The sequence below is a fragment of the Nostoc sp. FACHB-280 genome, assembly GCF_014697615.1.
Classification (GTDB): Bacteria; Cyanobacteriota; Cyanobacteriia; order Cyanobacteriales; family Nostocaceae; genus Nostoc_B.
In genome coordinates, this window is record NZ_JACJSD010000020.1 from 1 (window position 1) to 115,343 (window position 115,343).

General features: G+C 40.1%; 98 protein-coding genes and 1 rRNA gene (1 of these 99 running past the window's edge). 31 read left to right on the forward strand and 68 right to left on the reverse strand.

What is annotated here, in order from left to right; genetic code table 11:
- Positions 1-8: 8 nt before the first annotated feature.
- Positions 9-125, forward strand: a 5S ribosomal RNA gene (rrf, locus tag H6G75_RS16055).
- Positions 126-212: 87 nt separating this feature from the next.
- Here the strand turns inward: rrf and H6G75_RS16060 are convergent.
- Complete coding sequence (locus H6G75_RS16060) at positions 213-1,580, reverse strand: cytochrome P450 (RefSeq protein ID WP_190981024.1); 1,368 nt, start codon at positions 1,578-1,580, stop codon at positions 213-215.
- Between the two features lie 151 nt (positions 1,581-1,731).
- On the opposite strand from H6G75_RS16060, the gene H6G75_RS16065 reads away from it, so the two are divergent.
- Positions 1,732-3,030 (forward strand): sodium:proton antiporter, encoded by a 1,299-nt coding sequence (locus H6G75_RS16065; protein ID WP_190981025.1) that lies wholly within the window; start codon positions 1,732-1,734, stop codon positions 3,028-3,030.
- Positions 3,031-3,296: 266 nt separating this feature from the next.
- On the opposite strand, the gene H6G75_RS16070 is transcribed toward H6G75_RS16065, so the two are convergent.
- Positions 3,297-4,430 (reverse strand): saccharopine dehydrogenase family protein, encoded by a 1,134-nt coding sequence (locus H6G75_RS16070; RefSeq protein ID WP_190981026.1) that lies wholly within the window; start codon positions 4,428-4,430, stop codon positions 3,297-3,299.
- 425 nt (positions 4,431-4,855) lie between these two features.
- Here H6G75_RS16070 and H6G75_RS16075 point away from each other — a divergent pair, with 425 nt between their 5' ends.
- Positions 4,856-5,089 carry a hypothetical protein gene (locus H6G75_RS16075; RefSeq protein ID WP_190981027.1) on the forward strand — a complete coding sequence of 78 codons (234 nt, stop codon included), beginning with the start codon at positions 4,856-4,858 and terminating at the stop codon, positions 5,087-5,089.
- Between the two features lie 70 nt (positions 5,090-5,159).
- Here H6G75_RS16075 and H6G75_RS16080 read toward each other — a convergent pair whose 3' ends face one another.
- Together H6G75_RS16080 and H6G75_RS16085 are read right to left on the reverse strand one after the other, a co-directional pair.
- On the reverse strand, positions 5,160-5,393 hold the full coding sequence (locus tag H6G75_RS16080) for a Nif11-like leader peptide family natural product precursor (RefSeq protein WP_190981028.1): 234 nt from the start codon (positions 5,391-5,393) through the stop codon (positions 5,160-5,162).
- 437 nt (positions 5,394-5,830) lie between these two features.
- Complete coding sequence (locus tag H6G75_RS16085) at positions 5,831-6,742, reverse strand: cation diffusion facilitator family transporter (protein ID WP_190981029.1); 912 nt, start codon at positions 6,740-6,742, stop codon at positions 5,831-5,833.
- A 189-nt stretch (positions 6,743-6,931) separates the two neighbouring features.
- On the opposite strand from H6G75_RS16085, the gene H6G75_RS16090 reads away from it, so the two are divergent.
- Entirely contained in the window at positions 6,932-8,176 is a 1,245-nt protein-coding gene (locus H6G75_RS16090; protein WP_190981030.1) for an OFA family MFS transporter, read from the forward strand.
- 38 nt (positions 8,177-8,214) lie between these two features.
- Here H6G75_RS16090 and H6G75_RS16095 read toward each other — a convergent pair whose 3' ends face one another.
- Both H6G75_RS16095 and H6G75_RS16100 read right to left on the reverse strand, forming a co-directional pair.
- A complete protein-coding gene (locus H6G75_RS16095) occupies positions 8,215-9,303 on the reverse strand; it encodes an alkene reductase (protein WP_190981031.1) in 1,089 nt (362 codons plus the stop codon).
- Between the two features lie 15 nt (positions 9,304-9,318).
- Positions 9,319-9,888 carry an antibiotic biosynthesis monooxygenase gene (locus H6G75_RS16100; RefSeq protein ID WP_190981032.1) on the reverse strand — a complete coding sequence of 190 codons (570 nt, stop codon included), beginning with the start codon at positions 9,886-9,888 and terminating at the stop codon, positions 9,319-9,321.
- Positions 9,889-10,431: 543 nt separating this feature from the next.
- On the opposite strand from H6G75_RS16100, the gene H6G75_RS16105 reads away from it, so the two are divergent.
- Positions 10,432-10,872: a hypothetical protein gene (locus H6G75_RS16105; RefSeq protein ID WP_190981033.1), complete on the forward strand. Its 441-nt coding sequence runs from the start codon at positions 10,432-10,434 to the stop codon at positions 10,870-10,872.
- A 35-nt stretch (positions 10,873-10,907) separates the two neighbouring features.
- Here the strand turns inward: H6G75_RS16105 and H6G75_RS16110 are convergent, their stop codons facing one another.
- The 5 genes from H6G75_RS16110 to H6G75_RS16130 form a co-directional block, all read right to left on the reverse strand.
- Complete coding sequence (locus tag H6G75_RS16110) at positions 10,908-11,540, reverse strand: response regulator transcription factor (protein WP_190981034.1); 633 nt, start codon at positions 11,538-11,540, stop codon at positions 10,908-10,910.
- A gap of 3 nt (positions 11,541-11,543) precedes the next feature.
- Positions 11,544-13,889, reverse strand: coding sequence for a GAF domain-containing protein (locus H6G75_RS16115; protein WP_190981035.1), 2,346 nt, complete (start codon positions 13,887-13,889; stop codon positions 11,544-11,546).
- A 159-nt stretch (positions 13,890-14,048) separates the two neighbouring features.
- The gene (locus H6G75_RS16120; protein WP_190981036.1) at positions 14,049-15,479 is read right to left on the reverse strand and encodes a cell wall metabolism sensor histidine kinase WalK; all 1,431 of its coding nucleotides are present in this window, start codon (positions 15,477-15,479) and stop codon (positions 14,049-14,051) included.
- On the reverse strand, positions 15,476-16,189 hold the full coding sequence (locus H6G75_RS16125) for a DUF4079 domain-containing protein (RefSeq protein ID WP_190981037.1): 714 nt from the start codon (positions 16,187-16,189) through the stop codon (positions 15,476-15,478). Before H6G75_RS16125 ends, H6G75_RS16120 begins: the two co-directional genes overlap by 4 nt.
- Positions 16,190-16,340: 151 nt before the next feature.
- Positions 16,341-16,808, reverse strand: a complete 468-nt coding sequence (locus H6G75_RS16130; RefSeq protein ID WP_190981038.1) for a DM13 domain-containing protein — start codon at positions 16,806-16,808, stop codon at positions 16,341-16,343.
- Between the two features lie 269 nt (positions 16,809-17,077).
- On the opposite strand from H6G75_RS16130, the gene H6G75_RS16135 reads away from it, so the two are divergent.
- Complete coding sequence (locus H6G75_RS16135; protein ID WP_190981039.1) at positions 17,078-19,372, forward strand: glycosyltransferase; 2,295 nt, start codon at positions 17,078-17,080, stop codon at positions 19,370-19,372.
- 19 nt (positions 19,373-19,391) lie between these two features.
- Here H6G75_RS16135 and H6G75_RS16140 read toward each other — a convergent pair whose 3' ends face one another.
- The 5 genes from H6G75_RS16140 to H6G75_RS16160 form a co-directional block, all read right to left on the reverse strand.
- Complete coding sequence (locus H6G75_RS16140; protein ID WP_190981040.1) at positions 19,392-20,540, reverse strand: hypothetical protein; 1,149 nt, start codon at positions 20,538-20,540, stop codon at positions 19,392-19,394.
- 357 nt (positions 20,541-20,897) lie between these two features.
- Positions 20,898-22,508, reverse strand: a complete 1,611-nt coding sequence (locus tag H6G75_RS16145) for a glycosyltransferase family 39 protein (RefSeq protein WP_190981041.1) — start codon at positions 22,506-22,508, stop codon at positions 20,898-20,900.
- 47 nt (positions 22,509-22,555) lie between these two features.
- Complete coding sequence (locus H6G75_RS16150; RefSeq protein ID WP_190981042.1) at positions 22,556-23,362, reverse strand: GNAT family N-acetyltransferase; 807 nt, start codon at positions 23,360-23,362, stop codon at positions 22,556-22,558.
- Between the two features lie 515 nt (positions 23,363-23,877).
- Positions 23,878-24,609 carry a DNA repair protein RadC gene (gene radC / locus H6G75_RS16155; RefSeq protein WP_062289059.1) on the reverse strand — a complete coding sequence of 244 codons (732 nt, stop codon included), beginning with the start codon at positions 24,607-24,609 and terminating at the stop codon, positions 23,878-23,880.
- Positions 24,610-24,793: 184 nt separating this feature from the next.
- Complete coding sequence (locus H6G75_RS16160) at positions 24,794-25,414, reverse strand: TMEM165/GDT1 family protein (protein ID WP_190981043.1); 621 nt, start codon at positions 25,412-25,414, stop codon at positions 24,794-24,796.
- Positions 25,415-26,293: 879 nt separating this feature from the next.
- On the opposite strand from H6G75_RS16160, the gene H6G75_RS16165 reads away from it, so the two are divergent.
- The gene (locus tag H6G75_RS16165) at positions 26,294-30,229 is read left to right on the forward strand and encodes an AAA family ATPase (protein ID WP_190981044.1); all 3,936 of its coding nucleotides are present in this window, start codon (positions 26,294-26,296) and stop codon (positions 30,227-30,229) included.
- Positions 30,230-30,289: 60 nt separating this feature from the next.
- Here the strand turns inward: H6G75_RS16165 and H6G75_RS16170 are convergent, their stop codons facing one another.
- Positions 30,290-31,216 carry a carbohydrate ABC transporter permease gene (locus tag H6G75_RS16170; RefSeq protein ID WP_190981045.1) on the reverse strand — a complete coding sequence of 309 codons (927 nt, stop codon included), beginning with the start codon at positions 31,214-31,216 and terminating at the stop codon, positions 30,290-30,292.
- 268 nt (positions 31,217-31,484) lie between these two features.
- Here H6G75_RS16170 and H6G75_RS16175 point away from each other — a divergent pair, with 268 nt between their 5' ends.
- From H6G75_RS16175 to H6G75_RS16185, 3 genes are all read left to right on the forward strand, one after another.
- Entirely contained in the window at positions 31,485-32,096 is a 612-nt protein-coding gene (locus H6G75_RS16175) for a DUF1003 domain-containing protein (protein WP_190981046.1), read from the forward strand.
- Between the two features lie 256 nt (positions 32,097-32,352).
- Positions 32,353-33,075: a cadmium resistance transporter gene (locus H6G75_RS16180; RefSeq protein ID WP_190981047.1), complete on the forward strand. Its 723-nt coding sequence runs from the start codon at positions 32,353-32,355 to the stop codon at positions 33,073-33,075.
- Between the two features lie 66 nt (positions 33,076-33,141).
- Entirely contained in the window at positions 33,142-33,762 is a 621-nt protein-coding gene (locus H6G75_RS16185; RefSeq protein WP_190981048.1) for a hypothetical protein, read from the forward strand.
- A gap of 88 nt (positions 33,763-33,850) precedes the next feature.
- On the opposite strand, the gene H6G75_RS16190 is transcribed toward H6G75_RS16185, so the two are convergent.
- From H6G75_RS16190 to H6G75_RS16205, 4 genes are all read right to left on the reverse strand, one after another.
- A complete protein-coding gene (locus H6G75_RS16190; protein WP_190981049.1) occupies positions 33,851-34,627 on the reverse strand; it encodes an ABC transporter ATP-binding protein in 777 nt (258 codons plus the stop codon).
- An 84-nt stretch (positions 34,628-34,711) separates the two neighbouring features.
- Positions 34,712-35,728, reverse strand: coding sequence for an iron ABC transporter permease (locus H6G75_RS16195; RefSeq protein WP_190981050.1), 1,017 nt, complete (start codon positions 35,726-35,728; stop codon positions 34,712-34,714).
- A gap of 318 nt (positions 35,729-36,046) precedes the next feature.
- The gene (locus H6G75_RS16200) at positions 36,047-37,069 is read right to left on the reverse strand and encodes a zinc-binding dehydrogenase (protein ID WP_190981051.1); all 1,023 of its coding nucleotides are present in this window, start codon (positions 37,067-37,069) and stop codon (positions 36,047-36,049) included.
- 3 nt (positions 37,070-37,072) lie between these two features.
- The gene (locus H6G75_RS16205) at positions 37,073-37,438 is read right to left on the reverse strand and encodes a VOC family protein (protein WP_190981052.1); all 366 of its coding nucleotides are present in this window, start codon (positions 37,436-37,438) and stop codon (positions 37,073-37,075) included.
- Positions 37,439-37,611: 173 nt separating this feature from the next.
- Here H6G75_RS16205 and H6G75_RS16210 point away from each other — a divergent pair, with 173 nt between their 5' ends.
- The 3 genes from H6G75_RS16210 to H6G75_RS16220 all read left to right on the forward strand — a co-directional run bounded on the left by H6G75_RS16210 (position 37,612) and on the right by H6G75_RS16220 (position 41,297).
- The gene (locus tag H6G75_RS16210) at positions 37,612-38,367 is read left to right on the forward strand and encodes a dienelactone hydrolase family protein (RefSeq protein WP_190981053.1); all 756 of its coding nucleotides are present in this window, start codon (positions 37,612-37,614) and stop codon (positions 38,365-38,367) included.
- 372 nt (positions 38,368-38,739) lie between these two features.
- On the forward strand, positions 38,740-39,876 hold the full coding sequence (gene ssuD, locus H6G75_RS16215) for an FMNH2-dependent alkanesulfonate monooxygenase (RefSeq protein ID WP_190981054.1): 1,137 nt from the start codon (positions 38,740-38,742) through the stop codon (positions 39,874-39,876).
- A gap of 44 nt (positions 39,877-39,920) precedes the next feature.
- The gene (locus H6G75_RS16220) at positions 39,921-41,297 is read left to right on the forward strand and encodes an LLM class flavin-dependent oxidoreductase (RefSeq protein ID WP_190981055.1); all 1,377 of its coding nucleotides are present in this window, start codon (positions 39,921-39,923) and stop codon (positions 41,295-41,297) included.
- Positions 41,298-41,599: 302 nt separating this feature from the next.
- On the opposite strand, the gene H6G75_RS16225 is transcribed toward H6G75_RS16220, so the two are convergent.
- The 4 genes from H6G75_RS16225 to H6G75_RS16240 all read right to left on the reverse strand — a co-directional run bounded on the left by H6G75_RS16225 (position 41,600) and on the right by H6G75_RS16240 (position 47,663).
- On the reverse strand, positions 41,600-41,965 hold the full coding sequence (locus H6G75_RS16225) for a response regulator transcription factor (RefSeq protein ID WP_190981056.1): 366 nt from the start codon (positions 41,963-41,965) through the stop codon (positions 41,600-41,602).
- Positions 41,966-42,092: 127 nt separating this feature from the next.
- Complete coding sequence (locus H6G75_RS16230) at positions 42,093-45,464, reverse strand: PAS domain S-box protein (protein WP_190981057.1); 3,372 nt, start codon at positions 45,462-45,464, stop codon at positions 42,093-42,095.
- A gap of 29 nt (positions 45,465-45,493) precedes the next feature.
- Positions 45,494-47,464: a sensor histidine kinase gene (locus tag H6G75_RS16235; protein ID WP_190981058.1), complete on the reverse strand. Its 1,971-nt coding sequence runs from the start codon at positions 47,462-47,464 to the stop codon at positions 45,494-45,496.
- Positions 47,451-47,663 (reverse strand): hypothetical protein, encoded by a 213-nt coding sequence (locus H6G75_RS16240; protein ID WP_190981059.1) that lies wholly within the window; start codon positions 47,661-47,663, stop codon positions 47,451-47,453. Before H6G75_RS16240 ends, H6G75_RS16235 begins: the two co-directional genes overlap by 14 nt.
- 390 nt (positions 47,664-48,053) lie before the next feature.
- Here H6G75_RS16240 and H6G75_RS16245 point away from each other — a divergent pair, with 390 nt between their 5' ends.
- Positions 48,054-49,259, forward strand: a complete 1,206-nt coding sequence (locus H6G75_RS16245; RefSeq protein WP_190981060.1) for an HhoA/HhoB/HtrA family serine endopeptidase — start codon at positions 48,054-48,056, stop codon at positions 49,257-49,259.
- A gap of 58 nt (positions 49,260-49,317) precedes the next feature.
- Here H6G75_RS16245 and H6G75_RS16250 read toward each other — a convergent pair whose 3' ends face one another.
- The 4 genes from H6G75_RS16250 to H6G75_RS16265 all read right to left on the reverse strand — a co-directional run bounded on the left by H6G75_RS16250 (position 49,318) and on the right by H6G75_RS16265 (position 52,705).
- Positions 49,318-49,665 carry a DUF760 domain-containing protein gene (locus H6G75_RS16250; protein WP_190981061.1) on the reverse strand — a complete coding sequence of 116 codons (348 nt, stop codon included), beginning with the start codon at positions 49,663-49,665 and terminating at the stop codon, positions 49,318-49,320.
- 253 nt (positions 49,666-49,918) lie between these two features.
- Positions 49,919-50,473, reverse strand: a complete 555-nt coding sequence (scpB, locus tag H6G75_RS16255; RefSeq protein ID WP_190981062.1) for an SMC-Scp complex subunit ScpB — start codon at positions 50,471-50,473, stop codon at positions 49,919-49,921.
- Between the two features lie 258 nt (positions 50,474-50,731).
- Positions 50,732-51,415, reverse strand: a complete 684-nt coding sequence (gene ispD, locus H6G75_RS16260; protein WP_190981063.1) for a 2-C-methyl-D-erythritol 4-phosphate cytidylyltransferase — start codon at positions 51,413-51,415, stop codon at positions 50,732-50,734.
- A gap of 285 nt (positions 51,416-51,700) precedes the next feature.
- Positions 51,701-52,705, reverse strand: coding sequence for a phosphoribulokinase (locus tag H6G75_RS16265; RefSeq protein ID WP_190981064.1), 1,005 nt, complete (start codon positions 52,703-52,705; stop codon positions 51,701-51,703).
- A 1,046-nt stretch (positions 52,706-53,751) separates the two neighbouring features.
- On the opposite strand from H6G75_RS16265, the gene petH reads away from it, so the two are divergent.
- The 3 genes from petH (at position 53,752) to H6G75_RS16280 (ending at position 58,114) form a co-directional block, all read left to right on the forward strand.
- Positions 53,752-55,026 (forward strand): ferredoxin--NADP reductase, encoded by a 1,275-nt coding sequence (gene petH, locus H6G75_RS16270; protein WP_190981065.1) that lies wholly within the window; start codon positions 53,752-53,754, stop codon positions 55,024-55,026.
- A 348-nt stretch (positions 55,027-55,374) separates the two neighbouring features.
- A complete protein-coding gene (locus H6G75_RS16275) occupies positions 55,375-56,664 on the forward strand; it encodes a homoserine dehydrogenase (protein ID WP_190981129.1) in 1,290 nt (429 codons plus the stop codon).
- A gap of 358 nt (positions 56,665-57,022) precedes the next feature.
- Positions 57,023-58,114, forward strand: a complete 1,092-nt coding sequence (locus H6G75_RS16280; protein WP_190981066.1) for an S-layer homology domain-containing protein — start codon at positions 57,023-57,025, stop codon at positions 58,112-58,114.
- 369 nt (positions 58,115-58,483) lie between these two features.
- Here H6G75_RS16280 and H6G75_RS16285 read toward each other — a convergent pair whose 3' ends face one another.
- The 3 genes from H6G75_RS16285 to H6G75_RS16295 all read right to left on the reverse strand — a co-directional run bounded on the left by H6G75_RS16285 (position 58,484) and on the right by H6G75_RS16295 (position 61,310).
- On the reverse strand, positions 58,484-58,921 hold the full coding sequence (locus H6G75_RS16285; protein WP_190981130.1) for a CAAD domain-containing protein: 438 nt from the start codon (positions 58,919-58,921) through the stop codon (positions 58,484-58,486).
- A 752-nt stretch (positions 58,922-59,673) separates the two neighbouring features.
- On the reverse strand, positions 59,674-60,135 hold the full coding sequence (locus H6G75_RS16290) for a pentapeptide repeat-containing protein (RefSeq protein WP_190981067.1): 462 nt from the start codon (positions 60,133-60,135) through the stop codon (positions 59,674-59,676).
- Positions 60,136-60,446: 311 nt separating this feature from the next.
- Entirely contained in the window at positions 60,447-61,310 is an 864-nt protein-coding gene (locus H6G75_RS16295) for an alpha/beta fold hydrolase (RefSeq protein ID WP_190981068.1), read from the reverse strand.
- Between the two features lie 164 nt (positions 61,311-61,474).
- On the opposite strand from H6G75_RS16295, the gene H6G75_RS16300 reads away from it, so the two are divergent.
- From H6G75_RS16300 to H6G75_RS16325, 6 genes are all read left to right on the forward strand, one after another.
- Positions 61,475-62,623 carry a glycoside hydrolase family 10 protein gene (locus H6G75_RS16300; RefSeq protein ID WP_190981069.1) on the forward strand — a complete coding sequence of 383 codons (1,149 nt, stop codon included), beginning with the start codon at positions 61,475-61,477 and terminating at the stop codon, positions 62,621-62,623.
- 12 nt (positions 62,624-62,635) lie between these two features.
- On the forward strand, positions 62,636-63,055 hold the full coding sequence (locus H6G75_RS16305; RefSeq protein WP_190981070.1) for a DUF2358 domain-containing protein: 420 nt from the start codon (positions 62,636-62,638) through the stop codon (positions 63,053-63,055).
- A gap of 11 nt (positions 63,056-63,066) precedes the next feature.
- Positions 63,067-63,978, forward strand: coding sequence for a M48 family metallopeptidase (locus tag H6G75_RS16310; RefSeq protein WP_190981071.1), 912 nt, complete (start codon positions 63,067-63,069; stop codon positions 63,976-63,978).
- Positions 63,979-64,578: 600 nt separating this feature from the next.
- The gene (gene era, locus H6G75_RS16315) at positions 64,579-65,535 is read left to right on the forward strand and encodes a GTPase Era (RefSeq protein ID WP_190981072.1); all 957 of its coding nucleotides are present in this window, start codon (positions 64,579-64,581) and stop codon (positions 65,533-65,535) included.
- 71 nt (positions 65,536-65,606) lie between these two features.
- Positions 65,607-66,284 carry a response regulator transcription factor gene (locus tag H6G75_RS16320; RefSeq protein WP_190981073.1) on the forward strand — a complete coding sequence of 226 codons (678 nt, stop codon included), beginning with the start codon at positions 65,607-65,609 and terminating at the stop codon, positions 66,282-66,284.
- Positions 66,285-66,455: 171 nt separating this feature from the next.
- On the forward strand, positions 66,456-66,938 hold the full coding sequence (locus H6G75_RS16325; RefSeq protein WP_190981074.1) for a hypothetical protein: 483 nt from the start codon (positions 66,456-66,458) through the stop codon (positions 66,936-66,938).
- 90 nt (positions 66,939-67,028) lie between these two features.
- Here the strand turns inward: H6G75_RS16325 and H6G75_RS16330 are convergent, their stop codons facing one another.
- The 4 genes from H6G75_RS16330 to H6G75_RS16345 all read right to left on the reverse strand — a co-directional run bounded on the left by H6G75_RS16330 (position 67,029) and on the right by H6G75_RS16345 (position 73,229).
- Positions 67,029-68,912, reverse strand: a complete 1,884-nt coding sequence (locus tag H6G75_RS16330; protein ID WP_190981075.1) for an ATP-binding protein — start codon at positions 68,910-68,912, stop codon at positions 67,029-67,031.
- 360 nt (positions 68,913-69,272) lie between these two features.
- Complete coding sequence (locus tag H6G75_RS16335; RefSeq protein ID WP_190981076.1) at positions 69,273-70,082, reverse strand: isopentenyl phosphate kinase; 810 nt, start codon at positions 70,080-70,082, stop codon at positions 69,273-69,275.
- Between the two features lie 268 nt (positions 70,083-70,350).
- A complete protein-coding gene (locus tag H6G75_RS16340; RefSeq protein WP_190981077.1) occupies positions 70,351-70,611 on the reverse strand; it encodes a hypothetical protein in 261 nt (86 codons plus the stop codon).
- Positions 70,612-70,973: 362 nt separating this feature from the next.
- The gene (locus H6G75_RS16345; protein WP_190981078.1) at positions 70,974-73,229 is read right to left on the reverse strand and encodes a DUF1796 family putative cysteine peptidase; all 2,256 of its coding nucleotides are present in this window, start codon (positions 73,227-73,229) and stop codon (positions 70,974-70,976) included.
- A 216-nt stretch (positions 73,230-73,445) separates the two neighbouring features.
- Here H6G75_RS16345 and H6G75_RS16350 point away from each other — a divergent pair, with 216 nt between their 5' ends.
- Both H6G75_RS16350 and H6G75_RS16355 read left to right on the forward strand, forming a co-directional pair.
- Positions 73,446-74,111 carry a Uma2 family endonuclease gene (locus H6G75_RS16350; RefSeq protein WP_190981079.1) on the forward strand — a complete coding sequence of 222 codons (666 nt, stop codon included), beginning with the start codon at positions 73,446-73,448 and terminating at the stop codon, positions 74,109-74,111.
- Positions 74,112-74,184: 73 nt separating this feature from the next.
- A complete protein-coding gene (locus tag H6G75_RS16355; RefSeq protein WP_190981080.1) occupies positions 74,185-74,379 on the forward strand; it encodes a hypothetical protein in 195 nt (64 codons plus the stop codon).
- A 207-nt stretch (positions 74,380-74,586) separates the two neighbouring features.
- Here H6G75_RS16355 and H6G75_RS16360 read toward each other — a convergent pair whose 3' ends face one another.
- The 9 genes from H6G75_RS16360 to H6G75_RS16400 form a co-directional block, all read right to left on the reverse strand.
- Positions 74,587-74,904 (reverse strand): hypothetical protein, encoded by a 318-nt coding sequence (locus tag H6G75_RS16360; RefSeq protein WP_313934853.1) that lies wholly within the window; start codon positions 74,902-74,904, stop codon positions 74,587-74,589.
- A 61-nt stretch (positions 74,905-74,965) separates the two neighbouring features.
- Positions 74,966-76,021: a trans-acting enoyl reductase family protein gene (locus H6G75_RS16365; RefSeq protein ID WP_190981081.1), complete on the reverse strand. Its 1,056-nt coding sequence runs from the start codon at positions 76,019-76,021 to the stop codon at positions 74,966-74,968.
- A gap of 106 nt (positions 76,022-76,127) precedes the next feature.
- The gene (locus H6G75_RS16370; protein ID WP_190981082.1) at positions 76,128-76,433 is read right to left on the reverse strand and encodes a putative quinol monooxygenase; all 306 of its coding nucleotides are present in this window, start codon (positions 76,431-76,433) and stop codon (positions 76,128-76,130) included.
- Between the two features lie 83 nt (positions 76,434-76,516).
- The gene (locus H6G75_RS16375; protein WP_190981083.1) at positions 76,517-78,157 is read right to left on the reverse strand and encodes a lipoxygenase family protein; all 1,641 of its coding nucleotides are present in this window, start codon (positions 78,155-78,157) and stop codon (positions 76,517-76,519) included.
- Positions 78,158-78,266: 109 nt separating this feature from the next.
- Positions 78,267-79,241 carry a hypothetical protein gene (locus tag H6G75_RS16380; RefSeq protein WP_190981084.1) on the reverse strand — a complete coding sequence of 325 codons (975 nt, stop codon included), beginning with the start codon at positions 79,239-79,241 and terminating at the stop codon, positions 78,267-78,269.
- Between the two features lie 51 nt (positions 79,242-79,292).
- Entirely contained in the window at positions 79,293-80,726 is a 1,434-nt protein-coding gene (locus tag H6G75_RS16385; RefSeq protein WP_190981085.1) for a c-type cytochrome, read from the reverse strand.
- 26 nt (positions 80,727-80,752) lie between these two features.
- Entirely contained in the window at positions 80,753-81,184 is a 432-nt protein-coding gene (locus H6G75_RS16390) for a hypothetical protein (protein WP_190981086.1), read from the reverse strand.
- A gap of 79 nt (positions 81,185-81,263) precedes the next feature.
- Positions 81,264-82,736, reverse strand: a complete 1,473-nt coding sequence (locus H6G75_RS16395; protein WP_190981087.1) for a cytochrome c — start codon at positions 82,734-82,736, stop codon at positions 81,264-81,266.
- 225 nt (positions 82,737-82,961) lie between these two features.
- Positions 82,962-84,380: an NADH:flavin oxidoreductase gene (locus H6G75_RS16400; protein WP_190981088.1), complete on the reverse strand. Its 1,419-nt coding sequence runs from the start codon at positions 84,378-84,380 to the stop codon at positions 82,962-82,964.
- Positions 84,381-85,024: 644 nt separating this feature from the next.
- Between H6G75_RS16400 and H6G75_RS16405 the strand changes: the two genes are divergently transcribed.
- The 4 genes from H6G75_RS16405 (at position 85,025) to H6G75_RS16420 (ending at position 90,280) form a co-directional block, all read left to right on the forward strand.
- A complete protein-coding gene (locus H6G75_RS16405) occupies positions 85,025-87,025 on the forward strand; it encodes a hypothetical protein (protein ID WP_190981089.1) in 2,001 nt (666 codons plus the stop codon).
- 142 nt (positions 87,026-87,167) lie between these two features.
- The gene (locus H6G75_RS16410; protein ID WP_190981090.1) at positions 87,168-88,577 is read left to right on the forward strand and encodes a triacylglycerol lipase; all 1,410 of its coding nucleotides are present in this window, start codon (positions 87,168-87,170) and stop codon (positions 88,575-88,577) included.
- 280 nt (positions 88,578-88,857) lie between these two features.
- Positions 88,858-89,649, forward strand: a complete 792-nt coding sequence (locus tag H6G75_RS16415) for an SDR family oxidoreductase (protein ID WP_190981091.1) — start codon at positions 88,858-88,860, stop codon at positions 89,647-89,649.
- 205 nt (positions 89,650-89,854) lie between these two features.
- The gene (locus H6G75_RS16420) at positions 89,855-90,280 is read left to right on the forward strand and encodes a hypothetical protein (protein WP_190981092.1); all 426 of its coding nucleotides are present in this window, start codon (positions 89,855-89,857) and stop codon (positions 90,278-90,280) included.
- Between the two features lie 323 nt (positions 90,281-90,603).
- Here H6G75_RS16420 and H6G75_RS16425 read toward each other — a convergent pair whose 3' ends face one another.
- The 21 genes from H6G75_RS16425 to H6G75_RS16525 form a co-directional block, all read right to left on the reverse strand.
- Complete coding sequence (locus H6G75_RS16425; RefSeq protein ID WP_190981093.1) at positions 90,604-91,065, reverse strand: orange carotenoid protein N-terminal domain-containing protein; 462 nt, start codon at positions 91,063-91,065, stop codon at positions 90,604-90,606.
- A gap of 193 nt (positions 91,066-91,258) precedes the next feature.
- A complete protein-coding gene (locus H6G75_RS16430; RefSeq protein ID WP_190981094.1) occupies positions 91,259-93,829 on the reverse strand; it encodes a bifunctional serine/threonine-protein kinase/ABC transporter substrate-binding protein in 2,571 nt (856 codons plus the stop codon).
- 257 nt (positions 93,830-94,086) lie between these two features.
- The gene (locus H6G75_RS16435) at positions 94,087-94,518 is read right to left on the reverse strand and encodes a type II toxin-antitoxin system VapC family toxin (protein WP_190981095.1); all 432 of its coding nucleotides are present in this window, start codon (positions 94,516-94,518) and stop codon (positions 94,087-94,089) included.
- Positions 94,515-94,787: a hypothetical protein gene (locus tag H6G75_RS16440; RefSeq protein WP_190981096.1), complete on the reverse strand. Its 273-nt coding sequence runs from the start codon at positions 94,785-94,787 to the stop codon at positions 94,515-94,517. The genes H6G75_RS16435 and H6G75_RS16440 overlap by 4 nt, the downstream gene beginning before the upstream one ends.
- Before the next feature lie 208 nt (positions 94,788-94,995).
- On the reverse strand, positions 94,996-95,763 hold the full coding sequence (locus H6G75_RS16445; RefSeq protein WP_190981097.1) for a phycobilisome rod-core linker polypeptide: 768 nt from the start codon (positions 95,761-95,763) through the stop codon (positions 94,996-94,998).
- A 111-nt stretch (positions 95,764-95,874) separates the two neighbouring features.
- The gene (locus tag H6G75_RS16450) at positions 95,875-96,588 is read right to left on the reverse strand and encodes a phycobilisome rod-core linker polypeptide (RefSeq protein WP_190981098.1); all 714 of its coding nucleotides are present in this window, start codon (positions 96,586-96,588) and stop codon (positions 95,875-95,877) included.
- 243 nt (positions 96,589-96,831) lie between these two features.
- Complete coding sequence (locus tag H6G75_RS16455; RefSeq protein ID WP_190981099.1) at positions 96,832-97,575, reverse strand: phycobilisome rod-core linker polypeptide; 744 nt, start codon at positions 97,573-97,575, stop codon at positions 96,832-96,834.
- A 70-nt stretch (positions 97,576-97,645) separates the two neighbouring features.
- Complete coding sequence (locus H6G75_RS16460) at positions 97,646-98,485, reverse strand: phycobilisome rod-core linker polypeptide (protein ID WP_190981100.1); 840 nt, start codon at positions 98,483-98,485, stop codon at positions 97,646-97,648.
- A 40-nt stretch (positions 98,486-98,525) separates the two neighbouring features.
- Positions 98,526-99,125, reverse strand: coding sequence for a HEAT repeat domain-containing protein (locus H6G75_RS16465; RefSeq protein WP_190981101.1), 600 nt, complete (start codon positions 99,123-99,125; stop codon positions 98,526-98,528).
- 73 nt (positions 99,126-99,198) lie between these two features.
- The gene (locus H6G75_RS16470; protein WP_190981102.1) at positions 99,199-100,029 is read right to left on the reverse strand and encodes a HEAT repeat domain-containing protein; all 831 of its coding nucleotides are present in this window, start codon (positions 100,027-100,029) and stop codon (positions 99,199-99,201) included.
- Between the two features lie 10 nt (positions 100,030-100,039).
- Positions 100,040-100,282 carry a phycobilisome linker polypeptide gene (locus tag H6G75_RS16475; RefSeq protein WP_190981103.1) on the reverse strand — a complete coding sequence of 81 codons (243 nt, stop codon included), beginning with the start codon at positions 100,280-100,282 and terminating at the stop codon, positions 100,040-100,042.
- A 45-nt stretch (positions 100,283-100,327) separates the two neighbouring features.
- On the reverse strand, positions 100,328-101,188 hold the full coding sequence (locus H6G75_RS16480; protein WP_190981104.1) for a phycobilisome linker polypeptide: 861 nt from the start codon (positions 101,186-101,188) through the stop codon (positions 100,328-100,330).
- A 154-nt stretch (positions 101,189-101,342) separates the two neighbouring features.
- The gene (gene cpcA, locus H6G75_RS16485) at positions 101,343-101,834 is read right to left on the reverse strand and encodes a phycocyanin subunit alpha (RefSeq protein ID WP_190981105.1); all 492 of its coding nucleotides are present in this window, start codon (positions 101,832-101,834) and stop codon (positions 101,343-101,345) included.
- A gap of 79 nt (positions 101,835-101,913) precedes the next feature.
- Positions 101,914-102,435, reverse strand: a complete 522-nt coding sequence (locus tag H6G75_RS16490; RefSeq protein WP_190981106.1) for a phycocyanin subunit beta — start codon at positions 102,433-102,435, stop codon at positions 101,914-101,916.
- A gap of 563 nt (positions 102,436-102,998) precedes the next feature.
- The gene (locus H6G75_RS16495; RefSeq protein ID WP_190981107.1) at positions 102,999-103,634 is read right to left on the reverse strand and encodes a HEAT repeat domain-containing protein; all 636 of its coding nucleotides are present in this window, start codon (positions 103,632-103,634) and stop codon (positions 102,999-103,001) included.
- Positions 103,635-103,892: 258 nt separating this feature from the next.
- Positions 103,893-104,666: a HEAT repeat domain-containing protein gene (locus H6G75_RS16500; RefSeq protein ID WP_190981108.1), complete on the reverse strand. Its 774-nt coding sequence runs from the start codon at positions 104,664-104,666 to the stop codon at positions 103,893-103,895.
- A gap of 114 nt (positions 104,667-104,780) precedes the next feature.
- Positions 104,781-105,617 (reverse strand): phycobilisome linker polypeptide, encoded by an 837-nt coding sequence (locus H6G75_RS16505; protein ID WP_190981109.1) that lies wholly within the window; start codon positions 105,615-105,617, stop codon positions 104,781-104,783.
- 136 nt (positions 105,618-105,753) lie between these two features.
- Positions 105,754-106,242 carry a phycocyanin alpha subunit gene (locus H6G75_RS16510; protein WP_062292404.1) on the reverse strand — a complete coding sequence of 163 codons (489 nt, stop codon included), beginning with the start codon at positions 106,240-106,242 and terminating at the stop codon, positions 105,754-105,756.
- A 73-nt stretch (positions 106,243-106,315) separates the two neighbouring features.
- Positions 106,316-106,834, reverse strand: a complete 519-nt coding sequence (locus tag H6G75_RS16515) for a phycocyanin/phycoerythrocyanin subunit beta (RefSeq protein WP_190981110.1) — start codon at positions 106,832-106,834, stop codon at positions 106,316-106,318.
- A gap of 774 nt (positions 106,835-107,608) precedes the next feature.
- The gene (locus H6G75_RS16520) at positions 107,609-108,547 is read right to left on the reverse strand and encodes an RluA family pseudouridine synthase (RefSeq protein ID WP_190981111.1); all 939 of its coding nucleotides are present in this window, start codon (positions 108,545-108,547) and stop codon (positions 107,609-107,611) included.
- A 151-nt stretch (positions 108,548-108,698) separates the two neighbouring features.
- On the reverse strand, positions 108,699-109,415 hold the full coding sequence (locus H6G75_RS16525; protein ID WP_190981112.1) for a Uma2 family endonuclease: 717 nt from the start codon (positions 109,413-109,415) through the stop codon (positions 108,699-108,701).
- A gap of 1,029 nt (positions 109,416-110,444) precedes the next feature.
- Here H6G75_RS16525 and H6G75_RS16530 point away from each other — a divergent pair.
- A complete protein-coding gene (locus H6G75_RS16530) occupies positions 110,445-111,566 on the forward strand; it encodes a response regulator (protein ID WP_190981113.1) in 1,122 nt (373 codons plus the stop codon).
- Between the two features lie 54 nt (positions 111,567-111,620).
- A complete protein-coding gene (locus tag H6G75_RS16535; protein WP_190981114.1) occupies positions 111,621-111,992 on the forward strand; it encodes a PleD family two-component system response regulator in 372 nt (123 codons plus the stop codon).
- Between the two features lie 149 nt (positions 111,993-112,141).
- Here H6G75_RS16535 and H6G75_RS16540 read toward each other — a convergent pair whose 3' ends face one another.
- Positions 112,142-113,092, reverse strand: coding sequence for a hypothetical protein (locus H6G75_RS16540; RefSeq protein ID WP_190981115.1), 951 nt, complete (start codon positions 113,090-113,092; stop codon positions 112,142-112,144).
- Between the two features lie 1,313 nt (positions 113,093-114,405).
- Positions 114,406-115,343, reverse strand: partial view of a TonB-dependent receptor domain-containing protein gene (locus H6G75_RS16545; protein ID WP_190981116.1) — the final stretch only. It continues 1,162 nt past the right edge of the window; only the last 938 of its 2,100 coding nucleotides appear in the window; its start codon lies beyond the right edge, outside the window — the gene reads right to left on this strand; it ends in the stop codon at positions 114,406-114,408.

The following is a 115,343-nucleotide window of genomic DNA, read 5'->3' on the forward strand; positions in this document are numbered from 1 at the left end:
CAAGTTTTCCTGGTGCCTATGGCGCGGTGGAACCACACTGATACATCCCGAACTCAGAGGTGAAACGCTGCTGCGGCTACGATAGTTGGAGGGTCGCCTCCTGCCACAATTGCTCGGCGCCAGGTCTTTTAATTCACCGAAAGCTCCTACTTTTAATAGTAAGAGCTTTCTTGTTTATGAAGAAATAAGCTAAACGATCGCTATTTTAATAACTACACTTTAATAGGAGTATCGGCTTTTTGTCGCAGTCCACTTGCCATCATCCACTTGCCATTAGAAGGTGCTAGGGTAACGCCACGACGTATTGGTTTAACGCGAGAGTTGTCTACTAATGCTAAATCTACGTGGGATAGTATAGTTGCTAGTACCAGTTTCATTTCAAATAAGGCAAATGCCATACCCAAGCAACGACGATTACTTCCACCAAAAGGTAAATATTCATATAAAGAATATTGTCTTTCTAAAAATCTTTCTGGTTTGAACTGTTGTGGTTCTGCATACAAATCTGAACGGCGATGAGTTAAATAAATACAACCTACGAGTAATGTTCCTGGTTCAAATTGACGATTCATAATTTCTATAGGTTGTTTCACAATCCGGGGAATAGTAATCATCACGATGGGATAAATTCGTAAAGTTTCTTGGCAAACTGCTGTGAGATAGGGTAAACGAGTAATTTCTTCTAAATCTGCATTGTTTCCAAAACTATCTAATTCAGACAAAAGCTTTTGACGTATTTGTGGTTGGCGATGAATCCAGTACAATGCCCAGGTTAAGGCTGAGGCTGTGGTTTCATGACCAGCAACTAACAGAGTCATCAATTCATCGCGTAACTCTACATCGGTCATAGGTGCGCCGTTTTCATCACGTGCTGACATCATTAAAGATAAAATGTCATTTCCAGAGGATTCGGGATGACTTCTGCGTTCTTGAATCTCTGCATACAGTAGTTGGTCAATTTGCTTCCGTTGATGCAAAAAAATTCCCCAAGGACTCCATGAACCTAAATCTACTTGCATTATTGGCAAAAAAGATATTGTGGCACGTAAATTAGAACCACTTAAATCTAGTATGGAAGCCAAGAGTTTTTTTAATTCAGTATAACGTTCTCCTTCAATTATTCCGAATACAGCTTGCAAAATCACTCTCAGAGAGATTTCTTGCATAGAGTCGCGCAAGGAAAATGGTTGATCAAATTTCCATTGACTGATGACTTCTTTGGTGATGTTGGCGATGATATTACCATAAGCTTTCATCCGATCGCCATGAAAAGGTGGTGTTAATAACTTACGTTGGCGTTGGTGAGATGTACCAGATAGCAATATCAAAGAATTTTCGCCCAACAAAGGCTGCAAAATTTGAGCAGAACCTCTAGAATCTAAATTACTGAGGTTTTCTGTAAATAATTGTTGAATTGCTTGTGGATGACTTAAAAACACCATTGGCTGTTTGTTGGTTAGCCATAATGTGAAACAGTCACCATGTGCTTTTGCAGAATTTTCCATTAATTGCAATGGCTGATAAATCCATTGTAATAACTGCATAAATTTGGGTATTTTAGGACTGTCAGGGAGTTTCATAACTAATGCTCCTGGTACTGCTATTTTCACTAACTTAAGAACGGTTCTAGTTACCGGACTATTTATTCCTGAAATCTATCTATAGGTAATTTATTGCTAGAAATATTACAACTAAACTAGCAAGTTGATATGATTTTTTATACTAATTTCCATGTTTGATATTTATATTATCGACTTGTTTTTGATTGGATTAGTCTTACTGGTAGTTACATTAGCATCCGGTTGGATTACCCGCTTACCTTTATCTTTTGCTCTTATCTACCTATTGGTTGGGATTTTTCTTGGCCCTTATGGTTTAGGTTTAATTCAATTACGTCGAGATGATGTATTCAATGCGGAATTACTAGAAAGGCTGACAGAATTTGTTGTGATCATTTCGGTGTTTAGTTGTGGCTTAAAAATAATTCGTCCACTCAATCTTCGAGTTTGGGGAATTACATCTCGCCTGATTGGAATATTAATGCCAATTTCTATTTTGAGCTTGGCTGCTGTAGGCAAATTATTTTTAGGTATGAGTTGGGGAGAAGCTATATTGTTAGGAGCTATTTTAGCACCTACTGACCCTGTATTAGCTTCAGAAGTGCAATTGACTGATACTAATGATAGAGATGAGTTACGTTTTGGTTTAACCTCCGAAGGTGGTTTAAATGATGCCTTAGCTTTTCCCTTTGTTTATTTTGGTATTTATGCTTTAAAAGATAATAACTGGAACAATTGGTTTAAACAATGGATAGCGATAGATATACTTTGGGCGATCGCAGCAGGAATATTCATGGGGATTTTAGTTCCTAAAATTATAGTCTGGTTCGATCAACATATTCAAAAGCGTCGTTCTGCTGACAAATTAATGGAAGATTTTGTTGGCATTAGTATCATTTTGCTGACTTATTCTTTAACAGAATTTGTTAATGGCTATGGTTTTCTGGCAGTATTTGTTGCTGGCTTAGTAGTACAACGCAGTTATCACAATCCAGAAAAACCATTAGCTCAATTAGAATTTATCGAGCAATTAGAAAAGCTGTTAGAAGTTGGCACAATTTTATTATTAGGCTCAATCTTACTATTCAAGCCTATGGTTGATTATGCTTGGCAATCTTTAGTTGTAATTATTTTCTTGTTCGTGTTTATACGACCTTTAGGTGCGTGGATCAGCACAATTAGTAAACATCCATTTAGTTCCCATCGCTATCATCTACATCCTGGAACTCGCTGGCTATTTGGTTGGTTTGGAATTCGTGGAGTTGGTTCCCTTTATTATCTGGCTTATGCTTTTGGCAATGGACTGAAGGGAGAAGTTGCCGAACAAATTGCTTGGATAACTTATACAACCATTGTGGTCTCAGTAATTATACATGGCATTAGTGCAACTCCTTTGATGAATTGGTATGAGTCTCATATTGCTAAACAGACAAAACCGCTACCTGCTTCTACCATTGATGAATTTGAGTAAACGCAGACACAATAAGTTACATAGTTTCACTTGCAATGTGATAAATTTTTAGACAAGCTGAATGGGTAAACGGTATCAAGATTTCCAGAAAGTGGTATAAGAAAAAGAAAAGACTTGCAAATTTTACTTACGTATAGTACTATAGTACTATAACAAGAGACCCTAATAAAATAACCCCACAGCACCCGTGGGGTTTTTCCATTGAAGATAGTAAAAGTAGGTAAGAAGGAATAGATCGTTAAAAACTTTTATCCTGCTGATATGTCTTAATATTGACTGCTAGAACTGCTAACCTGTTCAGGCGACTTGAAAAATGTATGTTCAATTTTAATGGCTCGACTATCCATTACTTGAGTAAATAAATCTGTTGGTAAGGCATTTTCTACAGGTAAAACCCCAGGTTTATTGAGTTTACCTTCAAGAATTAATTGAACAACAGTACCTGTACCACAGCCAGTTGCGACAGCAGCATTATTGTGCAGTACAGTAGAAGTATAAATGCCTGTTGAACCATTTTTTTTGCCTGTAACTTCTGATTTGACTGCTACGCCAATACCACTAAAATGATTAGTAAAATCTGTCATTGTATGGCTAACATGAGATAAAAACTCAATCATTCCATGACGCTGCATTAACCATTTAGGAAAAATATGTGCTGCTATCCAGGTCAGATGATTATAGTAATCGGGAAATGAGCCAAACTTAGTAATTACATTTTTAACAGTAGGAAAAGCATAGGGCAATGTAAAGGTTTCTGGCATATCAAACCAGTAAACTCCATTACGTTTATAGTGGGGAAAGTTAACAATTTCTCTTTCACTATAAGGTGTGACTTGCTGCCATTTACCATCTAGCCAAGCTTCAAAAGGATGCTGTAAGCCTAAAAAAGTTGTTCGCATAACCGTGATACCAGCACCACCAGAACCGGCTACTAAATAATAGAGCTTGATTGTTTCTGCTTCATCAAATTGTTCCACACCCTGACGCACCATGCTATTAGAAATGCCAGGGAATATGCCTGTATTGATTACTGCTGTGACTCCAGCAGCAACAGCATCTTCGTGATAACTTAAAGCTTTGCTGGTAAAAGAACGATGGTCGCTAACATCTACATAGTTAACGCCTTGTTCAATACACAGTTGCAGAACATTGGCATCACGGTAATGAAATGGGCCAGCACAGTGAACCACTAAATCAGCATTAGCGATCGCTTCTCGTAGTTTATCAACTTCTGCCAAATCTAAAACTAAATACTGCTCTCGTTCTGCTAAAGGTAAACTTACCTTCTCTGGAGTACGTCCAGTGATGGTAATTTTAGCTTGCGTATGGTTCGCAATGTCTTGCGCGACACTGCTACCAATTCGCCCCCTTCCTCCAAGAATTAAAACGCGGTCTGTCATTACTCCGGTATGGGCAACACTACTTGCTATTTGACCAGTTTTTGAGAGTCTTTGCCATCGGTTACAAGTATGACTCGCCTACCAATATAGGAGGATAAATCCAGCACTTATCCATAAGACTTACGCAAGAAAACGAAAAATTAAGATTTTAGGGAAGGGTGTAGGTGTTCAAAACCCTTACACTCCCATACCCAATTTCAACCAATAATCTTTGTGCGTAAGTCCTGGGGGTGTCATTAGTCATTGATAACTTGTAGTAACGAAAGGCAAAGGTTTTAATAAATAAATTTTGTTTAATATGTAAATCTACATATAATTAATAAGTTTTTGTAATATAGGGAGTTCTGTCAACCTCAATAATTTAAGATTTTCTTTAGATTGTGATCAGTACTGATCTGAGTTCATTTCAGCCAGGAGCGATAGTAATGAAGATGTGTGTTGTCAACTCCAAAATATTACGTCAGTTTTGGGCTGTAGTGGAACAAACCCAAAGCAGTACTCTTCTGGGACTTAGCGACAATGACTTGGTTAAGCTGTTGTTAGGACAGATTCAAAGTAACAAAGTCCTGAATTACGAAGAAACTTTGAACTTAACAGATTACATTTACTCTAAGACTTTGCTAATACGTGATTTAGCACAAGCACGTTCAGCATCATAAATGAAAGGCAAAAGCCTATGCAATTTATCTTCATATCTTTGCATAGACGTTTTGCCTGTTATTTTCAGAACTATCTGGGATTAATGTGCCGTCTGGGGCCCCAGCCTGGATTCACGATCGCAGCTAAATCTTCTGGTGATAATTTATCAATCTCAGCCTCTAATTCTGCGACTGTGAAATCATAGCCACGTTCTTTAGCCAGCTTGACAAATGCTTCTGGATTGGCTGTGGCTTTAAGTTTTTGTTGAAATGCTTGATCTTCCTTGACTGCTTTAAAGAATTTTGCAGCATTTTGTAGTGCCATAATAATTCGTCCCCTACAGTAATCTGTTTTGTTTGTAAAGTCATCTATAGGAATCTGATTTGATAAGTGAACCTACTCGTGTAAGTAGAAAACAGGGAACATAAAAAACAGAGTAGAAGTTTACGTATTTTTTTCACAAATCAAATATGAGTCCTATATATCAGTGGAGAGTAGAGAGTAGACAAAAGTATTTGTTGGGTATACTTTTTTCCAAAAATCAAATATTAGTCCTAAATTTAGGATTTTCGTACTACTTTTAAGGTGCATCATTTTTAATGATGTGTCTTGTATCCTGAGAAAGAAAAATCAACGATATAGCAGTTTTTTCACACTACTTATGGCTGATATCCTGTCTAGCAAATCAGTTATGGTGCAGTACATCTGTGCAGAAAGATAAAACTCTTTCTCCCTCTGAGGTCTTGATGATGAGCCTCCTGTTACTGTTGACTCAAACGTTCCAATTCCAGATCATCCCAAGATGCAGGGTCTTCTACAGGCTCAAGGTGAGTAATAACGCTACTTCCAGGTAGTGCTTGAATAATTTTCAACTCAATTTCTTCACATAAATCATGTCCTTGGCGTACTGTCCAAGCTCCTGGTACTAATACGTGAAAGGAAATAAAACGACGGGTTCCTGCTAACCGAGAGCGCATTGCATGAAACTGAATATTTTGATGTTCGTATTCACTAAATATCTGCCGGATAATTTCTTGTTCTTCTTTTGGTAAAGCCGTGTCTAGTAGTCCAGAAAAGGTTTCCCGCAGTAAATTAAATCCTGCCCAAATAATATTAACTGCTACCAATAGGGCGATGATGGGGTCAAGTATCAACCAACCAGTTACCTGCACCAGAAAAATTCCAAGTATCACACCACCAGAAGTCCAGACATCAGTTAATAGGTGGTGAGCATCTGCTCGCAAGGTAATTGAACGTAAGCGTTTTCCGGCTTTGAGTAAGACAATAGCCACCACACCATTCACTAAGGTGGCTAATAATGACAACACTAGCCCTAATCCTAGTTGATTCAATGGTTCGGGATGCTGCAAACGTCCCCAAGCTTCTATAGCAATGCTAATAGCTGCCACGACAATCAATGCGCCTTCAGCACCGCTCGAAAAATACTCGGCTTTAGAATGCCCAAAGGTATGTTCAGCATCGGCTGGTTTCGCTGCATAAGTCAACGCCCATAATGCCACTAGTGCAGCCAGCAAATTTACACATGATTCAATAGCATCAGAAAGTAGCCCCACTGAACCTGTTAGTAGGTAAGCTCCAAACTTTAAACCAATAGTTACAACTGCGGCTGCGATTGATAAAAAAGCGTAGTTACGGGCTGTTTGGCTACTCATTCAAACTACTTAACTGTGATTGCTAGGTAACTGTAACAAATTTAGCTGTTAGTTTGATCTATCTCCAGACTTTTAGATTTTTTTAAACACAGGCAAGGAAGTAGTTTGAGAAGTATCCGTTCACATTATTTTCCATACCAAAAGGTGAGATACTGTTGAAAAAATAATTTCACAGGGTAGATGTAATATATGCGGCTTTTTGGTATGCCCGTAGAAAAAGGCAGATGGTTGCTAATTCCTCTTGGTGCAATTGTTTTACTTTGTCTTGGCACTGTTTATTCATGGAGTATTTTTAGAAAACCTCTCGAAAAATTACTGAATATTAATGCAACAGAAAGTTTGTTGCCTTTTACGGTTTTGTTAATCATGTTTGCCATATTGATGCCCATTACTGGCTTTTACATCAACCGCTTTGGTTCTCGGACGATTACCGCAGTTGGTGGTGTAATTATGGGACTGGGTTATGTTTTGTCGAGTTTGGATGGGAATTTACAATTATTAACTTTGACTTATGGTGCGATCGCTGGTGCGGGTGTCGGTATAGTCTATGGTGTACCGTTAGCCGTAATTGCTAAGTGGTTTCCTGATAAAAAAGGTATTGCAGTGGGTTTAACTGTGATTGGTTTTGGGTTGTCGCCGTTAATTACTGCACCTTTGGCGAAATCACTGATTGATGCTTATGGAGTGCGGCAAACTTTTGTAATTTTAGGTGTAACTTTTACACTGATTATTTTAGCGATCGCCACTGTTTTAAAAACACCGCCTCCAGATTGGAAACCAGCCGATTGGAATCCCAATGTTGCAGTTTCGGGAGGTACAGCACTCAGCAATTCTGAGACAATATTGCAAACACCAGCATTTTACGGTTTGTGGCTGTGCTACACCATCGGCACATTCTCAGGATTGGCTGCTATTGGTATTTCTAGCCCTTTAGCTCAAGAAATTATTAAACTAGATGCAACTACAGCCGCAGGTACAGTTTCTTTATTTGCCGTCTTTAATGCTTTAGGAAGAATATTTTTTGGCTGGTTTACGGATCGTTTTAGCCCGAAGTTAGCAGCAATTGTTTCTTTTACTTTAGTATTAATTGCATCGCTGATGATGCTAAAAGCTGGACAAGGAACTGTAGCTACTTATTTAGTAGCATTTGCTCTATTTTATTTTTCTTTTGGTGGCTGGTTAGCGATCGCTCCCACTACCACCTTAATTTTGTTCTCATCAGCAGACTATGCCAAAAATTATGGTCTCGTTTTCACAGCTTACGGCGCAGGTGCATTGGGTGGAACTTTGTTAGCTGGCAGAATTCGAGATATTTTTGGCAGTTATACAGTTTTCTTTTACCCAACGACAGCACTAGCAATTTTAGGAATTGTGTTAGCTGTGTTTATGCTCAAACGTAGCTTTTCTGGTTCTACGATTAGTCAAGCTAATTGAGGTTGAGAAAGTGCTGAGTCAGAAAAAAGTACTCAGCACTAAGAAGCCAAAAACGGATAGTCTGTATAACCTTTTTCATCACCACCATAATATGTATTGCGATCGCCTTGATTAAGAGGTGCATCTAATTTTAAACGTTTGGGTAAGTCGGGATTGGCGAGGAATAATGCACCAAAGGAAATTAAATCTGCAATGTTATTAGCGATCGCAGCATTACCTTTTTGTTTATCGTAACCACCATTGGCAATCAACACACCAGGATATAAAGGGCGAAACTCTGCAACTGGGATTGGTTTACCGCCGTGGCGAATATCGGCGGGTGTGGGTTCCATTAAGTGCAGATATCCTAAGTTAAAGTTCTTGAGGGCAGCGATCGCATAGCTGAAGGTTGATTTTGGATCAGAATCATGGATATCGTTAAATGTGTTGCTGGGTGATAGTTTCACCCCTACCCGCGCTGAACCCCAAACGCTACATACTGCTTCTGTGACTTCCAACAGAAACCGCGCCCGATTTTCAATAGAACCACCATAGCGATCGCTGCGTTGATTAGTACCATCTTGTAAAAACTGATCAATTAGATACCCAAAGGCTCCGTGAATTTCCACACCATCAAAACCAGCTTCTAGGGCATTCTTTGCACCTTGACGAAATTGATCAATCACACCCGGAATCTCATCTAAATCCAATGGGCGAGGCGTGACAAAGGGTTGATCACCAGTGTACGTCATAGCCTTACCAGCAGGTGCGATCGCTGAAGGGGCTACTGGTAATCCGCCATCTGCTTGTAACGAAGGGTGAGAAATGCGTCCTGTATGCCATAGTTGCAAAAAGATTCTGCCACCTGCACTATGTACTGCTCTTGTCACTTCTTGCCAACCTGTAATTTGTGCTTGAGAGTGAATTCCTGGTGTAGCTGGATAACCCACAGCCTGGGGTGATACTTGCGAACCTTCGGTGACAATCAACCCAGCCGTGGCACGTTGAGCGTAGTATGTAGCATTTAGTGGTGTGGGTGCATTGCCCTCCCCAGCCCGATTGCGCGTCATGGGAGCCATAACAATTCGGTTGGGTAATGTGTAATCACCAAGCTGGATGGGTGAGAATAAATCTTGATTGTTGGTCATTTGTTCTTTGTCCTACTACTTCTTACTCTTAGATGGATAAAGCCAACCTTTAAACAAACGAGTTACCTGGGGCATAATCACCCAAGTCATCAAGGGCATCATAATGCTAATGTTCACCAAACTAGCTATCCAAACAGGTAGCCCACTGGTAATTGGTCGGAGAAAATTCGGCAGAATCGAAATCACAGGATAAAGACCGACTGCACTGACAATAGCAGTTTTCCATTTAGGGGGCGGTGAGGCGTTGGGGATTTCTGGGAGAGCAAACCAAGCTTCTAGGCTATTGACACGCATCACCTTGGCTCCATCTACTGTGAGAGCTTCGGCGCGAGCAATCCAACCTTGACAGATTACAGATTCTTCCCACTCTTGTAAATGTTTAGCTGTATCAAACCGCAAAATTAACTGCCACTCGCCTTTTTTCGTTAGCGGATATAAAACATCACTCCCCATATAGCCAGGAAAGGTGCTGGCTGCTAGAATCACGCCTTTAGTCGCTTCCTCAAAAGCTTCTTCTAATCCTGGTTTGACACGCCGAGCGATCGCAATTACACCAGGCGATGGGTATTGACATGGTACTTTCATAGGTTGTATTCGTGATGACTAAAAATGCCATATTGTTCAACGAGCGATCGCAGTGCAATAAAAGCCCAGTCTGGAGGTTGCACATCGGATTTCAAATTGCTATTACTTTATAAAATCGGCTAACATTTGTCCCTAGTCCAAAGTTGAAGTTTTACATAGACCACAAGGTGAGTTGATGACTAACTCAGAGATGGGGATATGACCTTAACTTTTGGCTAGTGGAAAAAGTATGAAGTGTGAAGTATGAAATGAAAAATTTTGTCAGCTAATCATCATAGTGTTCATGTTAATAAAACCTGCAATCTTACTCCCTTGCACTCTGCCTCTAACTCTCTGCGGACGCAATGTACCTTATTATGTTTAAGAAATTCAGTTTTTGTTAGCATAATTACTTTTACAGCCTAATACGCCTGTTATCTTGAAATTATTACGCTTCAGAATCAAATAATTCAATTTGAATTAATACAGCCAAGAAAGAGAAATATAAAGACATTTGAATGACCAAGAGTTCATTGATTACTTTCATAATTAAGGAGCTTGACCATGAGTTATATTATTAACGCTGAACTCTCAATTGAAGTTATTAATGAAACACAAGCGAAGATACTGGTAAAATATAATCTGGAAGAAGAAGCATTGACTCCACAAAAGTATAAAGAAGAAATTTTATTAATAGGCGATGATCCAGACACAAAGAATGATAAGAAGATTTTTAGTTTTCCTAAAAGAACATTTCAGTCAAAAGCTGGTAAATTTAAAAATGACCCTTTTGAGCCTGATATTATTCCAAGTAATAATCCCCGCTCTTCTAAACCATACGTAATAGATAAATCTCTATTGAATGAAGATACAGGTTCGCATACAAATGGTCAAGCATTTAAAGATGAAATTAAAGCTCAAATTATACTAACAGCAATAAATTCTTCAGATGCGATTCCAGAGACAATTACCGCATTCACAAATACAGTTCGCCGTGCATTTTAACAGGGCATATACAAGAGCTATTTTTTCTGTTTCATTTATTGCAAACTGACAATTCCGCGTTTGAGGGCGGTGATGACGGCTTGGATGCGATCGCTTACGCCCAGTTTGCTGAGAATATGATTAACGTGATATTTCACAGTGCCTTCGGAAATCTGCAATACTGCTGCAATTTCTTGGTTGGTTTTCCCTGTGGACATGAGCCGGATGACTTCGAGTTCCCGACTGCTGAGTTGCAATATTCCTACTCGTTCGGCTAATTTAGCGCCGACGGATGTGGGAATGTATTTTTGTCCGGTGTTGACGATGCGAATTGCTAAGAGTAATTCATCTGGTTCGGCATCTTTGAGTAAATAACCCTTCGCCCCAGCTTTCAAGCCACGATAAATATCTTCGTCGCCGTCGTAGGTGGTGAGGACAATAATATTGGCGTTGGCAAATTCCCGACAAATAGCGGTAATCGCTGCAACGCCGTCCATTTCTGGCATTCGCAAATCCATTAAAGTAACATCAGGTTGCAGTTGGGGAAATATTTCTACTGCTTGATATCCATTACAAACTTGTCCGACAACTGTCATATCTGCTTCGCGGTCAATCATGGCGGCTAAACCTTGACGCACGACGGGATGATCGTCAACTATCAAGATGCGGATGGGGTGGTTGTCAGTCATGGTTTAGTCTCGACGAATCAGGATGGTAATTTCTGTGCCTGGTTGTGGCAAACTTTTAATGGTTAACTGGGCTTTGATGCGATCGCATCTTTCTTTGATTCCCATCAAGCCAAAACCTTTAACAACAGCTAAACTCTCTGGTGCAAATCCTTTGCCATTGTCTTTCACCCTTAAAATCAATTGCGTCGGTTCATACACTAATTCAATCACAATTTCACTGGCAAAAGCATGTTTAATGGCGTTTGTCAATGCTTCTTGGCCAATGCGTAACAAGTTATTTTCAACATCGACTGTTAAGGGATAAACTTCCCCGATGATTTTGCAGATAATCTCAGTATCAATCACCGCCGACATCTGCGTTACTAAGTGATGAAAGGCTGTGGGTAAATTCTGCGTTTCTAAAATTTGGGGACGTAGGGCATTTACCGAACGCCTCGCTTCGGCTAAACCTTCCCGCGCTAGTTCTCTGGCTTGGGTGATATGTTCTTGGACTTCTGGTAAATTTTGGGGAATGATGCGGGAGGCTGCACCCAATTGGACGATAACACCAGTGAAGGCTTGCGCTAGGGTATCATGAATTTCTCGTGCCATCCGATTGCGTTCTTCTAAAATTGCCGCTTGACGACTTTGTTCAGCGAGAGAAGTTAAATGAATGGCTAAGGTGGCTTGCTGTGCTAGGGCGATAATCAATTCAATATTTGGCGGTAAACTAGTTCTGGGTTCTCGAAAACACAAACCAATGAATCCCAAGGGGCGATCGCCCAAAATTAAAGGTACACGTACAATGGAACGATGTCCTTGAGCGCGATGCCATTTAATTCTTGCGCCGAGCAGTTTCTTGTTATCCTCAACATTAAAAAAAATTACCTCGCCTTTAAATAGCGCCTCTTGCCAATAGGAAAAAATATTTGCGGAAATTGGCAGACGAAACTGCACAAATTCGGGATCTGTGTGAATTGGAATCACTTTACCTTCCCGGACATAACGTTTCATCAAACTAGTGTTAGTTGATGCGTCATACAAAAACAAAGCGGCGGCATAGGATTTAGCTTGGGCGGAGGCTTCTAGTAAAATATGTTCCCAGAAGGTTTCTAAATCTGGTTCATCTGCCAATCGATTCACACAACCACGCAGTGATTCATTAGCTCTGACTAATTCTGCAACTCGTTTTTCTACAGTAGTGGCGCGTTCTTGAATCAGATGTGCAACTAATTGTTTGCGATGCAGTGCGGCTCCAATTCCCTCCGCCGCAGTGGTGAGGACATCCATTTCTTGCTGACTCCAATGGCGTGATGTAACACAATCATCAAAAGCCACACAACCGATGTAACGTCCTTCAATGAATAGGGGTACACCTCCAGAAGATTTAATGTTGAGTGATTGGAATTGCTCTTTGAGGGGATGGGGTAAGTCATCGACTAAATACCAGATAGAACGACCTGCATATAGTTCTCGCAGTAAAATTTCGGCATCATCATTATCAATAACTGCCATTGTTGGATGATGAGTTTGGGGAGAAATACCTCCAGCTACCCATTCATAGGTGATGCAGTGTTGTAATTTTTGGGTGGTTGGGTTTTGGCGTTCGAGGATGACTTGCACGCGACTAATATTGGCGACTGTACCAATGGCTTGTAAAGCTTGAGGAATTGCGATATCAATATCTTCTGTGTCTAGGAGATTTTTGGTAACTTGGGCAACTACAGACAGTAAGCGATCGCGTTGTTGTAACTCTTGGTTAACTTTTGCTAATTCTTCCGTGCGTTTTTGTTCGATTTGGCGGATACGTTGACGCTGAATTGCACTACCAATACAGGCGGCGGCGGTTTTCAACAATGTTAATTCGGCGGTGCTGGGATGTTTGGCTTGACGACAGTGATCAAAACTCAAAACTCCCCAAAATAGTTCTTCGACAAAAATCGGCACAGCGAACAATGCTTTGACACCAATTGCAGCTTGTCCACTACGAAACGGTTCTGGCATTTCTTCTAGCCAACAACTAATACTTTCACCTTGATGCAGCCGTTGGTACCATTCCTCAATTCCGGCGTAGGTTCCTTGGGCTGTTGTGGGATGGGAGATTTGAGCAATGATATTTGGTGCATTCCACTCATATAGTGATCGCCAACCAGGTAGAGTAGATAATGGAATGGGAAAATGTTCAATCACACCCAAGCGATCGCAATCTAAACTTTCACCCATCACTTGTAAAGCCGTCTTCACCGCTTCATCAAAGTTATCAATGGTGAGTAAAGCATTCACCGCTATAGTTGTGGCTTCTAAAATGCGATCGCCAAAGTTAGAGCGCATTCCATTGCTATTTTCCCCCAAATGCTTTGGCGCTGACAATTGTCCCTTATCCTCCTTGTCTACCTTGTCTACCTTGTCTCCCTTGTCTCCCATTGTCCCTATGGCTAATTCATTGTGAGAAGAGAAAAATTAAACTAGAAAAAACTGCTACCCTTGACAATTAATTAACCCTAGGGGATGAGGGAAGGAAGGGGTTGTTTAATTTGATGAGTAAGCTGGTAGGGTAATTGTAAATGTACTGCCTTCACCTAAACGCGATCGCACTGTTACATGACCATTCATACCTTCGACTAGGGTTTTGACAATAGATAGTCCTAAACCACAGCCACCGGTGGAACTGCTGCGGGCTTCATCGATGCGGTAAAATCGCTCAAAAATTCGTGATTGATGTTGTAAAGGAATACCATACCCTTGGTCGCAAACTTCGATAATGGCTTGGTCGGCTTGTTGATAAAACTTGATAGTTACAGGGGTTTCTGGCGCAGAATACTTAAAGGCGTTATCAACTAAATTAATTACAACTTGTTTGAGGCGGTTGTAGTCAGCTTTAGCGGCAATTGGCTGGTGAGTTGATTCAATGGTAATCTGGCGATCGCTATAAGTTTTCGCCATCACCACAACTTCGGTAATTAAGTCGTTTAATGAGCAACTTTCGAGGCGAAATAGCAAATTACCACTATCCGCCCTGGCTAAATCAAGTAAATCTTGTAATAGTCGAATGGTGCGTTCGGCTTCGGCGGCGGCGGTGGCTAAAGCTTCTTGCTGCACTTCGGTTAAATTATGCTGTCGTCGCAAAACACTTTGTAAGTAGCCATGTACGATGGTCAGGGGTGTGCGTAATTCGTGAGATACATTGCTGACAAATTGTCGCTCTTGCTCCCAAGATTGGAACAGCCGCGATAACATCATGTTGTAAGTTTGAGTTAATTCTCGAACTTCGCTAGGGGCATTTTCTAAATACAGTTGTGCTTGTCCCAAGTCTGCAAGGGAAATAACTTCCGTCATTTGACTTAACTGACGTAGGGGTTGCAGGGAACGTTTAATATAAAATGCGATCGCAAAAGAAATAATTATAATAGTGACAATACTGCCAATCCCCAAACTCTGCACAACCACTACAAACATACTTTGTTCTTGGGTGACATCCTGCACAACAAATAAGGTTCCTACAGTCTGCCCTTGCAATCTCAAATTACTCCCACACATCACAAAGTAGCTTTTACCCATTTCTTGGGCTATGGGTTTCATGGATGTATAAGTTAAATCCATTAACTCAGCTACTTTTTTTGACGGTAATTTATTTAGGTTATCTGATTGGGCGATTATCTGATTTTGAGAATTTTTTACCCATAAATATGTATTTGTAGTACTTAAATTATTAATTGCCCTTTGCAGCCCATTCTCTTCAGGTAAAACTTCTGTATAAAGTTCTACATAATAAGGTAGATGTTGAGTAATTTGTTGAATATTATTTTTATAACTATTAATTAAAAATTGCTGCATTTTCCAGCTTGTCCAGATAGCTAGGCTACCTAATCCTAAAGCCGAAACCGCAGCAATGCCAATTGTCAGTCGAACGCGTAATGAAAAAGGATCAATTATCCGAAATATTTTCTGAATTTGGTTCACTTCGGTGCTTGAGGGTTGGGTGTGGGACAAGTTTTATTCACATAATCGCACTGATAAATATAAGGTTCCTGCCAACTTAAGGGAATTTCTAATAAATCTCTTGTACCTGTTAATCCTTGTCCAATAAACAGTAAAAGAGCAACACAGTTTAATATTGTATGAATTACCCGCCAGCGATGAGACTTATAAATATCTTGTACAATCGCCAAGGAAAAAACCATCAGTAGGGATGCGGCAATCCCAATGTAGTAGTGTGACCAGTACCACTCATTAGTCCGCCGAAAAACTCCATCTTGACAGCCTAAAACTACTAAACCAATACCAGTTAAGGTAGCAAAAATCGCTCTCCATGATTTATTTTTTGCTTGATAAAGTAGTACTAAAGAAGCAATGGTCGCCACAAACATTAATACAATAAAAATTACTTGGAAATTAGCAGTATTCCACAATTGCTTTTTGATAATGTTTTTACCAATGGGATAGGCTAAACCGACTAATGTTACCCCAACAACAGCACTGGTTAACCAATCACCTAATTGTTTATGCTCTTTACCAACGACAGGCGAAATTTTGCTCTTACCTTCGGTTGAATTTTGCAAACGCCGTTGACGAGTTTGCCAAGCGAAATTAGCAACATTCCCAATTAACGGAAAGACGAAAATAACTGCGATCGCTGGATGTAAAAGCCCAAGAAAATCTGCTGTGTCCATAAATTTTTTGTATTATAACTATTTTGAATTGGCAATGTGATTAGTATTTAAAATTATCAATCTTACAAAAAGATACTAAATATTCCTCAACATTACAATTTTAAATTTTTAAAACTCAACCCATACAGTTAGTTATGGGTTGATAAACTGTTTAACCACCGAGACTTGCATAACCAAAAGTAGCATTAAATTTGCGACACCAAACTGCTACTGATTTATATCCAGCCAAGTTAATATTTCCAGGTAAAGCATAGCTTTGACTACCGCTAAATCTTCTTAAGCGACCAACTAAAACATAATCTTTGGCTTTTAAACCATAAATTTGGGGTGCAGTAGAGCGATGTAAAATTACGTACACATCAGGGCCACTACTAGTTTTAAAATTCCGACTAAATTGTAAATATCTGGTTCTGTTTCTGGTAACAATGCTAACTCTTCCGCGAGTTGCGTGTTCGCCATTGCGGAAATTAGCGGACTGACCTACAGCCGCAGCTAATTGATTAATTGCAGGTTGAGCAACAGGTGTAGAGGTTGATGTCTGATATGCAGTTACTTCTTGAATAGAACCTAAACTAACAGTTGCAATCATTCCCAGGATCGCTAAACTCTGAAATTTCATAGTGTTTATATCCTCAAATACTGCTATATGAGGCAAATTTATAGCCGTCTTTGGTGATGAATATTAAATTACGCTGAGAATTAGCTAAAAATTTAGTTCAGCCATTTTTATCAGAATTTAATTCTAGTTAACTTATCACTTATTATTGGCGAAAAAAGTTAACTAGATGATTTTTGTCCCGAATAATTGAAGATAACCCTCGTGAATAGACTATATAATATTTCCATTAAAGTAAGTCATAGTTTTTAGTTATTTAGGAGATTAATCAAGTGCAGAAACCTGAACTTGCCAGAGTTAATCTTTTGAATCAGGGAGAGAAAAATCATGATAATTTAATTACACAAAGAGTTTTCCTCTTTCGCCTAGTGGCGTTCATACTTTTGAGTATTGTGATTTTATCTGGCTTCCTGGTAGCAGGTTGGTTTGCAGGTGAAATGACAATTAATCAGTTTTTTGCTCAAATTTACATTTGGCAAATGAACCCACCAACGTGGTTAGAAGCGCCAATGGTACATAACAAGTATTTACTTTCGCTGACATTGGCATTGCTAGTCACAATGTTTGCAGTGATGAAACTTTCACCCCAACCGCGTGTTTGGTCACAAAGGTTAGTCGTTGGCATATTAATGATTTTGACTGTGCGTTATTTGTTATGGCGATCGCTCTCTACATTTAACCTCGCAGACCCCTTAAATGGCACAATTAGTTTAGGCTTATTCGCTCTAGAAATTGTGATGCTTTCTAGCAGCTTAATCGAACTATTTTTAATGTTAAATATTAAAGAACGTCACCGGGAAGCTGATGAAAAATCTATCGCGGTGATTAATGGTGAGTTTACACCATCTGTAGATATTTTTATTCCTTCTTACAACGAACCAGAGTTTATTGTGCGGCGCACAATTATGGGTTGTCAAGCCCTAGATTATCCTCGAAAAAACATCTATCTTTTGGATGATAATCAGCGCACAGAAATGCAAGAATTAGCTGCCGAACTGGAGTGTCATTATATCAGCCGCCCAAATAATCAACATGCCAAAGCCGGCAACTTAAATTATGCACTGACTCAAACTAGTAGTGAATTAATCGCTGTTTTTGATGCAGATTTTGTTCCTACCACTAACTTTCTCTTACGGACTGTGGGCTTTTTTCAAGATAAAACCATAGCCATAGTGCAAACACCACAAGCTTTTTATAATAATGACCCCATAGCCCGAAATCTGGGTTTAGAAAATATTCTCACCCCTGATGAAGAAATCTTTCATCGCCATGTGCAATCAATTCGAGATAACGTCGAAAGTGCAATTTGCGCTGGTACTTCTTTTGTGATGCGTCGCGCTGCATTAGAGAAAACGGGAGGTTTTGTTACCGAATCTTTATCAGAAGATTATTTTACAGGAGTGAATTTAGCAGCTTATGGCTATCGCATTATTTATTTAAATGAATTACTCAGTGCAGGTTTAGCAGCAGAAAATATAGCTGCTTATGCAACTCAACGTTTGCGCTGGGCGCAAGGTACACTCCAAGGACTGTTTATTCAAGCTAATCCGTTGATTCTGCCTGGATTTACTTTAACCCAAAGATTAGCTCACTTAAGCGGGTTTTTGATTTGGTTTGCCAATGTCGCGCGAATTTCTTTTTTGTTGATGCCTTTGGTTTATTCATTTTTGGGTGTAATTCCTATTCGGGCAAACTTGCCAGAATTAATTTATTTTTGGTTGCCTCTTTATGTAGTCAATATTTCTGTGTTTGCCTGGTTGAATAAATATTCGCGTTCGGCGTTTTTATCTGATATTTATTTTTTAGTAATGTGTTTTCCTGTGGCTTGGACTGTTATTCAATCTTTGTTGCGTCCCTTCGGCACAGGATTTAAAGTCACACCTAAAGGAATTAGTAGCGATCGCTATACTTTTAACTGGAAATTAGCCTTACCTCTAATCATACTATTTATCGCTACAGCTATTAGTTTATGGCAAAATCTCTGCATGAGTGTACTCAAACAAATGATAGCCACACAAGCGCCAGTAATGGCTGAACAAACCGTAGGCGTGGGTGTAGGTTGGCTATGGAGTATTTATAACTTAATCATGATTGGTTCTGCGATTTTAGTTTTTTTAGATGCACCCAAGACAGATAAATTTGAATGGTTTGATTTACGGCGAGTTGTAGAGTTAAAAATTGGTAGTGAAAGTTTTTGGGGTGTCACTACAATGATGTCAGAAATTGGTGCAGAGATAGCACTGACTCAGCAACCCCCAATCAATTTATTACTTGGTCAAACACTTAAAATCAAAATTGCTGAAGAAAATCTACAGCTAAAAGCAGAAATTGTGAGTCAAGGATTTGCTAATGAGTTTCCTATTATTCGCCTCCAATTTGAATCAGTTACGATTAGCCAACATCGTCATTTAGTAGAAATATTATTTTGTCGCCCCGGACAATGGAAGCGACAAAATGCACCAGGAGAATTAATTTCTCTATGGTTGGTGTTGAGAATCTTGCTCAAACCCCGCTTTATTTTTAATCGCAAAATTGATGTTAGTCCCGTGGTTGTAGCTAAGGTTTAATTAACAAAATTTAGCTGTATTACGCCACCCAATTCCAAATAGAAAAATTAAAAGCATAAGCATAAAGTGATATCGCAAACCAAGTTAAAATTGCATATCCCCAACGATTGTGGCGAGAAAACACCAAACCTAATGCCCATGAAAGCGATACAATGCCATAAACATAACGGCTAACGGACATCAACGCTCCAGAAAAGATGATGAGTAGCAAAGAACAAAAACCGTAAGTTACAGCCGTTTTACTCAACTGGTGGCGAAAATACCACAACATATAACCGCCACCAAATACCATCACAACTTTAATTAAACTATCTTTGCCCACAGCAATAGCATCAGTTAAAATTTCCCACCAACTTGGTTGCGCCCATGTTTTTTGGATATGCACAAATGCTAAAGGATCTTTGAAAGCAATGGCACAATATAAACTAAATGAAATTAATCCTAATGGGACACAAAGTCCTGCAATATAAGCACTTAATGGTTTCTTTTCTTGCCAAGCAATCAAAAGAAAAGTAGGTAATAATGTAATTCCTGTAGCGCGAGTTGCACTAGCCAACGCCCCACAAACAGCAGCCCAAACATATTGACGATTATCAAATGCTCGCAAGGCTGCCGTAGTCAACAATAGAAACAAACCTTCAGTATAAATAACTGTGCCGTATAAAGAAAACGGACACCAAGCCATTACAGCCGTTGCCCATCTGGCTACATTAGTTCCATGATGTTCTTTTACCCAAGAATACAACAGTAGCAATGCCCCTAAAAAAGCTAAATTATTCACTAATGTACCCGCTACTTCAAAGGGTAAACCCAACATCATTAACCCACGACTAATTAAGGGAAATAAAGGATAAAAAGCAATAGGATATTGATTACCATCCCTAGCATAGCTATAACCTTCAACAGCTATTTTGCGATACCATTTACCATCCCAATGAGAAAATAATTCCCAACCTGGTTGCGGAAAAAAACCACGAGTATAGTCTAGAGGATATGGATGTCGCCAATCTGGATGCACAGGTGATGTGTGCATGAAAGGAGCAACGACTTGCATGGCAATAATAATTACCAATCTGCTCACCAGGCACATTAAAATTACAAAAAGATAGTCATTTATAGGGAGATTAATGTTTTTAAATAGTGTTGGTTGTTTAATGAGTTTTTTCATAGAAGAATCATATTCGATTTTTGAAATATATGTAGGATGTGTTAGCAACAGCATAATACATCTACAGCAAAGTTTTCGGTGCGTTACAGCTTACACCTAACACACCCTACTGGCTTTAATTTTGAATGACACTGCGCTAGATTTTCTTCAACAAGCTCAGTGCCTAACTCACTATCATAATATTACTTAATACTAATTAAATGTGAATTTGCACATATCCTGATCCCCCTAAATCCCCCTTAAAAAGGGGGACTTGAAGAATTTCCCCCCCTTTTTAAGGGGATGCTCAAGGGGATCAAATTCTATGCAGCTTTATCAGAAATTGGTATAAGATTGAATGGTTGCCAAAATCAGACTTTAGGGAGATTTACGAGGTTGGCGTAATTCCCAGAGTGAGTAATACTCATCTCGATAAACAAGATTAATTTTTGCTTGGTATTGAGTTGCTAATTTTTGTCGCCAAGTATCAGCAATATTGAAGAAGAAAATTTGTGTATACCCATCGGGTATTTTGGGAATAATTTGATTTTTCACTAATTTTAACCGGACAGTTGACTCTAACAGATAACTCAAAGAAAAGATATTACCATAATTAATCCCTTCAGCGTCACTAATTAATAATGGCTGGGGAGAACGATGAATAATTTGGGCAACTTGGAAGTTATCATAACTCACACCTTTATTCCACCAAGTGCCAGCTTGGTAATATATCCGCGACGAAACTAGTCCACAAATAATCAGCAGCGATAGAATGATTTGCCAAATTCTGCGTCTTGCTAAACCACCGTTATTCATTTGTGTGGCTAACAAATAAGCGACAGCAATTTGAATGCCTAAATATGCTGGGAAAAAATACGGCTCAGAACCTATCTCGATGCTGCCAGAGTTTAAGGCTGATAATATTAATGGTAGTGATGGCACTAAAATCAAAATTACAATAAATAGCCAAACTTGATAGTTAGCAGTCAGACAGAGGAAGGAAATCGCACACCCTACCAAAATAACCAAAAATCCTAAAATTAGATAACTGTAATTGTTATCTAACATCATATCTAAATCAAAAAATATTCTCCTGAATTGTGTTAATAAGAATGGAAATACAGGCTGTGATGGTAATTGGCTGTTTAGTTGATTATTTGATAGTAAAAACTGCAAAAATTTGGCTAATCCAATAATCAGCCAAGGAATAAATGCAAAAAAAGCGACAACTGAGGCTGAGAGGTAAGCTAGAAAAGCTTTATTAAACCGAAATCCGGCAATAGTGATAACATAAATTCCATGTGCGATCGCAACCAATATACTCCATATACAGGTGTAAAGACTTAATACTAAAGTGACTGTATAAAGACTCCAATTTGTAAACTGATCTGGTGCTGGTTTATTGCCAGATGTTGACTCTAGCCGTAAAGCGCGGATGAGTGCCGCACTGTTAATAATAATAGTCACAAACCACAGAATATATTCTTGGGCTTCTGTGCCATATATCAGATAAACTGGAGAAACTGCGGCAAGTGCGATCGCAATCCCAGATACTGATAACGATAAAGGAAATAATTCCCGACATAACCAATAAATAGCCGGAAATATCAACAAGCTAATACAAGCTGATAAACTGCGAATTGCTGTAATTGAATTACCAAAAATTTCTAGCCAAAATCTTGCGATCGCAAAATAAAGGGGTGTACGCTGGGGATTTTCTTTAGCTAAAGACATAATCGTATCACTCAGTCCTGTTTGGGAATTAACACCTTGGAACTGAGCTAAACTCTCTGGAGAAATGACACGGTTATTAAATAATTGCTGTTTGACTTCCGCGACTGTATAACCAGAAATTCGCAATGATGTATATGTTTCATCATGGGAATAAACTTTACTATCTAGGTTAAAAAAGCGGAACAATACAGCCATCACCAGCAAAACAATAATTAAAAACCGCAACCAACTTGGCATGATTGTGTTCTGCTGCATAGTTATATAAATTATAAGGAGATGAGAGATGGCGATCGCTAGTCAAATTATTTATTATTCAAACACTTGGGTAAATGCCATTTTGTAAAATTTTCCAGGTTAGAAATAGTCAAAAAATCAATTGTTTTAAACTGTCGATCAATTGCTGGCAAACTACATATTTTAGCCCCGATACTTAAATAAGCTTGTAAAATTTTGGGAATTTCAACTTGACATTTATCTAAACAAGGTGGCGTAATTTCTAAACTGTATGGCGAATTGGGAGATACTAAAATACTCGCATGAGTGAAATTGTTTTTTTGAAAAAAATGATATGCACAAGCAGCGTGCCTCGCAGATTGTGTTAGTAATGAGGCACAACCAAAAAAATATTTATTCTTACTCCAGATAAGATAATTTGCTAGTCCTTCCCACAGTAATAACAAGGCTTGACTGTGACGAAATTCTTTAGCAATACACGCACGTCCAACTTCTACCGATGTTTGCAGTATATGATCAGGCATTGTGCTGAGATTAAACACATCAGCCGCATCAAAACCCAACCCTTGAGATGCCATTTGATAAGTTTGCATCCGATAAGTGCCAATTGTTTGACCCGTTTGTTTGGAAATCAACATTAAATGATGACAGACTTCATCAAATTTATCCCTATCCATCTGGGTGAGGCTGGAACTAGAAAATCCCAAGCCTAATTCCAGATTAAATACTTCAAACCGCAAGCGGAAGATAGATTCTAATTCTTCTTCAGTTGCAGCCAGTCGCAAAATATACTTATCGGTTTGAAGGACTGGAAAATCTGTCCAAGAAGAAGAAAGATTGCGTGAATGATGAATGTTGCGGTAAGAAATTTCCATCTGTCTTCCAACTGAGATGTGCGGAGATATCCTAGTCAATTCACACGCTTTACCAAAACATTCGATGCACCATTCTGCCAAAGCGTTACAGACGCGATTTTCTAGGATATATTTCCAGAAAGGTCTTCTGATAAATCTTGACTTAGTAGCGTGTCAGTTTATCTGAGAATTATCACCAAACCTCTTCTGAAAACAGTATTGATTTTCCCCATTTCATCAACAAATCCTCTCCCCGTCATGATTTGAGAAGTTAGTAGAGTCACCAGAGTGAGAAATGAGTGCTTTTATTATGCCTTTGAGTTAGAGAAAAATCTGGCAATAAGATACAAATTTTACGAATACATGGATTATTTTTGTTGTCAATAGACAATTTTCAGATATCGTAGTGTTTCTTAGTTCAATGTTGATAGAGAGAAAGAGGTTAGTCAAGGTCGGTGGAAATCAAGAATCGATGATAAATTGCTGAAAAGCTCAATATCTATCAGGGTTTATTCATTTCAGACTTCATACTTCTATCAATCACCTTGGGGATAATCATTCCACAAAGTTGTAATTTCCCGTAAACTTTGGTGATTTCCATTACCTAAAATTAAATGATCTAGCAACGGAATACCTAATAATTGCGCTCCGGCTAATAATTGGCGTGTTAGTTCTATATCTTCTTGGCTAGGTTCAACATTCCCTGAAGGATGGTTGTGAGCAACTATAGCGCGTGTTGCACCTTGACGAATGACTTCCCGAAAAATTTCTCGTGGTGAAGCTAAAGTTTCGGTCGCAGTACCAATGCTAATAACTTGTGTACCTAATAAACGGTTTTTGACATCTAATAATAAGACAGCAAAATGTTCTTGCGCTTGCCACATCAAATCTTGACTGAGTGCAGCCGCAGCCGCCATTGGACTATCAATTGGTACGCCGTCTTGAGGACGTGATTGAAACGCACGTTTGCCTAGTTCCACCGCCGCTAAAATAGTTGTGGCTTTTGCTGGGCCAATACCAGGAACTTGCATGAGTTCGGCTGGGGTGACTTCTCGTAAAACTGCTAATGGGTCACGTTGATGTTTGCCTAATTCTTGCAACAGATATTGTCCCAAACCCACGGCTGAGAGTTTTCCTGGCCCTTGACCAGTACCTAAAAGAATTGCAATTAACTCTGCTGTTCCTAAAATTTTCGGGCCATAAGTCATCAAACGTTCACGCGGACGTTCATTTGTCGGGATATCAGCAATTCTCAGGCAATAGGTCATAGAAGCATTCAGAAAATAGTTACCGAGATGGAACTATTTTTAGTTATCCCTTGTTTGCGCTCCAAATTATCTTAAGTTGAGAAAATCTTTAATTTTTCAAGAGGGGTTAGAGGCTCAAGGGTGGAGAGTGACCGAAAAACTCTTCCTCTGCTTCTCTACTCCCCTACTCCCTCTGCTTTACCCTTTACGCTCCTTCTACAGCCGCAACTACACCAAAAATCAGAAACAAACATCCACCAATAAAGGTGAGTTGGCGTTCAGAAATACGTCCGGCAATGAGTTTACCACCAATAACTGCGATCGCAGCACAAATACTATGTCCTAAAACTGCTCCAACTGTTACCCCAATTGGATTATAACTAGCAGCTAAAGCAATGGTAGCAATTTGTGTGCGATCGCCCCACTCTGCCATAAATGTTAATAAGAAGGCTTCGGTTAAAATTGCCCAAGGTGTTTTGCGCTTGGGTAACTGTGCATCTGCTTTTTTAACGGCGGCTTCTGCTTCTTCGACTACATCTGTGTCACAACTAGCCGCAGTCATTTTACTTGCGTCGTACAACAACTTAATACCGAAGGCAATAAATAAAGCAATTTCAGCGTAATGAATATAAACTTTTGGCAGTAACGATGCAGCTTGTCCAAATACTACCGACAGGATAGTCATCGCTGCTAAAGCGGCTGTCACTCCAGCAAACACTAAGCGCCGCGAATGGTGCATCGACAAAATTACAGCGATAAAGAAAGTTTTATCACCAAGCTCAGAAACGGTAATTAATAATAAACCTGCGGTAAAAGCTGTTAACACTCTCTCAAGCTCCTAAATCATTGTTAGCGATGTGAGCTTGAAGAGAGCCAAAAGACCTCACCAAGCTCACATCTTGTCTGTGAACTTAGTGAAGGTCTCGCTGTCAAATACTTAAATTTGATATCTGAACCAGGTTCATCACCAGTATGTTGATTCAGATAAGCTGGCTTGATGCCAGTAGCTACTCCCCTTCGATTAACTTAAATATTACATCTGTCTGAAGATAGAGTCAAACAATTTTGGATTTTAGACTTTAGATTGACTGTACCTACAAGGGTATACAGCTTGGTGATTTAGATTGAGTTCAAAATCACGCCAGTTGCTAGAACGCAATGGCTCCAAAATTTAAAATCTCAAATTAGTGTGGTCAGTCATGAAATTATCACAATTGCCACAAACTACAACCATCTTAGCAGTTGAGGCAATGACAAGAGGCTGTTAGCTAGAAAAATATTTATTCTAATGTACAGGCGATCGCTTTAAGATATTGACCAGTCTTCTATAACCATTACTAGTCACTTTCATCATTACCCATCAACAATGAATAGAGATGCAATACTCTTTTTTTGGTAATAGCCTGAGAACAGATAATATTTAATAGGCTGATCACAGTACTGGGTTTATTTTAACAATTTCCTCCATTTTTTGACCGATGAACAAGTAATTATACTGTTAGATATATTTCTCTATAATGTAATAACATTTTTTCAAAAAAATTGATGGCTCTTAATTTATAAATACGATATGATATCTACTCATTTCGAGTAGTGAATTAATTAGGTAAATTTTTGTTTCAGTGTCAGCCATTCTTGTGCTATTTATCATATCTTCATAATTGGCAAAAAAGATTTCAGATGATAATTGAAATTCACAAAAACAATGGTTGCCAATCTTTCTGGTTACTTACTCAATGAATATCTGTATGAAAGTGTAGACACCTCTATCTATCGGTGTCGTCGTCAGTCGGATTTCTCTACAGTTATTATTAAAACTACCAGGGCGAAACATCCAAAGCCAGAAGAAATTACAAAATTGCGCCACGAGTATACAATTCTTCAGGCTCTCAGCGATGTCAAAGGAGTTATCAAAGCACATAGTTTAGAAAAATATGGTCATAGTTCAGCACTAATTTTAGAAGATGTTTGGGGGATACCTTTTAATCAACTATTAGCTTTAGGAAAATTGCCAGTATTGACGGTTCTTGCTGTAGCGATTCAGTTAGCACAAAGTTTACACAGCATACATACAAAGCAGATTATTCATAGAGATATTAACCCCCACAACATTCTTTTAATACCAGAAAGTTTGACAGTAAAGTTAATCGATTTCAGTATGGCTGTGCAACTGTCAACAGAAACCCCCTGTATTTATCGTCCCAAAAACCTAGTTGAACATTTAGCTAATATTTCCCCAGAAAAAAACGCAACTACAAATCTATCTTTAGACTACCGGACAGATTTTTATGGTTTGGGTGTGACTTGCTATGAAATGTTAACTGGTAAACTACCCTTTACAACTAGTGATGCTTTAGATTTGAGCCAATGTCAAATTGCCAAAACTCCCTTACCACCGCACATAATTGACTCAGAAATTCCTGAAGCAGTTTCGGATATTGTGATGAAATTAATGGCGATAAATCCTAAAGATAGGTATCAAAATGCTTTAGGGTTAAAAGCCGATTTAGAAACTTGTTTGTATCAACTGCAATGTCAAGGTGAAATTACAGAATTCGATTTGGGAGAACTAGATCAATTCGCTTGCTTTCAAATTCCTCAAAGACTTTATGGACGCATTCAAGAAATACGCTTGTTGCTAGATGGATTTTATCGAGTAGCAACTGGTAGCACAGAAATGATTTTAGTTTCTGGTGACTTGGGAAGTGGGAAAACCAGCGTTGTTAATGAAATTGCTCAATTCATTGAGCAGCAACAAGGATATTTTATTGCTGGTCAGTTTGACCAGTCAAAACAACACATTCCTTATTCTGCATTTATTGAGGCTTTGCAAGGATTAATTGAGCAAATACTAACAGAAAGTGCAGAAAAAATTGCCTGTTGTAAATACAATCTAATTAAGGCATTAGGAGTTAATATTCAGGTAATTATTGACTTAATCCCAGGCATAGCGCAAATTATTGGTAATGTATCACAATTAGGCGATCGCTCACCTCAAAATTGCCTACATCAAGTTTTGCAACAAGTTTTAGAGGTGTTTACCAAAGCAGAACACCCATTAGTTTTATTTTTAGATAATTTACAATGGGCAGATGCAGCCTCACTACAATTAATTGAGACAATTATCTGCAATCAATATAGTCAAAGGTTACTGTTAATCGGGGCGTATAGAGATAGCGAAGTTTATCCCCATCATCCCCTAATTCAGACAGTTGAAAAAATTCACTTCTGCAAACCTGTAGTGCAGAATATTGGGCTTCAGCCATTAGATATTGAGGATATCTGTGAGTTAATTAGTGATAGTCTCAATGCTACGCTCACACTCCACAGTTTTCCTTTACATCATAAGAATCATGCAAGAGTTAGGGATTTAGCCCAATTAATTTATCACAAGACTCAAGGAAATCCCTTATTAATTAATCAAATACTGCACAAGATTGAGAAATCAAATTTATTGCGGTTTGATTTTATTCATAGACAATGGCAGTGGAAATTAGAGGAAATTCAGGCAATTAGTATTACCGATGAGCGAGTGTTAGAAGCGGCGATTCAAACTCTACCACAATTATCAGATATCACCTTACAAGCTTTAAAATTAGGCGCTTGTTTAGGGAATCAGTTTACTTTAAATAATTTAGCGATCGCACAAAAAATATCCCCACAAGCTACCCTGGATATTTTGTCGGAAGCACTGCAATTAAATCTAATTTTTCCATTATTAGGAACCGATAAAATTACTTATAAATTTTTAGGCGATCGCCTCCAAAAAACTGTATATTCTCTTATACCCAATGACCACAAGCAAAAAACACATTTAAATATAGGTCGCTTATTATTACAAAAAATTCCTGAGACTGCACTCACCGAAAATATCTTTGACATTGTTACCCAACTTAATCTAGCTTGGGAATTAATTACCCAAACCTCAGATAAAGAACATTTAGCAGTACTCAACTTAATTGCTGGTACAGAAGCAAAAAAATCAACAGACTATGCAACTGCGGTTAAATACTTTAATTTTGGCTTAGGACTGCTACCTAAAACAGCTTGGTCTACTAATTACGATTTAGCCTTAAATCTACATTTAGAACTGATAGAAGCCGAATATCTAGCAGCCAATTATTATCAAGTTCAACAGCTATCAGCAATTGTTGTAAGCAAAGCCAAAAAACCTTTAGATAAAATCAAAGTCTTTGAAATTCAAATCCAATATTATCTGAATCAAAACCAAATACAAGCAGCAATTGATAGCGCAGCCTCGGCTTTAAAAATGCTGGGTATTGCTTCGCCAAAAGAAACTGCTCAACAGAATATTCTGGGTAAATCTCTGATAACAAAAATACTGCTCAAAATCAAAGGCATTGATAATTTGCCACAATTGCCAGAGATGACAGACCCCTATAAAATTGCCGCCATCAAAATTTTAACTAGTATTCTTGTTCCTAGTTATTTCACTGCTCCACATCTGTTCTCATTTGTCATCTTTAAGATAGTGAATTTGAGTGTAAGATTTGGCAATTCTCCCCAAGCTGCTTACGGATATGCACTTTATAGCTGGCTATTGTGTGGAGTATTAGGAGATATTAAAACTGGGTATGAATTTGGCCAGTTAGCAATGAAGTTAATGGCTCGATTTGACAACCCAGAAATTAAATGCAAAGTTGTCAATATATTTAATGCTGATGTTCGTCATTGGCAAGAACACGCTCAAGCCACAATTCCCGCTTTTGTTGAAGCTTTGGATATGAGTTTAGCAGTCAATAATCTAGAAAATGCAGCCAAGAGTAGCATTAACTATTGTTACTATCAATTTTTGTTGGGTGAGCATTTAGATAATGTGCGTCATGCTCAAACAACATACATCAATCTAATGCGGCAGCTAAAACAAGAAAATGCGGTTCAGGCAATTAGTATAGTTAGACAAACGGCGGCTAATTTAGCAGGCGCTTCAGCTTATACCTACTGTTTAATTGGTGATGAGTTTAATGAAGTAGAAATGTTGCCAATTTTGCAGAGTGATAATCATTATGCTGAACTGTTTATGGCTTACTCTTGCAAAGCAATGTTACTGTATTTCTTTAAAGAATATGACTTATCTGTAGAAAATGCTGAGTTGGCAGAAAACTATGCAGCAAGCTCTTTAGGAACGATGGCATTAGCTGTACATAATTTTTACTATTCTTTGGCATTGTTAGGTAGTTATGGCAATCAACAACATCTAGATGCACAAAAACAAATACTGCACAAGATAGAAAATAATCAGAATAAAATGCGAAATTGGGCAACCCACGCCCCAGCAAATTACCAACATAAATATGAGTTAATTGCTGCTGAAAAAGCGCGAGTTTTAGGCAATAATTTAAAAGCGATCGCCCGTTACAAAGCAGCTAGTCAAGGTGCAGCCCAGTCTGGGTATATTCAAGAAGAAGCCTTAGCTAATGAATTAATCGCTGAATTTTATTTTGCTTATAATCAAGTAACTGTAGCTGAGATTTATTTAACTAAATCTTACTATGGCTATATACATTGGGGAGCCACAGCTAAAGTCAAAAACTTAGAAGCTAAATATCCCGGATTTTTTGCCAGAATTCTCCAACGACAAAACACCAACCTGGATGTAGCAGTTCTGAATTATTCCTGAAAAACGAGACACCCGGCTTCTTCAAGAAGTCGGGTATTTGAATCTCTCAATTTTTTGCTGCTAAACCAGAGAATCTCCCCCTGATTGATTCAGCGTTAACCGTAAAACTGACAGACCTAAAATTATCAAAAATAATATCAAACCAATTGTACAAGCATAGCTAATATCTAAATTACTAAAAGCTTGTTCGTATAAATAATAAACAATTGTTTTAGAACTATTGAGTGGCCCGCCTTGAGTCATAATATATACTTCTTCAAAAACTTTTGTGGCGGAAATAGCCGAAATTACTGCTACTAAAGCTAAATAAGGTGTCATCAAAGGGATCGTGATATCCCAATGTTTCCTGATACCATCCGAACCATCAATAGCGGCGGCTTCATAAACATCAGCCGGGATTGATTGTAACCCAGCTAAATAAATTACCATGTAGTAGCCTAACCCCTTCCACATAGTTACAGCCATCACACTGGCTAGAGAAATTGGTAAGATACCCAAAATTTTATCTGGACTAGTTAACCAAGGAATTCCTTCAGGGAAGATTCCTAAAGTTTTGAGTAACTGATTAAGTAAACCGTTTTCGGCGTACAACCATTTCCAGGCGATACCTGCAACTACCATTGAAATTACTACTGGTGTATAATATGCGGCTCTAAACCAACTTACACCCCGCAGTTTTTGATTGACTAAAATTGCTAAACCCAGGGGAGTAATGACGAGAATGGGAACTACACCCACCAGATAAAGAAAGGTGTTTTCTAAAGTTTTCCAAAACACTGCATCTTTCCACAACCGCAGAAAATTGCCAAAACCTATCCATTGTGGTGGCTGGGAAATATCTTCATAGCTGGTGAAACTGAGGTAAAAGGCTTGTAATGCAGGCCAAAAAACCGTTAACCCCAACAGCACTAACGCAGGTAACAAAAACAAGTACGGTGTAAGTCGTTGTTGAATGAGAATCCAATTTTTAGATGTCAGTTGACTCATAACTGTGTGAGTTCGACAGCAAGGCTAACTCATATTACACGAACAGATGCAGTTGGAGTGAAGTTGCAGCGCGATCGCACAATTTGAGCTTTGGGAATTGCTGTCTTAATCATTTTTAAATTTATCTCAGTATTTATTAGCTGTTCTTGGTATCAATCACTTAAATTTATTAATTTAAAAAATAATAATATTTGTATTTATCAGAGTAACAGCATAAATTAAACCCATAAACAAAAACACAGACAGCAATCACCCAGAGAGGTAAATTATGAAGTCAGTAGTTAATCAAAAATTGGAACCACAACAAATTACAACTGAAGAATTAACCTCCGGTCAACGCCTTGCTGATAAACTCGCATCTCATGTAGGTTCTTGGAAATTTCTGATTTGTCAAAGCACAATCTTAGCTGGATGGGTTGGGTTGAATTTAGCACCAGGAGTTCCTCACTGGGATGAGTCGCCATTCATCATGCTGAACTTGGTATTTTCTTTCGCTTCAGCTTACACCGCACCCATAGTTTTAATGAGTCAAAATCGCCAGTCTGATACTGACCGGAGAAACGCTGAAATTGACCATCAAGTAAACTTACGCGCCGGACAAAATATTGAACTACTCCATGAAAAACTGGATACACTACACACACAACAAATTTCCGAATTGACTCAAATCGTTAAAGAACAACAACAAATGCTGCGGGAAATGAAAGTACATTTAGCTGCTACTAAAGAAGTTAAAGATAATCGCGTTACTCTAGCACCAGGACTCATTGTACAGATTAACGAGAAATTTCCTAAAACAGTCCCTGTTACCCCAGTTAGCAAGCCAGATAAATTTATCAGCGATAATACCAAACTTCTAGATCAATACATGCGCCGATAACAATGAATTACCTACAATTTCAGCTTTTCAATAGAGTGAGAGTCTAAATTTTAAATATCTTGAGCCAGTTCTAGACTAAAATCTTGACTCTTCCCCTCTTCAGTTGTAATCAGCATTTACAGTCTTTTTATCTAATCAAATATGTCAATTCATTGGTGACATAAATTCACTTTGGATGCTACCCCTCTACACTTATTTAAAGTAGCAAGTTCCCAAAGTATGCAGACATCACTGTGCAGATCAAGGAGAAATAGAAATGAATGAAATTATTACTAGCATTCCTACCGGCATCACAGCTTTTACCGCTACAAATTTGGATGATTTGGTCATCCTGACGCTGTTATTCTCACAAGTGAATGCAAGTTTCCGTTGTCGGCACATCGTGATTGGTCAATATCTTGGTTTTAGTACATTAGTAATTGCTAGTTTAGTTGGTTTTTTAGGAGGTTTAATTTTGCCTTCTGCGTGGATGGGTTTTCTTGGTTTTGCACCCATCGCTATTGGCTTAAATCGTCTATTAAATCCCGACAAAGATTCCTCTGAAACAACCGCATCAGAAGCAGAATTAACTAAATCTTCGCCCTTAACTAACTGGTTATCTCCCCAAGCTTTTAGTGTAGCTGCTATTACCATTGCCAATGGTAGTGATAATGTGAGCATTTATATGCCATTGTTTGCTAATGCAAATTTTTCTAGTTTACTTATTATTATTACAGTCTTTTTATCATTAGTTGGTGTTTGGTGCTATGGCACATATAAACTTACCCGCCAACCCGCTATCTGTAATTTAATTTCACAATATGGTAACAATATTGTTCCCTTTGTGTTAATTGGTTTAGGTGTGTTTATCGTTTTAGATAGTGCTTCATTACCTCCCATTGCCTTAGCTGTTAGCTGTTTAGTTTTAACAGGCTTAGTCAAACTATATGGCATCAATACACAAGTAGAAACATCTAGTGAGGTTGACTGGAGAATATAGTTATCAATGCTGGCTGAACCAGCATTAATAAACCAACAAGTTTTCATCATCAATAGGATAAATATCATGAAACTCTTCCGAATGACTCTCGTTGCTTTAGTACTTTTAGTCAACTTAGTAATTGCTCAACCTTCTTGGGCGAGTCAACCCAATCTCACACAAGGTACTGATTATACCGAAGTTACTCAAGTAATTGATAATCTTTTAAAATTAAAAGAAAATCCTGCGGATTCGCAATATACATCAGAAGAAATTGAGCGTAAATTGGGTGATTTAAAATTACAAAAATATATTTTAGAAACGGCACAAGATTGGGCGCAGTGTCGTAATGAAACAGGTAAAACTCTCGGCGTATATGCACATAAACCCAAAAAATTAGCCCAAGGAAATACTCTCTACTTTTTGGGAAATGGTCAAATTACAGATAATGATTGGGATTGCGATGGTGTTTATCTACCAACAGGGACTAAATTACCTGGAGATACGGAAGGTTTAACAGAACCTTTAGCGATTAAAGTTGTTGATGGAACGCAATTAGTAGCGAAATCTAATCCAGAAACAGGTGTGCTTGAATTTAACGTTACCCCTGCTAATGTTTTCAAAGTTGGTGATATTGATTGGTTAATTCCTAATTTGACTCAAGTTGACATTGATACCAAAGTTCCTGACGCACCAATTGAAGATTAAAGCTGACTGAATCCTGAGACAAAGTAATACCTGAACATTAGCCTTTAGATAAAGAAAATCTAAGGGCTTTTTTGTAGGCGAGCTAGATTCATATAGCAGAAATAGCGCAAACTTGTAAACCAACTGGTGTTTGGATAATTACAGCTTCTACTCCAAAAACTTGGGCGATCGCTTGGGGTGTTAACACTTCTTTGGGTGTACCAACTCCCCAAAGTTTTCCTTGTTTTAATAAGGCAATCCGAGAACTATAGCGTGCCGCTAAATTTAATTCATGTAATACTGTGACTATTGTTAATTCCTGTTGTTGATTTAAATCTTTTAACAATTCTAATAATTGCAGTTGATAATTTATATCCAAATAAGTAGTTGGTTCATCTAATAATAAAACCTTGGGTTCTTGCGCCAATGCTAAAGCTAAAAAGGCACGTTGTCTTTCACCACCAGAAAGTTGTTCGACTGGGCGATCGCACTTATTTTCTAGTTGGGTTTTTTGAATTGCCAAATCAACTTTTTGCCAATCTTGGGCTGTTAACTCCCATTGCCACCAAGGTTGATGCGGCGTGCGTCCTAAGCTGACTAATTGCCGCACATTCAAACCCACTGGTACAGTTTGTTGTTGTGGTAATAATGCCAATTTCTGCGCTACTACGTTCGGTGGTTGAGAATGAATTGCTTTACCATCAAGTAAGACAATTCCCTGTTGGGGTGTCAAAATTCGACTCAATAATTTGAGTAAGGTTGATTTACCAGAACCATTCGCACCAACTAAACTTAACCATTCTCCGGTTTGCAAGGTGAGGTTAATATCTTGAACAATTGGTTCTGTGGTGTAACCACCAGTGAGATTTTGTAATTCTAAAGGCATTTTATATTAGGTGATAGGTTACAGGTTAGAGGTTACAGGTTACAGGTTATAGATTTAACAGCTTGTCCATTCTGGATTTTACTTTTACGATTTACCCAATCCAGAAGAACGACGATATAGCAACCAGATAAATAAAGGTGAACCTAATAAAGCAGTTACAGAACCTACTGGTAGTTCAACTGCACCTAGTCTAGAGAGTAAATCTGCAAAGGTCAGCAACCATGCACCTGCCAGTGCTGACAGTGGTAAAACAAAACGGTGGTCTGTACCAACCAGCAAGCGGACTCCATGCGGTACTATCAAACCGACAAAGCCAATCAAACCACTAATGCTAACTGCACCGGCGGCGAGTAAAGTTGCAACACCACCAATTAATAAACGCGATCGCGTTAATGATACTCCCAAACCAACAGCCAAATCATCACCCAAAGCCAGCACATTCACAGACCGCGCCAGCAACCATCCACACAGCAGCGCCACCATAATATAAGGCCCTGCTGTCGTAATTTCTTTCCATCCTCTAGCATTCAAGCTACCCACCAACCAACTCAACGCCACTTGAATGCGACCATCTTCAGCGAGTAATAATAATGTACTCTGCACCGCACCCAATAAAGAACTGACCGCGACCCCTCCCAAAATCAGCCGTTCAATGGAAATTCCGGAACCGGCGCGACCCAAAAAAATCACTATGGCAGAGGTCAAAATTGCACCCAGCCACGCTGCAAAGGGAATAGCAATGGGGAAAAATTGCAAAGTAATCATCACAATCACAATTAATCCTGCACCTGCGGAAATCCCTAAAATAAAAGGGTCAGCCAGGCTATTACGTAACATTCCTTGCAGTAGTGCGCCAGACATTCCCAAAGCTGCACCCACAATCATCGCCGCAACAATTCGCGGTAGCCGTAAATCCCAGATAATAGTTTGGTTAGTGGGATCACCTTGATGTAGAATAGCCTCCCACAATTGCGAAAAACTCAAGGGGACTGCGCCTTGAGACAGTGACAGCACTAGAGTCATGATTAGTGCTGTACTGATGAGTAAAACAGCCCAGAATATACGGTTTTTGGTAACAGCAGCTGGTAACGAGATTTTCATTAATAGACTTTAGGGACTTCCAATTAAAAAATATCCCATCATCAGGGGATAGGGAAGACGTGGTAGACAAGGGGGACAAGGTAGACAAGGTAGACAAGGGGGACAAGGTAGATAAGAGAGAAAAAGCTAGTGAATTAAGACTTACCCATAAAGGTTTTGTGTTGAGAATATGTGTAAGGTTCTAAACTCCAAACTCTTGGTTTTTCGTCCTATTACATAAACACTCAGAAAGTTATTACCTAAATCCTCTACTCACTATCTCCCCTGTCTCCCTCATCTCCCTCATCTCCCTTGTCTCCCTTGTCTCCCTCATCCTCCCTAAACTACCGTTGGGTCTTCACTGACTTTCACAACCAGCTTGCCAAAATTTTCACCCCGCAATAAGCCAATAAAAGCACGGGGCGAATTTTCTAAACCAACTACGACATCTTCTTTATATTTCAGTTGACCAGACTTTAACCAACCAGCCACATCGCGGACAAATTCATCAGCTAGATGTTGGTAGTCACGCACTAAAAAACCTTTAATTAACGCACGTTTAATTAACAAAGGTCTTAAATTCGGCCCATGTGGTGGAGATGTGGCGTTATATTCGGAAATCAAGCCAACTAAGGGAATTCGCGCCCCTAAGTTGATTTGCTGCAACACAGTTTCTAATATCACCCCGGCCGTATTATCAAAATAAATGTCAATACCATTAGGCGCGGCGGCTTTTAATGCTACATCAAGTTCTTGAGTTTTGCGATTAATCCCAACATCAAAGCCTAGTTCTTTGACTATATAATCTCGCTTGTCATCACTGCCAACAATTCCAATGACTCGACAACCTTTGATTTTGGCAATTTGACCTGCAACTGCGCCCACCGCCCCAGAAGCAGCAGAAATTACTACCGTTTCGCCTGCTTTGGGTTGACCAATATCCAACAGCGCCGCGTAAGCAGTTAGCCCAGGCATACCCAACACACCCAAACTATAAGATAAAGGTGCTTGGCTGGGATCAAGTTTTCGCAATGTTTCGCCTTTGGCTACTGCATAAGTTTGCCAACCATTACCACTCAGAACAACATCTCCAGCTTGAAATTGCGGATGATTTGATTGAATTACTTGGCTAACTGTACCACCCACAATGACTGAGTTTAATTCTACATTTGCTGCATAAGATTCACCCGCACTAATTAAGCCACGCATATAAGGGTCTAGAGATAAATAAATTGTGCGGCTGAGAACTTCGCCTTCGCCTGGTGGAGAAATTGGGGCTTCGACTAAGGCAAAATCACTTTCTTTTGGTTCACCGACCGGGCGGCTTTTGAGCAAGATTTGTTTGTTAATTAAATCAGACACAAGTTATTCCTTTGTAAATTCGGCAATTTCTATTCTGTTTCCACCAGGATCACGGATAAAAAAGCGATCGCATCCCGGAATTGGTGTTCCTGGCAGAATTTCTACATCATAGGCTTTTAAATGTTCGGCAAACCCATGCAAATCATTGACTCGAAAACAAACATGTCGTCTAGATGTTTGATTATGGGGGTTTTCTTCTCGACTCACATGAATTTCTGTGTTCCCCAACAAATACCACCCTCCAGAATTACTGGCTTCAGGTGGATTAATTTCGCTTAATCCCAAAACTTGACTGTAAAAAAACAGTATCGCCTCCTCAACTTCCCGCGGATATGTCACTTGTATATGATGAACTGCCTCCAGTCGCATCTCCATTCTCCTGTTGATATAAATGTTCCTAGTTTGAGAAAAAATACTTGCTATTCAACAATGTTTGTGGAATACTACTTTTAAAATACGATAAGTCGGTCAAGATTTAGTAGTATTTTTCAGGCACACCATAAAAATCCTGTCCTCAAAGGAATTGTGGACTAATTCTTAAGATGACACACCCAGGAATTCGTACTAATCGAGTTAAAGTCCCAAACGGAGATTTGCAGATCGACGCTTATTTAGCGGAACCTGTCAAAGAAGGGAAATTTCCCGCCGTGATTGTGATTCAGGAAATCTTTGGAGTCAACATCCACATTCGGGAAGTTGCAGAAAGACTAGCTAACGAGGGGTATGTAGCGATCGCACCAGCATTGTTTCAACGAACTGCGCCTGGTTTTGATGCTGGTTATACCCCTGATGATATTCAGCGTGGACGCGCGGCCAAGGATCAGACAAAAGCCCAAGACATACTGAGTGATATTCAAGCAGCGATCGCTTACTTGAGAACTCTACCAAACGTCAAAGGAGATGCGATCGGTTCTATTGGTTTCTGTTTTGGTGGTCATGTTGTTTATCTAGCAGCCACCTTACCAGATATCAAAGCCACAGCTTCCTTTTACGGAGGGGGAATTCCGAATTCCACTCCCGGCGGTGGAGAACCCACAATTACCCGTACCTCAGAGATTAAAAACCCAATTTACGCCTTCTTCGGTACAGAAGATAAAGGTATTCCTTTAGAACAAACCGAACAAGTAGAAGCGGAATTACAAAAACACCGTATTCCTCATCAAATCTTCCGCTATTCTGGTGCAGAACATGGCTTTTTCTGCAATCATCGCGCCAGCTATAATGCCGAAGCTGCTGCTGATGCGTGGAAGCAAGTTTTAGACCTATTTCAGAAAAATTTGCAATTGCAACCAGTTTAAACCTGAATTGCCTATTACATATCACTTCTCCCTACCTCATAAATAACCTCTGCCATAAATTCACGGATTTGGTAATAGATAATGATTAATTAACTATTACCAATCTTTCCTTGTTTAGAGTTACTCAGATTTACTAGCCCATTAATTAATTTTGGGGAAAATTATCAGGTTAGTGAAGACTGTCCTTGATTTTTCACAACTTTCAAACTAGCAAAAATCTTGATTTTTCAGCGAATTTATTTATTAATATTGCCTGGAATATTTACTATCAATAAAAAGTAATTCCTCAACTTATTGATGTGAAAGCAGCAATGCTAACTAGCGAACAATATGCCGCAATAACTACCGAAACAATTAGCCAGAGATAGAATTATGGAAATATTTTGGTATTTACCGACCCAAGGTGATGAACGATATTTAGGGACAACAATTGGCAGACGACAAGCTAATTATCCCTATATGCAGCAAATAGCCCAAGCTGTAGATAAATTAGGCTACGGTGGGATGTTAATTGGGACGGGACAAAAGCAGGATACTTGGATTGTGGCTGCTTCTTTGATTCCGGTGACAGAACGTTTAAGGTTTTTGGTGGCGTTTCGTCCAGCAATTATGTCACCTTCCCTAGCAGTGAGGATGGCTGCTACCTTTGACCAGCTTTCTAACGGGCGCATTATTTTAAACGTGGTGACTGGTGGCGATTCCAAAGAATTAGCTAAGGATGGGATTTTCTTAGACCATGACCAGCGTTATGAATTGACTGATGAATTTTTAACAATTTGGCGATCGCTTATGCAAGGCGATGATGTAACCTTCAAAGGTCGCCACCTGCAAGTTGAGGGTGCTAAATTACAATTCCCTCCAGTCCAAAAGCCCTACCCTACCTTATATTTTGGTGGTTCTTCTGATGCGGCTTTGCAAGTTGCAGCCAAACACATCGATGTTTATTTAACTTGGGGTGAACCACCAGCCCAAGTTGCCGAAAAAATTGCTAAAGTCCGCCAATTAGCAGCTGAACAAGGTAGAACAGTCCGTTTTGGCATTCGGATGCACGTTATTGTTCGGGAAACCACCCAAAAAGCCTGGGATGCAGCCAACGAACTAATCAAATATCTTGATGATGACACAATTGCTGCTGCTCACAAACGCTTTATCCAGTCAGAATCAGCAGGACAACGACGGATGGCGCAGCTCAATAACGGTAGTCGCCAAAACTTAGAAATTAGCCCGAATTTATGGTCTGGTGTCGGGTTAGTCCGGGGTGGTGCGGGTACAGCTTTAGTCGGAGATCCAGACACAGTAGCCGCCAGAATCCAGGAATATGCTGATTTAGGGATTGATACCTTTGTATTTTCCGGCTACCCCCATTTAGAAGAAGCTTATCGCGTCGCTGAGTTACTTTTCCCCCGCTTACCACTGCAAACTTCGCAAATCGCCATACCACAGCAGTTACCAACACCCTTTAACGAGTTTGTCACCAAGACAGATTTACTTAAACCCCAGCCTGTGTAGTTGCAGGCGATCGCATTTGTGTTTCTACCATAAGGATAAAAGTAATGAGTACGCCAAAAAAACAAATGAAACTGGGTGCATTTTTATCCAGTAGTGGACATCACCTAGCCTCATGGCGGCATCCAAATGCACAGGCTGACGGTGGTTTGAATATTCAGCATTTTAAACGCCTTGCCCAGACCGCAGAACGGGGCAAATTTGATATGATTTTCTTTGCTGATGGTGTGGCTGTGCGCGATCGCGGTCAAGGTACAGAAGTTTTAAGCCGGAATGGCAAACTCGTCCATTTTGAACCACTTACCCTGCTTTCAGCCTTGTCTGTAGTCACAGAACGCATTGGGTTAACCGCGACAGTTTCGACCACCTACAACGAACCTTATCACCTTGCCCGGAAGTTTGCTTCTCTCGACTATCTTAGTGGTGGTCGTGCTGGTTGGAATCTCGTCACCTCCGCCACCGAATCAGAAGCGTTGAATTTCAGCCGCGAACAACATATGGAACATACTCTGCGCTACGAACGCGCCCGTGAGTTTGTTGATGTTGTTACCAAACTTTGGGACAGTTGGGAAGATGATGCTTTCTTGCAAGATAAAGAATCAGGTATTTATTTCGACCCAGATAAACTACACGTTCCCAACCACAAAGGCGAACATTTTGCAGTGCGCGGCCCGTTGAATGTTGCTCGTCCTATCCAAGGATACCCAGTCATTATTCAAGCTGGTTCCTCGGAAGATGGTAAAAATCTCGCCGCCCAAACAGCAGAAGTCATCTTCACCGCCCAACAAACCTTAGAAGAAGCCCAAGCCTTCTACGCAGATGTCAAAGGCCGACTCGCCCAATATGGACGTTCCCCAGACCATCTCAAAATCATGCCCGGTGTATTTCCCGTCATTGGTAGAACTGAACAAGAAGCCAAGGATAAATTCGAGCAGATTCAGGAGTTAATTGATCCCGTGGTTGGCTTGAATTTGTTGGGAGGAATGATTGGTGGATTTGATTTATCAGCCTACCCATTAGATGGGCCATTACCAGAACTCCCGGAGACAAACGGTGGTAAAAGCCGTCAAAAACTGTTGACAGATTTAGCCCGACGAGAAAATTTAACAATTCGACAACTGTATTTATCAATAGCTGGCGCACGCGGACATCGGCAAATTCTCGGCACACCAGAACAAATTGCTGACCAATTAGAAGATTGGTTTATTCATGGTGGGGCTGATGGATTTAATATTATGCCGCCTTGGCTACCGGGAAGTTTAGATGAATTTGTAGATTTGGTCATCCCCGAACTGCAACGCCGGGGACTATTCCGCACCGAGTATGAAGGCTGGACATTACGTGAGCATCTTGGTTTGCCTCGTCCTGTTAACCAGTTTAGTAAAACTCAAGTGGAACCTGAGCTAGTTGGGGTTGCTGATTAACCAGGCATAATATGATTTAACGAAACAAAGTAGGGGTACAAAATCTAGTAACCCTACTTTTTTATTTGTTATCCAATTTTAGATTTTGGAGTGGTTTACTAGTAATACCAATTCTATGTGAGGCTGCATTTAATCTTTTATCTTTTCTTTCTTTGTGTCCTACCCTGCGGGAAGCCGCTATCGCGTCTATGCGCCCTTTGTGGTTCGTTCTTTAATTTAGTGCATCTTCATACAGAATTGGTATAAGCTTCACTAATATAAAAACTCACTATCAAATCTATTTATAGCAGTAGCCAAGTTGGTTAGGACATTGATAAATCATGAGACTTAGACACCATAAATGGTTTAGTTAGATATAAATCAGCACCTACATCTATACCTTTTTGTTTATCAAATTCTTGTCCTTTAGCTGTCAACATTACAATGTAGACATCATCCATTTTTAAGTCATGCTTAATTATCTGACAAACTTCTAAGCCACTCATTTTGGGCATCATCACATCAAGAAAAACGAGATTTGGTTTTTCGGTTTTAATAGTTTCCAGTGCTTCTTCACCATTTCTTGCTGTTAAGAGTTCGACACCTTCATCTTCTAATGCTTCTAGAGCTTGTTCCATTAAAATTACGATGTTAGGTTCATCATCAACAATCAAAATTTTTTGCGTCATATAAAAATCCTATGTAATTTCTAAAGTTATTTGTAGAGGCTAGGGATTAGAGGCTAGAGGTTAGGGATTATAAAAACCAGTTTTTGATTGTAAAAATACTAGCCCCTAGCCTCTAGTCGCTCTTAATTCAATGATCAGCCAACATGATAAAAAACACATTTTCTAAATCTTTTTCAAACCGTAGGGTTTTCACTAAGTCGGTTTCTGTGGAAAAGATGGAATCAATGATAATCATGTCAGGTTTGGCGGCTCGTGCTTTGTGTAGACATTCTTGGGGGTCTGAGGCTTCAATCACGTTGTATCCCTGAGTTTGCAGAACATCAGATAATGTTTTGAGTGTGGACGCATTTTGATCAACAACTAATACCTTTTTACTGGAAGTGCCTTGGGAAAGTAATAAGCCAATTTCGCTCAAAAGTTGTTCTGAGTTGATGGGTTTGGTGAGATAGCGGTCAATACCAATGTGGTAGCCACGCTCTTTATTTTCAATAATTGACAAAATGATGATGGGAATATCTGCCGTTTGGGGATCATTTTTCAAGACGGCTGCGACATCAAAGCCATTAATTTGTGGCATCATCACATCCAAAAGAATTAAATCGGGACGGGCAATTTTGATTTGATGAATTGCATCCATACCGTCTTTTGCTTCTCGCACTTTGTAGCCTTCGTTTTCTAATTGCTGCCGGAGTAATTCTCGAATATTGGTATCATCATCTACTACTAAAATGGTTTTGCGGTTTTCGTTGAATACGGCATTACTCGTAATAACGTGTTCTTTGAGTTGTTTGACGAGGGCTTCTAAATTAATTTGTCCATTGGCTTGGTCATCTTTGGCATAAATCGGAATCAAAAACGAGAAAGTACTGCCTTTTCCTGGTTCACTTTCTACCCAAATTCTGCCGCCATGATGTTCAACAATTTGTTTGCAAATGGGTAATCCTAGCCCTGTACCTTTGGGTTTGTCGGTGAGGGTATCACCAACTTGGCGGAATTTCTCAAAAACTTTTGGTTGGTCTTCTGGGGCAATACCAATACCTGTATCAATGACGCTAATGCAAACACCATCATTTTGTTGTTTGACGCGACAGGTAACAGTACCAGCTTGAGTAAATTTCACTGCATTGGAAATTAAGTTAATCAGGACTTGCAATAAACGGTTGCGATCGCCCACTATTTGCGGTAAACCAGAATCAATCTCGCTGACTAATTGCAAGTTATGGGTTTCAAACAAGCCGGCTGTGGCGGTAGTTGCCCAATCTAATAACTCACCAGGATCAAGGGGCTGCATTTGCCATTCCACTTTCCCGGCTTCCATTTTGGCAATGTCTAAAACATCGTTAATCAAGGATGTGAGCCGTTCAGCTTCCGAGACAATAATTTTGAGGTTGTCACCTACCCGCTTAATGGTTTTTTGCAATTTGCGGTCGTCGGTAGTCAGCATCGGAAAGACATCGGTTTCGAGCTTTTCTTTAATAATGGAGGCAAACCCCAATACCGAAGTTAAAGGTGTCCGCAGTTCGTGGGAAACTGTGGAAATAAAATCGGTCTTCATTTTGTCAACTTCTTTTTCGGCGGTGACATCCCGAATTAGCAATGCAGAACCAAAACAAGTGGCTGGTTCGTTAGCTGTGGTTTGTTTAAAGATGGCGGTGGCGACGGCTTGGCCAATGCGTTCTTTGGCTAGGGCAATTTCCGCCGCAAAGACTTCTTGGGGATGGGATTGAGTTTGTTCAATTAAATATGCTAAACCTGCGATCGGTAGTTCTTGATAGTTACCTTTGAGGGTATTGGCTGTCAATCCGTGCATGGCTAAAAAGGCGGGATTGAAATGGGTAATTTGCCCTGACATATCTACCACTAACAAACCATCCGCTAAGTTATCTAAAATCGCATTTAACCCTTGGGCTTCTGCTAGGGTATTTTGTAAGGCGGCTGTGCGTTCGGCAACTCTGGCTTCTAGTTCTTGATTGAGTTGGCGCAGAGCAATTTCAGCTTGTTTGCGGGCTGTAATATCAGTATTAATTTCTAACACTGCACAAGGTTGACCAGCCGCATCTCGCTGCAAAGTCCATCGACTTTGGACAGTAATAAGTTTGTCATCATGGGTAATATGTTGAACTTCTCCTTCCCAATTGCCTTGCTGTAATAACTCGGCTGTGATTTCTTCTTTAGGTTTGGGAAAGATTTTTTTGAGAAATGTGTAAATATATTGGTCTTTGACTTCCTCACGCGTCCAATGGTAAAGCCTTTCTGCACCTTGATTCCAGTAGGAAATTTTATCACTCATATCGCGGACAATAATCGCATCACTAGAGTGATTTAGCATATCTAATAAACGTTGATTTTCGGCTTCTGCTAGTTTGCGAGCGTGAATATTAGTGCAAGTGCCAATCCATTCCCGAATACTACCATCTGCTGCTAATACAGGAGTACCACAAACTGAGAAATAGCGGTAAATCCCATCTTTGCCGCGCAAGCGATATTCAGTTTGGTAAATACTGCGGTTTGCTACTGCTGCATTCCAGGCGGCTTGGGATTGGCTGCGGTCATCAGGATGAATCGGATCAATCCAACCCCAGCCTGCAACTTCTTCTTCAGTTTGCCCTGTATAAGCGATCCAGGTAATCATTTCACTACTAATCCCTAGGCCTTCTGGGGTTGCACCCCAAACAATTTGAGAAGTAGCGGCGACTAAAGTCCGATATCGTTCTTTTAATCGTTGATTTTCGGCTTCTGCTAGTTTGCGATCGTGAATATCTGTACAAGTACCAATCCACTCTTTGACGCTACCATCATCTTCAATTACCGGCGCACCCCAGACCCAAAAGTAGCGATAATTGCCATCTTTACCACGAATGCGGTATTCAATTTGATATTGGCTGAGATTGGCTACGGCAATACCCCAAGCTTCTCCAGTGTAGCCGCGATCGTCGGGATGAACAGCATCAATCCAACCGCCGTTTTCGGCTTCTGCTAAAGTTTGCCCGGTGTAGGCTATCCAGTCGGTAAGTTCAAAGCAAATTCCTTCTGGAGAACTAACCCAGATAATTTGTGTATTAGTTTTAATCAAAGAACGGTATCGCGCTTCACTCTGTTTTAAAATTTTTGCGGATTCCTGATATGCTTTTTGAGTTTGTTTGAGGTCTGTAATATCTTCCACGCTCGACCAAATCAACTTCTCTCCTGCTTGCTCAATCATGGCCGCTGAGATTCTCACCGACACTAAATGTCCATCTTTGTGGATGTACTCTTTTTCATAAGGCCCGTAGCGACCAGTTTTTTCTAAGTTTTCTATGATGGCTTGCTCTGTGGCAATATAACTCTCAGGAGTAATCTGCCAATTGTTGAGGTTAAGAGTTTCTGGAATAGTGCGCCCCAAAATATCAGCGTAGGCGGCGTTGATGTTTATAAAAGTCCCATCTATGCGGTAGAGTACCAAACCAACGGGACATTTTTCCAAAAGATGACGGTTAAATTCATCAAGTTGGCTAGACATATTTAAATTTTCCTAATATCGATGGGGAATTAATAAAGAATTTGAGTAGGGGTGGGACAAGCAAACCAGGACAATAAGGTGGAGTAAAGCTTTAAGACAATGGCATGACGTTGAAATATTTGATAAATTTCACTAGCGGAAGTTGCACTGATATCTGGACTCTGGTGTGAAAGTCGCCGGATGAGTTGACTGTGGCGAATCAGCATTTCATAGGATTTGAGTGTAGGGTTTGTGGAAGGAATTAAACCTTCTGCTTTGGATATTTTGATTTCTTTGTTGGGTGGCGCTAAAACACTGTTACCAACAAAATTTGTCTGATCTTGATGCTTCTCAGGGTTGGCTACTGCTGGAGAATTAATCGGAATTTGAATCCAAAATTCTGTGCCTTGGCCGGGTTGAGAATGACACCGGAGAATTCCTTGGTGTCTATCAACAATTACTTGATGGCTAATGGCCATACCGAGGCCAGTACCTTTGCCAATTTCTTTGGTGGTGAAAAAGGGATCATAGATCCGTTGGATGATTTCTTCCTGCATCCCTGGGCCATTGTCAGCAATGCGAATCACAATCCACTGATTGTCTAGGGTGTGGGTGCGAATGGTGATTTGCGGTTGAGTTAATTGACTCTGAGCAATTGATTCTTCTAAAGCATCAATGGCATTTGCCAGGATGTTCATAAACACTTGATTTAACTGTCCGGGATAGCACTCAGTGGGGGGGAGTTGCTCATAATTTTTAATTACTTGAATTTCGGGGCGGTGGGAAGTCCCCTTGAGGCGATGGCGAAGAATCATCAGTGTCCCTTCTATACCATCGTGGATATTGACGGTTTTCATTTGGGCTTCGTCATGGCGGGAGAAGTTTTTCAGGGATTTGACAATTTCTACGATGCGATCGCTCCCTAGTTTCATCGAATCTAGTAATTTGGGCAAATCCTCACTGATAAACTCCACATCAATATTTTCGATTTCTGTTGCCAACTCAGCCGACACTACAGGAAAATTCTTCTGATACTCTTGTAATAAGCGCAACAAGTCTTCTGCATACTCAGAAACACAGCGCAAGTTGCCGCAAATAAAGTTAACGGGATTGTTGATTTCATGGGCAACACCGGCTATGAGTTGTCCCAAGCTGGACATTTTCTCACTTTGAATTAACTGGGTTTGCGCCAGTTGCAAATCTTGTAAAGCCTGTTGGAGTTTTTCAGTCTGGGCTTTGGCTTGGGCGGTTGCTTGGGTGCTTTGTTCATACAGCACAGCTTTTTCAATGGCGACTGCGGTTTGAGAAGCAAAAATACTCACCAGTTTGAGATGCTCGGCTGTATATGCGTCGATTTTATTGGTACCAAGGGCGATCGCACCTAGTATCCGTTCTTTGGCACACAGAGGAACGCAAATCAACCCATGAATGTTTTTCTCATCGCCTAAGCGTGGATCAGTTTGCACATCATTAATCAGCTCTGCACGCCCAGATTGGATAATGTGGCCAATAATGCCTTTGGTGGAAGAAATTTGCCTCTGATCCAACAAATTACCAAATTCAGCAATCACTTCTAAGGTGGTTGCATCCTCACCCAGCAATAAAATCGTCCCCGCAGATGATTCAATTAATTGACTCATTTCCTGAAGCACGAGTTGAGCAATTTGTTTGGTATCTAAACTTGTGGTCAGTTGTGTCGAGATATCCTGAAATAAATCAATTTCCTGATATCGCTCTAGTAATTCCTTGGCTAGTTCTTTCTTTTCGGCTTCTTGTTTGGCTAACAGCGACAGCAAGCTGGCAACTGTCTGTATTTGTTCTTGTCCAACTACCCAACCAATGTTTTCTTGCCCAACCTCAATTGGATATCGGTTATTTGTAGTCTGTGTACCAATACTGAACAGTGGTGTACCGTCTAACAGTTCAATATGAATAGCACTGTTGATTTGGTTGGCTAAGTTCTGAAGCAGGGATAATAGTTCTTTTTTGTTAAGAATTTTTTTTAGGCTAATGATAGACATATCTCACCTCATCTAGAGAACTTGGATATTTACCTGTGAGCCAACCAAGCAAGTGAGGAATTTTTGAAAATCTTGCTGCTAAGTTTTTGCTTTGTAGCAGTTGGGCATTTTGTTCAAGTTGTACATTTCTTGGGAGAGTCAGGCCTTGAATGTACAAGTTCTTGAGAATTTCCAGGCGATCGCGTGTAAATACTTCCATAAACTGTGGGAAAACAATGGGAAATTAGTCAGCCCAGCGAATACCCGATAAACTAAAGTACGACCCCCAGCATTAATCTTCCCAGCCATAATCTAGTCAGGAATCTGCACAGTTGCATCAACACGACCGTTCATATACTTAGGAATTGTTATTACAGTCTAGGGATCTAATCTTGCTCAATTAAGACTAGTCTTCCCAGAAATATTAGCTGTATAACTATGAAGTGGATATTGGTAATTTTTTCCAACAGCCAAGCTCTTTGTTGATTACCGATTCTTCAGTTTTAATATTTGTTAAGCAACTGTATGTTAAATTTATCTGTCCACTTACGAATTGCTTGACTACACTTAGAAATTAGCAACTGCATTGCTGTCCTTAAGCGTAATTATTATGAATTTATCTTTGAAGCAACTGGCTATTTACTTATCTTTACTATTGGTTGGTGGTGGTGCAGGTCTATTTGGTAGTCGCTATCTCCTGACTCAAAATCGCTCATTTCGAGAGTTAAGAAATGTAACAGCGGCTTTACCGCCAGAATCTGTCACGCCTTATGCCCCTAGCGGTAGTTTGGGAGCGACTGGCGGAGATAACGTGAATTTTATTGCTACAGCAGTGCAGAAGGTTGGCCCGGCTGTAGTCCGCATTAATGCAACTCGAAAAGTCGCAAATCCCATCTCGGATGCTTTAAAAAACCCCCTCTTGCGCCGCTTTTTTGGCGAAGAGGAACAAGCAATTCCCCAGGAACGGATTGAACGCGGTACAGGTTCAGGATTTATTTTGAGTCAAAATGGTGAATTGCTGACCAATGCCCATGTAGTTGCTGATACAGATACAGTCCAAGTCACCCTCAAGGATGGTCGGACTTTTGAGGGCAAGGTCATAGGTATTGATACGATTACAGATGTAGCGGTTGTCAAAATTCCTGGTGATAAATTGCCGACGGTGAAGCTGGGCAATTCGCAAAATTTAATTCCTGGACAATGGGCGATCGCTATTGGCAATCCTCTGGGTTTAGATAACACTGTTACCATCGGTATTATCAGCGCCACTGACCGCACCAGCGCCCAAGTTGGTGTACCAGATAAACGTGTAAGTTTCATCCAAACAGATGCAGCTATTAACCCTGGTAATTCTGGGGGGCCATTGTTAAACGCCCAAGGTGAAGTTATTGGCGTAAATACCGCCATTCGCGCTGATGCCCAAGGATTAGGTTTTGCCATTCCAATTGAAACGGCTGCCCGTGTAGCTAAAGAGTTATTTACTAAAGGGCGGGTAGATCATCCTTTTTTGGGAATTGAAATGGCAGATTTAAACCCCACCAAAAAACAGCAAATTAATCTCGAAAACAAACTCAACATCAAACAAGATTCTGGCGTGGTGATTAAGGGCGTATTAGATGACTCGCCAGCAAAACGGGCTGGACTGCTTCCTGGCGACATAATCCAAAAAGTGAACGCAAGACCAGTTAAAACAGCCGCCCAAGTGCAGAAGCTAGTAGAATCCAGCACAGTCGGCGATATCCTCGTACTTGAAATCAACCGCAGTGGCAAAATACAGACTTTAAAAGTGCAGTCAGGTGTCTATCCGAAAAAATAGTCAATCGTCCAACAATTTTAGATTTTGGATTTTTCACCAATCTAAAATCTAAAATTGACTATTGTCCCTCAGATAAGTAATCTAACTGCATTCTTTGTTCCATCTGCCTTAAGAAATACCCCGTCATCATTGCTGACGCTAATAGCCCAGCCAGATTTTCTCTGTCTGTCGTAATTTGCACGTTGAAGTTTTCTGCGGGTAGCATTCCCACTAGCCCTTGGACATTTTGGGAAATTATTTGCTTAATTTCAGGGCTGACAGACTGGGCGATACGCGCTAACACATCAGGCGACTGATGTTGCAAATACTGGAGTAACTGATTGGGATTTTCCTCAAAGTTCTCGCCTAGAAGTTGATTCGGGTGTTCCTCGGAGTTGTCATTCAAAAAGTCAGGGTCAAACACCATTGGCAGTCTTTTTTAGCTTAGTTGCTAATTCTACTCTAAACCATAGTACAAGGGTAGCGTCTTTTCCACAGGTATGGGTTTTATATCCAGGACTTAGCGCAAAGGTTGTATTTGAAGAATTGGTGTAAGGGCTTCGCCGTGAGCGTCAGCCGAACGGTTTGCGGGTGTCAGGGTCTTAAAAACCTACACTCTTACACCCCTATACCCCTTAAGTCCTACTAACCTGTCACCTGTCACCTGTCACCTGTCACCTCTAGCCTGTCACCTCTTCTACCTCATCTTCAATAGCTAGATTGAGTTCTAGTTGCTGTTCTTTAGTATCAAATGGCTGGGGAAGTTGCTCGATTTGAAAGTACTGATGAAATTTTGGTGTTACTTGTAGCGAATAAGAACGGGATTCGTTATCTCGGCGTTTTTTGACAAAACCAAGTTCGACTAATTCTTGAACATGTTGATACGCACCTGAACCCCGGAGGTTAATCAAGTCGCTTTGCAAAATTGGACTATTGAGGGCGATCGCCGCTAAACTCCTCAATGCGCCTACCCCTAATTCTACCGGAATCAGTGTTTGCACTAAATCTTGAAAGTCAGTTCTTAGTTGCAGGCTGTAACCATCTGTAGTTTCAACAACTTCTAAGGCGCTATCTCTACGGGCGTAACTATCTATCAGTTCAATTATGCCTTCTTGGGCAGTGGCGCGATCGCAAGCTGCATATTCCGCTATTTCACTGAGAGATAAAGGCTTACCCTTTAAATAGAGAATTGCTTCAATTTTAGTCGCTGTCTTGGTCGCGGTGGCTGTTTTCATTGGGTGTTAGTCAATGGTCAATAGTGAGCCAGTGCGGTCTTGGGGGTTCCCCCTATGAGCGACTGGCGAACCCCGAAGGGGTCAATAGTCAATAGTTATTAGTCATTGGTCACTGACAACTGATGACTAGTAACTGACGATCAACAAGTGTGTGGGATTATACTTGATTTTGTTGCAAAAGTCAAAAATCCTCTTAACAATTCTCAACATTCCCCTAATCTCCCTTGTCTCCCTTGTCCCCTCATCCCCCTTCTTCCCTCACCCTCCCCGATGACTGATAATAAATTCAGCGATCGCTAAATCCTGGGGAGTAGTAACTTTTAAATTCGTCTCCTCACCTGGAACAATTCGTACTTCAATACCACATCTTTCAAATAACGCTGCATCGTCCGTCACTTCCCAACCTTGACGAATACCTTCAGCGTGGCACTGTTTCAATAACTGGACATTAAATCCTTGGGGAGTTTGGGCAGCCCACAAATTTTTTCGGTCAGGCGTACTTTGAATTATGCCAGTTTCATCAACAATTTTAATCGTGTCTTTTACTGGGATGGCAGCAATTAACCCAGCACAATGACGAATTGCTTCTGCACAAGCATTTAGCAAATTTGGTGTAGCCAAACATCTAGCACCATCATGAATTAATACTTGTTCTGCTTCTGGTGGTAACGCTTGCAAGCCGTTGTAAACCGATTCTTGCCGAGTACTACCACCAAGAATAAATTTCACAGGTTTAGTCAGCGACAAATCAGCAATGATATTTTTAAAGTCAGGCCAGTCACTAGGCTGAGAAATAATTCCTATCCAACTAATAGAACTTGCTGCTTCCGCCGCTAACAAAGTCCAAGCAATAATCGGTTTTGACTGAACTTCAAGAAAAAGTTTATTGCGGTTACTACCCATTCTTTTACCGACACCGGCAGCAGGAATTAATAAATACACAAGCGTCCTCGATGAGAAAACTAAAGGTTAGAGGTTACAGGTTAGAGGTTAGAGATTTATAGAGGCATTTTGAACCTAGTCCTAGTACAGTTCAGCGTAAATAAACCGACCATAAGGAATTGCTAAAAAGCTTGTAGTATCACTATTTTTTCTTTTTCCTTTTGACCTTTTACTTTTGCCTTTTTGTACTACTCCCTACTCACCATTCCCATCACTACAAAAATAAAAAGGGGATGCCCCCGGAAGCACCCCCAAAAACTTTGACACAAACACTGCTGTTTTGTTTTAAACTTGAACTGCTAGTTTTGCTTCCTTTGATGTTAAACGTTCGTAGGCAGCACGCATTTTTAGACCTGTCAGCACTTGGAACAAACCAGTTCCATTGTTAGAACCTGGGTACTCACGGTGTTGGAGTAACAAGTGAGTCATTTCACCTTCGTACTTGGTGGATGTGTTGCTGAGATGGTTTTCGATGTAGATGACTTCTTCTAGGTTGTCAAATTGACCATCTACTTCGAGTACTGAGACATAGCGGCCATAGTAAACATCGGAACCATAGTACAGTTGCATACCAGGATAGGAACAGGTCAGCTTGCGTCCACAAGGAGTCCAGTTAATGGTGGAACCTTCATCAAATAAGTAAACAGGAGTGAATCCTTCTTTACCTTCGCGTTGCAACATCCGTACCCGCAAAACTTTGCGTTCGGTGTCGTTTTTGATAAGGTTTGTGGGCAGTACTTGGAGAACTACGTCAGCGAATTCTCTTTGGGGTTCGATATACTTTGTAAAGTCAGGTTTACGAGAGTTGATAGCAGCTAAAACATCTTCGTAGCGATGGCCTCTTTCTGCCATATCGCGTTGAATCTTCCAAGCAATTTTAACTTCATCGCTGATATCAAAATAAACGCTGAAATCAAGGAGCGATCGCACCCGTTCATCATATAAAGGATGTAGACCTTCAACCACAATAATGTGATTTGGTTCTACTATTTCTGGGGGATCAATCATGCCGGTTTCGTGGTTATAAATCGGCTTATTAATGGTTTGACCTTCTTTGAGAGCTTTAATTTGCTCATACATCAAGTCAAAATTGTTTGCCCTGGGGTCAAGTGCAGTTATCCCAGTTTCTTTGCGCTGTTTGCGATCTAAGCAATGATAGTCATCCAAGCAGATAACTGTCATAAACTCTTCACCAAACAAATCTATCAAACGACGCAAAAAAGTAGATTTGCCACACCCGGAGTCTCCGGCTACTCCAATTAGTACCACGCGTTCCGGCTTACTTGTCATAAATCTCCTCTAAATACTAAATGTGTCAATCAATAATTTTTCACACAGCAGATTTTTGAAGCCAGGAGTCTACCCCATTGGTTTTTCCTGTGTTCTTGCTACTCAGCCACATAACGACTATCAGACGGGTGGACAACCAAATTAGCGGCTGTTACTCGTCTGAGATTGCTTTATTTTGCAGCTAGTAAGTATTTAATCCTAGTGGTATACTTAATTTTAACAGAATGGGTAATCCTATACAAGATTTGATATCAGGAAGAATCTGGTGCTGCTACTGTCTGATTAATGATTTAAACATAAATTTTCTCGACACAGCACAACTTTTGTTCTTCACCTATCTTCCCTGTGATATACCTATCTTCTGAGTAGAAGTAAGTATAATTTTGCTGTTAAAGCCCATTTTAGCAGAGTTGCAGTTGTTTCCCTGGTGTTAACCCTGGACTTGCAACATTCGCCTTGGAAATCTACCTAAAGTAATGAAGAGATATTTGGTGGTTAGCCTGATTTACTGAACAGTGATTTTGAGTAAATATTTAAAGTATAAATATGAACTTAAACTTTAACTGATTCAGGTTGATATAACTTTCACATTCAGGGAAATTGATTGTTATAGTTTATGTTATCTTTATTTTTCAGCAATGCTGTTGAAAAAAACATAAAGAAATCAGCCACAAAATACCAGTGGCTCCGAGCAGAATTCGCCTCTATCAAGCATTAGTTGTAGCTGCTCAAAAGTGTTTGCATCTAGTTTGTTAAGGTTGTCGGCAGCGATTTTTCTCAAAGATAATTCACGAAAAAAAGATTAAATTGACTCATGGTTAACATTCTGCCAGCGACTTATCCTCTATTTTAGAGGATGAACAGGTGTGTTTATTCCAATACCTGCTGGTCTAAAGCGAGCGTACTTAGCAAGGTATCATTTTTTGATGCCTCTTTCCCAACGTGCTAGTTTTGGTATCCCAAAATCCGATAAACTAAAATCTGGCTAAGTGATGGGAATAGTTGTTTTTGAATAACGGTTAAGTAATATCGGAGTGATAGACAGAATGTTCAATCAAGGTACTGTTGAGGGTGCTGCCAACACAGAATCAGGTAGCCGCGTCTTCGTGTACGAAGTGGTGGGTCTGCGTCAGAACGAAGCAACTGATCAAACGAACTACCCAATTCGTAAAAGTGGCAGTGTGTTCATCAGAGTGCCTTACAACCGCATGAACCAAGAAATGCGACGTATCACTCGCCTAGGCGGCAAAATTGTTAGCATTCTACCCGCAAGCATTTTAGAGCAAACAAATGGTAAAGCCGCGTTTGCTAGTGCTGTACCTACAGTGAGTGCTAACAGTGGGGAAAATGGTCAAGCCACACCTGCGAAAGCCAATAGTAAGGACACAAAAGGCAACACCATGACTCAAGCACAAGCCAAAAAAGCCCATGCTGACGTTCCCGTAAATACCTACCGTCCCAATGCTCCATTTATCGGTAAGTGTATCTCTAATGAGCCGTTGGTTGGAGAAGGTGGAATTGGTATTGTTCAACATATTAAATTTGACCTGTCTGGTGGTAACTTAAAGTACATCGAAGGTCAAAGTATTGGGATTATTCCCCCTGGTGTGGACAAAAACGGTAAGCCAGAAAAGCTCAGACTGTATTCTATAGCTTCAACTCGTCACGGTGATGATGTTGATGATAAGACAGTTTCATTGTGTGTTCGTCAGTTGGAATACAAGCATCCAGAAACTGGTGAAACAGTATATGGTGTTTGCTCTACATATCTGTGTTTCTTAAAGCCTGGGGAAGAAGTTAAGATTACAGGCCCCGTGGGTAAAGAAATGTTGTTACCCAGCGACCCCGAAGCTAATGTAATTATGTTGGCGACAGGTACAGGTATTGCGCCTATGCGTACATATCTGTGGCGGATGTTTAAAGATGCAGAAAGAGCAGCTAACCCAGATTATCAGTTTAAAGGATTCTCTTGGCTGATATTTGGTGTGCCAACCACTCCAAACATTCTATATAAAGAAGAATTGGAAGAAATACAGCAGAAGTATCCTGATAACTTCCGCTTGACTTATGCTATCAGCCGCGAACAAAAGAATGCTCAAGGCGGCAGAATGTACATTCAAGACCGCGTAGCAGAACACGCTGATGAACTGTGGCAATTGATTAAAAATGAAAAAACCCACACATACATCTGCGGTTTACGCGGTATGGAAGATGGCATTGATGCAGCTTTAACTGCTGCGGCTGCCAAAGAAGGTGTAACCTGGAGTGATTACCAAAAAGAAATCAAAAAAGCTGGTCGTTGGCACGTAGAAACTTACTAAGTTGGTCATTAGTCAATAGATTAAGACAACTGACAAAATATAACTGAAGCAGGATAATCTGTAGGGTGGGCGATGCTCACCCTACAATTGTTTTGTATATGTACTTGCTGAGTACTAAGTTCTGGTGGTTATAGCAGGAGGCAGAAGGCAGAAGGCAGGAGGCAGGAGGCAAGAGGTAAAAGTTTTACTATACCTAGCATTCATGCTTTTTAAATTTCCTAACCCATACTTCAACTGCCATACATAACTACTCAGCACTCAGCGAAAAGTTGCGTGCGGGGGTTTCTCCGCCCTTGCAAACTTCGGTGACTCAGCACTTGGCACTAAAATATATTGGATGAAAAGTTTGTGGGTGTAAAGCTAGGAATATTGGGATTAGGTACTGTAGGTACAGGTACGGTGCAACTACTACAAGATGCTGTTGGCCGTCATCCGGTGTTAGAGGAAATCGAAATTTATCGGGTGGGTGTCCGATCGCCTGACAAACCCCGTGCTGTAGAATTACCAGAATCAGTCATAACTACAGATTTAGAAGCAATTGTCAATGATCCGGCTGTAGATATTGTAGTTGAGGTGATGGGGGGATTGGAACCGGCGCGATCGCTCATTCTCCAAGCGATTAAAAATGGTAAACACGTTGTCACAGCTAACAAAGCGGCAATTTCCCGATTTGGGGCAGAAATTTTCAACGCCGCCAATGAAGCCGGGGTTTATGTGATGTTAGAAGCGGCTGTTGGTGGGGGAATTCCCGTGATTCAACCCCTGAAGCAAGCTTTAAGTGTTAACCGGATTAACACTGTTATTGGTATTGTTAACGGTACCACTAACTATATCCTCACCCGGATGCAAACTGAAGGCAGTGATTTTGGGGATGTGTTAGCTGATGCTCAACGCTTGGGTTATGCTGAAGCTGACCCAACAGCCGATGTCGATGGTTTAGATGCAGCCGATAAAATTGCGATTTTGGCATCCTTGGGTTTTGGTGGACGCATTAATTTACCAGATGTTTATTGTGAGGGTATCCGTCAAGTTAGCAAGACAGATATTACATACGCTGAAAAATTGGGCTTTGTGATTAAATTATTAGCGATCGCTCAATACCAAAATAATAACCACTCCCAGTTGTCTGTGAGAGTACATCCCACCTTTGTACAGAAATCTCACCCTTTGGCCAGTGTTAACGGTGTGTATAACGCCATTCTTGTAGAAGGCGAACCCATCGGCCAAGTGATGTTTTTTGGCCCTGGTGCAGGTGCAGGTGCAACAGCCAGTGCTGTCACCTCCGATATTTTAAGTTTGACAGCAGCCCTCAAGAGTAACACCACTGCACCAAATCCCCTCCTAACTTGTAGACATGAAGATTACTGCCAAGTTACTCCCATCTCGGAGTTATTTACCCGATTTTATGCCCGCTTCCTCACCAAAGACCACCCTGGTGTCATAGGTAAACTAGGTACTTGCTTTGGTAATCATGGTGTAAGTTTAGAGTCTGTGGTGCAAACTGGTTTCCAAGGAGCATTAGCAGAAATTGTGGTTGTTACCCACGATGTCCAGGAAGGTAATTTCCGCCAAGCTTTAGAAGAAATTCGCAGTCTGGAGGCGATTGATAGCATTGCCAGCATTTTGCGAGTGCTTTAGAAGTATGAAGGGTGAAATAAATGCTGTGAGATGATGTCTGAAAATTAAGCTGTAAACCCGCATAGATGTTTACTGAGCGTAGTCGAAGTGCGGTCACTGAGCGTAGTCGAAGTGCGGTCACTGAGCGTAGTCGAAGTGCGGTCACTGAGCGTAGTCGAAGTGCGGGTTTTGTTTAGATATAGCGGTAGTCAGAGATGTTAGGACAATTTCAAAGCTTGAATGCCAGGAATAGTAAGACTTTTGCCTTCTGCCTCCTGCCTTCTGCCCTCTGCCTTCTGCCTCCTGCTATAGCTGCGGCTTCCGTCGCCCAGTCTTCTTGATTTTTGAGTGGGAACTTTGCAATTTCAGGGAAAATACGATGACCAATTTACCGCCTTCCGACCCCAAGTCATCTGAAAAAACAGCTCTTGGCTTTGATGAATTTATTGCCATTTTAGTTGCCTTCGGTGCGATCGGGGGGATTCTCTTGTGGTCATTTTCTCGCCGAGATGCTGGCTGGAACTTCAATATAGTGTTGTCGCCAACACCAACTTCCACAATCCAAGCGCAACCAACTCCCACAATTACCACTCCAGCTTCCCAGGTGCAGCCAACCACTAATCCTCAACTTGAGGCTGTACCAGTACCTCCCAAAGAAGTAGTCCCCGAACCCAGCCCAAATTCCCCTCTCATACTGCCACCAGTCGAAGTACTTCCACTGAATACCGCACCAAAGACTGTACCTTTTTCTACATCTAAAAATCCAGAGTCATCAGTTACCTCATCGCCCTTACCCTTAGTTACCCCGGCTGAACAAAAATCAATTATTCCACCACCCATCGCCTTTAACGATGTACCGAGAAATTTTTGGGCAACTAAATTTATTAATGCACTTTCGGCGCGTGGAATTATTAAAGGCTTCCCAGATTACACCTTTAGACCAAATCAGCCTGTGAATCGCGCGGAATTTGCAGCCATTCTCCAGAAAGCTTTTGACACGGAACTGAGTAAAAATTCTGTACCTTTTAAAGATGTCTCAGGTAAATATTGGGCAACACCAGCAATCGATCGCGCTGTGGGTACAGGTTTTTTAAAGGGGTTTCCCAACAAAACTTTTAAACCCAACCAAAAAATTACCCGTGTACAAGTTTTAGTAGCACTTGTGAGCGGTTTAAATCTTAAACAACCAGCCAAACCCGCGCAAGTGCTAAGTATTTATCAAGATGCCAAAAAAATTCCTAAATATGCCGTGGCTAAAGTAGCGACTGCCACAGCTAATGGTTTAGTAATTACCGATGCTAATCCTCAACGCTTGGCACCCAATCAAGTAGCCACTAGGGCAGAAGTAGCAGCAATGGTGCATCAAGCTTTAGTTAAACTGGGAAGACTAGATAAAATTTCTTCGGAGAATATTGTGCGCTTACCTAAGCAAACTTCACTGTCTGAAAATAAATTAGCCAACGAACTATAGCAAAGTGCTGAGTGCTTAGTAATAACTTAGGAAATTGCATGAAAATAAAGTACCAGTAAACCGAGTTTCGACTCCGCTCAACTCTCGATCTTTGAGGGTTGAGCGAAGCGATGCACTGAGCTTGTCGAAGTGTCGAAACCCGGCTGGTTGGGACACTATTAACCCGCAGATCCCTTAGTATTCTCATGAGTTTCAGCCATTAATATAGTCATAGTCTAAGAGAGGGTCGTGCAGAACACTACCCTCTCTTATGTGTTTGAAATTATAGCGGTAGTCAGAGATGTTAAGACAAGTTGAAAGCTTAAATGCCAGGAATAGTAAGACTTTTACCTCCTGCCTCCTGCCTTTTGCCTCCTGCCTGCTGCTATATTATGCGCCAGGAGCGTTTTTACCAACAACTTGTGATTTAAGAGTTGTAATTTCGTTAGTTAGCTCTTTTCTGGTTGAAGCTTTGAGTAAATAGCGGTAAATAAACCAAGCAGAGTAACCAATCCCAATCAACTCAAAGGTAGGTGCTACTAAAGGAATATCATTCAAAGAATCTAATATTGCCAAAAGTACCTTAACTGCGACAAGTGCTGTCACAATTGCGCCAACAACAACTAAGGGTTGCTTATATTTGCTGAACAAGCTACCCAGGTACTCAGGCAGTGATGCTAAAAAGCTAGAAATTTGTTCGCCGTATTTCACCCATTCCTCTTGAGGTTGAGCAGGAGGCTGGAGTTTAGTAATGGTACCTGTTTGGCTGTTGATATCTGCCACTGCTGCTTCTGTGGATTTTGTTTCTGCGAATTCTGGTTCTGGCATCTTAATTTCCATAAATTTGACAGTTGGGTTTTTTTATCTGGACAATGACAACCAAAAGGCTGTGATTAGACAAGGCACAAGTTGATCAGACTTGGATAGGTAACACATTGTATTCCCTATAACCATAAATGCCTCTAACCTCTACTGCATCAACTCCAAGGTAGACAGTCACTAGAAGGACAGAAGCCAAAAATGGTAGGCTGTGTTACTACATTTATCTGAGTTTTGTGTTTGTCAATCAACGGCAACCTTCAGGATGAGATTATCCCATGCCGTATCAGTTGCTGATAATCGTACTCATGCAAGTACAATTCATGCAAAAATCAGATCACCTCTCATTTATACAAGGTTAATCGCCGATTTTAACTGAATATTAAAGCTATCTTCAGCCAGATTCGTCAATGAATCCATTGGTCATTGATATGAATACTTAATAAAAGTTCTTCTGTATTCACCGAATAGGCGGAGGGGAAGGGTGCAGGGAGCAGGGGGAGCAAGGCCTTTCCTTAAAGCTTGGATATGTACGAAGCCCCACCCTAGAAGGGCGCTCATCTGGGACTGGGACATTTATAAATCAGGGCTGACATCCACAAGTTTTCTGATGAGAATGGGTGTAAGGGTGTAGGGGTACAGGGGTGTATGTCTTCAAAACCCTTACACCGTCTGGCTAACGCTGACGGCGAAGCCCCATACCCTTTTACCCCTACACCCAATTTCTACAACTGTGGGAAACGAGTCTACTTAAGTTCCATTTAGTCCCAGTCTGGCATTTGTGCGCCTTCTTCACCACCAACACCGATGCCTGTGTTGAAAATATCTGCATCGGTGATATTCAGATTGTCCATTGATGCGCCGTAGACGTTGGAGTCATGAATTTGAGCGCGGGTAAAATTCACGCCGTCAAGATTAGCTTTTTTAAAGTTAACGTTGGTGACAAAAGTTGAAGATAGGTTAGCTCCTTTCAAATTTGCGTTGGTGAGGTCTGCACCTTCGAGGTTTGCGCCTACAAGGTTAGCTTTAGAAAGGTTAGCACCACGTAAATCTGCACCAATTAAATGAGCGCCACTGAGGTTAACTCCTGCTAGATTGCACCGCTGACATTCCCCAGTAGATAAAAGCCTTTGTAAATCTTGCGAATTCCCTGCTTTCACAGAGGTGGCAAAAATGAGGGGAGTTGTTGCTAAGGCTATAGCGGCAAATAGCTTGAATTTCATAATCTTTCCCCTTTGTATTAAAGTTGTAACCGTTCTTTTCCTCACGATTCTATTATCTCACTAAATTTGTGGACAATGTTGATTTAACTCACAAAATCAAGGTGATGTTTAATAGTTTGTTCAACCGTACAACGATAGTATTGATAAGGGTTTTAGGCTGGCGATCGCTCACAAAACATACCTGAAATTACCAATCTTTATCTTGTTAAATCTTTTTAAGAAATACAAGCATTTATTTTGATTTGTCATTGGTTGTTAACCGGAATTTTTCTATTATGAATTGGCACTCAGTAATTCTACTTTTTAGTATATTAAAGTACCGTAAATTCACGCATGTATCGATTCACTAACTGCGGTTGTTCTTGCTGTACCCAATGCCCACAATGAGGAATATACTGAATTTGCAAGTTGCTGACATAGGCATCAGTTCCATAGGTAAGCTCTTTGCCAAGGGCAGTATCATCTTCACCCCAAATCATCAGTGTAGGAATATTTAAAATTCCCCAATTTTTGTTGGGTAAAAAGTGAGAAAATACATTGCGATAGTAGTTGAGCATTGCTGTTAAAGCGCCAGGTTTAGCTGCCGCATTTTTATAAGCTGCTAGGTCAGAGGCAGTAAAAGCATTTTTATTAACTGCTGTGCCTTGAATAATCTGAGCAATTGATTGATAGTCAAAAGCTTGCAGGAGAAATTCTGGCATGATTGGCAGTTGAAATAAGAACATATACCAGCTACGTATTAACTGTTGGGGAGTTGATAATCCCTGAGAAAATTTGGCAGGGTGTGGTAAGTTAAGTATGATTAATTTCTCTAACATTTCTGGGTGAGCATAAGCAAAACACCAAGCGATCGCACCACCCCAATCATGCCCAACTAAAACGCATTTTTCGTGACCTAAACCTTTAATTACACCCGCAACATCTTTGATAAATTCATCCATAATATAAGCTGATTGAGCTTCGGGTTTTTCACTATCGTTATAGCCACGCAAATCTAAAGCAACTACTTGAAAGTTTTCCGCAAATTCTGGTATTTGATGCCGCCAAGAATACCAAAATTCGGGAAACCCATGTAGCATCAACATTAAAGGGCCTGTTCCTTGGGTAACATAGTGTAATTTCACACCATTGGTAGTTATATATTTATGTTCCCAAGCGTTTTTGATTTCAGACATTTGTTGTATTTTTTAAAAAAGTAATCTAACTATTGTGGAATTATGTATCAGATTACTATCCCTAACATCTGTTAAAGGGCAGTTTTTGAGGTGGTAGTAATGTCAGAAAATGCTAATAAAAGTCTGAGGTGTGAAATTTATAGTTCAGACTCCTCATGAAACCTATGAACCGAAAAGAAATTCGCGGTGTCTGGTTGACAACTACCGATAGTAAAGTTTTCCGGTCACAACAACGCATTGCAGCAGCGATGGACTTGTTAGCGGAGACAGGATTTAATGTTGTGTTCCCTGTGGTTTGGAATAAGGGTGTGACTATGTACCCCAGCCAAACTATGCAGCAGACTTTTGGAGTGGAAATTGACCCGATGTCGGTTGGTCGTGACCCGTTAGCGGAGGTAATAGCCGAGGCGCGACGAGTGGGGTTAAAAGTTATCCCTTGGTTTGAATATGGGTTTGCGAGTTCTTACAACTTGAATGGTGGAATGCTGTTACAGCAAAAGCCAGAATGGTCGGCGCGTGACAGTCAAGGTAATTTGTTGCAGAAAAATGGCTTTGAGTGGATGAATGCTTTTCATCCCCAGGTGCAAGATTTTTTGTTGAATTTGGTTTTGGAAGTGGTGAAAAATTATGATGTGGATGGGATTCAAGGAGACGATCGCTTTCCGGCTTTACCATCAGAAGGAGGGTATGATCCTTTAACAGTTGCGCGTTATCAGCAGCAATTTGGCCGCCGTCCACCCAATAATCACCAAGATAGACAATGGTTACAGTGGCGTGCTGATATTTTGACTGATTTTTTGGCACGTTTATATGGCGAAGTCAAAAGAATTAATCCTAACTTGTTGGTGTCGATGTCACCTAATATTTATGATTGGGGATTGCGGGAATATCTGCAAGACTCAGCCACATGGTTGAAGTTGGGCATAGTGGATATGATTCACCCTCAGATATATCGCCGCGATTTTAATAGTTATAAAGCGATCGCCAATCAACTAGCAAGTTGTCAGTTTAGCGATGCAACTCTCCCCAAGTTAGCACCGGGGATGTTGATCAAGTTGGGGACTTATTCTATCAGCCCAGAATATCTTGTGCAGGCGATCGCTTACAACCGCCGACTCGGAATTTCTGGGGAAGTCTGCTTTTTTTACGAAGGTTTGCGCGAAAATAACAATGCTCTTGCTCAAGTTTTGCGAAATGGCCCCTACTCTCAACCTGCGGCGTTTCCAACTCTGGCTGATTTACAACAACCCAGCAACAGCAATTCTTTGTCATTCTGGCAGAGAATCAAGAGATTCTTAAAAAATCTTTTTTAAAGGATAAAGCGCGTGGCAGATAAATTACAGATAGAACAGGTAATTCAAACTCTCAAACAAGATTTACCCACACTTTTTGAGCAAGATATTACCTATAATATTTATACACAGGATATTTCTTTTAAAGACCCAGTAAATAAATTTAAATATAAATTCAACTATCGAATTATTTTTTGGACATTGCGATTTCACGCCCAATTATTTTTTACTCAAATTGCCTTTGATTTACATGAGGTGTATCAATCAGCAGAAGACACAATTTTAGCGAAATGGACAGTACGTGGGGTTTTGCGTGTGCCTTGGCAAGCTAAGATATTTTTTAATGGTTATTCAACTTACAAATTCAATTCAGAGCATTTAATCTATGAACATATTGATACTTGGGATAGAAAGCCAGGAGAGATTTTAAAGCAATTTATTCAAAAAGGGTAAATTTAAACATAATGGAAAGAAAAGTATGGTCTGGTCTGAATATAGTCAGATTTCAGCATCCATTTGATCAAAAAGCTTTGGCAGCTTTAAATAAAATGCCTGGTTTACCTTTAGTGTTGAAGAAGGTAAATGAATATGGCATTGACCGTTTACTGAGAATGCAAATTATCGGTGGAGAATTTCGGGTGACACCGCAAAATTTTCCCAAATTATCTGATGCGTTTATAGAAAGCTGTCAAATTCTTGATTTGACTCCTCAGCCAGAACTTTATTTATTTCGGGGGACGGGACATATTCAAACTAATGCCGTTGGTGTAGAAAAGCCAATGGTAAGTGCGAATTTGGAAGCAATGGAATGGTATACACACGCTGAATTACTATTTGCGTTTGGATGTGAAATTGCACGCATCAAGGGTAAATACATTGCTTATCAACAAATGGCAAATGTGATGCCATTGTTAAAAAATATTGTTAACAGTACAACTTTTGGTTTGGGAAGTTTAGCAACTGGGGGGATAGAAGTCGCTTTATGTAATTGGATTTTGATGTCAAAATTTACATGCGATCGCGCGGGTTTATTGGCATGTCAAGATATTAATATCGCCATCACCGCACTCATGAAGTTGGCTGGTTTACCATCGGAATATATAAGTGCCGATACCATTGCTGAGTTCCAAGCACAAGCACGGGAATTTTCGCTTATTAGTCTGGATAATTTGGATCAAGTCACTAAAATATTCAGCTTTATGGAGTACAAATTTCCCTGGTCTGTGATGCGAGCTTCCGAATTGTTAAAATGGGTTGATTCGGGAGAATATGAAAAGTTACTACAATCAGAAAATGTAAACCAACCAGCCGATTCAGAAGACAATACAGATACAGAGAAAGATGCCGAAGATTGGCAGTTTATGTCTTCTTGGTAAATGATTGTTTATCTAAAATAACAGTCTGTCTTCAATTATTAGTGAGCAACTTCTTTGTTGCTTTTTTAGTGTAATTCGCTTCCTACCCTGCGGGTTGTTCTCGTTCGGTGAAACCGTTCCCAGAGGTTAGAGTAGATGCTTACGCGTCTATGCTTCGCTTTAGATATGTGCAGGCAAGCTGATGAAATTTTCAGCTTTGATGAAAAATCTCGGTTGCATATAGCTCTGAATATCTATACTAAATAGAGTAAATTAATTGTTAATCAGATTGTGAAATTAGGCGAGTTTAAGCGAGAAATTATTTCTCAGATATCGTAATTACATCATAATTCAATGACTTTCTCCAGCCAAAATCCAAGAATGTTGTCATCAAAATGACAGGCTCTCTTTTAGGTAACACAAGTGTATGGAAGAGAGATACCATGATGTTGGTTGGATTTAATATCTATTTTTGAGATATTTCAAGTCAAATATCTCTAGTAGTAGATTAAACTGAAACAATGGCAAACCCCGAAAATTCCAGGGTGAATATATGTTTGTTGTGCGTTTGAACCCAGAACTAACTTATCTCATCTATAAAATATGAAGGTGGAGTAAAAGGTGACTAGTATTGAAAATCACGTCTTCTCTTTTTCAGGAGAAGTATTAATTCCTCAAGCTCCTCCTGAATATAAATCGGGGTTTATCGGCATCATTGGTCGTCCAAATGTCGGTAAATCTACTCTAATGAATCAATTAGTTGGTCAAAAAATTGCGATAACCTCCCCAGTAGCCCAAACTACGCGGAATCGTTTGCGTGGAATTTTGACCACCGAAGCAGCACAATTAATTTTCGTCGATACACCGGGAATTCATAAACCCCATCATCAATTAGGGGAAGTGTTGGTACAGAATGCCAAAATTGCCATTGAATCAGTAGATGTGGTGCTGTTTGTAGTTGATAGTACAGCTGCTTGTGGTGCTGGCGATCGCTACATTGCGGAGTTATTAACCCACAGCCACACACCCGTAATTTTGGGACTGAACAAAATTGATCAGCAACCAGCGGATTCCCAGTTTATCGATGAAAGTTACCAACAACTAGGTGATGCTAACCAATGGCCGTTAGAGAAATTTTCCGCCAAGACTGGTGCAGGATTGCCAGAACTACAAGAATTACTGACGGAAAATTTAGAAACTGGCCCTTTATACTATCCGCCTGATTTGGTGACAGACCAACCAGAACGGTTTATTATGGGCGAGTTAATTCGGGAACAGATTTTATTGTTAACCCGTGAAGAAGTGCCGCATTCTGTGGCGATCGCCATTGATAAAGTAGAAGAAACACCATCAATTACCCGTGTCATGGCTACCATCCACGTCGAACGGGATTCCCAAAAAGGCATTTTAATTGGTAAAGGTGGTTCTATGCTTAAAGCCATTGGTAGCGCCGCCCGCGAACAAATCCAAAAACTTATCTCCGGCAAAGTATACCTGGAACTTTTCGTCAAAGTCCAGCCAAAATGGCGACAGTCCCGGTTAAATCTGGCAGAGTTTGGCTATCGCGTGGAAGAATAGAGAAGTTAGTCAATAGTCAATAGTCAATAGCTATTAAACTATTGACCATTGACCATTGACTAGATAAACAAATGTCTACCAATCCTAGCTACTCCTTCAATCTGCCGAATGATCAACCTGTGTTGCGGGTGTTGATTGTGGAAGATGATCCGATGATGCAACTAGGACTCGAACAATCATTGATGGCGCAACCCCAGTTGGAAATTGTTGGACAGGCAGAAGATGGTTATTTAGGGGTACAAGCAGCCTTAAAATTAAAACCAGATTTGGTAGTCATGGATATTGGTTTACCACGCCTGGATGGAATTGCAGCGACACAGCAAATTAAAGCGGCGTTACCAGAAACCCATGTCGTGATGCTGACATCCCACACCACCGAAACAGAAGTGATTGCGGCACTTTCTAGTGGGGCAGATGCTTATTGTATCAAAGGTGCGAGTGTAGAAAGACTGCTAAAAGCGATCGCAGCCGCCATTGATGGCGCGACTTATTTAGATCCGCAAATCGCCAGACGTGTCATTGATAATCTCAAACCGCCCGCAACCCAAGGAAACACCGCCAACCTTTCCGCCAGAGAGTTAGAAGTTTTAAAACTGATGGTAGAAGGTTTAAGCAACCCCGAAATTGCGGAAAGACTTTACCTGAGTCCCAATACCGTTAAAACCCATGTCCGTGGGATTATGAACAAACTAGCAGTTGATGATCGTGTTCAAGCGGCTGTAGTTGCACTGCGATCGGGTTTAGTGTAGTTAATAATATGTGACTGTTGCCAGAAATTTACTCGACGGAATGTCATTTTTCACTCGTATTTACCAAGAATTAATGACATAACATTGACACAGATTTGTCAAAACTTTTTAGAGATAGAGCAGTCTAAATCAGAAGATAAGTTTTCATTCTGAATTTAGGTGAGTAAGGTTATGAGTTATAGAATCACTTCGGTTAGTTTGTTACTAGGATTAGTTGCAGTTTCTTTAGGTAATGGTATTGCCTCGGCTGATATCGCTGGTAAACATCCATATTATATTCATGCTCGTAGTGACCTGCGACAAGCAGAATTACTCTTGCAAAAAGCCGATGAATCTAATGTTATTCAAGAAGAGAAAGCTGCATATTCTAAAGTTCATGCAGCGATCGCAGAACTTGACAAAGCTGCTGTCCTAGATCGTAAAGATGTAAATAATTATCCAGCAATTGATAGTTCATTGAAACATTTAGATAAGTTTCGCAGTATTTACAAACTTTTACGCAGTGCAGAAAAGGATATAGAAAGAGAGGAAGATAACCATGCTGCTGTCGGTTGGCGTAATCGAGCCAAAGTTAATATTGAACAAGCAAAACACTATGTCGAAAACGCAGCTAGTAAAGATGTAATTGACGATTTACGAGCTAGTAATTACTAATTAAAGGGTTTGGTATACGATGAAGGGGTATGAGTGTGTAAGTGTTCCAAGCCATTACCACTCATTACCTTCCTTACACGCTTGTTTAATTCAATCCTCACCTTGTTTTAAAGGAATCACAATTACAAATTCTGTACCTTTACCCGGAGAGGAAATACACTCCAGGGTTCCATGATGATTTTCTGTGATAATTTGATAACTAATTGACATTCCCATTCCTGTACCTTTACCAATGGGTTTCGTCGTGAAAAAGGGGTCAAAAATCCTTTGTTGAATATCTTCTGGTATACCCAAACCATTATCAGCGATTTTAATAGCAATCTGAGTTTCATTCACTACTTCAGTATAAATCCGAATTCTACTAGGAGAAGCTTGTATTTCCTTGAGTGTGCGTTGTGCGTCTCGTTCTTCTAAAGCATCAATGGCATTATTCAAAATGTTCATAAATACTTGGTTGAGTTGACCAGCATAGCACTCAACTAGAGGTAATTTACCATAGTCTTTAATAACTTTAATACCCTGATAATTATGTTTAGCCTTGAGACGATTCTCTAAAATTAATAATGTACTATCAAGACCTTCGTGAAGATTTACTGCTTTATATTCAGCTTCATCAAGGCGGGAAAAATTGCGGAGAGATAGGACAATTTGGCGAATGCGATCGGCTCCTATTTTCATCGAAGATAATAACTTGGGTAAATCTGACATTAAAAATTCTAAATCTATAGCATCGATTTCTTCTCGAATTAAATCCACAGGATAAGGATAATTTTCTTGATAGAGATTAATTAGCTTGAATAAATCATGAATGTAATTAATAGCAGGATTAATATTGCCATAAATAAAGTTAACCGGATTATTGATTTCGTGAGCTACACCTGCTACTAATTGTCCCAAAGAAGACATTTTCTCACTTTGAATGATTTGGGATTGAGTACGTTTTAATTCTTTGAGTGTTTCTTCTAGTTGTTGAGTTTGTTGTCTGAGTGCGGCTTCTGCAATTTTGCGATCGCGTGATTCAATTACCAGCCGCACAAAGTCTGTAATTGAGCCTATAAAGCTTTCTTCTTCTAATGTCCACTGGCGCGGAGTGAGCAAATGTTCACAACAAACTACACCAATCACTTCCCCTCTTGACCAAATCCGCGCATCTAACATCGCATTAATTTCTAACGGAGTTGTATAAGTTGCAGCAAATTCAGCAGTACGAGCATCTTGATACACATCCTTAACTGCAATTATTTGTTCTTCTTTGAGAGCTTGAAAATATTTTGGGAAGTCGCAGACAGATAATTTTAAACCGTGACTGTGGCGATTATATTCCTTTTCATATAAATCCACACATTGAATTTGCAAACGATTTTCTGTGTATAACCAAACACTAACACGCCCAACCTCAAGACCTAAACTAGCTACTTCTGTTACATATTGAATCGCAATTTGAAAATCATCATGTTGTAGTTTTTCACTCTGTACAAGCTGTTGTAGAGCATTGCTATGTCTGCGAAAGCGTTTTTCAGTTTGTTGGCGTTCCTGAATTTCTTGCTCTAACTTATTGATTGTTTGAAGTAACAAAGTAGTTTCAATTTGCTCTTGGGGAATAATTAGCCGAATTGAACCTACTAAAAATGAATTACCCGCTTCGTCAGATAATAAACTTTTTTTAGTAGATATAATTTGGGTTCTACCTTGGTAATCTGTGATTAGTTCCTCGTTTTCATCCGTTACGCCTGTGGTGAAAACCAGTTCATCCCTAGCCCAAAAAACATCGGCTTGGGTTTTGCAAAAAACATCATAATCAGATTTACCAATTAGTGATGTTCGCTTATATCCAATGAACTGACAAAACGCATCATTCACAAACACCCAATTGTGTTGTCTGTCCTTTACAAAAATGGGATCAGTAATGCTGTTCAGAACACTCCACAGCAAAGCCTGAGAAGATTGTTGCGGTACAAAATGAGAAAACGCCATTCTTGCTGAATCCTGCAAGTTACTGGCTCTCTTTTCGGCAAATCATCCCAAATTAAGCATGATTTACACAAAAGATGGCCAAAGTTTTCCCTTAGTATGCCCAAGATATCTTAAAATGCAATACCACTTATACAAATATCTTGCATCTAGCCCCGATGAATGGAATTCGCATACCAGATGCTTCAAGTCGGGAAACCCACCCAACGCACTGGTTCAGCTATAAAAACAAAGTACGCGATCGCGGACTCATAGAAACTCAAGGTTTTTAACCCACATAAATAAGTTTCGCCTGTGTGCAAGATATGAATATACTCTCCCTTGTCCCCCTTGTCTCCCTTATCCCTCTTATCCCTTCCTTACCTAATATTCACCAGCTCGAATCACTGTCCCCAAAGTCGCCTGTCCTAAAATAGCCTTAAATAAATTTCCGGGAATATTGCCATCAATTATCCAACAATCAATTCCCCAATCAGCAATAGCCAAAAATTCTTCTACTTTCTGAATCATTCCACCAGTCACATCAACTGACTCACTCTTACCGATCGCAGCTTTAATTTGAGTATAATTGGCTGGTGTAATTTCAGGTATCACTTGCCTATTTTGGTCATATACACCAGGATAATTGCCAGCATTGATGAGTTTTACTCGATAGTTACCTTGAACATGAAAGTATTTGGCTAACTCTACTAATAAAGTATCAGTAGAAAGAATAGTACCGCCAATTGATTGATCTAAAACAACATCTCCGAAAACCAAAGGTATTAAGCCAGCTTTGAAACTATTTTCAATTACTGAAAAATTTGCTTGCAGTAGCTTTTTATTTTGAGTGACTACCATCATGAAAGGTGGTAAGCTCACTACTGGAAAACTGGCTTGTAAAAAACAATTTGCTAGTAATCTATTTAAATCTAAAACATCTTGGTGAACTAGACAAAACCCTAGTTTATCAATATCACAGACAACGCCATTGATAGTATTATGTTTATGGGCTGACTGATGCCCAAAAGAACCAGCACCATTGCCAATAATTAGTTTCAAACTTGGATTTTTCTGCTTGACTAGACTAATTTCTGTAACTAGTTTTTGCATAGTTTCTAGTCGAGCAGTGTATGGTTGGTTCTTATCAGTAATTAGAGAACCTCCCAGTTTGATTAATACTAGCTCTAGCATGAAATATCAAGATGTAGTAACTGTATCGTATTCGGTTAAATACTTATCATTCAGTCAGCAGAGGAAGCAGAGGAGGTTTTGAGGTTTATGCACAGATATGCTGAATAATAACTGATTTGCCGAACATGATATCATCGAGTGTTCACTTTCTTAAAGCTCAATTAATAAGCAACAGTTATATTGCTGTTGCTTATTTATGATGAACATATTTCTTGCAGAATCCATAAGTTAAAAACTAGAATCCTGAACTATATATATTGCTTATTTATCAATCATAGAAATTATCTACTCTGATATCCCGTAGGATTTCCGAAACCTGCCATCCAGAATTGGCGATGGATAAAACTACCGGGTTATCTCGCGCTGGAATATAGTTAGGCTCTCTAGTTTCTACTATATTGACTACTGGTTTTTCCTCAACGGTAGCTTCTTGGCTTTCATAATCATCTATTGAAAGATTTTCTTCTTCAATCTGTTTGATCTTTTTCAGGATTAATTTTTCGGATTTTTTGATGAGTCGTATATCCATGATGATTTGTTAAGCCTTAAAGTGTGACAAAGAAATAATCAACAGAAGGTAGATTCTGAGAGAGTTCAAGAACTTCTTCCAGAATCTTGCGCTAAATCCGCAAAAAAGTTTTATGAACTTGGGTGTTGAAAAAATTACCTAAGAAAATCTAGGATACATCAAAATCGATTTAAAATCCCCAGAGTCAACGGAAAACTTTCTGAAATTGTAGATGCCAACTTCAAACCACCATCAATACTATTTATTAAGCACAAGAAGGTTTATCTCATCAAAAAGTTCTTCTAATTTCACTTTCAGTCCTGATTTGTAAGTTGTTGATTGTTTGCCAGCAACTCATACCATTTCACTTTACAGACACAATATCATTCCTTAAGGCGCACGTTGGGAGGACACCAAAACAAATTTTTGCTGGAAATACCCAAAGATTCTAAAATTCCCCGCATAATTTCTGTGCAGTACATCCAATGTTCCAAGTCATCATACATCCGGTCGGGGTTAAACTCGGCGTTGTAATGCAGCACATTGGGAATGTCTAAAAACTCATCAGAGTTTTGGGGTGAAAGTAACAAAAGTTGAAATGGTTTACCTTGGCAGTGTTTTTCTAGTTTGCTGACTAAATCTAACACGCCACGGCGATCGCATATACCAGTGCGGACAAAAAGTGCTTGGTCGCAATTTTCAATTGTGTACCAAAACCTTTGAGAACGTGCTGTATAGCGTACCCGCATCCGTTCATATACCGGAGACATATCGTTTATAGGGTTGTCTGTGTCTTCCACTTCATGGGCAAAAGATAAACCAGACCATTTGCTGTGATAAATTCTCCCTGCTTCTGGACTGTAGTTTAGCAAGCTGGGATTCCACATATCATCAAAACGATTTTCGATGATATCTGCGATGTCTGCAATCTTGGTAGTGCGGGTCAAGTCAAAGGGAAAAGCCGGGCCATCATATTCCATTTTGTATAACATCATCCGCACCGCGCAGCGATCGCCCAATGGCACAATTGCAATTCGACTGATGTCTGATAATTTACATTGATATTGAAATAACACCGCCGACTGTGAGGGAATTTTCACCCGACTTTCCAGCCCATCTTTACCAATCATCATCGTGCGGAAGGGAATCTCAGGGTGTAATGGGTCTTCGTAAACACCTACTGGTACAGCTTTTAGTGCCTGCCGTACTTCTTTCCACATGGGATGGATATTATATTCATGGTCTGATTCATTAATTAGCCAGAGGTGGCGTTCATCTTTTTGCAAGATTCCCAAATGCCCATCATAAAACAAAACTTGGGAGTCATTCGGGGCGAATAAGTTGAAAGATGCTGTATATTCTAAATCAGAGCCTGATGGTATTTCTACGGTTGTAGCGATCGCGCCATTTTCCTGCACAGCAAAAAACGGCAGTGTTCCCGGTTGGGGATTTTTGGCAACATAAATACCTGGAAGCAACTTGGCTTTGCTTTGCAGAACTGTTTGGAGTTCTTGCCAATAAGGCGCAATGGTGTAATTGTGGGGTGATGGATTACTAATTCGCAGACTTTTTTCTTCGATGTAGGCACAAACATAAAATCCCGCATGATCAAGATAAATCGGGATTTCATTCGGCTGCCAGAAATGGGGATTTTCTTTGGCTAATTTGGCTTTGTCGATATCAAATAATTGCAAATCGATGGCTTCAAACATCAAGCGATGACCGAAGGTGTTGGGATGCGCCGGGTCAAAAGATATCCCCTCCCGCCAGCGTCCTAGGCCATTATCTAAGGCTGGCAACCAATTCAAAATCGGTACGCCCCAATTTAAAATTCGATTGTGGGTATCTTTTAACAGCCAGTAATGCTCAGAAGAATAATTGTTATTAGGATAAACCCCACCTAAAATTGGCAACGCGCCCAGTTTGCGTGTCATTTTCACCAACTGCTGCAAACCGCTTTCAAACCGCCTTTGTACAGATCGCCGTTCATGCGGCGCACAATAAGCCAATCCTTCGTTACCCAGAGATAAGGCAATAATTACGACATCAGGTTGTTCTGGTGTAACTACTGAAGCAAAGCGAGCGATCGTACGGCTGACATTGGCTCCAGCTTCCGAGACATTAACTACTTTATGTCCATATTTTTGTTGTAAAGCTTCTTCTAGTAGTCCAGTCCAACCGTGAAATAACCAAGCTTTATGACCCAAGGCCACAGAACTGCCAATCACCACAACTTTTAAACTATCAGATTCGTCTTTCAAAACCTGTTTTGCAGTATTTGGCTGCTCAAAGTATCCGAAAGGATGCGGCTGTAAATAACCGAATGCCCCATCATCGACAATCATAGTACTGGAATGCTTATGATTAATCGGTATCCAACGATTCCACCCAAAAGCTTCCCATTCCCCATAATTACTAGTATTAAAACGCACGTACTTATATTCAACTTTCTGATCATCGCCCCCATCTAAAGATGGCTGAATGTCAATTTCATCTGACCACCATAAAGGATAGCGATCGCCACTGGTGCGGAGGCGAACACATTTAGTAATATCCCACGATCCCAACTTGGAAGTAGAACCAACCAGCCCAATGGATTCACCAGTTTGGGTATATGCACTAACCTGGAAGCGATACATAAGATTTTTTGTGAATTTAAGAATAAAATGCCACTGGAAAGGTTGAATCCTCCAGATGCTTTGACAGTATCACATACTACATTTAAAGTCTGTATTCCAAGAACCTTCAAGAATAATTCTGAATCAATCAGGAATTGAGTATTGGGGACGGGTCAAAGCGTTATCATAGAGGCGATCGCAAATCACACTCAATAGAAATTCGTAAGGTGTCTGGCAATGACCATCTCCTTAGAAAAATTTAGCCAATCTTCTCCGGTGTTTCAGCAGTATGATGCAACTTGGCAGGACTATGAGACAGTAAGGGATAACCCGGATATTGATTGGCGTAAAATTGCATTTCATCAGGGATGGTTATGGGTTGATATGGGAACGGAAGGACTAGGACATTCTTCTTTTAGCGATTTGATGACCGCAGTTTTCTTTGTGTGGGCGTTCTTACACCCAGAGATGGTATTACAGTCCTACGGACGCTGTTTAATTGAAAATCCCGAAACCCACGCCTGTGAGCCAGATTTAGTTTTGTACAAAGGTCAAGATATTCCGAAATGGAAACCAGGTGAGCCGCGTCGGATTATTCTTGACCATCATCGTCTACCAGATTTAGTGGGAGAAATTGCCGATACCACTTTAGGTATTGATCTGGATGAACAAAAGCGACTTTACGCTAGTTTAGGAATTGCCGAATACTGGGTAATTGATGTTAAAGGAATGCGATTATTTGCATTTGGTTTAACTGCAACAGGTATCTATCAAGCCATCGAAGTTTCTCAGGTGTTGACTGGTTTATCCATCGCCCTTGTAGAACAAACACTAGAAAGATTAGCTCAAGAAACTAACACCGCAGCCGCTAATTGGTTGATGCAGCAATTACAAACAAAATAAGTATAGGGTATGAGGTTTGTTGAAATTGGGCTTTGGATTGAGTTTAGTTGGTTGGGTATCAACAGGAGAGACTATGCAACGTTATCAAGTTATGATTGCAACTACTATTGGAACATTAGCGGCGATCGCTTTTGGCTATTTCGGAGTGCAAACACTCGGCAAAGATACGATGTACAGCATTAGTGCGGGAATGTTTGGAGTCGGGGCGGGAGCTTCTGTGAGTCAAGTGGTGAGCAACAGAAAGCCGCGACGGACAGTAAGAACCTAATTAGAAAGTCAATAGCTCACAAAAATACCCCCTGAATTAATCAAACAGAGGGTCAAAAAATTTTGGGACTTGCTGAATTATGGGATGAAATTTAACGGGTTAAAATTTAAAACTCCTTATTCTCTCTGCGCGGCAGTCGCTACAATGAGGGGAACCCCTGCAACACGCTGCCTTGCCTTTGCGTCTCTGCGTGAAATAATTAAAACTCTAGGACAAAGCTTTCGCTAACGCTTCTCCAAGTTGTTTGAGGGCTTTTTCTTTGGCAAAATCGGCGGCGGAACGTGCTGACTCTGCAAGGATTGTATCAGTGTTGGGAGTTAACTTTAATGCTCCACCGAGATACCCAAGAGACTTGACATAATAATCAGACAAGTTGGTAGAAGCTAAACGTTTCACCGTTTGGTGATCACCACTTTGAAAAGCGGCTAAAGCTTGGCGATGTAATTCGGTTTCGGGAGTTCCTAAGACTTCCAGGATAGCGTTAACGGCTTGGTTGACTTTTTCTAAGGTGAGTTCCGATGACACAGCTTGTATTATTGCGATGTTTTTAACTACATATAGCAGGATACAGATCAGAGGTGACAGTTTAATCACGCCATCTTTTCACTCCAGGTATTTCTAATACCAAATCTGCACCGTAAACATTCCCTGGGGTTTGAAATCCTGGCTTTACTTCACCTTGGATGATGTGTTTAATCACTACTACAGCAGCTAAAGCCGTAAAATCATAAGCTTCGGGGCCGATGAGTTTTGCTGTAACTTGACGACCAGATTCATCTTCTGCAATACCAACAACGCCAACTTTACCTTGAGCGCGTTCTGCTGCACTTGGCCCTTGTGGTAATTGTTTAATTAAATTCGCTAAGGCGCTTTGGAAAAGAGATGAATTAAATAACCAGCCTAAATACTGACTGCTTTCCATCAAAAAACTTACCGGGTTGGGAAAGACTGTGTAAGTTTCAATATTGGGAATATTGGTACTGTGGAATGCGGTAACAAGATCAGCACGCCAAGGGTTAGTTACGGCGGTGACTAAACCCGCACCAAAATCAACTTGACGTTTTTTCTCGGCTGGTCGAGATGGAATTAGTTTGCCTGCTTTGCGGACGAAACCCATTTCATGTAAGCTGGGCAGAACCGTATTAGCAGTTCCTTGAGAAACACCGCCTTCAGTTTCATAGATTAAGGTGAGACTGTTGGCGGTTGGTAACTGAGATTTGAGGTAAACAGCCAGACAATCTGTCGGGACGACACCAAACCCAACACCAGGAAGCAGCATAATTCCTGCATTTGTCGCTTCATCATTTCGTGCTGCTAAAGCCTGAAATTCGGGAACTTCGCCAGCGATATCTAAATAATGGGTGTGAGTTTGCAAACAGACATCAACCAGTGATTTAGCAGTTTTCGCAAACGGCCCGGCACAATTGAGAACAACTGTAACATCTTGCAGAGATTGTGCGATCGCCTGTGCATCGTCCAAACTAAACACCCGAAAATCAAAGTTTAATTTCTCCGCAACTGATACCAACGCACCTTGATTTCTACCAGCCAAAATTAACTCTACACCCTGACTTTTTGCAGTTTCCGCTATTAGTTTCCCCGCATAGCCAGTTGCACCATACAATAACACCTTTGCAGTCATTGTTTTTCCCAAATTAAATCTTCATAACTCCCCCTTAGCCATAACTCATAAACATTTCAATCCCCCTTTTTAAGGGGAAGCAGGGGGGATCTAAACTTAACTTGACTTAATTATTCACAATTTGCTGCCATAACTTAACTTCTGGTGGTTCTATTAAAAACTCTTCTGATTTAGTAAGCATTGCCCGAATATAAGGCTGTTGTAAATGTTGTTCTAAAACTGCTTGATTAGCCCAATTTTCATGCAGCAAAAACACAGAATGGTCTTCTATAGATTGATGTAAATCATAATTAATACAGCCATCTTCCGCACGAGTGAGCGCAATTACAGGTTCAAATTCTTCTCTAAACCTATCTTCTAAACCCTGTTTGACTTTTAACCGAGCTGTGACCGTGACTTGTTGACTTGACATGATAGATTCTCCTGTTTAAATTAGATAAAAGTAGAGAGTTGGAATAATTAAATTTTTACTATTCCCTACTCCCCACTTCCTTGTTAAGTATTGATACTGTTAATAATTTGGGAAGGTTTAAGGAAATTATAAGGTATAGGACGAGTTTGATTTCTAATCTCAATTTGTCGTTCTATATCATGCAAATTCTGTTGGAACTGCACAACTAATTCTTGTCCCAATGGGTCAGCAAATTCCTCATCATAATAACCCAATTTATCGTGGTGGTACGATGTTAAAATATGCGTCCACATCACTTGGTCAGCAGCTTGCTTAAATGGAGGCAATATCTTCATAATTGTTTGCATATCCACACCCTTACTTTCAGGAGTGGGATGATAAGCTGCATAAGGCATATTCGGCACAAAAGCCATATATTCGTACTGGGAAAAATTTAAAGCAGAATGGAAAGGAGCGCAGGTAAAAACTACCACCGTAATAATTTGAATTAATTGGTCGATAGTTGCAATTTTTTCTGGCATTCCTTTAACACGTCCACCATCTTGAGCAACTAATTCTCTTGCCCAATTTTGCAATTCATAATCTTCGCTTAAATCTTGGGTTGTCTTGTAATAAAGTTGCAAATAATCTGTGACAAATTTATGAATGGCATTCCAAATCAACATCCCATCATCCCGGAAGGGAAAATGCGGTAATATATCTGGGTCATCCATATTTTGACTTTTCATCAATGTCGGGAAGACAAATTTATCAACACTCCATTCTTGGTAAGTTTTGACGACAAAAGTTAAAGATTCTTCTAAAGAACCAGCCATAAATTCATCGACTGGGCCACCTGGTTGTAAAAAATGAGTGCGTCCCAAATCGTTATCAAATAACATGAACCGGAAATGTGGTTTTAGTAGTAAAGCAATGGGATGATTAGGAGCTAATTGGCGTGCTGTGGCGATACAAAAAGGAGCCATAACAGCATGAGTATAAGCAAAATGGCTACCTAATTCTTGATGGTTGCCGTCGGCTATCTGCACAGAAGTCTTTGCTAAAAACCAGTCTAGATAAGGGTCATCGGGAGTGTAAATCAATCCATCTGTACCAGCATCATTATTTAATTTAATCGCTACTGGACGGAGAGAACCACCATTTGCTACACCATTGCTCTGCCAGTAAAATAAAGCTTGAGGCTTAGGTAAATACTTTCTCACATTTTGAGAAGTTCCACCTTTAATATCAAAGAGTGTGGGATAATCTAATAAATAAAGTTTACCTTCTTTGAGAGCTGCTTCTAAGTTACTTTCTGTCCCGACAGATTTTTGAAAATGGGCGTTTGTGATGCCGAGATTTTCTGGTAAACTATCAATTCTGCGAATTGCTAAAGGGTTAGCACCTGATAATCTTTGCTCTGCGAAACATGAATCGGTTTTATAATTGTTCATCACTGCTGGTTTAGGTAGCAGTGTCAACAGTTCTTCGTATTCTTCTAATTCATCTAAAGGATCAAGGAAATTTCTGGCTTTGGCAGCTAACATATTTGGTGCTAGATTTGCCATACTAGCGAGGCGTTTAGCTGTATATTCTGCCGAGAATAGTTCTTGATGGGGAACTTTATCAATAACAGGAATAGGAGCTAAATAATCATGATTAAATTTATAATCTTCTCGATTTTTTACTAGCTCATCTTTACGAATATTTGGGTTAGGGTCTACCTGGGGTAAGTATGGTTTCATGATAGTTGTTAAGGAGGAAAGAGAGACAAGGGGGACAAGGGAGATAAGGGATAGAGATGTTATGTTTTGCTGGGCTTTGCCCAGCTAATGAATAATGACGAATTATTATTTAGACTTGGAGAGGTCGAGAAACTAAACCAGATGTGGGAGTTTCTTGTTGGACAACATTAATGATTTCTTGAATTACTTTGTTATTGCGCCAGTAGCTACCATGTGCGTCGCCACCAGAAAGTAAGGGTAAAAGTGTTTGTGCAAGTGGTATTTCTAACCATCCAGCGTTGTGTGTGAGAATTTCTTGAATATCTAAGTATTTAGTATCGCCATCCACTAAATCTGTCATGAGTTCTTTGAGTGGATAAGCGATTGGATCACCAGGATGAAGGTAATTGCGCCAAGGTAGTTTTTTGCCTTTGCGTACTTCTTGCAGACACTCTAATAATGTTTGGAGATTAGGTGTAATGTCGTGGGTACTGGGTGAATTTGCGTCATCTTTACCTGGGTTGACATTGGTCAAACTAAAGATGGCTAAGGGTGAACCAAGGGTATGAATACTCGCAATGGGAATACCTTGACGAAGAAGCTCGCTATTGTTCCCAGCTACACCAAAAATGCTATCGCGGATTTCCATAACATCGTTGTGGCCGGGTACTCGCGGATCATCCCAACGACTAGCAAACAAGATGTCAAACAAAATCACTGTTCCCCAACTGTGGCTGACTATGTGCAGACGATCATCAGTTTGAGCTTTGTCTAACCCGTTAGCGATCGCTTGAGTTTTTAGTCGGTTGACAACTTTTGCACCAACATGACGGCTAATATAAAGTGCAGCATCACCAGCAAATTGGATAATTTGCTGTTCCCGAAATCCTCTAAACCACATATCATCCCAATAGGATGAGCGTCTCAGTTGTCCCAACAAATTACTTTCTGCTGGTTTATTCACATCACCCCAATAAAGAGCGATTGGTTTGAGATTCCGTTGGCGATCGCCTACACTTTTTTCTAGGCGTTCAAACATCTCACGGGCGTAGTTTTCGTTACGGGTATTCACGCCATGAATAAACAACACATAGTCTGTAGCCATTTCAACACCCCTTTTCTGTAAGTTTTATCGAAACGACGATGCTGCTTAGGTCTATAAGGTTTTTAAGTACTCAATCAGTGCTTTTTTATCGTCACTGGGCAAATCAGTACCATAAAGATGTCCCTGATTAGAATTGGCAGCAACGGTCGTATCATATTTAAAACCTACACGTTTAGCTTCTGCTCCTTCGGAAATAAAGCCAACTCTTTGCGAATCGTAAACATCGTAGCCCCGATAAAAGGTTTTGGGACGACTCTCTGGTTTTGCTAACAAATCTTGCAGAGATGGAACGGAACCGTTATGTAAATATGGCGCTCTAATCCACAATCCATCCAGAGACACCGCCACATAGCCATCAGTTTTCCGTAATTGGCTAAAATCCCAAGGATAGCCATCACCAAAGTGATTGTAGGTGTCTGCGGCTTGCTGAGTCCACATATCTAAACGATGGCGGTCTGTTCCCACTTCTTCTACAGGAATGACTGTACCTGTTCTTTCACCACCAAAGGCGTGACAAGATGCACAGTTGTTAGCAAAAATTTGACTTCCTGTATTAGCTAATTTCTTATCTATAGGGAAAGGATATTCAGGTGGCGCAAGTGTAGTGATATAGTCTTCTACTCGTTGCAAATCAGCAACAGGTAAAGAATCTTTAGTTGCACCATCGCCAATTGCACCTGTTTGCACAGTTTCTTTGAGAGAAGTTTCTAAACCATCCCAATGTAAGGCAAATCCCTTGTGTAGTTTCTGATTCCAAATTGGCATCATATCGGAGTTACCGATAGTGTCATCTTTGGGCAGTTTTAAGGTGTTGAATTTCACCGGGTTAAACGGATCAATTCGACCAGGCCCCCAGTTGGGACGAGAATCCATCCAAGCAAAATCGGCACTTTGTTGTAACAAGGCTTTTTTAGTTTGGGGAATAATCAAAAACCGATAAAGTAAGTTTTCGATCCAAGAAAACTCATGATTATATTTGATTTCATCCAAAATATAATCGGCGGTAAATCTGGGGTCACTGGCGGCTGCACCCAAAAAGCGCACATAAGCTTGAGAATTGAATTTGTTAGAAGGCCCAGCCGGGAAAATATGGGGTTTTTCTAGGGGACTGGTTCTATAGGTAGCAGTATGGCAGACTGCACAAGTAATTCCCACACGAGGAAAACCAATGGTTTTTTTCGTAAAACCAACAGGGGTTTCTTTGCCTTCTTCCCAAGTAATTCCTAAAGAAGTGTAACCGCCTGGCCCTGGTAATTTATCAGGAAAGATGCGGGGTAAAACTAACCAAATCCAATAAGGTATACCTTGGGCTGGTTCTGTACCAATAGAACCATATTTAAAATGTTCTTCTGGTGATTCGTAGGTAAGCGGCACATCCCGAAACAAATGATACCAAGCTATGTAACCTACGCCCCCGACTAACAACACAAAAACTAAAGCAATGCTGGCGAGAATTCTGCCTAATTTCTCTTTAAATATTTTCATAAAGTTACATTGCTCCTTGGTAGAAATTAGGAGAATTGTTTGGCTGGTTCTTTGGCGATCGCCTCAGCATTTTCACTCCGCGTCGCTAGAGTTAAGAAAATTGCTTCTACTACACCAAAAAATAAGTCTACAAAGGCAATCGATAAAAAGCCTTTATCTTGCCCAAAAAAGAACACTGCACAAATAAAAAATGTCGAACCAAAGGCTCTAGAGGGAAATATTGATATCCAAGCCGTTGCCCGATAGCGATTAGGATCAATTGCACCTGGAATGTAAAATGCACTAATGATAAATAACAGCATTCCCGCCGTTCTTACCCAGATAATTGGGTCTGGTTGGTGCATCTTTAAAAACCACAACATTAACTCTGGAAAGAAGCATGAGGGAATCACAAACAACATATTTACAATAATTCCCAACCAAGTTACACGGCTAAACCACTTTGCATATGTATTCATGATTAGTTCCTAATTTACAGTATAAAAAATCTCCTCCACCAGCATTATTTTCTGCATAACTCCTGAATTATTTCTAAGATTACAGTTGCTTCATGTACTCAACCAACGCATCTTTTTCTGCTGGAGAGAGTTCAGTTCCATATACATGGCCGCTGTTGCTGTTTCCAGGTTTGGTCGTATCAAATTTAAAATATTGCTTGCCGTTCTCTTCAGCAATAGTTGATACAAACCCAACTTTTTCCCGATCAATTACGTCGTAACCCCGATAAAATTCTTTGGGTCGATTTTCTGGTTTTTCTAGCAAATCTCGTAATGTGGGGACTGAACCATTATGTAAATAAGGGCCGCGTAACCAAATACCATCTAGAGGTGAATTAGCATAGCCATTCGTTTTGCGGAAATTATTAAACCGCCAATCATACCCAGCGTATAAAGTATTTTGGTTAGATAAAGTTTCGTAGGTAAAAGAATTTAGGCGATGGGGGTCTGTACCAATTTCTTGAATGGGTACTACTTTACCTACATATTTTCCGCCAAAGGCATGGCAACTAGCACAATTATTGGCAAACAGTTGTTTTCCGGTAGCGGCTAAAGTTTGGTTAACTGGATAGGGATATTCGGGTGCTGGTAATGTCAACAGCCAATCAGCAACTCGTTTAATTCTATCTAAATCAATTGTGGTAGGTGTAACTCCCGCACCTAAAGCAGCACTTTTATTACGTTCATCAACAGAACTGTTATTCCCATCCCAGTGTAATTCCATGCCTTTGCGCTGTTCTTGATTCCAAATGGAAGGGAAATCCGATGTGCCGATTAATTCATCCTCACGCAATTTATCCATTGGGAAATGAAACTGAATTGCTTTATAAGGATTGAATGTATCGACTCTACCCGGCCCCCACTTTGGTTGATCATCAATAAATTTCAGTCGGCTTCTTTGATTAATTAGTGCGTCGCGGGTTTGGGGAATGGCAATAAACCGATAAACTAGTTTTTCTATTGGGTTCAAACCGCCACTAATTTTTTCAATTTCTGGCAGCATCCGGTTGGCAGTAAAGCGCGAATCGATCGCCACATCTGATAAGAATTTAATATATCCCTGCAAGTTGACGACATTAGCAGGCATAGTGGTAATGATTTGGCGATCGCTATTTGGTGTATCACGTATTGTCCCGGTATGACACACCGCACAATTCAAGCCAACACGGTTAATAAACACCCGTCGTTGCGAAAACCCAATGGGTAAGTCTTTTCCCTCTTCTTGAATAAATCCCAAGGAAGTATAACCTTTATCGGGCAATTTATCAGGAAATAATTCTGGCAGAACTTTCCATATCCAGTAGGGAACTCCATTGACTGCCTCACTACCAATGGAACCATACTTAAAATGCTCTTGGATATCAGCATAATCAACTGGGGAGTTAGATATAACAGGCCAAATTAAAAATACAACTACTGCTACAACTCCCACAATTGCAGCCACAATCCACTTAACAACCGCCTTTGTTCCCTTAACAACGGTGGGAACTAGCGTAGGGCTTGTTTGAGTCATGACGGTATTACTCTCTGGTTAATAGTCAAGAGTCAATGGTCATTTGTCATTTGTCATTAGTAAATTAATGTTGTGTGCAAATTTCTCTAAAACCTAACCCCCAACCCCTTCCCTACAAAGGAAGGGGAGAAAGAATCAAAGCCTCTCTCTGTTGTGGGGAGAGATTTGGAGAAGGGTGTAAAAATAAATTGCACACCTCATTAAATCTGAATGACAAATGACAAATTAAATATGTAATGCTGGAACTTCTGCGTTATGTTTTGCCGACTCATCACTATGAAAGACTGACATGACTTCTTTGATCATCGCATCATAGTTATTATCAAAGCGACTGAGTTCATAACAACCCAAGGGATTTTCAATGACATTGAGTAGACATTTATTGCAGTAAGTACATGGTCTATCGGGTAAGTCTTTACCTTGTTGCAGTTGTTTTGCTAAATCGTTATTAGCAATCAACTGTCGAGCAATTGTTACGCCGTCACAATAGCCTTCTTCAATGGCTTTGCGAATAAATGAACCTTGTTGAAAACCGCCAGTACACAAAACTGGAATATTAACAGCTTGTTTAATTGCTTGGGATGAAAGTAAGTTTCTACCTTGGTTTTCTGCTAATAGTTTTCTCATTGCATCATCGGCAACATAATCACCACTAAATGCTGGCGGTGGGAGTTGTCTTTTCACCCGATTCCACAAGAATTTAAAAATGGGACGTAGCAGTTTATATCGGAATAAGATGTAGTTGCGAATTGTTTGGTTCCCACTGGAAAGCATTGTGTCATAGGTTTTGGTGATGACATTAAAATTAAAATCACCAATGGGGTTAAGTGGATGAGGAAATAAACTACCTACAGACACATGAACAGCATCAGCACCGGCTGCTTCTGCCCATTTACAAATTTGTACAGATTCTTCTAAAGTATTGCCGGGTTTTTCACAAGGAATTACAGCATCGTTATAATCAATAGCACTAATTTTAAATTGCAGATGAAAATCATTACCAACTTCTTGCCGAATCGCCCGAATTACATCTAGTAAAAACCGCGCCCGATTTTCGAGTGAACCACCATATTCGTCGTTGCGATCGTTAATTCCTGAACTAAGAAATTGGTTAAATAAATAACCATTAGCACTGTGTAATTCTACACCGTCTAACCCAGCTAAACGCGCCCGTCTTGCGCCATCAGCAAACATTTGGATGGTTTCTTTAATTTCTTTCAAGGTCATTGCTTGGCAGCGCAAGCCGTGAAATGATTCAGTACGACTAGTAGAACTTAATCCTTTTAAACCATCGTTTTCTACACCACCAATGTCTTGTTGTCGTCCAGAATGGCTTAGTTGCAAAATAAATTTACAGTCGTATTCATGGACTTTTTCACCTACTTTGCGCCAAAAAGGAATCCTATCATCGCAGTGAATTGTGGCGTAGTTGGGCATAATTCTGCCGCGAATTGTTACGGGTACAAATGAAGTAATAATCGCGCCAACCCCACCACGAGCAAATTTTTCTTCCCAGTTAATTCTGGCTTGAGTACCTGAACCATCGTAGTTATCCCACCTACCAGATATACTGGAGCGAAAAATCCTGTTTTTGACAGTGAGATTACGAAATTCTAAAGGCTTAAAGATAATATCGTTCTCCATACTCTCCTGCCTGTTTGTATTAGAATCAAGTATTAAAATTATTACTGTGTAAACAAAAACTACCCAGATAACTACCATTGATAGATACTCTGGGGGTTCGATTGGAATACTTACAAGTTCAAGACTGAGTTTTTCGGATGTGAGGTCAAAGATTAAGTTTTTGTTACTTAGTTTGCTGCCTCAATATTCAACCAAAGCTTTACCAGTTCAAGGTTGAACCATGAAATGAGAATTTTTTGTAATTGAGTGAAACTAGCATCCTCAACAAATCAAATCTTAAGAAATCATTTCTTTGATATCAAGGTTAACGCAAAATTAATACAGGCTGCTGCACACAATTTGTTACAAAATTAACCTAGTGTAAAATGTCGCTTATACGATAACAAATGATATTGATGATGCCAGGATAAATTTACAATTTTTTAAATAAATCAGTTGACAAAAGAGCGGTTTTTTTAGTGACGTTTGGCTAAATTGTGTAGTAACTTCGTATATGACCGTGCCTAAAATTATGGTGCCAGATTATTTATTTGCCATTCGCCAAAAATATCTGAAGGATAGATCAGGAAAATGGCAAATTCATGGTGAAGCTTTGCTATTAAGATCCACCTAATTAGGTTTAGGTGTTACTCATAGAGAGTTATATGAATAAAATACGCCTACTGTGGAAGGGCTGTTTGGTGGTTGGCGCTGCGATCGCAATTATAATTTGCGGTTGGTACAGCACCCCAACAGCTTTAGCTGGTGAGTATGGTGAAACACCTGCTCCCATCTCCAAAGAGTATAATGATGCGGGTTATGCTGATAACTGCGATGGTATCGGATATCTCCCGCCATATACTAAAGAAAATCTCACCGACGCTGAAAAAAGAGGCCGTTGTACTTGGTACTTATGGACTGGTGGTAATGGTGAATACTATCGGGACATTGCCAAGCGCACTCACGGCAATGTTGACTTACTCCAGCTAATTGACTCGAAGTACCATGATGAGCGTTTAAAACTCTTTGGTGCAATCAACGACCCCGGATGTGAAAAAGCCACAGAACCAGATGAATATGGGTTGTTGTTGGATAAGTGTAAAGACCCTCTGTCTACTGGTGTGATTGGGTTACGTAAGTTTCCCAACCCCAAATTTGACAGATCAAAATGGAATGCTGAGAAATACGTCAAGGATGTATCAATTGAGCCTCCATATTTGATTGGACAGTCTTGCGCTATTTGTCATGTTGCTTTAGACCCACTCAACCCACCCAAAGACAAAGAACACCCCCAATGGGAAAATCTCGTTCCAGCTTTGGGTAATCAGTACATTAAGGAAGCTAAATTATTTTCGCTCAAACTTAGGGATGATAGTTTCATCAAACAAGTCTTGATGGCACAACGTCCCGGCACATCTGACACCTCAAGAATTGCTACAGATCATATTAATAATCCAAATGCGATAAATGCCATTTTTAATTTAGGCGATCGCCCCACATATCCGGAAGTGATGAACGATGGTTCTACCAAAAACGTTAATCACATTCTCAAAGATGGTGCAGACTCCACAGGTGTAGCTACAGCTTCTTTGCGTGTGTACGTCAACATTGGGATGTGTGGTGACTATTGGCTAAAACTGCACGAAGCTATGTTAGGTCGAACTCCCCAACGTCCTTTTGATATTGAAACCGCCAGAAAGAATTGCGAAGGCTGGAGACAAACAGAAGCACGTATGGCTGATGCAGAAGCATTCCTCAAAACTATCAAACCGATGCACCTCAAAGATGCACCCGGTGGTGATGCTTTCTTAACCAAAGATGAAAAGGTTCTCGAACGTGGCAAGATAGTTTTTGCTGATACCTGTGCATCTTGTCACTCTAGTAAAAAGCCACCTGCTGAAATTGCAGCTGACCCCCAACAAGCGAAGAAGTGGTACGAAGAATCAGTACTCAGTAGCAATTTCCTTGACCATAACTTCTTATCTGATGACCAACGCTACCCAGTCACACTACTTGGTACTAACATTTCCCGTGCTTTAGGAACCAACGCAACTAAAGGCCATATTTGGGATCAGTTCTCTTCCAAAACTTATAAAGAACTACCTTCTCCTGGTCAATTAACGCTGTATAATCCCTTCAACGAAGCCAAACCAATCAATTTCCAAATACCAGAAGGCGGCTTAGGATATTACCGCACACCTTCACTCATTAGTATTTGGGCAACAGCACCATTTCTCCATAACAACACTTTAGGTTTATATAACGAAGATCCTTCTGTGCAAGGTAGGATAACAGCCTATAACGATGCGATGGAAAAACTGCTGTGGCCAGAAAAACGGGAAAACATTATCAGCAGAACTGACCGCAAAAGTAAATTAGATTTACCCCCAGGAGATCCAAATCCGAGATTGCGTTTACCTGTACCTAAAGGTATGCCTGTAAACTTGTTGGCAAACGTCAATATGAGAGAAGCAATTACTTCTCTTAATTTGGGTAACTTATTCCAAGACTTAAGACCAGAAGGTGGCATCAAAGGTAAACTCGCCCGCGTATTATTGAGAGCGAATAAATCTCCTGACTTCATTGAAGATAGAGGTCATACTTTTGGTTCTGATTTGTCTGATGAAGACAAAAAAGCACTCATCGAGTTTGTGAAGACTTTCTAAGCAACTCGTCAGAATGCTTGGCATTTCACTAGTCGTTCCTAAGTTATACTTGGGAACGATAAATATTTGGAATAAGAGTCAAGAACAATGATTCTTATATAAATAAATAACCAATAAAAAATAATAAATATGGAGGCGATAAATGCAATATTTACCAATTATTTATGTACGCGGCTATGCAGGTACAGATAAAGATGTTGACCAAACGGTGAATGATCCATTTTATGGATTTAATAGTGGTTCAACTCATATTCGGGTGGGAGAAAAAGGTACTCCGGAAAAGTTCTTTTTTGAGAGTCCCTTGTTACGTTTAATGACTGACCACGGCTATCGTCCTGTGTTTGATAATAAGCAGTTGAGCAGTAATATCAAAACTATTTGGATTTATCGATTTTATGATATGACTTCACCGAGTTTTGGTGAGGAAAAAACCATCAGGCTAGAAATGGAGGAAATTGCTGAGGGTTTACGAGATTTAATTAATGTCGTGAAAAAGGAAAGTGGTGCAAACAAAGTTTATTTAATTGCTCATTCAATGGGTGGACTGGTCTGTCGGAGTTTGATTCAAAAAATTTATCCAGATCATGGTGAAAAAGCTGAAGACCATATTGATAAATTATTTACCTATGGTACACCGCATGGGGGAATTTATTTTCAAGTTGGCGGCGGTTTAATTGAAGGTATCAGAGATACTTTGAAATGGAATAACTCTGATGATTTTGGCCCGCAAAGAATGTATGAATATTTCACTCCCAAAGTGAAGTTAGTGCCAGAATTACCCCAAGATTTTGATACTCAAAGTCTGGATAATGCTTTTTCGCCAGACAGGGTTTTTTGTATTATTGGTACAAATGCGCGTGATTATGAAAATGCTGCTGGCTTTTCACAAAAGGCTGTAGGGCCGCAGAGTGATGGGTTAGTGCAGATAGATAAAGCTTATGTCAGAGGAGCGCATCGCGCTTATATTCATCGGACTCATGGCGGCCGCTATGGAATGGTAAATTCTGAGGAAGCTTATCAAAATCTGCAAAGATTTTTATTTGGTGATATCAAGGTAAAGCTGTCTCTAAGTAATGTAGAATTAAGCGATCGCCAAAATACTTTTTATCAAATGGAAGTTCGGGTGGCTTTGCGTGGTCTTCCTACTCCCATACACGAACAAGCCATTGACCGTTATTGTCCCATCACGGTGGAATTAATGCGGGATAAGCCTGTACCTTTGTTTACAGCTTTCTTAATTCCCCGTTATGCAGTGAACGCCGATAGTACTTGTAGATATGCAATTCGTTTGGCGCTGCATTCTTTTACAAAAAAAGAAAGAGATTGGTTGTTTGATAGCCACATTGACCAGCTACCTTTGTGGTCTGATTATTTAATTGTGGATGTTATAGCTGAAGATAATATATACAAGGCGAAATATTGTTGGAACTCTGAAAGTTTAGAGCCGAATATTGATTTAAGTTTAGGTGCTGATATTCTCTTACCCCAACGTGGTCGAGATGTTGTTGGTGCGAAATCAGCTATCAAGTTAGAAATTTCGCAATGGCAATAATTGTAGCGTTTAGGTACAAAGTTTGTCTGTTAAGAATGAGTGTAAGGGTTTAGAGGCTAAGGGTGTAAAGGTTTGGAAGACCTACACTCTTACAGGGAAATCAAAAAATTTTTGAATTTTGACTTGATTTTACCCATTCACCCTCTCTTAAACCCTTAATTTTAGAGGTACACGAAGAGGAGAGGTGTTAGGAAACATGATTGATGTGGCTGTAGTCAATTGTCAGAGTAATTAATAACCAAACTATTTTTGTTTGCTAGATTCTAACTAAGGTAAAGTTATGCAAAGCGATCGCAGAAAAACTGCCCTAATTACTGGTGCATCTGGTGGGATTGGTTATGAGTTTGTGAAGTTATTTGCTCAAGATAAATACAATTTGGTATTAGTTGCCAGAAGTGAGCAGAAACTCCATCAAATTGCTGCTGAATTAAGAACTAACTTTAGGATTGAGGTCAAAGTTATTGCTAAAGATTTGGCGAATCCTACTGCGCCAGAAGAAATTTTTGCTGAGTTACAACAAGCATCAATTAAGGTTGATATTCTGATTAACAATGCGGGATTTGCCAGCTATGGTTTGTTTAACGAAACAGATTTAACTGCGGAATTACAAATGTTGCAAGTTAATGTGATGTGTCTGACTCATTTAACCAAGCTGTTCCTCAAAGATATGGTGAAGCAAGGTTATGGCAAAATTTTGAACTTGGCTTCAACTGCGGCTTTTCAACCAGGCCCTTTAATGGCGGTTTATTATGCCAGTAAGGCTTATGTATTATCATTTTCAGAAGCGATCGCTAATGAATTAGAAGGTACAGGTGTATCTGTAACTGCACTTTGTCCAGGGCCGACAGAATCAGGTTTTCAAAAACGCGCCGCAATGGAAGACTCCAAACTTGTCAGTGGTCAAAAAATTATGGATGCAGAAACTGTGGCTAAAATCGGCTATGATGCCTTATTTGATAACAAAACCGTAGTTGTTCCTGGCTTGAAAAATAAACTCCTTTCTGAAAGTGTGAGATTTACACCCAGAAAGCTTGTGACCAAAATTGTCAGAAGTATGCAAGAAAGTAAATAAGACAAGGGGGATAAGCGGGACAAGGGGGACAAGGGGGACAAGGAAGACAAGGGAGAGAAGAGAGCGGTATTTCTACCTTGTCTCCCCCCTCTCAGGACTCAGCACTCAGCACTTTTCTCGCATCAGGATTTACACTAATACACAACTTACTAAGTACGGTGTTAGGCTGAAGTCCTTAAATACCAACTGTGTAAATTCTGATGTCATGTCTAAATTAGTATCAGCTTTATTAATTACCGCTACTTTGCTATTAACCGCCAGCCATGACTCGAAAATTTCATTGGCTGGAACTTGTGCTTCTAACTGTGGTAAGGCTCCACTTCAATTTACACCAGGACAACGTGTCCGCGTGCAAGTGGTGAATAGAACTCCCCGTGTGCTGAAACTACAAAAGCCTTCCATTACTGACCCCATTTCCCTCAGTCCCGGACAGATTTTATATCTAGATCAGTTAGAAGGTACAGAACCCAACACATCTTTAATATTTTGGGATGAAACGGGTAGGTCAATCGAAGCTAATCTTTCTCGACCGAGTTTAGCTACTTTGCGCGTAGAATTGCGGCCGACTTGGCGTGTTCCTGGCGATCGCTCAGTGTACATTCAAGATGATGGTAGAATCAACGTACTTTAAGATAGTAATCAGAGATACGAGGGAGACAAGGTAGACAAGGTAGAAAGATTTTCGGAAACTACAGCCGCATATTCATAAGGGATTTCCAAGAAATACATTATTCAATCTTGTGGGGTGGGCTTCTAGCCCGCCCTTGGCTAGGGGCGGACAAGATGTCCACCCCACAAGAAAAATTGTATGTTTTTTTATTTGGAAGTCCCTAAAATATTGTAGAGACGTTACATGTAACGTCTCTACATTGCTTTGGATTTCATGCTTATACATCATTTACCCAAAACAAGCTGTATATTCCTTCAACAATCAACTCAAAGTGTTATTGCTATCTATTGCTTCGCTCCCATTTCTAATACAACACTACGCATAAAATCGATGCGCTTCTCCAAATCTAATCGTTCAACATTTTCTACAAAGTCATTTGTTTCTTCAGGTAGTTCATAATCAGAAGGTACAGTAATAATCTGATTACTTTCCATACCTTGCGCTAGGCGTAACCACAATTCTAATTTGCCACTAGAATGCAAGGCGGTATAAGCACGGCTAATATCACTGTTCGTACAGCCAGCAATATCACGTTGCGCTTGTAATTGCTGTTCTCTTGGCAAAGCCAGAATTTGGTCATACACTGCATTAGCTGTATCTACTTCAGCAGCTACGTTTCCCGAAGGAAGTATTTCATCTTTGATATCAAGATAGCCAAACCACAGTAAAGCTAATTGAGTATCAACATCAAATTGGCGAAATTGTTCTACAGCTTGTCTGGTGCTTTCGTCGGTTGCGTAAGTCATAATATATCTCCGATCGCTTGGATTACACTAAGTAATTAAAATTACTCAGGACAGTTAACTGTCGCTCACTCTCAAAATGCTATAAATCAAGCGTTGTGGTTTAACCCTACCGGAGATATAAATAAGTTCTGTCGCTTTTGACAGATGTAAATAATACACTAATCCTTTGTCAGCACAAATGACCAATGAAGATTTATTTAATAATTTGAAATTCACCATCTTTAGGTGAAACTAAAAAAACCAAGTCTTGAATGTTTTGGTCATTAACTAGGCGATCGTGATTCTGATCAAACCTGACTTTAGTTTGAGCGCCTTCCACTACAAAATCAGGCTTGCTGAGTTCTTCATATAAACGTTTACGAGTTAAATTATTTCCACTTCTCTTTAAACCTTCCACAAGTGCTTGAGTTGCATCGTATGTCATAGCACTAGCAAAGTTAATATCTGTATTGTCTGTACTTTCCCAAAGTTCTTGCGATTTCTGCTCAAATATAGACAAATTATTCCCATCATTTCTATGCCAATGAACAGCAATAATTAAATTGCCAAATATGTCTTTTCTGCTTGATATATCTTCCAAGTAAGCAGTAGTTCCAGATAAAATAATTCTATCTTTGTTATTTGCTAATATCTTATCAATTTCTCGACTTAAAATATCATTACTAATTGGTAAAAAAATTGCATCAGCTTGTTTATTATTGGCTTCTTGTAAACACTGTGTCATGACAATAGGATTATTGATTTGATATTCAGCAAAATCACATTCTGTCACAATGCTTCCTTGTGGAGAAACTGCCTTTTTAAATTCTTGACTAAAAGAAAAACTATAAGGATCTAAATGATTAAAAAATATAGCAATCTTATTACGTTTTTGTTTCAAGCTATAATTAGCTAAAGCTTTAGCAAAATGTGAGTCAACTGGAGAAACTCGAAAGACATAGTTATTAATATTTAAAATTTCTCTTTTGTTAAATTTAATACCTCTAATTGCAGTGCTAGTAGGAGAAATACTAACTAATTTATTGTCTCCCAGTTGTGCATTGCCGTAAATTTTTCCTGCCTCCCAAGTCATTAAGCTATAGTAATGACCGATAACTCCAATAATGCTTTTATCTTGTACAATTTTTTCGGCAACTTCATGAGCAGTATCTACATTTTGTTCATCATTACAAAGCTGGATTAATAATAATTTGCCATTAATTCTGTTTCGAGTTTGCGTATTAATGTCGTTTTGAACAACCGCGACTCCACGCAAATAATTTTCTATGCCAACACCATTATTTGGGAGAATTGGTAGACATATTGCGACTTTAATAAACTTGCCATTTTTGGCTGCGATCGCATTATTTAAGTAAATCCTGACTTCTGGTTTATTAGGGTCATTTTTGAGATAATCAGAAAAGTTTTGAATTGCTAAATCATATTCTCCCTTTTTAAAGGCAACTGTTCCTTGGTTAAAATTTCTTTGACCTAAAATAGTTGGTTTAGATTCTGGTTGTAAAAGTGATTTTTCTCCACAGCTAAACAGAGGATCATCAATACAAATTGGTGTAGCTTTCCATAAAAAATAAACCCAAGTAGCTAATCCTAAAAATAAACTTCCTAAACCTCCTAGTAAGATTATTTTCCATAATGCTACAGATTTTAACGATGAATTTGGGGATGGCTGTTGTCCAGAATTTTCTGGTGTTAATAAATTGTGAGGTGGGTTTGTTGATGAATTTTGAGATGGTAGCTGTACAGGTGTTTCTAAGTTCAATAATGGCGAAGATTGATTGATAAAGTTAGAGTCAGGTAGTGGTGTTGGTGCTGATATTGTTTCGTTATCTAACGCCACCATTACTTGACGCGCTGACTGGAAACGATAGCTAGTTTCCGCCGCCAGCATAGTATCTAAAATGGTAGCTAGTCGGTCACTGACATTAACATATCTTCGCCAACTCCAGGTATCGCCAATTCGCAAGTTCTCTGGGGTTTTTAATGTGAGCAAACAAACACAAGTTGCAGCCAGAGAATATAAATCTGAAGATGGAGATACAGCTAAACCTGCTCGTTGTTCTGGTGAAGCATAACCCGGTGTTGATATAGCAATAGATTGTTCTGCGGGTACACCTGCGATCGCTTGTTTTACAGCTCCAAAATCTATAAGATAAGGTACTCCTGTTTGCTCCAGAATAATGTTCTCTGGTTTAATATCCCTATGGATTAACATCATAGTTTGTTGACTATGAATATAATCTAAAACTGGCAAAATTTGCCGCAGAAAATTCACAATCTCTTCTTCTGTCCATTGCGTGTTCTTTAAGTGTCTGAGATTGCTGCCGTGAATATAATCTTGTACTAAATAAAATCCTATTTGGGTTTCACCTGCTTGTTCAGATTCTTCTAAATTTGGTGCAGAAATTTCAAAAGAATCCCATAATCTAGGAATTTGTGGATGATTTAACTTCCGCAGCGTTTGGGCTTCTCTTTTAAAAGAATTTTGGATGTATTCTAACTGTGCAGGTGTCCACGGTGCATTAGAAATATTTGTGAGTCGTAATTGCTTAATTAAACATTCATGTTCTAAATGAGAATCCCAGGCGCGAAATGTTCTACCAAATCCCCCACTACCGATTTGTTCTAAAGCTAAGTAGCGAGTCTTTAAAACAAGTCGCATTCCACAATTACTACAAAATTTCTGTTTACCTTTAGCATAACGAAATTCATCAGGAATATCGTTTTCTGGGGTGCGACAGTTAGGATTTGTACAGTAAACTTTCATAGATTAGCCTAGAGGTAGAACAAAGTAATAAATTTCCACCTGTGTTGAATGTTAGCAATTTGACAATAACCAGAACACACCAGAAAAATCGAAACTATACTAGTTTCTAGCTGAGTAAACTATAAACAACCGACCTAAACCCTAAATTTTAAACATTTGGGATGTGGTGCTAGATACTACGGTACAGTTATTATTGCATTTTTTTTGACTTTTCCGTAACTCCGTAGCCATAAACAAAAGCTAGAAAAACTGCGTAATTATGTACTCAAAAGTTTGACCCAACCTAGAGAAGAATGAACAGCATTAAATAAACGCTTGTCCGCAGTCCATAACTCGATATTTAAGCGTTCTGCTAAAGCCAGATAATGGGCATCATAGGTTGCAGCTAGGGAATGACGCTGTGCAATCTGATAAGCTTGCTGATGTAGTTCCGCATCTCCATAAAATATCACACCAATACTGACTGCTCTCTCTAAAAGTTCTCCACCTTCTGCTTGGGTAACTTGTCCAGCAAGCGCCGCACGATGAAAAGCATTACAAACTTCATAAATTAGCAATGTTGGCGCAACCATTTTATATCCTTCTATTTGCCACTGATACAATTTTTTTTGATAGATTGAATCCGGCTGAATATCAGTCAATAAACGTATGATAAAACTAGCGTCAACACAAACCATTGCGTTTGTCATCTGTTAGGATTCTCTTCAAAACAAGCACGTAGCAATTCATCTTGTTGAGCAGTACGTTCATCTCTGGTGATATAAATATACTCATCTAAAACAGGCTCAAAAGATTTACCTTCTCTCCTTTGAAAAATTTCTCTATGAATCTGCTCTCGTTTTTGCTGTTCTTCATAAAAAAGTCTTTGCTGCTTTAACTTTTCTTCTAAAAAAGCTTGTTCTTCAGGTGTCAACGATTGAATAATTTGTGCTAAAGATTCAACTAACTTTAAATTCATAACACCTCTTCGTTTCCATAGCAGGGAAATCGTAAGTTGAGGATAGATTGTGTACAGTTATTATTGCATTTTTCGAGATAATACCATTAAAAGCTACTGGGTCTAGCTTTTACTCAATGTAACATCCAACTACACATTAGCTGTTGGTTATTACATCAACGCAAAAACTAGACCCAGTATAAAATTTTAGACAACTAAATTTTTAATCTTAGCGTCTGTTACCACCACGGTAAGGCACTGCGGCTAAATAATCGATATCAAAGGATGAGATTCTTTGAGCGTAGTTACCGCTAGGATTAATCGCTGCTGCCAAATCTGCAAATTTGCGTGGGTCGCCTTCGGCCAAGCGTTTTTCTTGGAACTTGCGGGTATAGAATTTTTCCAAAGTAAAGCGCCAGTCGGTTTGAACTGTACCTACTTTTTCTTGGAAGTCTTCGCCGTAGCGAGGTGTCACCAAGTTGTGAGGACGGTCTGCCAAGCGTTTGCGTTGGTAGGGTACGGTGTTCTCACCAAAGGCTTGATTGTATTCTTCGCTGTCCAAAATAGCATCAACAAAGCCACCAAAACCTTTGGTTCCAATCACAATTGACCAAGCAATTTCTTCTTCTTTGTTGTAAGAAGAACGACCTAATAAACGTTTGAGGGTGATGTCAACTAAACGGTAGTTATTATTGACAGAAACAACCAAACGATAAAAAGCTTCAGACTTAGCTAAACCCCGGATAAAATCACGCACAGAAATTGCGCCAGTTTTGAGCTGAGATTCTAAAGTTACTTGGCGGTTGAACTTGAGAATTTCATGTTCGCTGAAAACTTGGCGATAAGCTGCCCAAATGATGTTTTGGATATCAGTATAAGAACTGACATCTTCTATGCGATAGATATATGGTGTATTTTCGTTTTGGTCAGCAATACCAAAGCTTTTAACACGGTGGTTTTGACTGCTGGGTTTGTATTCAAGTAACGGCAGTGCCATGCTGCTTTTTTCCTCTTATTAAAAGATTACACAGAGATTTAGCTGGTGATCAATGAGGAGGTTTGATGACTCAAATCCTCACTCATGCTTTATCTATTGTCCCGCATTAGGTTAGAACCCAGTATGAATTCCTAACCAATTTAGTACCAACAAGAAAGTTATGCCTGCGGACATTACAAGCAATACACCTAATAGTGCAGCCCCATCAACATTTTGACTAGGTAGATACGACAAGGAGCGATAACCGCCACCTTTGACAATACCTGCGCGTTCTCGATAGTCAGCACCATAGCGGGGAGTAAAGCTGAATGGTCGGTCTATGGTCATGCGTTTGCGCTGATAAGGTACAGTGTATTCACCAAAGGTTTGGGCATATTCTTCACTGTCAATCAAAGCATCCACAAATCCATGCCAACCGCGAGTGGCAATTTGAATAGACCAGGCTATTTCTTCTTCACGATTGTAAGGAGAGCGACCTAACAACCGTTTTAAGCACATTTCTACCAGCCGGTAGTTATTATTGGGTGTGACTACTAGCTGATAAAATCGCTCTGATTTAGCCAATCCTCGGATAAAATCTTTAACCGTAATTGACCGATTTTTAAGTTGGGTTTCTAGGGCGATTTGGCGGTTAAATTTCAGAATTTCCTGCTCGTTGAAGACTTGGCGATAAGCTGCCCAAATGAGCATTTCAATTTCGCTAGGAGAGTTAGCTGTTTCTGTACGGTAGATATAAGGTGTATCTTCGTTAGTATCTGCTGCACCAAAGCTACTAACTCTTTGATTTTGAGTTGTGGGTTTGTATTCCAGTAAAGGTAATGCCATACTAAAGACCGCCTTAAGAATAAAGTTGGCATCTTATAAATTTTGGATTTTGCGAAAAGTTGCTTGGGCGGGTTTCCCACGCCAGTCGCTACAACGGAGGGAACCTCCACAACGCGCTGGCTCGACTTGAGCAAACTTTTCAAGACGGATTTTGGATTTTAGATATATCTATCAATCCATTGGTCTCCATTCTTTTTCCAAGTGACCTTTTTATACTTTTATCAAACCACTGAAAAATAGCCCTTAGCGCACGGGGAAGTTAGCACTGGAACTAATCGACACCGGGATACCTTGGGGTACGGTTTCTCTGGTGGTGTCGGGAATTTTGATGTTGGTGAGGTTAACTGGCGTGTAAGTAACTTGTTTGATGCTGAGGGAGTTAGCCAAAGCCAAGAAGTTTTTAATGTCTCCTTCTTTGTAGCGAGCATCTTCTAGCTTGTCGCGCCAGTAGTTACCGTAGCGGGGGGTGACTAGGTTGAAGGGTCTATCTTTATAACGGCGGCGTTGGTAAGGTACGATGTTTTCGCCAAAGTTGGTGAGATATTCTTCGGAGTCTATTAGAGCGTCAACAAAACCATCCCAACCAGCTGTTGCTATTTTGATTGACCAAGCAATCTCTTCGTCTTTATTATAAGGCGCACGACCTAAAAAGCGTTTCAGGGCAATTTCTACTAAACGGTAGTTAGAATTTGTCTCGATGACTAAACTCCGAAAGGCTTCAGATTTGGCTAGACCGCGAATAAAGTCACGTACAGTGATGGCACGATTTTTGACCTGAGACTCTAAATTGCCTTGGCGGAAGAATTTCAGGATTTCATGTTCGCTGAATACTTGACGATAAGCTGCCCAAATTAATTCTTGAACATCGCCATCACTAGCACAGTTTTCGATGCGATAGATTCTGGGGGTGTTTTCGTTAGGGATTTCGTAACCAGGGACGCGCTGGTTTTGAGAACTGGGTTTGTATTCTAGTAGAGGTATTGCCATAGTTTTAGGGTTTGTCCTTTGTCATTTGTCCTTTGTCATTTGTTAATACTGACTTTTGACGACTGACTACTCAGGTTGTCTTAGTGCCAGGAAGATAACGGTAAGGTAGGGCAACGGCTGTAGGTTTGACGGTTGGTTGGGGAGTACCACCTTCACGGCTGTTGTCGGGGATATTCATATCTCTAATTTGGGAGACAACGGAGGCGGTTATGCGTTGATAATTGCGTTCGTTGGTAATGATGTTCCCAGCCATTGCCATGAAGTTGCTAGGAATTACGCGCCGAATTTCTTCTTTGGTGGCATAACCTGTGGTGCGGGCGCTGTAGAAGGAACGACCACCCAGGAAGTTGAGGGTTTGGCGATCGCGCCAGTAAGCGTCGTAGCGTGGGTTAACTAAGTTAAAGGGTCTGTCTTTAAAGCGGCGGCGTTGGTAAGGTACGATATCATCTCCAAAGTTTTGCTGATATTCGTCGCTGTCTAGCAATGCGTCGATAAACCCGTGTAAACCTTTGGTGGCAATGACAATTGACCAGGCAATTTCCTCATCTTTATTATAGGCAGCCCGACCCAAAAACCTCTTTAAGGTGATATCTACTAAACGGTAGTTGGAGTTGATATCTGCTACTTGGGTGCGGTAAACTTCCGATTTACCCAAGCCGCGAACAAAATCTCGGACGTTAATTGCCCGATTCCGCAGTTGTGATTCTAAAAAGGTTTGGCGGTTGCTTTTGAGAATAAGTTGTTCGCTGAAGATTTGCCGATAAGCTGCCCAGATGATGGCATCAATATCTTTATCGTCAATGGCAGCAGATAAGCGATAAATAGTTGGGGTATCTTCGTTGGGTACTTCGTATCCTTCTACCCGTTGGTTTTGGGAACTTGGTGAATATTCAAGTAGTGGTATTGACATATTTACTTTTACCTTGTTTTATGGTAGACAAACAAGCTTATTAACGATAAGCTAGTTGCACACGAGCGCGGACGGATTTTTCGGCATCGGTTGTGAGCATTTCGTTGAGTCTGGCGAAAATAGGCTGTTGTAAATCGCTATTTTTTGCCAAGGCTTGTAAACCCACAACGGCAGCATACCGAATTGACCATTCAGAGTCTTGAGAAATAAATATAAGGGTTTCTAAGGCTCTTTTGGGTGCTGTATGGCTTTCGGGAAAATCTAGCTTATGCCAGTGTAAGTTTCCTAAACCTTTGGCAGCAGCACGGCGGACACTAGGGGCAAAGTCTGTAGCAGCTGCACTGACTAATAAATCTAAAGCACGAGGGTCTGCGATCGCCGCTAAGGTGCGAATCGAATAAGCCCGCGCGCCATAGTTGTAGTCATCAATTTGAGATATTAGCTGCGGTACTGCCACTTCTCCCATTTCTGTGAGGGCGGCGGCGGCTACTACTGCGGCGGCTGGATTGTTATATCCAAACACGGCAATCAAAGTAGGAATTGCAGCTATATCTTTTGTGGCTGCCAAGTTCTGCACTGCTGTCACCATTTTTGCTGGTGTATCTGCTAGGGCGACGGCACGAATTAGTTCTTCAGTCATTGGTCGTTAGTCATTGGTCAATAGTCACTTGTCATCAGCTTTTGACCAATGACAAAAGACAAAAGACAAGTGACTATAAAAGTGAATCCATCAAGTTCATTACCCGAATTGCATCATCAGATACAGCAAGTTTCTCTAACTCATCTGTTAATTGATGCTCTAGCAATCCTTTGAGGGCAATAAGTTTGAAGCTATTTTCGACCTGAGCTTGAGCGATCGCTTCTGCTGCTGCCAAATACCCAATTGCACCCAAATCCCCTAAGACAACGCGGCGTAATTTCAGATCACCTGTTGCCAACATTTTCACTAACCTGTCTCCGTAGATAGGGTTTCGTGTGAGTTGGTACATGGCTCTGGCTGCGGCGCATTGTACTCGTGGTAATGGATGCTCTAGGAAAGGCTCTATGAGTGGAGTTGCCTCAGTGGAGTTGATGGCTCCCAAGGCTTCTAGGACTGCTTCGTAGGGCTGGGTTAGATGAGGGAGTCCCGGTACTTGCACGGCCTCGGCTACACCCCCATCTAACATTTTGATCAGTGCTGGTGCGGCAGTGCGATCGCGCAGCATTTCTAAAGATTGGGCAGCCGCTTCGCGCACATAGAAATCAGAACATTCTAGGCATTCAATTAAGCTTGGTACTGCTCTGGCATCACCTAACTTACCTAATGCTCTAGCTGCATTCCGGCGCAGAGGATAACCTCCGAGTTCTGTTCTATCAGCTTCATCTTCTAATGCTGCAATTAACGCATCTACAGCATCTGCGCTGTTAACCCGGAACTTGCCCAGCCACCAAGCTGCATAATAGCGGAGACTTAAATCTGGTGATTGCAGGTTAGCGATCGCTATATCTGGTGTGAGCTGAGGCCCGTTCTCTGGGGCAATTTGCTCCCCACTGGGTTCTATCATTGCCAGGGGATTATTCCTCGTCAGCAGTTAATGGCTCAATCTTGACGATTTTGCCACCCAGACGGGTAATTCTTTGGTATTCTTCATTCATCCGGCTATATGGCACGGTAATAAATACGCTACCGCTATTGCGAATGTTGTATTTATTTCTGTCAGTTTCGGAGTTTTGCCGCAAGCCTACAACTTCGTAGCGAAACACACGACTAGCAGAAGAAGAAACGCTACTAGCACCCAATGTGGTTTGACCGAACATTACTTCTATATCTCCTGTTTGGTTTACAATCCCTAGAGCAGCAATTTAAGCTGGGGTAACGCTGGCTATTTTGCCACCTTGCTTATGGATTTGCTGAATTTTTTCAGAAAGACGTTCGTAAGGTACGATAAAAGCTGTGCTGCTTCTTCTCACACTCGGATAGCCGGGATTGCGAAGTCCTGTAACTTCAATCCGGTAAACACGATCAGCTTGCCCGACAGCGTTGCCTAAATTCCGCTTCGGAGCTAAGTCTGCTGTTGCACGGAAACTCCAGTTGCTATTGCTGCCGGAGGGGCCAACAATTGAAGATGCTAGATTGCTCGCTAATTCCCGCGCTAACCGTGGCTTTTTACCTTCTACTTGGGCGCGATCGCTATTGGCATAGCCTCTGTATAACCGGAATATCCGGTTAAATCCTACTGTCTTCTGCCCAGGCTGAGTTTCAAAACCACGATAGTAAGGTACGATGTTATCGCCAAAGTTGTTTTGATACTCTACAGAATCAATGTAAGAGTCAATTTCTGCGTCGTAGCCTTTGTTTTGGTACAAGTCGAGGTGATAAACAACTTCTGACTCATCGTAAGGAGCGCGACCCAACAAATGCTTATAGTTGAGTTCGATCAACCGAGTTTGGAAGCTGTTATAGAAAAACTTGGTTTTGTAGAGTTCTGATTTGGCAACGCTACGCACAAACTCCCGCACTGTCAGGTTTCCATCCCGCAGGAGTGATTCTGCGCTTACAAGGCGTTCTGATGCCATGATGTAATCATTACCCAAGACTTGCCGATACACGGCACGAATCACGGCTTCGACTTCTTCTTTGCTGGCGTTGGGGCGCAGTTCAACTCGACGTGCTTCGCTGTATGGCTCTGTCCCTAGCCTAGATGCTGCTGCTGTAATTGCCATCTTTTATCCCCTTATTGATGTTCGGCGGTTTCGGCCGACTGCTTGCTCAAAAAAGCTTTTTACCTATCCCTACATAAAACTATGCCCGGAGCTTGATCCAACTGCTAGGTGATTTCCATCCAGCACTTGCATCCCTCTCCGGGCAGAAAACTATCTAGCTGAGAGCGTTGATAGCGTAGTCGATGTAGGTGTTAGCTTCGTTAGCAGCTTGACCAGACAAACCATGATTAGCTTTGATGTATTTCAGAGCTTCTACGTACCAGCTAGGAGATAAATCAAAGGAGCTGTTGATTTCAGCCAAACCAGCAATCAGGTATTCATCCAAGGGGCCAGTACCACCAGCTACTAAGCTGTAGGTGATGATGCGGAGGTAGTGACCAACGTCACGAGCGCACTTGGATTTACCACGGCTGTCAGCAGCAAAGTTAGGGCCGGGTGTTTGGGTGGTGTAGGGGAATTTTTGGTAAACAGCTTGGGTTGCACCGTCAATCAAGCGTTGAGCGTTGGAGGTCAAACCACGAGCAGCTTCCATGCTGGCAGCAGCACGTACATAACGACCGTTAACAGCTTGTAATTCGGTGTTGCTCAGGAAACGTCCTTGGGTATCAGCAGCTGCGATAGCTTCGGTAATTGGTGTTTTAACCATCTTTTCAAATCTCCTTGGTATTTTTTAGTCTTTTTACCTGGTTGCCTAAATACTTTCGTATTGAGACGTTGGACTACTATTAAGCAACAGCAGCAGCAGCACGATCAAAGTAGCTTGCTACTTCGGAGATCAATGCACTGCAATCACCTTTGGTGATACCGTTGGGATCGTTAGCGATCGCAATAGCTGCATCTTTCATTTTTTGAACGCCAACAGCTACGGAAGAACCAGGAGTACCTAGAGCGTTGTAGGTTTCACGCAAGCCGTTCAAGCAACGATCATCCAGGACACTTGCATCACCAGCCAAAATAGCGTAGGTTACATAGCGCAAAATGATTTCCATGTCGCGCAAGCAAGCAGCCATACGACGGTTGGTGTAAGCGTTACCACCAGGAGCGATCAATTGGGGTTGTTCTTCAAACAAAGAACGAGCAGCGTTGGTAACGATCGCAGAAGCGTTGCTGGTGATCCGGTTAACAACATCTAGGCGCTTGCTGCCATCTTTAACAACAGCAGATAGAGCATCCAATTGCTCGTTGCTCAAGAACTCGCCTCTAGAATCGGCTTGAGAAGTTACCTTGGTGAATACATCTAATGTCATGGACTCTAATCTCCTAATTCCTTAGTTGAGAGATGTCTCGATTAAAACTGGTAATGTTTTATCAATTTAGGATGGAACCTAACAGACCAAGTAATCATTTCTCGTTTTGCTGCTCTCAAGTCCGCCTGTTGCTTCATGAGGAAAATTATGAGAACTAGGGTTTGTTTTATGAGAAACCAGCAAACTTTACGAATTGATTGCCTTGTTTATGTTCTGTCTGTTATTTACCCCTCCAGCTTATGTTTATACAACGCTATAGATCCTTTATTTGTTACAAATTGTGAATAAATAAGTTGCAGTCATAAGAACCACCTCAAATCCTTTACATACAAGGGCTGTAACTGAGAGAATCCGCTTTTTTCTGTTACACAACTTTATATTTGATAATTTTTTCCAAAAATATTGCGTGTTTAATATTTTCTTAAGCTTCTTAGAACCCTTACTGAGCAAGATATTGCTGTTTTACATCAGTTGTCGCATCCGGAAGGTTATTGTGAAGAAACATAAAATAAATATTTCGCAACATTTTTGTGAGTGCTGGGTTTAGGGTCAAGAGACGATTCTCATCGGTCATAGGTCATGGGTAATTTGTTCGTTTTCCCTGACTCCACGGCTAAAGCTACGCGCGATCGCACCACAGGATCGGTTTCTTGAGCGATCGCAGTTTGTAAAGCCGCCTTTGCTTTTGGTGTCGCCAATTCTTGTAAAGACACAGCCGCCGCATAACGCAGTCCCCAATCTTCAGGAGAAACCAAAGCCCAAATTAATTTTTCTTGGACACAACCAATCACTTCTGCATCTTGAGAATTTATAGCAATTTTTCCTAACCCGCGTGCTGCAATTCGGCGCACATTACCTTGGCAATGATTTGCTACAGTTGTCCCCAAAACTTCCGCTAACAAATCCATTGCCTCATCTGAACCAATTTGAGCTAAAGCTTGAATAATATATGCTTGCAATCCCTGATCACGAGAAGTTTCATAAGTAGCAATTAAGGGTTTTACTGTTGCATTTCCCAACTTAACTAAAGCCTCTACCGCCGCATTTCTTACCATTGGGTGATGATGAGTTAAAGCTGTAATTACTGCATTGATAGAGTCGATTTCTGGAGTATCAGCAACAGCTATAGCGGTAATTGATGTAATTGCTGCTTCTGGTGTTGCAGCCTGATTAATTTGGGCAATTAGTTGCTCATTCATGGTTCTGCTCACTGATAAAAAATTGCATGGCAAAAAAGTAAAAAGGTAAAAGGCAAAAGTAAAAATAATTTTTTGCCCTGGAATTTGCAAAAAATCAATGATTTATCTTATGGAGCGTTCATCCTGCCTACTATATATTAAGGGACACTGATGATATCCAGCCCACAAGAAAATTTAAGTTTTTAATGAAAATTCTTTTTTACTTTTGCCTTTTTACTTTTTACTTGTGATACTAATTTCAAAAATGTATTTTGATTTTTAAAGTTGAATTAGTAAATTATCTATCGCTTGAAAAATTAATAAAGCTGTCTCTTCGGCATAACTATGACTTTCCAGCAGTGCTTCTAAAATGCGCTTTAAGTTTAATAACTTCAAACTATTAGGAACCTGGGCTGTTAAGATAGCCTGGATAGCTTGTTGATGACCAACTGCGCCTAAGTCAAAAACTGCCGCCCAACGTAAATACATATTGTCGTGGTTGAGGTTTTTGACGATACGTTCAATGTATTCGGGTTGTTGCGTTAACAGATACATATATCGCGCCGCCGCACATTGAACTCGTTCTGAAGGATGTTGCAAAAAATCTTCGATTTGCGGACGTGCTGACCAAACTTGGAGTGTTGCTAATGCTTCAATCAAGGCTTCATAAGGTTGTTCTTGACTGGTTGCTAACAGATGTAACAAAGGAGTCACAGCCCTTTTGTCACCAATAGCAGCTAAAGCTGCGATCGCAGCTTCCCTTAAACGCAAATCCTCATCGCACTCTAACGCTTTTACTAACGCTGGTACAGCTTGGGGATTTTTCAATTGTCCTAATGCGCGGGCGGCTTGACGGCGTAGCGGATAACCCCCGCCGGGAATGCGATAACGTTCATCAGACAAAGCCTCGCATAACGCCACACAGCCAGCTTGCACTTGATGTTTACCCAACCACCAAGCAGCATAATAACGAATTTGATTATCTTCACTAGATAATGCTGCGATCGCACTTTCTGGTGAAAGAATTGGTTCAGCAGAGTTAGTAATAGTCATAGTGAAAAGGGTGTAAGGGATTAAGGGTGTAGGGGTGTAGGGATTTTTTTACACCCGTATACCCCTACACCCTTACACCCTATCAAAAAGAGAATTCCTGATTTTTGCTGAAATTTAAACTTGCAAAATGTTGATGATCTTACCGCCGCGCTTGTGAATTTCTTGGTAGGTAGCTGAGAGACGTTCGTAAGGTACAGTGTAAACTTGACGGCTACGGCGTACTGAAGCTTTAGAGCCAATTGTACCGGCGATCGCTTCAATTACAAACATCCGACTATCTCCGCGTTGAGCCGCACTAATTAAAGTTGGTGCAACAGAGGTAAAACCTGTGCCGGCGGAAGTAGGCGGTAAAATTCCATTAGCTAAATTCAACGAAACTTTAGTCCGCAAGCGAGAATTTTTTCGCCCCATTTGAGCATTATCACTATTACCAGAACCGCGATAAAGCTCAAATATGCGATTAAACCCGACGGTTTTCATGCCTGGAATTGATTGAAATCCTCGGTGATAAGGCACAACAGAATTCCCAAAAGCATTGTCATATTCTGGGCTGTAAATGTAAGATTCAATATCTGCATCATAGCCACGCGCAGCATATAAATCTACATGGTAAGCAATCTCTGATTGATCGTAAGGCGCACGTCCCAATAAGTGCTTATAGTTTAATTCGATAAAACGCACTTGGGAGTTGTTATAAAAAAAGCATTCTTTGTAAAATTCCGATTTTGCCAAAGTCTCAACAAATTGCCGCACGCTAATTTTGCCATTCCGCAATAAAGCTTCAGCACTAGTAAATTTTTGGCTGGCATAGATTCCCTGACGACCAAAAGTTTGCTGATAAGCGGCGCGAAATACTTTTTGTAATTCGTCTTCGCTCCAATTTTGGCGTAGCTCTACTTTAATGCCAATTTCATTTCTAATGCCTAGTCGGTCTGCAACAGAAGCACTCATTTAGACTATCGCTCCTTTTGAAATTTTGGTTAGCCATAAATTTGGGTCTTTGGCAGTAGATAACAGCAACAATTAAAGTAGAAACTTTTCCTACTAATTGAGCAATTCTCTATTGACAAAGACCCATAAGTTTGTATTAGCTTAAAGCGTTAATTGCATAGTTGAGGTATGTGTTAGCTTCACCAGCAACATCACCATTTAAACCATGATTGTCACGCACAAATTCCAAAGCTGCTACATACCAACTAGGAGATAAACCCAAAGCACTATTGAGTTCACTTAAACCAGCAACTACATATTCATCTAAGGGGCCAGTACCGCCAACAACACAGCAATAGCTGATGGTGCGGAGATAGTGATCAATATCGCGTACACACTTGGATTTACCTTCGGGAGTAGACGCATATTGAGGGCCACTCATTTGAGTGGTGTAGGGGAATTTTTGATAAACATGATTAGCAGCGGCTTCTGCCCATTTTTTGCCATTATTGCTAAATGCTTTCGCAGCTTCTAAACCTGCACGAGCGCGGTTGAAACGACCAAATACTGCTTGCATTTCGGTATTGCTGAGATAAGAACCGCGCAAATCAGCAGCAGCGATCGCTTCTGTTAAAGGTGTTTTCATAATTCTCCTAATCTCCTCGATTTTTGACTAATTCTTAACAACCAGTTTGAGAAAAGTTGGGACAAGTAATTTATTAAACAACAGCACTTGCAGCGCGATCAAAGTAGCTGGCTAATTCAGCAATTAATTGGCTACAATCACCTTTTGTGATCCCTTTGGGGTCATTAGCGATCGCAATAGCAGCATCTTTCATTTTTTGAATTCCCGAAGCTACAGCATCACCAGGAGTACCCAGTGCTTGATAGGTTTCACGCAGACCATTTAAGCAGCGATCGTCCATTGTGCTGGCATCACCTGCTAATACAGAATAAGTAACGTAACGCAGAATAAATCCTAAGTCACGGATACATGCAGCTTGGTTGCGGTTGTGGAAACAAGCACCACCAGCATTAAAAATTTGTGGACGTTCAGCCACTAAAGACCGATAAGCATTAGCCACAATTGAGGAAGCATTACTGGTAAGTCTGTTAACGATATCTAACCGCTTATTGCTATCAGCAACCATTGCTGATAATGCGTTAATTTCTTCACCACTTAAATATGAACCTTTTTTATCGGCTTGTTCAACTACTTTGGAAAAAGCGTCGAGCATTTTCTATTCCTCCGATTATTCATTGCAGATATTTATGTGGGTTATAGCAATTAATCTATTGAGCAAAATTTATTGCATAACAGAATTAGTATTTCAAATACTAATTTGAAATAACAATCGCTGCCATCAACTATTCTTAAAAACAGCTAATTTTGCTGGTGTTTTTAATTGCTTTTAAAACCTTGTTCGTATTTTATATATTGGTTGACTTAGTTTATTCTTAAGTTTTATAAAATAGTGTTGCTCCATACAGCTTTTTCACTAAACTATCGCTCTACAAAGCTTTGACCCATCCTCAAAAAAATTTTGCTTTACATTCAAACATTTTTAGAAAACTTACTTCATATATTTCCTGAACTTTTTGGAGCTTAGTAAAAAATGAAACTTATATATCAAGAATTTCTGACAGTATGAATTGCACAAGTGATAAACACAGCAGGAATCAAGCTACTGTTCAACAAGAACCAAAAGTTGAAAAATTCGGCTTTTTTATTTCTAACTTTAAAATTTTGGCTTGCAGTCGCTGTTAGTAGACTGTTAAATATTTGTTAGAGAAATTTTGTGATTTAGATCACAATTTTGAATTTTTTTGATCCAAATAAAAATTATGGAGATGCCAAGTCTGAAATATAGGCTTAATTTGCTTATAACTTTTTGTTTATCAGCATTTCACCTGTGACTACAGCTTGTAAATCAGGTTTTGAGTAAAAATCTCTGTGTAAGCTTTTGTAAACCAAAGTAAAGCAGAATCTGAAAATTATTTATATTCTTTTTTCAAAAAGAAACTGCGACTCGGCGACGGAGGACTTCTAACAAAGTTGTAAACGTTTGGGGTAACGGTGCTGTAACTTCAATCCAATCTTCGGAAATTGGGTGCTGTAACTTGAGTCTCCAAGCGTGTAATGCTTGACCAGGAAGATTTACACCCACCGAACGACCAGAACTATAAACAGGATCACCAACAATAGGATGACCGATTTTGGCGCTATGAACCCGAATTTGATGAGTACGCCCTGTTTCTAATTGGAATTTAATTAATGTGTAATTACCTAAGCGTTCTAGTATTTGCCAATGCGTAACTGCTGTACGTCCACCTTCTTCTACAGGAACGACGGCCATTTTTTTGCGGTCTTGGGGATGGCGACCGATAGGAAAATCTATCGTCCCACTTTCAATTTTTGGCGCTCCGTAAACGACACCTAAATATTCTCGCCTTGCGGTTTTGGCTTGCAGTTGTGCTTGTAAGTGCTGATAAGCGATGTCTGTTTTGGCGATCGCGATCGCACCAGTGGTATCCTTATCCAATCGATGTACAATTCCCGGACGCTGAACTCCGCCAATACCGGGAAGGTTTGGACAATGCGCCAACAAAGCATTTACCAATGTGCCATCATAATGTCCCGGTGCGGGATGGACAACTAAGCCAGCAGGTTTGTTAAGGATGAGTAACTGCTCGTCTTCGTAAAGAATATCAAGGGGAATATCTTCTGCCTGTAGCTCTAGGGGCTGTGCTTCTGGTATTTGTAGAGTGATGCGATCGCCTACTTTCACATTCTCCTTTTTAGACGTGCAGACTTGACCGTTAACTTGGACATTTCCCTGTTCAATCAACTGCTGAATGCGAGAACGAGAAACATCCGATAACTCTTGTGCAAGATAACGGTCTAAACGTGCGCTATTTTCTAAAACTTCTAAATTAATATCTGTCTGCATTGAGGATAGGGAGTGGGGAATAACGAAAAATTAAGGGTTTTGGCAAGGGTGTAGGGTACAGAGGTATAGGGATGTATCTCAAACCCTTACGCCATACACCCTTACACCCAATCTTCATAGACAATCTTGGTGCGTAAGTCCTGTTCAAACTTCACGCTTCATCAGGGTTAATTCCCCTATCGTGGAGTAAAGCGCGGAGTGCTGCTAGTTGAGTTTCGGCTTGTTCAGCACGTTGACGCTCTCGTTCAGCACGTTGACGTTCTCGTTCGGCTGCTATTTGTGCTTGTTCGCGTTGTTGCGCTAGTTCTAAATAGGTGAGAAACTTCTGTCCATCGGGACGATAAATTTGAAGTTCGCCATCTGATAACTCAAAGCGAATACCTAGACGCGGACTTATCCAGTGAATCATTTGGGGAATTTCGGCTAATTCATGTTCTGAACGCAACCAACCACTTAATTCTGTTGTCTCTGGGTCATATATATAGTATTCTTCTACCCCATAGCGATCGTAGAATTTATACTTTGCAATCATTTCTTTGGCAGTGTTCCTAGGGGAAAGAATTTCAAATACCACTTGTGGCGGAATGTTACCTTCTTGCCATTGTAAATAAGAACCGCGATCGCCTTTTGGTCTACCAAACACCACCATCACATCAGGCGCTCTTCGAGTTAGGTTATTACCCTCAACAGGGTACCAAAACAAATCACCCGCTACAAATACATTTGGCTCATTTTGAAATAAAGTATCTAATCCGTCTTGAATAGTTACAATCAAGCGATATTGTTTCGTATTTTCCGCCATCGGCTGTCCATCAGTTTCCGGGTAGATGATGTCTTTTTGGGTAGAAGAAGGTAGTTGAGTCACCATGAGCGTAAGTCCAAATTACACAAGTGGCATAGTCAATTTTAGCTTAATCATTCAATAGCTAGAATTCAGTAGAGTTTAAGAACTTATATAGTAGTCCTCCATAAGAAGCAAATAAATCTTGACTTCTGAAGACGGAATTCTGAGCCTTTCTCTACCCCTTGCTCAAGATGATTAATTACTGAACTTCTTTAAACTCTCCGGATATTCTGCTGTATTCTCGACAATTAAAATCTTTAAATAATAATTATATTTATATCTTCAGAGGTTGTTTATCATAAAACTAACTAGTTTTTATCTGGATACAAAAAAATCTATGATGCCACCATCTACTATTTAGCTGAATTTAGATACCTAGCTTCTATCAAATATCCTTTTTGACTTTTGCACCCGATTGGATTGACAGAACACAAAAATATTTACCCAGAAATATTTTTCGACTGATAACAGCAAAACCGATTTTTTAGTGCTGATGCTTCGATTAACTGCTGTAAGTCTTGTTCAGAATCAATTTTCAACTTATTACTGAGACACAATATTTTACTGAGTTCCAACATATACTACAAATATCAAAAACCAAAATGAGTCAGTATATACTTAAGATAAGCCTTTTCTCGTTCATAGACTCTGATTGTCAGACAAAATATCAGTACTTAAGAGCTAATTTTGCTACTGATGGGTTGGAGCCAATACTTCTAAATGCAAAATATGATGTACTGTTAAACTAGCCAGATTATTGCAAGCGAAGCAAGCAAAATTGTTTTTTGGATAATGTTTACCATGAACAAATCCAACTACTTTTTTGTTGAGCGATCGCTTAGTTTGGTATTTCTTAGTTAGGTGTAGTTAGGTTAGCAACATCTTATCAGAGATTGACTACTTTAGAGTTAGGGGTAAAGAATCTCTGTACTAACTGAAATGTGACCGCTATATTTAGCTCAATAGAATCTCAAAAATATTTGCTTGTGGATACCAACTAGGTAATTCACAAATTTGCATTGCCAATATGTACTTTTATCTAAAGATATTCCTATGAAAACCCTCCCTATTAGTAGATATAGATTTTTCCAAAAAATCCAGCCCTTATCTTTATTGAAGAAAATCACCAGTAAATCTGTGACTGGTTGTTTACAAGTCTTTAGTACATCTGGCGCTTGGTCAATATATATAGATGAAGGTAAGCTAATCTATGCCTGCTATTCCGAAAAGATGTTTGAACCGCTTTACCGGAATTTACAACATTTGAGTGAGCAAATTTCGACGTTACCTTGTGGTATTGACGCTCAACTCAGAGCAATATTTGAAAATGGCGCTGGTAGTCAAGCCATACCTAACCCAGATTATTTGGCAATTTGCTGGTTAGTTAATCAAAAGTATATTAGCCCAACAGAAGCAGCCGTACTCATCGAACAATTAGCATTAGAAGTTCTAGACTCATTCTTGAACTTGGAAGAAGGTAGTTATGAATTCATCCCCGAAAGCTTTTTGGATGATATGCCTAAATTCTGCCATCTTAATCTCCGCTTGTTAGTCGAACGCTGTCAAAAGCGAGGAAAAGAGGGAGTTTATCAAGATACTTCACCATATACAGAAAGTAGCTTTGTTGGGTTTAATCATCAAGGCTTCCGTTCATCAACAACTGTGGCGCAGCCATCGCCATTTACCACCCCAACTCGACCACAACCCAAACCAGAACCACAATTACCCAAAATTAACCGCTATCCATCACAAGCTACTAACCCTAGCCATCATAGTTATCAAACGAATTCTGCACCATCTCCAGAGAAGAAAGTATACACAATCTTTTGTATTGATAATAGTCCTGCTTTATTAAATGTCGTTAAGAATGCTTTAGATGAGCAAATATTTTCTGTAATTGGAGTTACAGATTCTTTAAAAGCTTTAATGGAAATTCTGCGGACTAAACCGGACATTATTTTATTAAATGTAGATATGCCTGATTTAGATGGCTATGAGTTATGCACTTTATTACGACAACACGCATATTTCAAAAATACACCCATAATTATGCTGACCGAAAAAGTCAGTCTGATCGACAGAGCAAAAGCTAAAATAGCCAGAGCTTCTGGCTATTTAACTAAACCTTTTAACCAAGGAGATTTAATGAAAATTATTTTTAAGCATATTGTCTAATTTTCAGATTTAGTTAGAATAAATCAACTAAATTGCTGATGTGGAGATTCAGAATTGAGTATTACATGGGTGGGAACAATTCTGATATTAGAAGATGCTCTCAGTGAACTAGCAAATGTGCTGGGAGATAAAGGTTATAAAATTATTAAAGCTAAAACTGCAAAAGAAGCATTAGAAATGGCTTTAGAAGAAAAGCCAGATGCAATTATTACTAATGTATTTATGCCAGGGATGAATGGTTTTGAATTGTGTCGCTTCCTCACAAGTCATCCCAGTCAAGCCAAAGCACCTATCTTAATTTGTAGTACCACAAATCAGACTAGTCATTTGGTGTGGGGTAGAAAACAGGGTGCAGATGCTTATTTAAGCAAGCCTTACACCGCCGAAGAATTGCTGAGTGCCATTCAATTGGTTGAGATGGACTAATTTAATTAGGATTCAGGGTGTAAGGTTTTAGAGACATACACCCCTATACCCCTACACCCAATTTTCACAGACAATCTGTGCCTAAGTCCTGATTGAGATAATAGGACTTATATACGCCACTACACATACTAGACTCTAGCTTGAATTTTTTAAACTTCCAGAGCCAAATGCAGATTAATCGACTCGTCAAATTTCCAAGTGTAATTACCCGCAGCAGCAAAAGCCTCAGCTACGTGCAGTACTTTTGCTTCTAAAATATCCTGCAATGACTCACCTTCATAATCAGCAATATGCGCCATTTTCAACATATTGTAGTTGATAGTATCATGGGGTAATTTTAGCTGGTCAAAATCTGGAGTCAAATCATATTCGCTATTTTCTAATATGTGGTGGTCGCCAGAATGATAATGAACATCAAACCAATCTCTAGTGATTCCTCTTCCATTGGGTGCAAAAAGTATTTGAGACTCTGGAGAGTCAATAACACATTCTGAAATACCTACAGCGATAAACTCAATAGCTAACATCCCAATTAAGGCGTTTCGCATATCGGTTTCTTTATTAATCAAAGTATCCATCGCTATAATTGGTTCTGCTTTTTCAAGCTGGGCTAGAAGTTTAGCACCTTCAGGTGAAAGTTTACCTGTACTTGAATCAGTCATGATTCCGACAGCCGTCATTAACTTCTTCCAATAATCTAAATGACTACCTTCTTCAAAACCATAGTCTTTGGCAATACCAGAAATACCATGTTGCAAAGAAGCTAAGATTTTTTCGCGTTCTTTACCTGTGTAGTTGAAAACTAAAAGCAAATTACGGCTGGAATTTTGTTCAGAGAAACGGTTCAAAAACTTTTTGACGTTTTTGATAACAGTACGAGGAAAGGTTTTGACTATTCCCCAGTAAATTGCTGAATATGACACTAGAGAAAAATAATCACCAGCACACATACCTTGGACTACCTTAGAAGCACCCATGATTTGTTTAACTCTATGAGAGAGTTGAACGATCTCATCAGGCATTTCGGTTAGCAACCCCAACTCATCAACAAGAACTTTACCTTGTTGCAATTCTTCCAATTTAATCAAGGGTGTATTCATGATGGTTTCCTCTCTACAAGTAGGTGTGTTGATTCTGACCAAAGTGAACAATTAGTTACCAGCCAACTGAGAAGGCTTTTCAAAATAAGTTGCTTGTGGTTTTCAGCATTTTTTACTCTCCTAATCCCCAATAACGATACTCTCCAGATATGCCTGTAGAGTATGAGTAGCCACGCAGAGTCTGACCAGAAATGAGAAACACAAAGCAAGTAGCTTTAAATCAGCAGAGGATTTCAGCAGTTCTTCTTAGGGAAATCTAAGACTAGACTGCCTGACCACAGTGATTTATTTCCAACACACTGGTTCTTCTTTGGTGGGAGGATTTAAGAGAATTTAAGACTTGTTGCTAATAATCGAGAAGGCTTTGAAAATATCCTCTGAAGAGGATTCAGTACCTATACTCACCACCTCAAAATGCTTCAAAGTATCATTTTATAGGTGTGATTTAGAGTAATCTTTTAGGTTTCATTACAACATCAAAAAGTTTTTAGATTTCCTCTAAGCAGTAAGGTATTTCAATCGAAACTAGTAAGTAGTATAACTTAGGTTTTTTAGATTCTAAGTGAAATATTAACGAGTAAGATTATAAGGATTTCTCGAAAATAATAAAAAAGCCACTGAGATAACGTGATATAATTCCGCTTTTTATACATAGAGTATAAATTTTAGTAAAATAAGATTTTCAGTATTAATACTTAAAACAAAGATAAATCAGTAGTAGGTGCGTTAAGGTAAAATATAAATATTACGCTATAAAATTCAGCATTTACTAAGATAATCCGATTTAAAAAGCTGATTTTATGATTTTTTGTCTTTAATCAATTTTTTAAATTTTAGTAGTTTTAAAAACTTTATGTAAATTTGAAGTGAGGTTTATTTATGTATTTACTTAAGTAAGTAACATCTCAACCTTAGTAGATATTACTGGGATAATCTTTGGATGATCTTTAAATTTTTTCTTTAATCTTTAAGTAAAATATATTATTTTCTAGCCTCTTAAGTTCATTGCTGATGTCAATTTTTACAGCAAAAATAACGGGGGTGAAAAATTAGTCATTATCATTGATATATCAGTGGCAGGAGGTAAAAGTTTTAAGTGAGGAGAACAAGGTAATACGTAAATTACAGAAAATCATCCTAGAACTAAAGAGCGTTGAAAAGTCAGGAGGAATCTAGATAGTAATATCGCCCTTCGCCCTGGGAAAGGAACGGGTGAATACACCCATCCCACAAAAAAATTTTAGATATTTTTAGGACTTAAGCAAAAAACGGCATCTTATAAATAACTTACCGGATATGCGACTATATCTTGTCTATAAGCTTGAGCTTAAGCCTAAACGGAAAGTAAACCCAGGGCTATAAATGCGATTTACTCGCTCGTATTGCTCACCCAGCAAGTTTTCTAAGTAAACTGTCAATCCTAAATTACCGGCTACAGGAATGCGACCACTAAAATCTAAGTTGAAATAGGATGGGGCAAAATCTGTAATTTGGTCTCCAGTTCTATTAAACAAGGCTCGACGCGCACCACTGTTGTAGGTCATATATAAGTTAGCTTGCCAACCAGAATTTTGATACCCAACACCAGCTTGGAGTAAGGAATAGGGAATTAAACCCAACTGTAAGCCTCTTTCTGAGCCTGTTTTAATTTGAGCATCTGTGTAGGTGTAGTTGAGAAAAGTTGACCAGCCAGAGTTGAGTCTGAGTTGTAAGGCTGCTTCTAAACCATTGGTATCTACTAGCCCAATATTTGCCCAGCGTCCGGCTACAATACCGAGACGATTATCGATACTGCTGCCGAAATAAGTAAACTGTCCAGTCAAATTCTCGGCAAATTTGACATCTACTCCCGCAGTCCAACTCGAACCGGTTTCGGGGTCTAAATCAGGGTTTGGTTCCCAACCATGTACTGTGTCATAAACATATAACTGGTCTAGTCCGGGGTTGCGTTGTCCGCCAGCCCAACTTCCGCGCATTGCTAGTGTGGGGGTAAGGGCATAACGCAAGCCGACACTTGGATTAAGATAGTTACCAAATTCTGTATCAAAACTCTGTCTGAGTCCTAAATCTAGTTGGAAATTTTTAGTAATATTCCAACTATTGACAGCAAATAAAGCTGTGTTTAATAAATCTCGGTTTTCGGTTTCATTATTAGCAATACGCTGTGGGCTGGTACTGAAAACATCACCGTTTAAGTTAGTATTTTTTAAATCTAATCCCCAGCGTAATTTATTACTTTGGCCTAATTGCC

Excerpts from the sequence above, each read along its gene's own strand:
- scpB (WP_190981062.1), bottom strand. The coding sequence starts at position 50,473 with ATGAAAACAGCCACCGCGACCAAGACAGCGACTAAAATTGAAGCAATT.
- H6G75_RS16060 (WP_190981024.1), bottom strand. The coding sequence starts at position 1,580 with ATGAAACTCCCTGACAGTCCTAAAATACCCAAATTTATGCAGTTATTA.
- H6G75_RS16380 (WP_190981084.1), bottom strand. The coding sequence starts at position 79,241 with ATGGCTACAGACTATGTGTTGTTTATTCATGGCGTGAATACCCGTAAC.
- H6G75_RS16520 (WP_190981111.1), bottom strand. The coding sequence starts at position 108,547 with ATGCAGACAGATATTAATTTAGAAGTTTTAGAAAATAGCGCACGTTTA.
- H6G75_RS16385 (WP_190981085.1), bottom strand. The coding sequence starts at position 80,726 with ATGAAAATATTTAAAGAGAAATTAGGCAGAATTCTCGCCAGCATTGCT.
- H6G75_RS16455 (WP_190981099.1), bottom strand. The coding sequence starts at position 97,575 with ATGGCAATACCTCTACTAGAATACAAACCCAGTTCTCAAAACCAGCGC.
- H6G75_RS16460 (WP_190981100.1), bottom strand. The coding sequence starts at position 98,485 with ATGTCAATACCACTACTTGAATATTCACCAAGTTCCCAAAACCAACGG.
- H6G75_RS16410 (WP_190981090.1), top strand. The coding sequence starts at position 87,168 with ATGCAATATTTACCAATTATTTATGTACGCGGCTATGCAGGTACAGAT.
- H6G75_RS16435 (WP_190981095.1), bottom strand. The coding sequence starts at position 94,518 with ATGACAAACGCAATGGTTTGTGTTGACGCTAGTTTTATCATACGTTTA.
- H6G75_RS16480 (WP_190981104.1), bottom strand. The coding sequence starts at position 101,188 with ATGGCAATTACAGCAGCAGCATCTAGGCTAGGGACAGAGCCATACAGC.
- H6G75_RS16500 (WP_190981108.1), bottom strand. The coding sequence starts at position 104,666 with ATGACTATTACTAACTCTGCTGAACCAATTCTTTCACCAGAAAGTGCG.
- H6G75_RS16250 (WP_190981061.1), bottom strand. The coding sequence starts at position 49,665 with ATGGTGTTTGACCCTGACTTTTTGAATGACAACTCCGAGGAACACCCG.
- H6G75_RS16390 (WP_190981086.1), bottom strand. The coding sequence starts at position 81,184 with ATGAATACATATGCAAAGTGGTTTAGCCGTGTAACTTGGTTGGGAATT.
- H6G75_RS16150 (WP_190981042.1), bottom strand. The coding sequence starts at position 23,362 with ATGGAAATTTCTTACCGCAACATTCATCATTCACGCAATCTTTCTTCT.
- H6G75_RS16365 (WP_190981081.1), bottom strand. The coding sequence starts at position 76,021 with ATGACTGCAAAGGTGTTATTGTATGGTGCAACTGGCTATGCGGGGAAA.
- H6G75_RS16540 (WP_190981115.1), bottom strand. The coding sequence starts at position 113,092 with ATGAATACACCCTTGATTAAATTGGAAGAATTGCAACAAGGTAAAGTT.
- H6G75_RS16210 (WP_190981053.1), top strand. The coding sequence starts at position 37,612 with ATGACACACCCAGGAATTCGTACTAATCGAGTTAAAGTCCCAAACGGA.
- H6G75_RS16205 (WP_190981052.1), bottom strand. The coding sequence starts at position 37,438 with ATGCGACTGGAGGCAGTTCATCATATACAAGTGACATATCCGCGGGAA.
- H6G75_RS16225 (WP_190981056.1), bottom strand. The coding sequence starts at position 41,965 with ATGACGCAAAAAATTTTGATTGTTGATGATGAACCTAACATCGTAATT.
- petH (WP_190981065.1), top strand. The coding sequence starts at position 53,752 with ATGTTCAATCAAGGTACTGTTGAGGGTGCTGCCAACACAGAATCAGGT.
- H6G75_RS16290 (WP_190981067.1), bottom strand. The coding sequence starts at position 60,135 with ATGAAATTCAAGCTATTTGCCGCTATAGCCTTAGCAACAACTCCCCTC.
- H6G75_RS16190 (WP_190981049.1), bottom strand. The coding sequence starts at position 34,627 with ATGCCTTTAGAATTACAAAATCTCACTGGTGGTTACACCACAGAACCA.
- H6G75_RS16445 (WP_190981097.1), bottom strand. The coding sequence starts at position 95,763 with ATGGCACTGCCGTTACTTGAATACAAACCCAGCAGTCAAAACCACCGT.
- H6G75_RS16370 (WP_190981082.1), bottom strand. The coding sequence starts at position 76,433 with ATGTCAAGTCAACAAGTCACGGTCACAGCTCGGTTAAAAGTCAAACAG.
- H6G75_RS16490 (WP_190981106.1), bottom strand. The coding sequence starts at position 102,435 with ATGACATTAGATGTATTCACCAAGGTAACTTCTCAAGCCGATTCTAGA.
- H6G75_RS16245 (WP_190981060.1), top strand. The coding sequence starts at position 48,054 with ATGAATTTATCTTTGAAGCAACTGGCTATTTACTTATCTTTACTATTG.
- H6G75_RS16430 (WP_190981094.1), bottom strand. The coding sequence starts at position 93,829 with ATGAAAGTTTACTGTACAAATCCTAACTGTCGCACCCCAGAAAACGAT.
- H6G75_RS16420 (WP_190981092.1), top strand. The coding sequence starts at position 89,855 with ATGTCTAAATTAGTATCAGCTTTATTAATTACCGCTACTTTGCTATTA.
- H6G75_RS16505 (WP_190981109.1), bottom strand. The coding sequence starts at position 105,617 with ATGAGTGCTTCTGTTGCAGACCGACTAGGCATTAGAAATGAAATTGGC.
- H6G75_RS16085 (WP_190981029.1), bottom strand. The coding sequence starts at position 6,742 with ATGAGTAGCCAAACAGCCCGTAACTACGCTTTTTTATCAATCGCAGCC.
- H6G75_RS16525 (WP_190981112.1), bottom strand. The coding sequence starts at position 109,415 with ATGGTGACTCAACTACCTTCTTCTACCCAAAAAGACATCATCTACCCG.
- H6G75_RS16165 (WP_190981044.1), top strand. The coding sequence starts at position 26,294 with ATGGTTGCCAATCTTTCTGGTTACTTACTCAATGAATATCTGTATGAA.
- H6G75_RS16395 (WP_190981087.1), bottom strand. The coding sequence starts at position 82,736 with ATGACTCAAACAAGCCCTACGCTAGTTCCCACCGTTGTTAAGGGAACA.
- H6G75_RS16075 (WP_190981027.1), top strand. The coding sequence starts at position 4,856 with ATGAAGATGTGTGTTGTCAACTCCAAAATATTACGTCAGTTTTGGGCT.
- H6G75_RS16175 (WP_190981046.1), top strand. The coding sequence starts at position 31,485 with ATGAAGTCAGTAGTTAATCAAAAATTGGAACCACAACAAATTACAACT.
- H6G75_RS16375 (WP_190981083.1), bottom strand. The coding sequence starts at position 78,157 with ATGAAACCATACTTACCCCAGGTAGACCCTAACCCAAATATTCGTAAA.
- H6G75_RS16515 (WP_190981110.1), bottom strand. The coding sequence starts at position 106,834 with ATGCTCGACGCTTTTTCCAAAGTAGTTGAACAAGCCGATAAAAAAGGT.
- H6G75_RS16195 (WP_190981050.1), bottom strand. The coding sequence starts at position 35,728 with ATGAAAATCTCGTTACCAGCTGCTGTTACCAAAAACCGTATATTCTGG.
- H6G75_RS16080 (WP_190981028.1), bottom strand. The coding sequence starts at position 5,393 with ATGGCACTACAAAATGCTGCAAAATTCTTTAAAGCAGTCAAGGAAGAT.
- H6G75_RS16320 (WP_190981073.1), top strand. The coding sequence starts at position 65,607 with ATGTCTACCAATCCTAGCTACTCCTTCAATCTGCCGAATGATCAACCT.
- H6G75_RS16350 (WP_190981079.1), top strand. The coding sequence starts at position 73,446 with ATGACCATCTCCTTAGAAAAATTTAGCCAATCTTCTCCGGTGTTTCAG.
- H6G75_RS16440 (WP_190981096.1), bottom strand. The coding sequence starts at position 94,787 with ATGAATTTAAAGTTAGTTGAATCTTTAGCACAAATTATTCAATCGTTG.
- H6G75_RS16510 (WP_062292404.1), bottom strand. The coding sequence starts at position 106,242 with ATGAAAACACCTTTAACAGAAGCGATCGCTGCTGCTGATTTGCGCGGT.
- H6G75_RS16355 (WP_190981080.1), top strand. The coding sequence starts at position 74,185 with ATGCAACGTTATCAAGTTATGATTGCAACTACTATTGGAACATTAGCG.
- H6G75_RS16140 (WP_190981040.1), bottom strand. The coding sequence starts at position 20,540 with ATGAAAAAACTCATTAAACAACCAACACTATTTAAAAACATTAATCTC.
- H6G75_RS16265 (WP_190981064.1), bottom strand. The coding sequence starts at position 52,705 with ATGACAAGTAAGCCGGAACGCGTGGTACTAATTGGAGTAGCCGGAGAC.
- H6G75_RS16300 (WP_190981069.1), top strand. The coding sequence starts at position 61,475 with ATGAACCGAAAAGAAATTCGCGGTGTCTGGTTGACAACTACCGATAGT.
- H6G75_RS16220 (WP_190981055.1), top strand. The coding sequence starts at position 39,921 with ATGAGTACGCCAAAAAAACAAATGAAACTGGGTGCATTTTTATCCAGT.
- ssuD (WP_190981054.1), top strand. The coding sequence starts at position 38,740 with ATGGAAATATTTTGGTATTTACCGACCCAAGGTGATGAACGATATTTA.
- H6G75_RS16425 (WP_190981093.1), bottom strand. The coding sequence starts at position 91,065 with ATGACTTACGCAACCGACGAAAGCACCAGACAAGCTGTAGAACAATTT.
- H6G75_RS16065 (WP_190981025.1), top strand. The coding sequence starts at position 1,732 with ATGTTTGATATTTATATTATCGACTTGTTTTTGATTGGATTAGTCTTA.
- H6G75_RS16340 (WP_190981077.1), bottom strand. The coding sequence starts at position 70,611 with ATGGATATACGACTCATCAAAAAATCCGAAAAATTAATCCTGAAAAAG.
- H6G75_RS16070 (WP_190981026.1), bottom strand. The coding sequence starts at position 4,430 with ATGACAGACCGCGTTTTAATTCTTGGAGGAAGGGGGCGAATTGGTAGC.
- H6G75_RS16470 (WP_190981102.1), bottom strand. The coding sequence starts at position 100,029 with ATGATAGAACCCAGTGGGGAGCAAATTGCCCCAGAGAACGGGCCTCAG.
- H6G75_RS16495 (WP_190981107.1), bottom strand. The coding sequence starts at position 103,634 with ATGAATGAGCAACTAATTGCCCAAATTAATCAGGCTGCAACACCAGAA.
- H6G75_RS16235 (WP_190981058.1), bottom strand. The coding sequence starts at position 47,464 with ATGTCTATCATTAGCCTAAAAAAAATTCTTAACAAAAAAGAACTATTA.
- H6G75_RS16345 (WP_190981078.1), bottom strand. The coding sequence starts at position 73,229 with ATGTATCGCTTCCAGGTTAGTGCATATACCCAAACTGGTGAATCCATT.
- H6G75_RS16145 (WP_190981041.1), bottom strand. The coding sequence starts at position 22,508 with ATGCAGCAGAACACAATCATGCCAAGTTGGTTGCGGTTTTTAATTATT.
- H6G75_RS16330 (WP_190981075.1), bottom strand. The coding sequence starts at position 68,912 with ATGGCGTTTTCTCATTTTGTACCGCAACAATCTTCTCAGGCTTTGCTG.
- H6G75_RS16400 (WP_190981088.1), bottom strand. The coding sequence starts at position 84,380 with ATGGAGAACGATATTATCTTTAAGCCTTTAGAATTTCGTAATCTCACT.
- H6G75_RS16475 (WP_190981103.1), bottom strand. The coding sequence starts at position 100,282 with ATGTTCGGTCAAACCACATTGGGTGCTAGTAGCGTTTCTTCTTCTGCT.
- H6G75_RS16100 (WP_190981032.1), bottom strand. The coding sequence starts at position 9,888 with ATGAAAGTACCATGTCAATACCCATCGCCTGGTGTAATTGCGATCGCT.
- H6G75_RS16185 (WP_190981048.1), top strand. The coding sequence starts at position 33,142 with ATGAAACTCTTCCGAATGACTCTCGTTGCTTTAGTACTTTTAGTCAAC.
- H6G75_RS16295 (WP_190981068.1), bottom strand. The coding sequence starts at position 61,310 with ATGTCTGAAATCAAAAACGCTTGGGAACATAAATATATAACTACCAAT.
- H6G75_RS16335 (WP_190981076.1), bottom strand. The coding sequence starts at position 70,082 with ATGCTAGAGCTAGTATTAATCAAACTGGGAGGTTCTCTAATTACTGAT.
- H6G75_RS16125 (WP_190981037.1), bottom strand. The coding sequence starts at position 16,189 with ATGGACACAGCAGATTTTCTTGGGCTTTTACATCCAGCGATCGCAGTT.
- radC (WP_062289059.1), bottom strand. The coding sequence starts at position 24,609 with ATGACCTATTGCCTGAGAATTGCTGATATCCCGACAAATGAACGTCCG.
- H6G75_RS16285 (WP_190981130.1), bottom strand. The coding sequence starts at position 58,921 with ATGCCAGAACCAGAATTCGCAGAAACAAAATCCACAGAAGCAGCAGTG.
- H6G75_RS16465 (WP_190981101.1), bottom strand. The coding sequence starts at position 99,125 with ATGACTGAAGAACTAATTCGTGCCGTCGCCCTAGCAGATACACCAGCA.
- H6G75_RS16130 (WP_190981038.1), bottom strand. The coding sequence starts at position 16,808 with ATGAAATTTCAGAGTTTAGCGATCCTGGGAATGATTGCAACTGTTAGT.
- H6G75_RS16230 (WP_190981057.1), bottom strand. The coding sequence starts at position 45,464 with ATGTCTAGCCAACTTGATGAATTTAACCGTCATCTTTTGGAAAAATGT.
- H6G75_RS16450 (WP_190981098.1), bottom strand. The coding sequence starts at position 96,588 with ATGGCATTACCTTTACTGGAATACAAACCCACAACTCAAAATCAAAGA.
- H6G75_RS16530 (WP_190981113.1), top strand. The coding sequence starts at position 110,445 with ATGAAAACCCTCCCTATTAGTAGATATAGATTTTTCCAAAAAATCCAG.
- H6G75_RS16240 (WP_190981059.1), bottom strand. The coding sequence starts at position 47,663 with ATGGAAGTATTTACACGCGATCGCCTGGAAATTCTCAAGAACTTGTAC.
- H6G75_RS16090 (WP_190981030.1), top strand. The coding sequence starts at position 6,932 with ATGCGGCTTTTTGGTATGCCCGTAGAAAAAGGCAGATGGTTGCTAATT.
- cpcA (WP_190981105.1), bottom strand. The coding sequence starts at position 101,834 with ATGGTTAAAACACCAATTACCGAAGCTATCGCAGCTGCTGATACCCAA.
- H6G75_RS16095 (WP_190981031.1), bottom strand. The coding sequence starts at position 9,303 with ATGACCAACAATCAAGATTTATTCTCACCCATCCAGCTTGGTGATTAC.
- H6G75_RS16405 (WP_190981089.1), top strand. The coding sequence starts at position 85,025 with ATGAATAAAATACGCCTACTGTGGAAGGGCTGTTTGGTGGTTGGCGCT.
- H6G75_RS16280 (WP_190981066.1), top strand. The coding sequence starts at position 57,023 with ATGACCAATTTACCGCCTTCCGACCCCAAGTCATCTGAAAAAACAGCT.
- H6G75_RS16180 (WP_190981047.1), top strand. The coding sequence starts at position 32,353 with ATGAATGAAATTATTACTAGCATTCCTACCGGCATCACAGCTTTTACC.
- H6G75_RS16310 (WP_190981071.1), top strand. The coding sequence starts at position 63,067 with ATGGAAAGAAAAGTATGGTCTGGTCTGAATATAGTCAGATTTCAGCAT.
- H6G75_RS16415 (WP_190981091.1), top strand. The coding sequence starts at position 88,858 with ATGCAAAGCGATCGCAGAAAAACTGCCCTAATTACTGGTGCATCTGGT.
- H6G75_RS16105 (WP_190981033.1), top strand. The coding sequence starts at position 10,432 with ATGAGTTATATTATTAACGCTGAACTCTCAATTGAAGTTATTAATGAA.
- H6G75_RS16325 (WP_190981074.1), top strand. The coding sequence starts at position 66,456 with ATGAGTTATAGAATCACTTCGGTTAGTTTGTTACTAGGATTAGTTGCA.
- H6G75_RS16110 (WP_190981034.1), bottom strand. The coding sequence starts at position 11,540 with ATGACTGACAACCACCCCATCCGCATCTTGATAGTTGACGATCATCCC.
- H6G75_RS16170 (WP_190981045.1), bottom strand. The coding sequence starts at position 31,216 with ATGAGTCAACTGACATCTAAAAATTGGATTCTCATTCAACAACGACTT.